This window comes from Pseudomonas oryzihabitans, assembly GCF_001518815.1.
Taxonomy (GTDB): domain Bacteria; phylum Pseudomonadota; class Gammaproteobacteria; order Pseudomonadales; family Pseudomonadaceae; genus Chryseomonas; species Chryseomonas oryzihabitans_E.
On sequence record NZ_CP013987.1, the window covers coordinates 475,001 to 588,804 of the forward strand.

Sequence of the window (113,804 nt, forward strand, 5' to 3'; positions counted from 1 at the left end):
TGGCTCCACCATCTCCACCTAACCGCTAACGCAATTGCTTGAAAAGCTCAGACATGAGCGTTTGATGCACCATCCGGTGTAGCCCAAACTCTGATGTCTGGTCTTTGATCAGAACTGTTCTTTAAAAAATTGGGAAAGTGATAGAAGTAGACTGCATTAACTGTTTTCACTGGCAGTTAGTGTCGTCAAGGTAAAATCTTGCGAACTCAAGCGCAAGTTTTCGGCGAAATGTCGTCTTCACTCATCTAACGCCCTGCAGATCGGTAGCGTCCTTGTGACGCCGGCGAGATTGCTTGGGGTTATATGGTCAAGTGAAGAAGCGCATACGGTGGATGCCTTGGCAGTCAGAGGCGATGAAAGACGTGATAGCCTGCGATAAGCTTCGGTGAGGTGGCAAATGACCTGTGACCCGGAGATCTCTGAATGGGGAAACCCACCTAGCATAAGCTAGGTATCTTAACCTGAATCCATAGGGTTAAGAGGCGAACCAGGGGAACTGAAACATCTAAGTACCCTGAGGAAAAGAAATCAACCGAGATTCCCTTAGTAGTGGCGAGCGAACGGGGACCAGCCCTTAAGTTGATTTGAGAGTAGCGGAACGCTCTGGAAAGTGCGGCCATAGTGGGTGATAGCCCTGTACGCGAAACGCTCTTATCAATGAAATCGAGTAGGACGGGGCACGAGAAACCCTGTCTGAATATGGGGGGACCATCCTCCAAGGCTAAATACTCCTGACTGACCGATAGTGAACCAGTACCGTGAGGGAAAGGCGAAAAGAACCCCGGAGAGGGGAGTGAAATAGAACCTGAAACCGTATGCGTACAAGCAGTGGGAGCCCACTTTGTTGGGTGACTGCGTACCTTTTGTATAATGGGTCAGCGACTTATTTTCAGTGGCGAGCTTAACCGAATAGGGGAGGCGTAGCGAAAGCGAGTCTTAATAGGGCGTCTAGTCGCTGGGAATAGACCCGAAACCGGGCGATCTATCCATGAGCAGGTTGAAGGTTAGGTAACACTGACTGGAGGACCGAACCCACTTCCGTTGAAAAGGCAGGGGATGACTTGTGGATCGGAGTGAAAGGCTAATCAAGCTCGGAGATAGCTGGTTCTCCTCGAAAGCTATTTAGGTAGCGCCTCATGTATCACTCTGGGGGGTAGAGCACTGTTTCGGCTAGGGGGTCATCCCGACTTACCAAACCGATGCAAACTCCGAATACCCAGAAGTGCCGAGCATGGGAGACACACGGCGGGTGCTAACGTCCGTCGTGAAAAGGGAAACAACCCAGACCGTCAGCTAAGGTCCCAAAGTCCTGGTTAAGTGGTAAACGATGTGGGAAGGCTTAGACAGCTAGGAGGTTGGCTTAGAAGCAGCCACCCTTTAAAGAAAGCGTAATAGCTCACTAGTCGAGTCGGCCTGCGCGGAAGATGTAACGGGGCTCAAACCAGGCACCGAAGCTACGGGTATCACCTCTGGTGATGCGGTAGAGGAGCGTTCTGTAAGCCTGTGAAGGTGAGTTGAGAAGCTTGCTGGAGGTATCAGAAGTGCGAATGCTGACATGAGTAACGACAATGCGAGTGAAAAACTCGCACGCCGAAAGACCAAGGGTTCCTGCGCAACGTTAATCGACGCAGGGTGAGTCGGTCCCTAAGGCGAGGCTGAAAGGCGTAGTCGATGGGAAACGGGTTAATATTCCCGTACTTCTAGTTACTGCGATGGGGGGACGGAGAAGGCTAGGCCAGCTTGGCGATGGTTGTCCAAGTTTAAGGTGGTAGGCTGACTGTTTAGGTAAATCCGGACAGTTAAGGCCGAGAACTGATGACGATCCTTCTTTTAGAAGGAGAAGTGGTTGATGCCATGCTTCCAGGAAAAGCCTCTAAGCTTCAGGTAACTAGGAACCGTACCCCAAACCGACACAGGTGGTCGGGTAGAGAATACCAAGGCGCTTGAGAGAACTCGGGTGAAGGAACTAGGCAAAATGGCACCGTAACTTCGGGAGAAGGTGCGCCGGTGAGGGTGAAGGGTTTACCCCGTAAGCTCATGCCGGTCGAAGATACCAGGCCGCTGCGACTGTTTATTAAAAACACAGCACTCTGCAAACACGAAAGTGGACGTATAGGGTGTGACGCCTGCCCGGTGCCGGAAGGTTAATTGATGGGGTTAGCGCAAGCGAAGCTCTTGATCGAAGCCCCGGTAAACGGCGGCCGTAACTATAACGGTCCTAAGGTAGCGAAATTCCTTGTCGGGTAAGTTCCGACCTGCACGAATGGCGTAACGATGGCGGCGCTGTCTCCACCCGAGACTCAGTGAAATTGAAATCGCTGTGAAGATGCAGTGTATCCGCGGCTAGACGGAAAGACCCCGTGAACCTTTACTGTAGCTTTGCACTGGACTTTGAGCTTGCTTGTGTAGGATAGGTGGGAGGCTTTGAAGCGTGGACGCCAGTCTGCGTGGAGCCATCCTTGAAATACCACCCTGGCAATCTTGAGGTTCTAACTCTGGTCCGTTATCCGGATCGAGGACAGTGTATGGTGGGCAGTTTGACTGGGGCGGTCTCCTCCTAAAGAGTAACGGAGGAGTACGAAGGTGCGCTCAGACCGGTCGGAAATCGGTCGTAGAGTATAAAGGCAAAAGCGCGCTTGACTGCGAGACAGACACGTCGAGCAGGTACGAAAGTAGGTCTTAGTGATCCGGTGGTTCTGTATGGAAGGGCCATCGCTCAACGGATAAAAGGTACTCCGGGGATAACAGGCTGATACCGCCCAAGAGTTCATATCGACGGCGGTGTTTGGCACCTCGATGTCGGCTCATCACATCCTGGGGCTGAAGCCGGTCCCAAGGGTATGGCTGTTCGCCATTTAAAGTGGTACGCGAGCTGGGTTTAGAACGTCGTGAGACAGTTCGGTCCCTATCTGCCGTGGACGTTTGAGATTTGAGAGGGGCTGCTCCTAGTACGAGAGGACCGGAGTGGACGAACCTCTGGTGTTCCGGTTGTCACGCCAGTGGCATCGCCGGGTAGCTATGTTCGGAAGAGATAACCGCTGAAAGCATCTAAGCGGGAAACTTGCCTCAAGATGAGATCTCACTGGAGCCTTGAGCTTCCTAAAGGGCCGTCGAAGACTACGACGTTGATAGGTCGGGTGTGTAAGCGCTGTGAGGCGTTGAGCTAACCGATACTAATTGCCCGTGAGGCTTGACCATATAACACCCAAACAATCTGACCGCAGGTCAGAGCGTGAGGAAGACGACGCCGAAAACAGGCGCGTGGGTTCGCAAGACCCAAGACGAATTGTCTACTTCAATCACAGACCCAATTGGGCCAGCCAGGCAGCCCCATCGCCTGGCCAGCCAACCGAATTGCTTGACGAACATAGAGCATTGGAACCACCTGATCCCTTCCCGAACTCAGAAGTGAAACGATGCATCGCCGATGGTAGTGTGGGGTTTCCCCATGTGAGAGTAGGTCATCGTCAAGCGCCTAACACCCAGCACCCCCGCTCAGATCACTCTGGCGGGGGTGTTGTCTTTGGGGCGGGAAAAGTTTTGGCGGGGTGCCAAGGGACTTGGGCGGAAGGGCCTGCAGGCGGAAGCTGGAAGGCCGGTAAGCCAGAAAGCCATGCGGTTGAGGCTTTCCTCACCCTAACCCTCTCCCAGGGGGAGAGGGGGCTAGAGCGGTGTTGGGAGTATGGCTTGCCAGCTAGATGCTTCTGGAAGCCAAAAGTGCAAAGGCCCCAGACAGCCCGGCTACGCCGGGCTGTTGTGTTTGAAGATGAAGAGATGCACGCGGCAAGAGACGGTCGTAGGTTGGCGCTGAGCACAGCGAAGCCCAACAGGCGAACGCTGGGTGTGCGCAGTGAGCTTTGGAAAGGAAGCCTGTGCCGAGCAGCGGGGTGAGGCCTGGATGTTGGGCTTCGCTTCGCTCAACCCAACCTACGAGAGCAACAAAAAGCCCGGCTTGTGCCGGGCTTTTTGCGTTCTGGTCGATACTCGGGACTACTCCCGATCACGCTCCAGCAAGGGCTTGAGGAAGTGGCCGGTATAGGACTTCTTGTTGGCCGCAACCTCCTCGGGTGTACCCGTAGCGATGATCTGGCCACCCTTGGAGCCACCTTCCGGTCCAAGGTCCACCAACCAATCGGCGGTCTTGATGACGTCCAGATTGTGCTCGATCACCACCACGGTATTACCGTGATCCCGCAGTCGATGCAGCACGTCCAGCAGTTGCTGGATATCAGCGAAGTGCAGGCCGGTAGTGGGTTCATCCAGGATATAGAGCGTTTTGCCGGTATCCCGCTTGGACAGCTCCCGCGCCAGCTTCACACGTTGGGCCTCACCGCCTGACAAGGTCGTAGCGCTCTGGCCCAGGCGGATATAGGACAGGCCCACATCCATAAGCGTTTGCAGCTTGCGCGCCAACGCCGGGATGGATTCGAAGAAGGCATGGGCTTCTTCGATGGTCATGTCCAGGACCTCGGTGATGGTCTTGCCCTTGTACTTCACTTCCAAGGTCTCGCGGTTGTATCTCTTGCCCTTGCAGACATCACAGGCGACGTAGACGTCAGGCAGGAAGTGCATCTCCACCTTGATGACTCCGTCACCCTGGCAGGCCTCGCAGCGACCGCCCTTGACGTTGAAGGAGAAGCGCCCCGGAGTGTAGCCACGGGAACGGGATTCCGGGACGCCGGAGAACAGCTCGCGGATGGGAGTGAAAAGGCCGGTGTAGGTCGCCGGGTTGGAGCGCGGTGTCCGGCCGATGGGGCTCTGGTCGATGTCCACCACCTTGTCCAGGTGCTGCATGCCATCGAAGCTGTCGTGAGCTGCAACTTCCAAGGTCGTTGCGCCATTGAGCGCCGTGGCGGTCAGCGGGAACAGGGTGTTATTGATCAGGGTCGATTTGCCTGAGCCGGATACTCCGGTCACACAGGTCAGCAGGCCTACCGGAATCTCCAGATTCACGTTCTGCAGGTTGTTGCCTCGAGCGCCTTTGAGCTTCAGCAGCTTTTTCTTGTCACGCGCCGTGCGCTTGGCAGGCACGACGATCTTCTTGCGACCCGATAGGTACTGACCCGTCACCGAGTCAGGATGCTTCATGACTTGGTCAGGCGTGCCTTCCGCGATGATCTGGCCGCCGTGTATGCCAGCACCGGGGCCGATATCGATGACATAGTCCGCCAGGCGAATGGCATCCTCGTCGTGCTCGACAACGATGACGGTATTGCCTAGGTCGCGCAGGTGGGTCAGGGTGCCCAGCAAGCGCTCGTTGTCGCGCTGGTGCAGTCCGATGGAGGGCTCGTCGAGGATGTACATGACGCCCACCAGGCCTGCCCCGATCTGACTGGCCAGGCGGATACGCTGGGCTTCGCCACCGGACAGGGTGTCCGCACTGCGATCCAGCGTCAGGTAGTCCAGGCCAACATTGACCAGAAACTGCAGACGCTCGCGGATCTCCTTGAGGATCTTGTCGGCGATCTGTTGCCGCTGACCCTTGAGGCTGAGGTCCTGAAAGTATTGGGTGGCATCGCCTACCGGCAGGCGGGTGACCGCTGGCAGGGTCTTGTCGCCAACCCAGACATGCCGGGCTTCGCGCCGCAGACGAGTCCCGTTGCAGTCGGGGCAGTGCTGAGTGCTTAGATACTTGGCCAGCTCTTCACGCACGCTCTGGGATTCGGTCTCGCGGTAACGCCGTTCCAGGTTCGGCAGGATGCCTTCGAACGGATGGGCACGCTTGACGATGTCGCCGCGATCATTGAGGTAGCGGAAGTTGACGCTCTCGCGCCCGGAGCCGCTGAGTACCGCCTTGCGATGCCTGTCGTCCAGGCTCTTGAAAGGTTCGTCCAGGCTGAAGCCATAGTGGCTCGCCAGCGAGCCGAGCATCTGGAAGTAGTAGACATTGCGTCTGTCCCAGCCACGAATGGCGCCCTCGCTGAGGCTCATCTCCTCGTTGACCACGCGGCGGGCATCGAAGAATTGCTTCACGCCCAGGCCGTCGCAGGTAGGGCAGGCACCGGCGGGGTTGTTGAAGGAAAACAGCTTGGGCTCCAGCTCGCCGATGGAGAAGCCGCAGATCGGGCAAGCGAAGCGTGCAGAGAAGACGATCTCTTCGCCGGTCTCCCCCTCCATGGGCGCGATGATGGCGATGTCGTCAGCCAGCTTCAAGGCGGTCTCGAAGGATTCCGCCAGGCGCTGCTGCAGGTCTTCACGCACCTTGAAGCGATCCACCACCACCTCGATGGTGTGCTTTTTCTGCTTGTCGAGCTTGGGCAGCTCGTCCATCTCGTGCAGACGGCCGTTGACGCGCACGCGCACGAAGCCCTGGGCGCGCAACTCCTCGAATACGGACAGGTGCTCGCCCTTACGCTCGCGCACGATGGGGGCGAGCAGCATCAGTCGCTGACCCTCCGGCATGGCCAGTACCTGGTCGACCATCTGGCTGACGGTCTGGGCTTCCAGGGGCACGTCATGCTCTGGGCAGCGCGGGGTGCCGACTCGGGCATAGAGCAGGCGCAGGTAGTCATAGATCTCGGTGATGGTACCCACGGTGGAGCGTGGGTTGTGCGAGGTGGACTTCTGCTCGATGGAAATCGCCGGAGACAGGCCTTCGATGGTATCCACATCGGGCTTTTCCATCATCGACAGGAATTGCCGGGCGTAAGCCGACAGGGATTCCACATAGCGGCGCTGGCCTTCGGCATAGAGGGTGTCGAAGGCCAGTGAGGATTTGCCGGAACCGGACAACCCAGTGATGACGATGAGCTTGTCCCGGGGAAGGGTAAGGTCGATGTTCTTCAGGTTATGGGTGCGGGCCCCACGGATGAGGATTTTATCCACGTAAACTTCTGCCTCGTTTTGGCGGCGCTTCAATAGGACTGGAGCCTCGTCCTGGGCTGCGGCTATCTGCCGCGCCTGTGAGAGAGGGGGCAAGGCTGGTAAAATTGCTGGCCCGATAGCGGTGATCGGGCGTTCGTGATCCTGGCGGTCGGGAACGTTCGGACGAGCGCTCGGCTATCTTCACCGCTTCCTCCCTAAATGGTCATTGTCACGACTGTTTTAAAGCTGTTTGGCGACGTAAAAGCCTGTCGCCGACGAGAGGATTATCAATGCTCGACAAGCGTAGTGAAGCCATGAACGGCGTCGAACGCCGTGCCGCCCTGGGGCTGGCCCTGGTCTTCGCCTTTCGTATGCTCGGTATGTTCATGGTGCTTCCGGTCCTGGCGACCTATGGTCAGGAGTTGGCGGATGCGACTCCCGCACTTATTGGTCTTGCCATAGGTGCCTATGGTTTGACCCAGGCAGTACTGCAAATTCCCCTGGGCACCCTGTCTGATCGAATCGGTCGGCGACCCATCATCATAGGTGGACTGCTGGTGTTCGCAGTTGGTGCCGCCATTGCCGCCAATGCCCATTCCATCTGGGGTGTCATCGCCGGTCGTATCGTGCAGGGTGGCGGCGCCATTTCCGCGGCCATCATGGCGCTGCTGTCGGACCTGACCCGCGAACAGCACCGGACCAAGGCCATGGCCACCATCGGTATGAGCATCGGTGTGTCCTTTGCCGTGGCGATGGTCACTGGGCCGCTGCTGACGCGAGCCTATGGGCTTGCTGGCCTGTTCTGGGCCACCTGTGGGCTGGCGCTGATTGGTCTGCTCCTTGTGCTGTTTCTGGTGCCACGCCATGCCTCGCCCTTCTCCCATCGGGAGTCGAACCTGGCCCGGCAGGCGTTGGGCGCCACTCTGCGCAATCGGGATCTGCTGCGGTTGGACTTTGGGATCCTGTCACTGCACGCCGTACTGATGGCCAGTTTCGTCGTCCTGCCGCTGGCACTGGCCGACCATGCCGGTCTACCCAAGGAAGAGCACTGGTGGGTCTACCTCACGGCGCTGGTAGTCGGCTTCTTCGCTATGGTCCCTTTCATCATCTATGGTGAAAAGAAGCGGCGCATGAAGCGCGTGCTGGTGGGTGCCATCAGCGTGCTGGTGCTGTGCGAGCTGTACTTCTTTTTCTTCAGCGGCAGCCTGGTGGCCCTGGTCATTGGCATCGTGGTGTTCTTCACCGCCTTCAATTTGCTGGAGGCCTCGCTGCCGTCGCTGGTGAGCAAAGTGGCGCCAGCCGGTGGCAAGGGCACCGCCATGGGGATCTATTCCACCAGTCAGTTCCTTGGTTCCGCATTGGGCGGTATCCTCGGTGGCTGGCTGTTCCAGCATGGTGGTCTGTCCACCGTCTTCCTGGGTTGTGCAGCGCTTTGCCTGGGATGGGCGGTGATAGCTGGTACGATGCGGGAACCGCCCTATGTCACCAGTCTGCGTTTGCCGGTTGCGCCTGAGCTAGTCAACGACCAAGGATTGGTCGGACGCCTGTTGGCCCTGGCTGGAGTGACCGACGCGGTAGTGGTGGCGGAAGAACAAGCCGTCTACATCAAGATCGATACTAAAATCGTCGATCGAGCGCAATTGGAGCGACTGGTAAGCCAAACGCCAGTCGCCGCTTGATCGACAGCCTCACCAGGAGATTCATATGGCCCGTGGCGTCAACAAAGTCATCCTCGTCGGCAACGCCGGCGCCGATCCCGAAACCCGTTACATGCCCAATGGCAACGCGGTGACCAATGTCACCCTCGCCACCAGTGAGAGCTGGAAGGACAAGCAGACCGGCCAACAGCAGGATCGCACCGAGTGGCACCGCGTGGTGTTCTTCGGTCGCCTTGCCGAGATCGCCGGCGAGTACATCCGCAAGGGCTCCCAGGTCTATGTCGAGGGCTCCCTGCGCACTCGCAAGTGGCAGGGGCAGGACGGTCAGGATCGCTATACCACTGAAATCGTGGTCGACATCAATGGCAACATGCAGTTGCTGGGTGGCCGCGGTGGCAATGCCGGTGGTAACGACGAATACAACCAGAGCGCACCTGCGCCCCAGCAGCAGCGTGCTCCCCGTCCGCAGCAGTCGGCACCGCAGTACGACAATGGTGGTAATGGCGGCAACGGCAACAGCCGTCCCCAGCAGCAGCCCAAGCCGCAACAGCAGCCGGCTCAGCAGGACTACGACAGCTTCGATGACGACATTCCCTTCTAAGGGACTCGTCGATCGGGCAAAGAAAAAGGGCAGCCAGTGGCTGCCCTTTCTTTTTGGTGGAGGCGGGGGGATTTGAACCCCCGTCCGCCAGCTCTCCGCTATCGGTTCTACATGCTTAGCCCTGTCTACTGAGTTAACCCATTGCGGCCCGACGGGCAGGGTGCTTTGGGCGAGCTGTATAAGTTTTAGCCGTTACGTCTACAGCGAACTTGGCGGCGATCCTGTTCTATCTGACAGTCGTTTCGGGTTTACAGGCATCCCCTAGCGACTGCTAGCCGCGTTAAGCAGCTAGAGCGTAGTTGTCGTCGTTGGCAACTATAAGTTTGCAGCAGCGAATTTACGAGTTCTGCTACCAGCTCGGCATGCCCCTCAAGTTTCGTTACCGGCGTCGAATCCTAATCGCCCCCAAAACTTGCTGGTCGTTCACTATAGGAATTCCAGCCGTCCTACGCAAGTCATTGTCGACGAAACGTTTTTCGACCGCTCTATCACTTGGCGTCCTTGCGGATGGCGCGCTGGATCTCGCGATCGGAATCGCGCTCGCGCTCGGTGGCGCGCTTGTCGAATTCCTTCTTGCCCTTGGCCAGGGCGATTTCGCATTTGACCAGGTGCTTTTTCCAGTAGAGCGACAGGGCGACACAGGCGTAACCCTTCTGTTGCACGGCGCCAAACAGCTTGCCCAACTCACGCTTGTTCAGCAGCAGCTTGCGGGTCCGGGTCGGATCGGCGATGACATGGGTGCTGGCCGTCTGCAGCGGGGTGATGTGGCTGCCGAGCAGCCAGGCTTCGCCGTCCTTGAGCAGGACATAGCTATCAGTCAGCTGCGCCTTGCCGGCTCTCAGGCTCTTGACCTCCCAACCTGCGAGAGAAACACCCGCTTCGAAACGGGTGTCGACGAAGTATTCGTGTAGCGCTTTTTTGTTTTGCGCGATGCTGCCGGGGGAGACTTTCTTTTGCTTGGCCATGATTCCAGGGTACAGCGAGTCGGGGGAAATGTCGCCACGCGCTTGAGCGGGTATGAGCAAACACGGACAATACCGCGGTTCTGGGCCGCGGCAGGCTGGTGCGGGAGTAAATTGCGTGCGCCGCCCTCAAATTCAAGGTCCGACACCGAATTCGCTATTCTACGAGGTTCCGATGAGCACGCACATCCAACGTTCAGCGTTGCTGCCCTATCCAGCTTCAGCGCTCTATGCGCTCGTTAATGACGTGGACCGTTATCCGGAGTTCCTGCCGTGGTGCTCGTCCGCCCAGATCCTTGAGCAGGACGAAGGCCTGATGCGCGCCGGTCTCACTGTGGCCAAGGGTGGCCTCAGCCAGCAGTTCACGACCCGCAATACCCTGGTGCCGGACGAGTCCATCACCATGGATCTGGAGAAGGGGCCCTTCAAGCAGCTGCATGGCGTCTGGTCATTCAAGGCATTGGGCGACAAGGCCTGCAAGATCTCGCTGGATCTTTCCTTCGAATACGACAGCGCCATCGTGCGCGCGACCTTGGGGCCGCTGTTCAATCAGGCGGCCAATACCATGGTGGATGCCTTCTGCCAGCGTGCGCGAGCCCTCTATGGCTGAGCGCCTGCCCATCGAAGTGGCGCTGGCGCTACCGGAACGGCAGTGGCTAGTGAGTGTGCAGCTGGAGGAGGGTGCCACGGTCGAGCAGGCGGTGCTGTCTTCGGGGCTGCTTGAGAAATTGCAGCCCGACCAGCGCGCGCAATGCCAAGTCGGCATCTTTGGCAAGCGGGTCATCAACCCGTCTGAGCGAAGGCTGGAAAAAGGAGATCGGGTGGAGATCTATCGCCCGCTGCTTGCCGATCCCAAGGAGAGTCGCAAGCGGCGCGCAGAAAAGGCCAGGTCGAAGACCGGCCTCTAGTCGGGGATCACTGCCCTTCGGTGCGAATGCGCTCGGGCGTAGGGACATCGGCCGGACGAGCACTGTCGATCTCTTTCTGGATGCTGTCTTCGGTCGAGCCGGGGATCGCGGGCGTTTCCGGCGCTGCCGCAGGGGCAGTAGGCTGCACTGGCGCAGTGGAGTCCACTGTGGTGCCGCTATCAGTGCCCATGATCCGTTGTTCGCGACTGGTGCCCGGCATGAAGTCACCGGCCAGGCCGCTCAACTGATTGTCGCCATTGAACACCAAGCTGACACGTTCCTGCTTACGCTGGCCACCGGCGGCCTGCAGGCTGTACAGATAGTCCCAGCGATTGGGATGGAAGGTGTCCTGGATCAGCGGCGAACCCATGATAAACCGGACTTGTTGTCGGGTCATTCCGGGGCGCAACTGGTCTATCATGTCCTGGGTGACAACGTTGCCCTGTTGGATGTCGATCTTGTAAACCCCCGGCAGAGAGCAGCCGGCGAGCATGGCTAGGCCCATCAGAGAGAGCCCGGTCAGCGTTTGCTTGAGGTTTTGCATCGGTGGGAGACTTCCACTATCTTGCTGGGCAACGAAGCACCGATCATACCCGTATTCCCGAGGGCTGCGAAAGCACTCGGCACCGAGAAAGAGCATGGTAGAGAACAACGAACTCCGCAAAGCGGGTCTGAAAGTGACCCTGCCGCGCGTCAAGATATTGCAGATGCTGGACACCACCGAGCAGCGCCACATGAGCGCTGAAGACGTTTACAAGGCGCTGATGGAAGCAGGCGAGGACGTAGGGCTGGCAACGGTCTACCGGGTCCTCACCCAGTTCGAAGCGGCCGGCCTAGTGGTGCGTCATAATTTCGATGGCGGCCATGCCGTGTTCGAGCTGGCTGATACCGGTCATCATGATCACATGGTGGATGTGGATACCGGCGAAGTCATCGAGTTCACCGATGCGTCGATCGAAAAGCGTCAGCGCGAGATCGTTGAAGAGCACGGTTTTGAGCTGGTCGATCACAACCTAGTGCTGTACATCCGTCAGCGCAAGTGAAGATCCAGACATGAAAAAGGCGACCCGGAGTCGCCTTTTTCATGTCTGGTGCTGTGGACGGCTAGCGGCTGACCACCAGCTTGCGGGCGTGGGCGAGGGATTCGCGGGTGAGGTCGACGCCGCCGAGCATGCGCGCCACCTCCTCCACGCGCCGCGCCCGGTCCAGCTTGGCGACCGCAGTGCGCGTCTCGTCGGTGCCGCGCTCCTTGTGCACGAACAGATGCTGGTGACCCTGGGCTGCAACCTGGGGGAGGTGGGTAACCGTCAGCACCTGGCCACGCTCACCCAGTTGCCGCAGCAGTTGGCCGACCACCTCGGCCGTCGGGCCGCCGATACCGACGTCCACCTCGTCGAATACCAGGGTCGGGGTGCGCGAGGTCTGGGCGGTAATGACCTGGATGGCCAGGCTGATACGTGACAGCTCACCACCCGAGGCGACCTTGGCCAGTGGGCGCAGGGGTTGGCCCGGGTTGGCGCTGACGCGAAATTCGACGCCCTCGTTGCCCAGTGGCTGGGGTTCACCGGTACTGCCCGGCGTTAGCGTGATACTGAAGCGGCCGCCCGGCATGCCCAGGCGCTGCATTTCCGTCTCGACCGCTGCTGCGAGCTCTGGCGCGCGCTGCTCGCGCAGGCGACTCAGTTCGCCAGCCTTCTCCTGGTAGTGGCGCTCGAAGGCGGCCAATTCTTCTTGCAAGCGCTCCAGCGCGACATCGTCGGCGTCCAGGGATTGCAGCTCATTGCGCAGCTGGTCGTGCAGTTCCAGCAGGGCTTCGGGCTGCACCCGATGCTTGCGGGCAAGGCTGTAGACGCTGTCGAGACGCTCCTGCACGGCCTGTTGGCGCTCCGGATCGGCTTCGAAATGATCGACGAAGCGATTCAATTCATTCATCGCCTCCTCGATCTGGATCTGGGCGGAGGCGAGCAGGTTGCTGGCTTCCTGGATCTGCGCAGGCGGGCGGTCGAAGGCAGTCAGGCGTGCCACGCTGGCATTGAGCGCTGACTGGGCGTTGCCCTGCTCGTTCTCGGTACAGAGGTCCATGGCCTGGCGGCAGGCCAGCAGGATGTGCTCGGCGCTCGCCAGGTCGCTCTGCTCCTGTTCCAGTGCCTGCAGCTCTCCCTCGGCCAGGGCGAGATTGTCGAGTTCTTCCAGCTGATAACTGAGTAACTGGTGGCGAGCGCGCTGTTCGTCACCGTTGCGGGTAAGACGCTCCAGGGTCTGGCGCACCTGGCGCCAGCGCTGGGCGGCGAGCTGGACCTGGCGAACCAGTTCTCCCGCGCCCGCGTATTCGTCCAGCAGGCGGCGATGAGTGTCGAGACCGAGCAGCGACTGGTGTTCGTGCTGGTTGTGGATGTCGATCAGCAGGCCGCCCAGGGTCTTGAGGTCGGCCAGTGGGCAGGGCGAGCCATTGATATAGCCGCGCGAGCGTCCTTCGCGGGTGATGACGCGGCGCAGCAGGCAGGGGCCGTCCTGCTCCAGGTCTCGCTCGGCGAGCCACTGGCGCGCCTCGGGGATGTCGGTGGTGTCGAAGCTGGCCAGAACATCGGCCTTGTCTGCACCAGGCCTGACCGCATCGCTGTCGGCGCGGTCGCCAAGGGTGAGGCCGAGGGCGTCGAGCATGATGGACTTGCCGGCGCCGGTTTCGCCGGTGATCACGGTCATGCCGCGCTCGAGGTCGAGGTCGAGGTGTTCGACGATGGCGTAGTTGCGGACGGACAGATGCACCAGCATGCGACGATCTCCGGAGGCGGTTTTCTGGTTGTTTATACAGTGCCTCTCGGGCACTGGCAATCCATACAGCTCTTGAAGCGCCGGCCGGCGGCCCCATATAGGCGCCATCGATCAAGGCGTCGTCCATTAGAGGGCGCGCCCACCGGCATTATCACAGGAGGACTCCATGGCCGACGAACAGAACTCCCAGACTCCCGAGCACGAAGCAGCCGCTCAGGGCGACGTCCAGCACGAGGATCTCGCTGCCCGCGTTGCCACGCTCGAAGAGCAACTCGCCGCTGCCCAGGATCAATCGCTGCGCAGCGTCGCCGACCTGCAGAACGTGCGTCGTCGCGCTGAGCAGGATGTGGAGAAGGCGCACAAGTTCGCGCTGGAAAAATTTGCTGGCGATCTGTTGCCGGTACTCGACAGCCTGGAGCGTGGCCTGGAGCTGTCCAATGCCGCGGACGAAGCCTTGAGGCCCATGCGCGAAGGCATGGAGCTGACCCTGAAGATGCTGCAGGACACGCTCAAGCGCTATCAGGTCGAGGCCGTCGATCCCCACGGCGCGCCTTTCAATCCGGAACACCACCAGGCCATGGCCATGGAAGAGAGCGCCACCGCCGAGCCGGGCAGCGTGCTCAAGGTGTTTCAAAAGGGCTATCTGCTCAATGGTCGCCTGCTGCGGCCGGCGATGGTGGTCGTGAGCAAGGCCCCTGCCGCACAGCAGCCGAGCATCGACGAAAAGGCTTGAAATTCTTTCGCTCGGCCCCATCTGGTAGGCAAGCGAACATCAAAGGCCCCCTGAGCGGGCCGCGCGGAATCTGAGATTTCTGGAGAAGACTACATGGGCAAGATTATCGGTATCGACCTGGGGACCACCAACTCCTGCGTCGCGATCCTCGAAAACGGCAACGTCAAGGTACTGGAAAACGCCGAAGGCACCCGTACCACGCCGTCCATCATCGCCTACACCAACGATGGCGAGACCCTGGTTGGCCAGCCGGCCAAGCGCCAGGCGGTGACCAATCCGCAGAACACCCTCTATGCGGTCAAGCGACTGATCGGCCGGCGTTACGAAGAAAACGTCGTGCAGAAAGACATCCAGATGGTCCCTTACAAGATCGTTAAGGCAGACAACGGTGATGCCTGGGTCGAAGCCAAGGGCCAGAAGATGGCGCCGCCGCAGATCTCTGCCGAAGTCCTGAAAAAGATGAAGAAGACCGCCGAGGACTACCTGGGCGAGACCGTCACCGAAGCGGTCATCACCGTGCCGGCCTACTTCAACGACAGCCAGCGCCAGGCCACCAAGGATGCTGGCCGGATCGCCGGTCTGGACGTCAAGCGCATCATCAACGAGCCCACCGCGGCAGCCCTGGCCTATGGCCTGGACAAGGCCAAGGGCGACCACACCGTGATCGTCTATGACCTGGGCGGCGGTACCTTCGATATCTCGGTCATCGAGATCGCTGAGGTCGACGGTGAGCATCAGTTCGAGGTGCTGGCCACCAATGGCGACACCTTCCTGGGTGGTGAAGACTTCGACATCCGCCTGATCGACTACCTCGTCGAAGAATTCAAGAAAGAAAGCGGCATGAACCTCAAGGGCGATCCGCTGGCCATGCAGCGCCTGAAGGAAGCTGCCGAGAAGGCCAAGATCGAACTGTCTTCGGCTACCCAGACCGACGTCAACCTGCCGTACATCACTGCCGATGCCAGCGGTCCCAAGCACCTGAACGTCAAGGTCTCCCGCGCCAAGCTGGAGTCCCTGGTGGAAGAGCTGGTCGAGCGCACCATCGAGCCGTGCCGTACTGCCTTGAAGGATTCCGGCCTGGACGTCTCCGACATCCACGAGGTCATCCTGGTGGGCGGTCAGACCCGCATGCCGCTGGTGCAGAAGCGCGTTGCCGATTTCTTCGGCAAGGAAGCGCGCAAGGACGTCAACCCGGACGAAGCCGTCGCCATCGGTGCCGCCATCCAGGGCGCCGTGCTGGCCGGTGACGTCAAGGACGTGCTGCTGCTGGACGTTACCCCGTTGACCCTGGGCATCGAGACCATGGGTGGCGTGATGACCGCGCTGATCGAGAAGAACACCACCATCCCGACCAAGAAGTCGCAGGTGTTCTCCACTGCCGACGACAACCAGGGCGCCGTGACCATCCACGTGCTGCAGGGCGAGCGCAAGCAGGCCGCGCAGAACAAGTCGCTGGGCAAGTTCGACCTGGCCGAGATCCCGCCGGCGCCGCGTGGCGTGCCGCAGATCGAGGTGACCTTCGACATCGACGCCAACGGTATCCTCAACGTGTCCGCCAAGGACAAGGCCACCGGCAAGCAGCAGTCCATCGTCATCAAGGCATCCTCCGGTCTGTCCGAGGACGAGATTCAGCAGATGGTGCGTGACGCCGAGGCGAATGCCGACGAGGATCGCAAGTTCGAAGAGCTGGCCGCGGCTCGCAACCAGGGTGATGCCCTGGTGCACGGCACTCGCAAGATGCTGACCGAGGCGGGCGACAAGGCCACGGCCGAAGAGAAGAGCACCATCGAGAAGGCCATTGGCGAACTGGAAGTCGCCGTGCGCGGTGACGACAAGGACGCCATCGAAGCCAAGATGAATGCTCTGTCCCAGGCCTCCGCGCCGCTGGCCCAGAAGCTCTACTCCGAGCAGGGCGCTGCGGCAGGTGCCGAAGGCGCCTCGGCCAAGGCGGACGGTGATGCCAAGAAGCCCGGTGACGACGTGGTCGACGCCGAGTTCGAGGAAGTGAAGGACAACAAGTAAGCCCCGTGCTTACCGCACCTGACGGGCTTCGGCCCGTCGGATCCGCCACGCGGGAGCCTGCTCCCGCGTTGGCGTGTCTGGAGGGTGAGAAAATTTAAGGTGCAGAAAGTCTATGGCCAAACGTGATTACTATGAGGTGCTCGGGGTCGAGCGCGGCGCCAGCGAAGCCGAGCTCAAGAAAGCCTACCGACGCCTGGCGATGAAATACCACCCGGATCGCAATCCGGGGGACGCAGCTGCCGAAGAGCAATTCAAGGAGGCCGCGGAGGCCTACGAAGTGCTGTCCGATGCGGGCAAGCGCTCGGCCTACGACCAGTACGGCCATGCTGGCGTCGATCCGAGCATGGGCGGCGGCGGTTTCGGCGGCGCCGCAGGGGGCGCGAACTTCTCCGACATCTTCGGCGACGTCTTCAGCGACTTCTTCGGCGGGCGCGGTGGTGCCGGTGGCCGCGGCGGTCCGCAGCGCGGTGCCGATCTGCGCTATACCCTGGATCTGGACCTCGAAGAGGCAGTGCGCGGGACCACGGTCACCATTCGCGTGCCCACCCTGGTCGAGTGCAAGGTGTGCGACGGCAATGGCGCCAAGCCAGGTACCTCGGCGTCCACCTGCCCCACCTGTGGCGGCATTGGCCAGGTGCGGATGCAGCAAGGTTTCTTCTCGGTGCAGCAAACCTGCCCGCGCTGCCACGGCAGCGGCAAGATCATTCCCGAGCCCTGCACGGCCTGTCATGGCCAGGGTCGCGTGGAAGAGCAGAAGACCCTGTCGGTCAAGGTGCCGGCGGGCGTCGACACGGGCGACCGCATCCGTCTGACCGGCGAAGGCGAAGCCGGGACCCTGGGTGGCCCCAGTGGCGACCTCTACGTGGTGGTCAATGTGCGCGAGCACTCGATCTTCCAGCGTGACGGCAAGCATCTCTATTGCGAGGTGCCGATTAACTTCACCGACGCCGCTCTGGGTGGTGAACTGGAAGTGCCGACCCTGGATGGCCGCGTCAAGCTGAAGATCCCCGAAGGCACTCAGACCGGCAAGATGTTCCGCCTGCGCGGCAAGGGCGTGACGCCCGTGCGTGGCGGTGGCGCTGGCGATCTAATGTGCAAGGTGGTGGTGGAGACCCCGGTCAACCTGAGCCGGCGTCAGCGCGAGCTGCTCGAGGAATTCCGCAACACCCTGCAGAGCGACAGCTCCCATTCGCCTCGGGCCAGCGGCTGGTTCGACGGGATGAAGCGCTTCTTCGACGACCTCTAAACCGGCAGGGGCGCCGTCGCGAGGCGGCGCCCAGCCAGCAACCTGGAGCTGATGATGCGACGTATAGCTGTAATGGGCGCCGCGGGGCGCATGGGCAAGACCTTGATCGAAGCGGTCCAGCAGACCCAGGGCGCTGCCGGCCTGACTGCTGCGGTGGATCGTCCCGAGAGCAGTCTGGTGGGTGCCGATGCCGGCGAACTCGCCGGCATCGGCCGTAACGGAGTGATGCTGTCAGGTGACCTGGCGCGGGTGCTGGATGACTTCGATGTCGTCATCGACTTCACCCATCCCAATGTGACCCTGCAGAATCTGGCGCTCTGCCGCAAGGCCAGAAAGGCCATGGTGATCGGCACCACCGGCTTTACCGCCGAGCAGAAGCTGACCCTGTTGGAAGCGAGCAAGGAAATTCCCATCGTCTTCGCCGCCAATTTCAGCGTCGGCGTCAATCTCTGCCTCAAGCTGCTGGACACCGCTGCCCGGGTACTGGGTGACGAGGTCGATATCGAAATCATTGAAGCGCACCACCGGCACAAGGTGGATGCGCCCTCGGGTACCGCCCTGCGCATGGGCGAGGTCGTGGCCCAGGCGCTGGGGCGTGAGCTGGAAGAGGTCGCCGTCTATGGCCGGGAAGGCCAGACCGGTGCGCGGGATCGCCAGACCATCGGCTTCGCTACCGTGCGTGCCGGGGACGTGGTGGGCGATCACACGGTATTGTTCGCCAGCGAAGGCGAGCGGGTCGAGATCACCCACAAGGCGTCCAGTCGCATGACCTTCGCCAAGGGCGCGGTGCGTGCGGCCCTGTGGCTGAAGGACAAACAGCCAGCGCTATATGACATGCAGGACGTACTGGAGTTGCGCTGATCAGCTCGCAGGGGTGCAAGCCGTGATCAATTCGTGTACAATGCAGCTTTAGTGTATCCACTAAAAGCTAGCGCAGAATGAAATCACAACATTAAAACGGGATGACTCTTCGAGATGTCATCCCGTTTTTTTGCACCCTGCGTTTGCCCGCCAAGGCTTGATTTTCGGAGGTCTTCTTGACTAAGCCAGCCATACTCGCACTTGCCGATGGCAGCATCTTTCGCGGTGAATCCATCGGTGCCGACGGCCACACGGTCGGCGAAGTGGTGTTCAACACCGCCATGACCGGCTACCAGGAAATCCTGACCGATCCTTCCTATGCGAAGCAGATCGTCACCCTGACCTATCCGCACATCGGCAATACCGGCACCACGCCGCAGGATGGCGAGGCCGCTCAGGTCTGGGCTGCCGGGCTGATCATCCGCGACCTGCCGCTGCTGGCCAGCAACTGGCGTAACAAGCAGTCGCTGCCCGACTATCTCAGGGAAAATGGCACCATCGCCATTGCCGGGATCGACACCCGTCGACTGACCCGCATTCTCCGCGAGAAGGGCGCTCAGGATGGCTGCATCCTGACCGGCGAAGGCGCCACCGAAGAGCGTGCCCTGGAATTGGCTCGTGCCTTCCCTGGCCTCAAGGGCATGGACCTGGCCAAGGAAGTCAGCGTCAAGGAACGCTACGAGTGGCGCTCCAGCGTCTGGTCGCTGGAAACCGACAGTCACGCCGAGATCCCCGCCGAGCAGCTGCCCTACCATGTGGTGGCCTTCGACTATGGCGTCAAGCTGAACATCCTGCGCATGCTGGTGGCCCGCGGCTGCCGCATCACCGTGCTGCCGGCCCAGACCCCGGCCAGCGAAGCCCTGGCGCTGCAGCCTGACGGCATCTTCCTGGCCAACGGCCCGGGCGATCCCGAGCCCTGCGACTACGCCATCAAGGCGATCCAGGATGTCCTGGAGACCGAGATTCCGGTATTCGGCATCTGCCTGGGCCATCAGCTGCTGGCCCTGGCCTCCGGCGCCAAGACGGTGAAGATGCCCAGCGGTCACCACGGTGCCAACCATCCGGTGCAGGATCTCGACAGCGGCGTGGTAATGATCACCAGCCAGAACCACGGTTTTGCCGTGGACGAGGCCAGCCTGCCAGCCAATGTGCGTGCTACCCACAAGTCGCTGTTCGACGGCACCCTGCAGGGTATCGAGCGTACCGACAAGGTTGCTTTCAGCTTCCAGGGTCACCCCGAGGCGAGCCCTGGCCCGCACGACGTGGCGCCGCTGTTCGACAAGTTCATCCAGGCCATGGCCGCGCGCCGCTAAGGTTAGAGGAGGGTAGAGCCCATGCTGGCGAATCTGGGTGTCATCGACTTCTGGACCTATGTGGTCGGGACCCTGTTCGTCATCCTGTTGCCCGGCCCCAACTCGTTCTTCGTGCTCGCCACCAGCGCCCAGCGCGGCATCCGCAGCGGTTACCAGGCGGCCTCCGCCGTGTTCCTTGGTGACGCCGTGCTGATGCTGCTCTCGGCTCTGGGCGTCGCCTCGCTGCTCAAGGCCGAGCCGCTGTTCTTCCAGGTCCTCAAGTATCTGGGCGCGGCCTACCTGTTCTACCTCGGCTGGGGCATGTTGCGCGGCGGACTCAAGTCCTGGCGCAGCCCGGCCCAGGGCCAGGCCGAGGCGACCCTGCGCGAAGACGTCCATCAGCCGTTCCGCAAGGCGCTGCTGCTGAGCCTGTCGAATCCGAAGGCGATCCTGTTCTTCGTCTCCTTCTTCATCCAGTTCGTGGACCCCGGTTACGCCCATCCGGCGCTGTCCTTCCTGGTGCTGGGCGCGGTACTGGAAGCGATCAGCTTCTGCTACCTGTCGTTCCTGATTTTCTGCGGCGTTCGCCTGGCGGCCTGGTTCCGTCAGCGGCGTCGCCTCAGCGCAGGCGCCACCGGCGGCGTCGGCGCCCTGTTCGTTGGTTTCGGTGTGAAGTTGGCCACCGCGACCCTGACCTGATTACCTGCATTCGAGAAGCCCATGCCTAAGCGTACAGACATCAAGAGCATCCTGATCCTCGGAGCCGGCCCCATCGTCATCGGCCAGGCCTGCGAGTTCGACTATTCCGGCGCCCAGGCCTGCAAGGCCCTGCGCGAGGAAGGCTTCCGCGTCATCCTGGTGAACTCCAACCCGGCCACCATCATGACCGACCCCTCCATGGCCGATGCCACCTACATCGAGCCGATCAAGTGGGCGACGGTGGCCAAGATCATCGAGAAGGAGCGTCCCGACGCTCTGCTGCCGACCATGGGTGGCCAGACCGCGCTGAACTGCGCCCTGGACCTGGAGCGTCACGGCGTGCTGGAGAAATTCGGCGTCGAGATGATCGGTGCCAACGCCGACACCATCGACAAGGCCGAGGATCGCTCGCGCTTCGACAAGGCCATGAAGGACATCGGCCTGGCCTGCCCGGTCTCGGGTATCGCCCACAGCATGGAAGAAGCCTACGGCGTGCTGGAGAAGGTCGGTTTCCCCTGCATCATCCGTCCGTCCTTCACCATGGGCGGCACCGGCGGCGGCATCGCCTACAACCGTGAAGAGTTCGAGGAGATCTGCAACCGTGGTCTGGACCTGTCGCCGACCAACGAGCTGCTGATCGACGAATCCCTGATCGGCTGGAAGGAATACGAGATGGAGGTGGTCCGCGACAAGAAGGACAACTGCATCATCGTCTGCTCCATCGAGAACTTCGATCCCATGGGCGTGCACACCGGTGACTCCATCACCGTGGCTCCGGCGCAGACCCTGACCGACAAGGAATACCAGATCATGCGCAACGCCTCCCTGGCGGTGCTGCGCGAGATCGGCGTCGAGACCGGCGGCTCCAACGTCCAGTTCGGCATCTGCCCGAACACCGGGCGCATGGTGGTGATCGAGATGAACCCGCGGGTGTCCCGCTCCTCGGCGCTGGCCTCCAAGGCCACCGGCTTCCCCATCGCCAAGATCGCTGCCAAGCTGGCGGTGGGCTACACCCTGGACGAGCTGCAGAACGACATTACCGGCGGGCGTACGCCGGCGTCCTTCGAGCCGGCCATCGACTACGTGGTCACCAAGATTCCGCGCTTTGCCTTCGAGAAATTCCCCAAGGCCGACGCCCGCTTGACCACTCAGATGAAATCCGTGGGCGAAGTCATGTCCATCGGTCGTACCTTCCAGGAGTCCCTGCAGAAAGCCCTACGCGGCCTGGAAGTGGGCGTGGTCGGCTTCGATCCCAAGCTGGATCCGGCCGATCCCGAGGCCGACAGCACCCTCAAGCGTGAGCTGACCGTGCCGGGCGCCGATCGTATCTGGTACATCGGCGATGCCTTCCGTCAGGGCTACAGCCTGGACAAGGTCTTCGAGCTGACTCGTATCGATCCCTGGTTCCTGGTGCAGATCGAAGACCTGATCAAGGACGAGGAGCGCATCAAGACCCTGGGTCTGGCCGATCTCGACTACGACCTGATGCGCAAGCTCAAGCGCAAGGGCTTCTCCGACGCGCGCCTGGCCAAGCTGCTCGGCGTCACCGAGAAAAACCTGCGTGCCCATCGCCACAAGCTCAAGGTGCTGCCGGTATACAAGCGGGTGGACACCTGTGCTGCCGAATTCGCCACCGACACCGCCTACCTCTACTCCACTTACGAGGAAGAGTGCGAGGCCAAGCCCAGCGGTCGCGACAAGATCATGATCCTGGGCGGCGGTCCCAACCGCATCGGCCAGGGCATCGAGTTCGACTACTGCTGTGTGCACGCGGCCCTGGCCATGCGTGAAGACGGCTATGAAACCATCATGGTCAACTGCAACCCGGAAACCGTCTCCACTGATTACGATACCTCCGACCGCCTGTTCTTCGAGCCGGTGACCCTGGAGGACGTGCTGGAGATCGTGCGCGTCGAGCAGCCCAAGGGCGTCATCGTCCAATACGGCGGCCAGACTCCGCTCAAGCTCTGCCGGGCCCTGGAAGAGGCTGGCGTGCCCATCATCGGCACCAGCCCCGACGCCATCGACCGCGCCGAAGACCGCGAGCGCTTCCAGCAGATGGTACAGCGCCTGAATCTGCGCCAGCCGGCCAACGCTACCGCGCGCAGCGAAGACGAGGCCCTGGCCCTCTCCAAGAACATCGGTTATCCGATGGTGGTTCGCCCCTCCTATGTACTGGGCGGCCGGGCGATGGAAATCGTCTACCAGGAAGAAGAACTCAAGCGCTACATGCGCGAAGCGGTGAAGGTGTCCAACGACAGTCCGGTGCTGCTCGACCACTTCCTCAACTGCGCCATCGAGGTGGACGTGGATGCGGTGTGCGACGGCCAGACCGTGGTGATCGGCGCCATCATGCAGCACATCGAACAGGCCGGCGTGCACTCCGGTGACTCCGCCTGCTCGCTACCGCCGTATTCGCTGCCCAAGCACATCCAGGACGAGATCCGCGAGCAGGTCAAGAAGATGGCTCTGGAGCTCGGCGTGGTCGGTCTGATGAACGTGCAGATGGCCGTGCAGGGCGAGGACATCTACGTCATCGAGGTCAACCCGCGCGCCTCCCGTACCGTGCCCTTCGTCTCCAAGTGCATCGGCGAGTCCCTGGCCAAGGTGGCCGCCCGCGTCATGGCCGGCAAGACCCTGGCCGAGGTCGGCTTCACCCAGGAAATCATTCCGCCGTTCTTCAGCGTCAAGGAAGCGGTGTTCCCCTTCAACAAGTTCCCCGGCGTGGACCCCATCCTCGGCCCAGAAATGAAATCCACTGGCGAGGTGATGGGCGTGGGCGACAGCTTCGGCGAAGCCTTCGCCAAGGCCCAGCTGGGCGCTAACGAGATCCTGCCGAACTCCGGTTGCGCCTTCATCAGCGTACGGGACGACGACAAGCCCGAAGCCGTGCAGGTTGCTCGTGATCTGGTCGGCCTCGGCTTCGAAGTCGTCGCCACTGCAGGTACCGCGCGGGTGATCGAGGCGGCTGGTCTGCCGGTACGTCGCGTGAACAAGGTGACCGAGGGTCGCCCTCACGTGGTCGACATGATCAAGAACGACGAAGTCACCCTGATCATCAACACCACCGAAGGCCGGCAGTCCATTGCCGATTCCTATTCAATCCGCCGCAACGCGCTGCAGCACAAGCTCTGCTGCACCACTACCATTGCCGGCGGCCAGGCCATTTGCGAAGCTTTGAAATTCGGCGCCGAAAAGACCGTGCGCCGGCTGCAAGATCTGCATGCAGGAGTTAAGGCATGACCAAGTACCCCATGACCGTCCAGGGTGCTCGCGCCCTGGAAGACGAACTCAAACACCTCAAGACCGAGCTGCGTCCGCAGATCACCCAGGCCATCGCCGAAGCGCGTGAGCTGGGTGATCTCAAGGAGAACGCCGAATACCACGCTGCCCGCGAACAGCAGGGCATGGTAGAGGCGCGGATCCGCGATATCGAAGGCCGGTTGCAGAACGCCCAGGTGATCGACGTAGCTGCCCTGCCGCATACCGGCAAGGTCATCTTCGGTACCACCGTGGAGATCGCCAACACCGAGACCGACGAGACGGTGACCTACCAGATCGTCGGCGACGATGAGGCTGATATCAAGCAGAGCAAGCTGTCGGTGGGTTCGCCCATCGCCCGCGCGCTGATCGGCAAGGAAGAAGGGGACGTGGTGCTGGTGAAGACCCCGGGCGGCGATGTCGAATACGAAATTGTCGCCGTCCGTCACGTCTGATCACCGCGCCGGAGGCTGGCTCGCCAGGCTGCTCGCGGCAGCCTGGCAGCTGGCCCAGGTGTTCTGGGTCGGCCCGCTGGTCGCCCTGCACCTGTGCATCCCTGTGGCGCTTGCCCAAGCGGGCTGGGCGCCGCTGCTGATCCAGTCCGGGCGCGAGGAATTGCTGCGCATGATGCTCAGCGCTGCAGCCGGGGGGTCTTTACCCAGGTCGTGGTGCTGGTGTGGTGGGCCGGCTTCAGCGCGCTGTGGCGCGATCTGCGCGGTCAGCTGCTGCTGGCCAGTGCGCTAGCCGTGGTGCTGCAGAACGAACTGGCGCGCTTCTGGACCGGACCGACCGCCCTGGCCGGCTACCTGGTCCTGTTGCTTTGCGGTCTGATCCTGGTGCTGCAACCCGTTCCCGGGCGTGCGCCCGGGGCTCAGGCGGTATAGCGCACCACGTTGGACAGGTTGCGATTCTGTTCGCGGGCCTTGCGATAGATCAGGGCCATCTTGCCAATCACCTGCACCAGCTCGGCCTTGCTCGACGCGCACAGTTCGTCGATCAGGGCCCGGCGGTCTTCGCGTTCGGTGACGGCCAGCTTGATCTTGATCAGTTCATGGTCGTTCAGGGCGCGTTCGAGTTCACCCAATACGCCTTCGCTCAGGCCGTTCTCGCTGATGGTGACCACCGGCTTGAGTTGATGACCGATCGCCTTGAACCGCTTTTTATGCTCGTTGTTGAGCGCCATAATTCACCCCAGATAAAAGCCGAGCAGTTTATCCCAGCTGTCCGGTGCCGCCCAGCGATACAAGAAAACTTACCGTGGCCTGCGCTCAGTCCAGCGTGCATGGGCTCAGGGAACACGTGGGCAACGCCTGCGTCAAGCAGGCTCGGAAGGGCGGCTGGTCAATCGCCGGAAAACTTGTGCCATCCCTTGCGAGAGACTGCCGGATGTGGCATTGCCAGCCGTTGCTGGGCAGTGCCGGATCCGTCTGATTTCCAGGGGCGATTGATGGCTATCCGGGAGGCCTTGTTATTTTCAGCAGAGCCCCCATATGAATGGCCTTGATGTGGTAGGCCAGTCCAGGGCTATCTATCCTGGTGCGCTGGCCATGAGCCTCGTGCGCCGGGTTGGTGTCCAGGTAGGCTGTCTGATCAGGGTCTTCCAGCGAGAAGGCTGCACGAATTGCCTCAAAGAGGGGCGTGGACGCTTCGCTGTGGAGGTCAGGTGCGCTCTTTTCGCTTCGCGGGACGTGTCGCGCCAGCAGTATCTATTGGGTCGCGGTTTCAAGGGCGATTGAGAGAATTGATGGCCGCAACATCTGCCTTGCCCTAGAGTCAAAAGCAGAAGACTCATATAGCGTTACAGACGATGTCTGCCGTGGGCCAGGCTTTGTGTAGTAACTTACCGGTCACTGCCGGTTTCGCTTCGAACGGTTTACCCACGAAACCGGCGCAGAGGGTAGTCAATTGAACGACATGGCAAAGAATCTGATCCTGTGGCTGATCATCGCCGCGGTGCTCGTCACCGTGATGAACAACTTCTCCAGCCCCAACGAACCCCAGACGCTCAACTACTCCGACTTCATCCAGCAGGTGAAGGACGGGCAGATCGAGAGCGTGACCGTGGATGGCTATGTCATCACCGGCAAGCATCGCGATGGCGACCCCTTCAAGACCATCCGTCCAGCGATACAGGACAATGGCCTGATCGGCGATCTGGTCAATAACAGCGTTACCATTACCGGCAAGCAGCCCGAGCAGCAGAGCATCTGGACTCAACTGCTGGTGGCCAGCTTCCCGATCCTGGTGATCATCGCCGTCTTCATGTTCTTCATGCGCCAGATGCAGGGAGGTGCCGGCGGTCGTGGTGGTCCCATGAGCTTTGGCAAGAGCAAGGCGCGCCTGTTGTCGGAAGACCAGGTCAAGACCACCTTCGCTGACGTCGCCGGTTGCGACGAAGCCAAGGAAGAGGTCACCGAGCTGGTTGAATTCCTGCGCGATCCGGGCAAGTTCCAGCGCCTGGGTGGGCGTATTCCCCGTGGCGTGCTGATGGTCGGTTCGCCCGGTACCGGCAAGACCTTGCTGGCCAAGGCTGTTGCCGGTGAGGCCAAGGTGCCCTTCTTCACCATTTCCGGTTCGGACTTCGTCGAGATGTTCGTCGGTGTCGGCGCCAGTCGCGTACGCGACATGTTCGACCAGGCCAAGAAGCACGCTCCCTGCATCATCTTCATCGACGAGATCGATGCGGTTGGTCGCCATCGTGGCAACGGCATGGGCGGTGGTCATGACGAACGCGAGCAGACCCTGAACCAGCTGCTGGTGGAAATGGATGGCTTTGAAATGAACGATGGCATCATCGTCATTGCCGCTACCAACCGTCCCGATGTCCTCGACCCTGCCTTGCTGCGCCCCGGTCGTTTCGACCGTCAGGTCGTGGTCGGGCTGCCCGACATCCGCGGTCGCGAGCAGATCCTCAAGGTGCACATGCGCAAGGTGCCGGTCGGTGATCGCGTCGATGCTAGCGTGATTGCTCGGGGTACTCCGGGTTTCTCCGGTGCCGACTTGGCCAACCTGGTCAACGAAGCTTCCCTGTTCGCCGCCCGTGCCAACAAGCGCATCGTCGACATGCGTGAGTTCGAGCTGGCCAAGGACAAGATCATGATGGGCGCCGAGCGCAAGACCATGGTCATGTCCGAGAAGGAGAAGCGTAATACCGCTTACCACGAAGCCGGTCATGCCATCGTCGGTCGCCTGGTGCCCGAGCACGACCCGGTCTACAAGGTCTCCATCATTCCTCGCGGCCGTGCCCTGGGCGTGACCATGTTCCTCCCCGAGGAAGATCGTTACAGCCTGTCCAAGCGGGCGCTGGAAAGCCAGATCTGCTCGCTGTTCGGTGGCCGTATCGCCGAGGAAATGACCCTGGGCTTCGAAGGCGTCACCACGGGTGCCTCCAACGACATCATGAGAGCGACTTCCCTGGCACGTAACATGGTGACCAAGTGGGGCCTGTCCGAGAAGCTCGGTCCGCTGCTGTACGGCGAGGAAGAGAACGAAGGCTACCTGGGTCGTTCCGGCGGCGGTGGTGGTGGCAACATGTCGGGCGAGACTGCCAAGCAGATCGACGTGGAGATCCGCCGCATCATCGACGACTGCTACAACACCGCCAAGCGTCTGCTCGACGAGAATCGTGACAAGCTCGAACTCATGGCTGATGCCTTGATGAAGTACGAGACCATCGATTCCGATCAGATCGACGACATCATGGCTGGCAAGGTCCCGCGTGAACCGCGCGACTGGCACGATCGCGGTGGTCCGACCGGGGATGCGCCCGCATCGCCACAGAGTGGCAGTGACCGTCCTGAGACGCCCATCGGTGGTCCGGCTGGAGAACACTGAAACACCCATGTTCAATCCGTTTCCTTCGACCCGATTGCCTTGCGGCAATCGGGTTCTTGTTTTTGACGCGCCCAAAGTTATGGGCATCCTCAACGTCACCCCTGACTCCTTTTCCGATGGCGGCCGTTACACGGCAGTAGAGGGTGCCCTGCGCCATGCGGAAGCAATGGTGGCGGCCGGTGCGGCCATCATCGATGTAGGGGGGGAGTCCACACGGCCAGGGGCCCCAGCGGTATCCGAGGCTCAAGAGCTCGATCGGGTAATTCCGGTGGTTCAGGCGATCGCTCGGGAGCTGGATGTCGTTATTTCCCTGGATACCTCCGCGCCAGCGGTCATGCGCGAAGGCGCTCTGGCCGGTGCCGGCCTGATCAATGATGTGCGCTCGCTGCGGCGTCCTGGCGCTCTTGAGGCGGCTGCCGCTACCGGCCTGGCGGTTTGCCTGATGCATATGCGTGGCGAGCCAAGCACCATGCAGCAGGCGCCCGTCTATACCAACGTCGCGGGGGAGGTTGGCGCCTTTCTCGGCGAGCAGATCGCACGTTGCGAGATGGCTGGCATCGCTCGCGAGCGTCTGGTGCTGGATCCGGGGTACGGCTTCGCCAAGACTCTGGAGCACAACCTCGAACTGTTTAAGCGGCAAACCGAATTGCTCGCCTTTGGGCTACCCTTGCTGGTGGGTGTCTCGCGCAAGAGCATGATCGGCGCGGTCACTGGGCGGCCCGTGGAGGGCCGCCTGGCGGGTGGGCTGGCGCTGGCGGCCCTGGCGCTGACCAAGGGGGCTCAGATCCTGAGGGTTCATGATGTGGCGGAAACAGTGGACGTGGTGAAGATGATCACTGCGGTCGAAGGCTTCAGGCAGGAACAAAACTGATGGCAAGAAAGTATTTCGGAACCGATGGCATTCGCGGCAAGGTCGGGACCTATCCCATTACGCCGGATTTCATGCTCAAGCTGGGCTGGGCGGCAGGCATCGCCTTTCGCAGCCGCGGCGGCTGTCGGGTGCTGGTCGGCAAGGACACGCGCAACTCGGGCTACATGTTCGAGTCGGCGCTGGAGGCCGGTCTGTCCGCCGCCGGTGCGGACGTCATGCTGCTCGGTCCCATGCCGACACCGGGTATCGCCTATCTGACGCGAACCTTCCAGGCCAGCGCCGGCATTGTCATCAGTGCTTCGCACAATCCTTACTACGACAACGGCATCAAGTTCTTTTCCGGCGCCGGCACCAAGCTGCCCGATGAGCTCGAGACCATGATCGAGGAGCTGCTCGATACTCCGATGACCGTGGTCGACTCGGCGCGGATTGGCAAGGTCTCGCGCATCAACGATGCGGCCGGTCGCTACATCGAGTTCTGCAAGAGCAGCGTACCGACCGGTACCAGCTTCGCTGGGATGAAGATCGTGCTGGATTGCGCCAACGGTGCGACCTACAAGATCGCGCCCAGCGTCTTCCGTGAGCTCGGTGCGGACGTCAGCGTGCTGGGCGTGCAGCCAGATGGGCTCAACATCAACAAGGACTGCGGCTCCACTCACCTGGAGGGCCTGCAGCAAGCGGTGCTCGACCAGCACGCCGACATCGGCATCGCCTTCGACGGCGACGGTGATCGGGTCCTGATGGTGGATCACACCGGGGCGGCAGTGGATGGCGACGAGCTGCTCTATCTGATCGCGCGCGATCTCAAGCGCCGTGGTCGCCTCGAGGGTGGGGTGGTGGGTACCCTGATGAGCAATCTCGGTCTCGAGCTGGGGCTGGCCGAGCTGGATATCCCCTTCGTGCGGGCCAAGGTCGGCGATCGCTATGTGATGGCCGAGCTGCTGGAGCGCAATTGGGTGTTGGGCGGTGAGAACTCCGGGCACGTGGTCTGCTGCCAGTACACCACCACAGGTGACGCCACCATCGCCGCGCTGCAGGTGCTGATCGCCCTGCGCAATGCCGGTCAGACCCTGGCCCAGGCACGCATGGCGCTGCGCAAGTGTCCGCAGGTGTTGATCAACGTGAGATTCGGCGGCGGCCAGGATCCTCTGGAGAATCCCCGGGTCAAGCAGGCCAGCGCAGAGGTGACCGAGAAAATGGCCGGCAAGGGACGGGTGCTGCTGCGTAAATCCGGTACCGAGCCGTTGGTCAGGGTCATGGTCGAAGGCGAAAACGAGCGTGAGGTTCGTGCCCATGCCGAAGCGCTCGCTCAATTGATAACTGAGGTATGTGCTTGATTTGCTTGCATGCCTGTTTTCGATTGAGTAACATCTGCGCCCACTTCGCTCCCTGAGGTAAAACGCATGCGTCGTTCCCTGGTTGCCGGTAACTGGAAAATGCATGGCTCGCTGCAGAGCGTGTCCGCATTGGTCGCAGGCTTGAAAGGGTTGGACGGCGTGTCTGGTGTCGATGTCGTGGTGATTCCGACATTGGTGCATCTGCCGGGGGTGGCTGAAGGTTTGACGGCGACGTCGCTGATGGTGGGGGCTCAGACCTGTGCTCCTGTCGCTGGCGAGAAGGCCCTGACTGGCGAGGTATCCTCGACGCAGTTGGTGGAATTCGGTTGCCGTTACGTGCTGGTGGGGCATTCCGAGCGGCGTGCCCTGCTGGGCGAGGATGACGAGGTGGTGGCGAAGAAATTCGCGGCCATCCAGGAGGGCGGGATGATTCCCGTGCTCTGCGTCGGTGAAACCCGTGAAGAGCGGGAGGCCGAGCGTACTCTGGACGTGGTCGGTGGCCAGCTGAAGGCGGTGATCGACGCAGTTGGAGTCGCGGCTTTCACCCGTGCCGTGGTGGCCTATGAGCCCGTTTGGGCGATAGGTACCGGGCTTACGGCGACGCCGGAGCAGGCGCAAGAGGTTCATGCGGCGATTCGCGCCCTGGTGCGTGAGGCCGATGCTGAAGTCGCGGAAGGGCTTCAGTTGCTGTATGGCGGTAGTGTCAAAGCCGCCAATGCTGCCGAGTTGTTCGGCATGCCGGATATCGATGGGGGGCTGGTGGGTGGTGCCTCCCTGAATGCTGAAGAGTTCAGTGCGATTTGCCGCGCTGCAGGACGTGGATAATGTTGGAAACTGCAGTTGTAGTGATCCACTTGCTGATGGCGCTTGGCCTGATCGTGCTGGTGTTGATGCAGCAGGGCAAGGGTGCTGAAGCAGGTGCATCCTTTGGTGCGGGTGCCTCGGGTACCGTTTTTGGTAGTCAAGGTTCTGCTACCTTTCTGAGTCGTTTTACTGCTATACTAGCTGCGGTTTTTTTCGCGACTAGTCTGGGTCTGGGGTATTACGCTAAAGACCGTGCGCTGGGTCTGCGTGAAGTGGGTCTTCCCACTCAGCCAGTCCAGCAGGCTCGTCAGCCGAAGCAGGATGGTAACGATGTTCCCCTGAGCCAGCCGCGTGCTGCTCAAGGCGGTACTTCCGGGGACGTGCCCCGGGAGTCCAAGTAGGTTTCAAAGGTTTCATGCCGAAGTGGTGGAATTGGTAGACACGCTATCTTGAGGGGGTAGTGGCCACAGGCTGTATGGGTTCGAGTCCCATCTTCGGCACCAAATAGCAAAGACGTCCAGCAGGACGCGGCGAGAGAGTAGGTTGACTCTTATAGTAGAGTTGAATATAATCTCGCTCCAGCTTTGACGCGGGGTGGAGCAGTCTGGTAGCTCGTCGGGCTCATAACCCGAAGGTCGTTGGTTCAAATCCAGCCCCCGCAACCAGTTTTTTAAAGCCCCTTTATAGGGGCTTTTTGTTGGCTGGACAGTTCGGGTCGCGCTTTCTTGCGCAGACCTCTTAGGGATGGGCGTAATGCCCATTTTTTATTCTCAAAAAACGCGAGGCAACCAGGTGTCGAGCAAGCTAGAACAGTTGCAGGCCTTGCTGGCCCCCGTCATCGAGGCGCTTGGCTATGTCTGCTGGGGTGTCGAGTACATCTCCCAAGGGCGGCATTCGCTACTGCGTGTCTACATCGATCATCCCAATGGCATTCTCGTAGAAGACTGCGAGAAGGTCAGCCGCCAAGTCAGTGGCGTACTCGATGTGGAAGATCCCATCACCAATGAATACACCCTCGAGGTGTCTTCCCCCGGTATGGATAGGCCCCTGTTCACGTTGGAGCAATTCGCTGCCCATGCCGGTGAGCAGATAAAGGTCAAACTTCGGTCGCCCTTCGACGGGCGACGTAATTTCCAGGGTTTGCTGCGCGGTGTGGAAGACCAGGATGTCGTGGTGCAGGTGGACGAGCATGAGTATCTGCTACCCATCGAGATGATCGACAAGGCCAACGTCGTTCCCCGTTTCGAGTGATTTGAGCGCGAGACCGCGGATCCCAAGGATTGCGAATACGAGGCGTAAGATGAGCAAAGAAGTTCTGCTGGTAGTGGAATCTGTTTCGAACGAGAAGGGTGTTCCACCCGGCGTCATCTTCGAGGCACTGGAGTTGGCTCTCGCCACGGCTACCAAGAAACGCTACGAAGAAGATGTGGATCTGCGGGTGTCGATCAACAGACACAACGGCAGCTACGAGACCTTCCGCCGCTGGACCGTGGTGGAAGACGAAGACTATCAGCTGCCCGATTCGCATCTGACGGTGGAAGACGCCCAGGAAGAGCATCCTGGGGTCAAGGCCGGTGAAGTGATCGAAGAGAAGATCGAGTCCATCGAATTCGGTCGGATCGCTGCCCAGACCGCCAAGCAGGTGATCGTGCAGAAGGTGCGCGAGGCCGAGCGGGCTCAGGTGGTGGACGCCTATCGCGAGAAGGTCGGCGAGATCATCTCGGGAACCGTCAAGAAGGTTACCCGTGACAGCGTGATCGTCGACCTGGGCAACAATGCCGAGGCGCTGCTGCCGCGTGAGCACATCATTCCCCGTGAGACCTTCCGCATGGGCGTGCGTCTGCGTGCCCTGCTCAAGGAAATCCGTACGGAAAATCGCGGTCCGCAACTGATGCTGTCGCGTACCGATCCGCAGATGCTGATCGAGCTGTTCCGCATCGAAGTACCGGAAATCTCCGAGCAGCTGATCGATGTCATGGCAGCCGCTCGGGATCCGGGCTCGCGGGCCAAGATCGCCGTTCGCTCCAAGGACAAGCGCATCGATCCGCAGGGCGCCTGTATCGGCATGCGTGGTTCGCGTGTCCAGGCGGTATCCGGTGAATTGGGTGGCGAGCGTGTCGACATCGTCCTCTGGGATGACAATCCGGCGCAGTTCGTCATCAACGCCATGGCTCCGGCCGAAGTCGCCTCGATCATCGTCGACGAAGACAGCCGTACCATGGACATCGCCGTCGCCGAGGATAACCTGGCCCAGGCGATCGGCCGTGGCGGCCAGAACGTGCGCCTGGCCAGTCAGCTGACCGGTTGGACGCTCAACGTGATGACCGAAGCGGACATCAACGCCAAGCAACAGGCCGAGACCGGCGACATCATCCAGCGCTTCATCGACGAGCTGGATGTCGACGAGGAACTGGCGCAGGTGCTGGTGGAAGAAGGCTTCACCTCCCTCGAGGAAGTGGCCTACGTGCCCATGGAAGAGATGCTCAACATCGATGGCTTCGACGAAGACATCGTCAACGAGCTGCGTACCCGGGCCAAGGATCGCCTGCTTACCCGGGCCATCGCAACGGAAGAACAGAAGAGCCCCAGCGAAGATCTGCTGACCCTCGACGGCATGGATCCCCAGCTCGCCAGCGCGCTGGCCCAGCGTGGCGTGGTCAATCGCGAAGAGCTCGCCGAGCAGTCGATCGACGACCTGCTCGACATCAACGGCATGACCGAAGAGCGTGCCGGCAAGCTGATCATGGCTGCCCGTGCCCATTGGTTCGAGTAAGCGGCGCAGTCTGAGGAGAGAAGTGCATGACGCAAGTCACGGTGAAAGAACTGGCCCAAACGGTCAATACGCCGGTGGAACGTCTGCTACAGCAGATGCGCGAGGCAGGTCTGACGCATAGCAGCGCCGAGCAATTGGTGAGCGATGCGGAGAAGCAGGCGCTGCTGACGCACCTGAAGGGGACTGCGCAGCTCGACGAGCCAAGCAAGATCACCCTGCAGCGCAAGACCCAGACCACACTGAAAGTGGCCGGCAGCAAGACCGTCAGTGTCGAAGTCCGCAAGAAGAAAACCTTCGTCAAGCGCAGCCCTGCCGAGCTTGAAGCCGAGCAGCGCCGCGAGCAGGAAGCCCAGCGTGCCGCTGAAGAGGCTGCCGCCCAGGCGCGCGCCGAGGAAGAAGCCCAGCGTGCTGCTGAAGAAGCTGCACATCAGCAGGCCGAAGCCGCTGCCCAGGTCGAGCAGGCGCAGGCGGTCGCTACCGAAGCCGCAGCCCCGGCTGCGCCGGAAGCACCTGCCGTGGTGGCCGAGCAGCAGCCCGCTGCCGAAGCTGCCACCGAGGCCAAGAAGGCCGATCCGGCTGGCGAGCGCAAGCGCGAAGAACCGCGTCGTCCCGTGCATCCTGCCCCGAGCAGCAAGCGCGAAGAAGACGAGCGTCGTGAGCGCAAGAATGCCCAGCATCGCCCGTCGATCAAGGACAAGGTCGCAGCTCCTCGTACCGTGCGCAGTGGCGACGACGAGGAAGAGGGCTTTGGCCGGCGTGGCGGTCGCGGTGGCAAGTCGCGACTCAAGAAGCGAAACCAACACGGGTTCCAGAGCCCGACAGGACCTGTAGTGCGCGAAGTCAATCTAGGTGAGACCATCACCGTCTCTGAGCTAGCTCAGCAGATGTCGGTGAAGGCCGCCGAAGTCATCAAGTTCATGTTCAAGATGGGGTCTCCCGCCACCATCAACCAGGTGCTCGACCGCGAGACGGCGCAGCTGGTGGCCGAAGAGCTGGGCCACAAGGTCAAGCTGGTCAACGAGAACGCCCTGGAAGACCAGCTGGCCGAATCCCTCAAGTTCGAGGGTGGCAAGGCCCTGCACCGTGCGCCGGTAGTGACCGTCATGGGTCACGTCGACCACGGTAAGACCTCGCTGCTGGACTACATCCGTCGCGCCAAGGTCGCGTCGGGCGAAGCCGGTGGCATCACCCAGCACATCGGTGCCTACCACGTGGAAACCGAGCGTGGCATGGTGACCTTCCTGGATACCCCTGGTCACGCCGCGTTCACCGCGATGCGTGCCCGTGGTGCCAAGGCCACCGACATCGTCATCCTGGTCGTCGCGGCCGATGACGGCGTCATGCCGCAGACCGAGGAAGCCATCCAGCACGCCAAGGCGGCAGGTGTCCCCATCGTCGTGGCGGTCAACAAGATCGACAAGCCCGATGCCGATCCGGATCGCGTCAAGCACGATCTGGCCGGTCGTCAGGTCATCCCGGAAGAGTGGGGCGGCGATACCCAGTTCGTGCACGTCTCGGCCAAGGCCGGTACCGGTGTGGACGAGCTGCTCGAAGCCATCCTGCTGCAGGCCGAAGTCCTGGAGCTGACCGCTACGCCGGAAGCGCCCGGTCGCGGTGTGGTCATCGAATCGCGCCTGGACAAGGGCCGTGGTCCGGTCGCTACCGTGCTGGTACAGAACGGTACCCTGCGGCAGGGCGACATGGCCCTGGTCGGCGTCAACTTTGGTCGCATCCGTGCCATGCTCGACGAGAACGGCAAGCCGATCAAGGAAGCCGGCCCGTCCATTCCGGTCGAGATCCTTGGTCTGGACGGTACCCCGGATGCCGGTGACGAACTCACCGTGCTGACCGACGAGAAGAAGGCCCGGGAAGTGGCGCTTTTCCGTCAGGGCAAGTTCCGCGAGGTCAAGCTGGCTCGCGCGCATGCCGGCAAGCTCGAGAACATCTTCGAGAACATGGGCCAGGACGAGAAGAAGACCCTCAACATCGTGCTCAAGTCCGATGTGCGCGGCTCCCTCGAGGCGCTGCAGGGTTCGCTGTCCGGTCTGGGCAACGACGAAGTCCAGGTACGCGTGGTCGGCGGTGGCGTCGGTGGTATCACCGAAAGCGATGCCAACCTGGCGCTGGCCTCCAATGCCGTGCTGTTCGGCTTCAACGTCCGGGCCGATGCCGGGGCGCGGAAGATCGTCGAGCAGGAAGGCCTCGACATGCGTTACTACAACGTCATCTACGACATCATCGAAGATGTGAAGAAGGCGCTGACCGGCATGCTGGGCAGTGACGTCCGGGAGAACATCCTGGGTATCGCCGAGGTGCGTGACGTCTTCCGTTCGCCCAAGTTCGGCGCCGTCGCCGGCTGCATGGTCACCGAAGGCATGGTGCACCGCAACCGTCCGATCCGCGTCCTGCGCGAAGACGTGGTCATCTTCGAAGGCGAGCTGGAATCCCTGCGTCGCTTCAAGGATGACGTGGCCGAAGTGCGTGCCGGCATGGAATGCGGTATCGGCGTGAAGAGCTACAACGACGTCCGCGTCGGCGACAAGATCGAAGTGTTCGAGAAGGTTCAGGTCGCCCGTTCGCTGTAACGGCGAGACTGCACCAGGACGGCAGGTCACGGACCTGGCAGACCCCTGCCAGGTCCGGACTTGCCGTTCGCGTTTCCAAGGTTCATGGCTGGCAGGCCTGGTGTCTGCGGCCTTTCGTACGAGAGTTTCGACATGGCCAAAGAATTCAGCCGTACCCAGCGCATCGGTGATCAGATGCAGCGTGAACTGGCACTGCTGATCCAGCGCGAGATCAAGGATCCGCGTCTGGGCATGGTGACCATCACCGGCGTGGACGTCGCACGCGACCTGTCCCATGCCAAGGTGCACATCACCGTCCTGGGCAAGGACGACGATGCCGACGCCATCAAGCAGAACATCGGCATCCTCAAGGACGCCGCCGGCTTCCTGCGTCAGCAGCTGGGTCGGGCGATGAAGCTGCGTACCGTTCCGCAGCTGAGCTTCCAGTACGACGAGAGCATTCGTCGCGGCGCCCAGCTGTCGGCCCTGATCGAGCGGGCGGTCGCCGAAGACCGTCGCCACGAAGGGGAGGAGTAGGGTGGCTCAGGTCAAGCGTATTCGCCGCCAGGTGCATGGCGTACTGGTGCTGGACAAGCCGCGCGGCTTTTCCTCCAACGCCGCGCTGCAAAAGGTCCGCTGGCTGCTCAACGCTGAGAAGGCGGGCCATACCGGCAGTCTGGATCCCCTGGCTACCGGTGTGCTGCCGCTGTGCTTCGGCGAAGCGACCAAGTTTTCCCAGTACCTGCTGGACGCCGACAAGGGTTACAGCACCGTGGCGCAGCTGGGCGTCACCACCACCACCGGCGACGCCGAGGGTGAGGTGTTGGAGCGACGGACGGTCGATGTCGACGAAGCAGCCATCCAGGCGGCGCTGCCGGCGTTTCGCGGCCAGATAGAGCAGATTCCGCCGATGTACTCGGCGCTCAAGCGCGACGGTCAGCCGCTCTACAAGTTGGCGCGTGCCGGGGAAGTAGTGGAGCGCGAGGCGCGTTCTGTTACTATTGCCCGTCTGGAACTCCTGGCGTTGCAGGAAGATCGCGCGACGCTGGAAGTGGCCTGCAGCAAGGGGACCTATGTGCGCACCCTGGTCGAAGACCTCGGCGCCCGTCTCGGTTGCGGGGCCCATGTGGCTGAGTTGCGACGTACCCAGGCTGGTCCCTTTGGCCTCGTGCAGGCCATCAGCCTGGACGAGCTGGAGGCGGCCCATGCCGAAGGCGGTGCCGAAGCGCTGGATCGCTTCCTGCTGCCGGTCGACAGCGGCCTCGAACATTGGCCGCTGGTGCAGTTGACTCAGCACAGCGCCTATTATTGGTTGCACGGTCAGCCCGTTCGGGCAGCCAATGCACCGAAATTCGGTTTGATGCGGGTGCAGGACGACCAAGGTCGTTTCATCGGCATCGGCGAGATAGATGACGAGGGGCAGGTTGCTCCCCGTAGACTGATTCGGTCCTAGACCGATACCGAGGGTGGCTGTCAGCAGGCACGGTCACACCTCTTTCCTTAAGCACGGGATCCATCCCGGCCTGTTCCTCAGAGGAGCCCTATCATGGCACTGAGCGTTGAAGACAAAGCCCAGATCGTAAACGAGTTCAAGCAAAGCGAAGGCGATACCGGTTCGCCGGAAGTGCAGGTTGCCCTGCTGTCCGCCAATATCGACAAGCTGCAAGGTCACTTCAAGGCCAACGGCAAAGACCACCACAGCCGTCGTGGTCTGATCCGCATGGTCAACCAGCGTCGTAAGCTGCTGGACTACCTGAAGTCCAAGGATACCTCTCGTTACAGCGCACTGATCGCTCGCCTGGGCCTGCGTCGTTAATACGATGCAGACCTGCTGCAAGCAGTCTGAAGCTGGAGGTCGGCTCGCGCCGGCCTCCGGCTTTTTTGCTTGAAAGGCCGACAGAATCGGCTTGCGTCACCCGGAGATCAGCGAGGGTCCGAATCCCTCTGGTCGCCTCGATTTCCCCCAAGGCAATAAAGAGAAGGAAAGACTGTGAATCCAGTAATCAAGCAATTCAAGTTCGGTGAGCAGACCTTCACCCTGGAAACCGGCCGCATCGCGCGCCAGGCGACCGGTGCGGTGCTGGTCTCCACCGATGACGTCAGCGTGCTGGTCACCGTGGTCGGTGCCAAGCAGCCCGCCGTTGGCAAGGACTTCTTCCCGCTGTCCGTGCACTACCAGGAAAAGACCTACGCCGCTGGCCGCATCCCCGGTGGTTACTTCAAGCGTGAAGGCCGTCCTTCCGAGAAGGAAACCCTGACCTCGCGCCTGATCGATCGCCCGATCCGTCCGCTGTTCCCCGAAGGCTTCCTGAACGAAGTCCAGGTGGTCTGCACCGTGGTCAGCACCAACAAGAAGTCCGATCCGGACATCGCCGCCATGATCGGCACCTCCGCCGCCCTGGCCATTTCCGGCATTCCCTTCGCCGGCCCCATCGCGGCTGCCCGCGTGGGCTACCACACCGAGCTGGGCTACCTGCTGAACCCCAGCTACGAGCAGCTGCAGAGCTCCAGCCTGGACATGGTCGTGGCCGGTACCCGTGACGCCGTGCTGATGGTCGAATCCGAAGCCGACGAGCTGACCGAAGACCAGATGCTGGGCGGCGTGCTGTTCGCCCACGAAGAATTCCAGGTGGCCATCGAGGCCATCAGCCAGTTCGCTGCCGAAGCCGGCAAGCCGACCTGGAACTGGCAGGCGCCTGCCGAGAACACCGCCCTGATCGAAGCCGTCAAGGCCGAGGTCGGCGAGGCCGTGTCCCGTGCCTACACCATCACCATCAAGCAGGATCGCTATGCGGCCCTGGGTGCCCTGCGCGACCAGGCCATCGCCAAGCTGGCCGGTGAGAACGGTCAGTACAGCGAAGCCGAGGTCAAGGAGACCTTCGGTCTGCTGGAATACCGCACCGTGCGCCAGAACATCGTCGACGGCAAGCCGCGTATCGACGGTCGCGACACCCGCACCGTACGCCCGCTGCAGATCGAAGTCGGTCCGCTGAAGAAGACCCATGGTTCGGCCCTGTTCACCCGTGGCGAAACCCAGGCACTGGTCACCGCGACCCTGGGCACCGCCCGTGACTCGCAGCTGCTGGACACCCTGGAAGGCGAGCGCCGCGACAGCTTCATGCTGCACTACAACTTCCCGCCCTTCTCGGTCGGCGAGTGCGGTCGCATGGGTAGCCCGGGCCGCCGCGAGATCGGTCACGGCCGTCTGGCCCGTCGTGGCATCCAGGCCATGCTGCCGACCCAGGAAGCCTTCCCCTACAGCATCCGCGTCGTCTCCGAGATCACCGAGTCCAACGGCTCCAGCTCCATGGCGTCGGTGTGCGGTGCCTCCCTGGCGCTGATGGACGCCGGTGTGCCGGTCAAGGCGCCGGTTGCCGGTATCGCCATGGGTCTGGTCAAGGAAGGCGAGAAGTTCGCCGTTCTGACCGACATCCTGGGTGACGAAGATCACCTGGGCGACATGGACTTCAAGGTGGCCGGTACCGCCAAGGGCGTCACCGCCCTGCAGATGGACATCAAGATCAACGGCATCACCGAAGAGATCATGGAAATCGCTCTGGAGCAGGCGCTGGAAGCGCGTCTGAACATCCTGGGTCAGATGAACCAGGTGATCTCCGAGTCGCGTGCCGAGCTGTCCGAAAACGCCCCGACCATGCTGGCGATGAAGATCGACCAGGACAAGATCCGCGACGTGATCGGCAAGGGTGGCGCCACCATCCGTGGTATCTGCGAAGAGACCAAGGCGTCGATCGACATCGAAGACGACGGCACCATCAAGATCTACGGCGAGACCCGCGAAGCCGCTGAAGCTGCCAAGCAGCGTGTCCTGGGCATCACTGCCGAGGCCGAGATCGGCAAGATCTACGTCGGCAAGGTGGAGCGCATCGTCGACTTCGGCGCCTTCGTCAGCATCCTGCCGGGCAAGGACGGTCTGGTGCACATCTCGCAGCTGAGCGATCAGCGTATCGAGAAGGTCACCGACGTGCTGAAAGAAGGTCAGGAAGTGAAGGTGCTGGTGCTGGACGTGGACAACCGCGGTCGCATCAAGCTGTCGATCAAGGACGTGGCGGCGGCGGAAGCCTCTGGCGTCTAAGACGACCCTGAGTAAAAAAACCCGGCCTCGGCCGGGTTTTTTTATGGTTGGTGAACACAGGTGGTAGATTGGGTTGAGCGCAGTGAAGCCCAACATGACAACGCAGGCCAGCCTCCACTGCTTGAAAGCGGCGTGGAGCCAGGGACTGTTGGGCTTCGCTGTGCTCAGCCGCAACCTACGGGCACTACGCCTTCTCGCGAATCCACTCGATGAAGCTGCGCACCTTGGGCACCTCGGCCATCTGTTCCGGATAGGCCAGCCAGTAGGCGTGGGGGCTGGCGAGGCGGTGGGGCCAGGCGAGCACCAGGCGGCCGGAAGCCAGTTCTTCGGCGACCAGGAATTCCGGCAGCAGGGCCACCCCGCAACCTTCCTGGGCGGCGCGGGCGCAGAGGGTGAAGGTGTCGAAGCGCGGACCGTGATGGCTGTGCACTTCCTCCCGACCCTGGCTGGCGTACCAGTCGTGCCAGGATTCCGGGCGGGTGGTGTTCTGCAGCAGGACGAAGTCCACCAGTTGCTCGGGTCCGGCGATGCCTTCGGCGGGCAGCAGATCCGGCGCGCAGACCGCGACCATGTGCTCGTGCAGCAGCAGTTCGCATTCGGCACCCGGCCAACTGCCGTGACCATAGAACAGCGCCACGTCGTGGCGGGGGTCGCGGAAGTCCACCGGTTCCAGGGCGCTGGAGACATCCAGGTGAATATTGGGAAAGCGCAGCCGCCAGCCCTTCAGCCGCGGGACCAACCAGCGCTCGCCAAAGGTCGGTGGGGTGGCCACGCGCAGCACCTCGGTCTCGCCGCCATAGGATCTCAGGTAGCGCGCCGACATCTCCAACTGGTTGAGGATCTTGTCCACCTCGGCCAGGTAGAGGGCACCGGCCGGGGTGAGTTGCAGGCGGCGCCGGACCCGGCGAAACAGGCTGTGCTGCAGGAGATCTTCCAGCTGGGCGACCTGTTTGCTGACGGCACTCTGGGTCAGCGCCAGTTCGTCGGCCGCGCGGGTAAAGCTCAGATGACGGGCCACCGCCTCGAAGCACTGCATGGCGGTGATGGACGGCAGGTGGCGACGTTGCATGAGCGGACTCGCGGCATGAAAAAAGGGAATGATATGCCGAGCAAAGGTCGGTTGTCCGGCGCCGCTGGCCTGACCATACTCAGGGACGATTTCCTTTCTGCGGAGACCTCAGCATGAGCAAGGCCCTGTTGGAACGCCTCGGCGTTTCTGCCCAGCACTACACCCAAGGCGAGCATCGGGTGCATTCCCCCATCGACGGTAGCCAACTGGGCAGCGTCGCCCTGGAAAGCGCCGCCGAGGTGGAGCAGAAGATCTCCCGCGCCGACCGTGCCTTCCAGGCTTGGCGCGCGGTGCCGGCGCCGCGCCGTGGCGAACTGGTGCGGCTGCTCGGCGAAGAGCTGCGCGCGCACAAGGCCGATCTCGGCGAACTGGTGTCCTGGGAAGCCGGCAAGATCACCCAGGAAGGCCTGGGCGAAGTCCAGGAGATGATCGACATCTGCGACTTCGCCGTTGGCCTGTCGCGCCAGCTCTATGGTCTGACCATCGCCTCCGAGCGTCCGGGTCACCACATGCGCGAAAGCTGGCAGCCGCTAGGTGTAGTCGGCATCATCAGTGCCTTCAACTTCCCGGTGGCGGTCTGGTCCTGGAACGCCGCCCTAGCCCTGGTCTGCGGCAATCCGGTGATCTGGAAGCCTTCGGAAAAGACCCCGTTGACCGCGCTGGCCTGCCAGGCGCTGTTCGAGAAGGCCCTGGCGCGCTTCGGCGATGCCCCCGCCGATCTCAGCCAGGTCATCGTCGGTGACCGCGCCGCCGGTGAGGCCCTGGTGGACGATCCGCGGGTGGCGCTGGTGAGCGCCACGGGTAGCACCCGCATGGGTCGCGAGGTAGGACCGCGGGTTGCGGCGCGCTTCGGCCGCAGCATCCTCGAACTGGGCGGCAACAATGCCATGATCCTCGCGCCGAGTGCCGATCTGGACATGGCCGTACGTGCCATCCTGTTCAGCGCCGTGGGCACTGCCGGCCAGCGCTGCACCACCCTGCGCCGCCTGATCGCCCATCGTTCGGTCAAGGACGAGATCGTCGCCCGGTTAAAGACCGCCTATGCCAAAGTCCGCATCGGCCATCCGCTGGAAGGCAACCTGATCGGTCCGCTGATCGATGCCGCCAGCTTCCAGGCCATGCAGGGTGCGCTGGAACAGGCGCGTGGTGAGGGCGGGGTGGTCTACGGCGGTGAGCGTCAGCTGGCTGAGCAGTATCCCGAGGCCTACTACGTGGCCCCGGCCATCGTCGAGATGCCCGAGCAGAGCGAGGCGGTACGCCACGAGACCTTCGCCCCCATTCTCTATGTGCTGACCTACGACGATTTCGACGAGGCGGTAGCGCTGAACAACGCCGTGCCCCAGGGCCTGTCGTCCTGCATCTTCACCACCGACGTGCGTGAGGCCGAGGCCTTCATGTCGGCGACTGGCAGCGACTGCGGCATCGCCAACGTCAATATCGGGCCTAGCGGTGCCGAGATCGGTGGCGCCTTCGGTGGCGAGAAGGAAACCGGTGGCGGTCGCGAATCGGGCTCCGACGCCTGGAAGGCCTACATGCGCCGCCAGACCAACACCGTCAACTACTCCCGCGAACTGCCGCTGGCCCAGGGCATCGTGTTCGACTGAGTGGATCCGCCAGGAGCGCCGAGAATGCAGTTGCGTGAGGAGTGCCTGTGGGAGCGGCTGTATCCGGCGATGCCCGGAGCCCCGCTGCAGGGCGAGCGTGACACCGAGGTCTGCGTCATCGGCGGTGGCTACACCGGCCTGTCCACCGGGCTGCACCTGGCCCAGGCCGGGCGGCGGGTGGTGGTACTGGAGGCCCATGGCGTCGGCCATGGCGGCTCCGGGCGCAATGTCGGGCTGGTCAATGCCGGCATGTGGATCCCGCCGGACGAGGCGGTGGCGACCCTGGGACAGGAGGTTGGGGAGCGCTTGCTGGGGGTGATGGGCGATGCGCCGAGTCAGGTGTTCGGTCTCATCGAGCGCTATGGCATCGACTGCCAGCCACGCCGCGCCGGCACCCTGCACATGGCGCACAGCGCCAAGGGCCTGGCCGATCTGGGTCAACGTGCCGAGCAATGGCAACGGCGCGGTGCGCGGGTCGAGTTACTGGAAGGCGAGGCCTGCTACAGCGCCTGCGGCACGCGCGATATCAGCGGGGCCCTGCTCGATCACCGCGCCGGTACCCTGGTGCCCATGGGCTACGCCCTGGGACTGGCCAGGGCGCTGCGCCAGGAGGGCGGCGAACTGTTCGAGCAGAGCGCGGTGCAGCGTCTGCAGCGCGTGGGTGATCGCTGGCAGGTGGAAACCTCCCAGGGGCGGGTTACCGCCGACCAGGTGGTGATCGCTTCCAACGCCTACACCGAAGGCGAATGGACCCGTCTGCGCAAGCAGTTCTTTCCTGGCTACTACTATCAGGTGGCGTCCCAGCCTCTCGGGGCGGAAGCGGACTTCATCCTGCCTCAGGGGCGTGGCTCCTGGGATACCCGCACGGTGCTCAGCAGCATCCGGCGCGATGCCGATGGCCGCCTGCTCCTGGGTAGTCTCGGCAACATGGCGGGACGCCCGGCCGGTTTCATCCGCGCCTGGGCCGACCGCATCCAGCGGCACTATTTCCCCTCGCTCGGGCGGGTGGAATGGGAGTGCACCTGGACGGGCCAGATCGGTTTCACCCCCGATCACCTGATGCGGCTGTTCGAGCCGGCACCGGGGTTGCTCGCGGTGACCGGCTACAACGGTCGCGGAGTTACCACGGGCACGGTGGTGGGGCAGGCCTTTGCCCGCTATCTGTGCAGTGGCGATCGGCAGGACCTGCCCATGCCGCTGGCTTCGCTGGATTCCAACCCGGTAGGACAGTGGCGCAGCCTGATGTACGAGGCCGGCTTTACCCTCTATCACGCGGGGCAGTGTCTGCGCGTGGTGCTCTAAAGACCTTGCAGCCCGCCCGGCAACCGCTCTGGTCGGGCCCCTCAAGCGGCCGATTTGCGCATCCCAACCTGTGCAAGTCGGCCGTTTTTCTTTTGCTGTTTCGTTGATCTAGCCACCAGCCGAAACCGATTGATCCGCCTCGTTACGCCCGAAACAGACCATGGTTACTTTGGTGGCGCAGGATGGGGGCGATGTTACGTTTTGGTGCGAAACAGGTGCAACCGGGTTGCTATCTGGTAACAAACCTCTGCCTTTTACCCGTTCTACTGCTACCGCTGGAGGTCTTTATCCCGACCAATATCCTGACTAAGACGAAAGTCTAAAACGGCGACGGGTCCACTGGTTGCGGCCCTCGCCGTGGCAGGCCAGGACATTTCGCTCCCTGTCGTACCGGCAAATGGCCTTTGCGCTAGGGACACAGCTGAGTGATGGCATAGGCTTTGCTCTGGCGAGAGAGCCAACCACCCTCTGGAGCAAACCTCCCATGTCGAAGATTTACAGAAAAGGCATTCTGGCTCTCGCTATCGGTTCTGCGTTCACTCTCTCCTCCCTGGCGCATGCCGACATCGTGATCGGTGTCGCGGGTCCCTATACCGGGGCCAGTGCCGCCTACGGCGAGCAGTTCTGGAAGGGCGCTACCCAGGCGGCGGAGGACATCAATGCCGCCGGTGGCATCAATGGCGAGAAGATCAAGCTGGTGCAGGGCGACGACGCCTGCGAGCCCAAGCAGGCCGTGGCCGTGGCCAACCGCCTGGTGGACTCCGAGAAGGTCAAGGCCGTGATCGGCCACTTCTGCTCCTCCAACACCATGCCTGCCTCGGAGATCTACGACGAAGCCGGCATCATTTCCATCACCCCGGCGTCCACCAACCCCAAGATCACCGAGCGTGGCCTGACGGGTGTGTTCCGCATGTGCGGGCGTGACGACCAGCAGGGCATCGTGGCCGGCGACTACATCGTCGATACCCTCAAGGCCAAGAAGGTCGCCATCATCCACGACAAGGACACCTACGGTCAGGGCCTGGCCGACGCGACCAAGGCGCAACTCAACAAGCGCGGCGTGAAAGAGGTGCTCTACGAGGGTCTGACTCGCGGCGAGAAGGACTTCAACTCCCTGGTCACCAAGATCCGCGCCTCGGGCGCCGACGTGGTCTACTTCGGCGGTCTGCACCCCGAGGCCGGTCCGCTGGTCCGCCAGATGCGTGAGCAGGGTGTGACCGCCAAGTTCGTTTCCGGCGACGGCATCGTTTCCCTGGATCTGGTCACCACCGCCGGTGGTCCCCAGTACACCAAGGGCGTGCTGATGACCTTCGGTGCCGATCCGCTGAAGAATCCGGCTGGCAAGACCGTAGTGGAAACGCTGCGCAAGTCCGGTTACGAGCCCGAGGGCTACACCCTCTATTCCTACGCCTCGCTGCAGGCGGTGGCCGCTGCCTTCAACGGCATCAAGGGCACCGATGGCACCAAGGCCGCCGAGTGGCTGAAGGCCCACAGCGTCAACACCGTGCTGGGTGAGAAGAGCTGGGACAGCAAGGGTGACCTCAAGGTCTCCGACTACGTGATGTACGAATGGGACGACAAGGGCAAGTACAACCAACTGCCCTGATCCTCGCGTGAACCCGCCGGCCGCCCTCTCGTCTCCGCCCCAGGACGAGGCGGTGGCTGGCGGCCCTCGTCATCCATCCAGCGCGAGACTGCAAACGTGGACGGTATTTTCCTGCAACAACTGGTCAACGGCCTGACCCTGGGCTCGGTCTACGGACTCATCGCCATCGGCTACACCATGGTCTATGGCATCATCGGCATGATCAACTTCGCCCACGGCGACGTATACATGGTGTCGGCCTATCTCGCCGCCATCGGCATCGCCCTGCTGAGCGTGTTCGGCCTGCATTCCTTCCCCGTGCTGATCCTTGGCACCCTGATCTTCACCGTGGTGGTCACCTCCGTGTACGGCTGGGCCATCGAGCGCATCGCCTACAAGCCGCTGCGCAACTCCACACGGCTGGCGCCGCTGATCTCGGCCATCGGTATGTCGCTGATCCTGCAGAACTACGTGCAGCTCGCCCAGGGCGCGCGCCAGCAGGGCGTACCGACGCTGCTCGACGGCGCCCTGCGCCTGCATATCGGTGATGGCTTCGTGATCATCACCTACACCAAGATCTTCATCATCGTGGCCTCCATCATCGGCATGGGCCTGCTCACCTACGTGATCCAGAAGACCACCCTGGGCCGCATGTGCCGGGCCACTCAGCAGGATCGCAAGATGGCGCAGATCCTCGGCATCAACACCGATCGGGTGATCTCCTACGTCTTCATCATCGGCGCGGCCATGGCGGCACTGGCCGGGGTACTCATCACCCTCAACTACGGCACCTTCGACTTCTATGCCGGCTTCATCATCGGTATCAAGGCCTTTACCGCGGCGGTGCTCGGCGGCATCGGCTCACTGCCCGGTGCCATGCTCGGCGGCATCATCCTCGGCATCTCCGAAGCCCAGTTCGCCAGCCTGGTGAACTCGGACTACAAGGACGTCTTCAGCTTCTCGCTGCTGGTGGCGATCCTGATCTTTAGGCCCCAGGGGCTGCTCGGCAAACCCCAGGTCACGAAGGTGTGAATCCATGAGTCAGACGTCTTCCTCCTTCGATCTCAAGGTCGTACTGCGCGACACCCTAATGGTCGGCCTGGTCTCGCTGATCCTGTTCGGCCCCATCGTCGGCATCGTTCTCGACGGCTATGGCTACAATGTCCAGCCCGGGCGTGTCGGCATCATGGTCGCGGTGGTCATGGCCGGTCGCTTCCTGCTCAGCCTGTTCAGCCAGACCGCCAAGGGCCGTGACTGGATCGAGTCCTTCAAACGCAACGACGGCGGCGTCCATGTGCTGCCGCCGGGGCACAAGTCCAACCTCAGGTTCATCCTGCCCATCATCATCCTGTTGGCCATCGCCTTTCCCTTCCTGGCTACCAAGTACTGGCTGACGGTGATCATCCTCTGCCTCATCTACGTGCTGCTGGGCCTGGGCCTGAACATCGTGGTGGGGCTGGCGGGGCTGCTCGACCTGGGTTACGTCGGCTTCTATGCCATCGGCGCCTATGGCCTGGCGCTGGGTTACCAGTACCTGGGTCTGGGCTTCTGGACCATGCTGCCGCTTGCAGCGGTGCTGGCCGCGGTGGCAGGGGCGATACTGGGATTCCCGGTCTTGCGCATGCATGGGGACTACCTGGCCATCGTCACCCTTGGCTTCGGCGAGATCATCCGGCTGGTGCTCAACAACTGGCTGGAAGTGACCAAGGGCCCCAACGGCATCGCCGCGCCCTCGCCGACCTTCTTCGGCATCGAGTTCGGGCGCCGGGCGAAGGAGGGCGGGGTGCCCATCCATGAGCTGCTGGGCATCAGCTACAACCCCAACGCGACGATGATCTTCATCTATACCGTGCTGTTCCTGGTGGTGCTGCTGGTGCTCTACATCAAGCACCGCCTGACCCGTATGCCGGTCGGTCGCGCCTGGGAAGCCCTGCGCGAGGACGAGATCGCCTGCCGCGCCATGGGTCTGAACCATGTGCTGGTCAAGCTCTCGGCGTTCATGATCGGTGCGTCCACCGCGGGCCTCGCTGGCGTGTTCTTCGCCACCTACCAGGGCTTCATCAACCCGGCTTCGTTCAACTTCTTCGAGTCGGTGCTGGTACTGGCCATCGTGGTGCTGGGCGGCTTGGGCTCCACCGTCGGCGTGGTGGTCTCGGCTTTCGTCATGACCCTGCTGTTCGAGCTGCTGCGCGAATTCGGCGACATCCGCATGCTGGTATTCGGCGTGCTCATGGTGGTGATGATGATGTGGCGGCCGCGCGGCCTGATCCGTATCGCCCGCAGTGGCTTCGCGATTCGCAAGGGAGTGGCGCCGTGAGCGATAACATTCTGACCGTCAACGGTCTGGGCATGAGATTCGGGGGCATCAAGGCGCTTTCGGACGTGTCCTTCGAGATCAAACGCCAGTCCATTACCGCGCTGATCGGCCCCAACGGGGCCGGCAAGACCACGGTGTTCAACTGCCTGACCGGCTTCTACAAGGCCACCGATGGCGAAATCCGCCTGGACACCGCCGATGGTCGCTCGACCCGCGTCGGCAAGATCATGGGCGAACGCTTCCAGGCGGCCGACTTCGTCAATCCGGTGCAGTTCGGCAGCCGGCTCTGGTACAAGATGTTCGGCGGCACCCACCTGGTGAATCGCGCCGGTCTCGCCCGCACCTTCCAGAACATCCGCCTGTTCAAGGAAATGTCGGTGGTGGAGAACCTGCTGGTGGCGCAGCACATGCAGTGCAACCGCAATCTCATCACCGGCATCCTCAATACCCCCGGCTATCGCCGCGCCGAAGAAAAGGCGCTGGACACGGCCTTCTACTGGCTGGAGGTGGTGGACCTGGTGGACCACGCCAACCGCCTGGCCGGCGAACTCTCCTACGGCCAGCAGCGTCGCCTGGAAATCGCCCGGGCCATGTGCACCCGCCCGGAGATCGTCTGCCTGGACGAGCCGGCCGCCGGCCTCAACCCGGCCGAGACCGAGGCCCTGGCCGGGATGATCCGCCTGTTGCGCGACCAGCACCGCATCACCGTGGTGCTGATCGAGCATGACATGGGCATGGTGATGAACATCTCCGACCACATCGTGGTACTGGACCATGGCCAGGTCATCGCCCGCGGCCTGCCGGCCGATATCCGCAACGATCCCAAGGTCATCGCCGCCTACCTCGGCGCCGAAGAAGAGGAGGTGGCATGACCACGCCGATCCTGGAATTTCGCAACGTCGACGTCTTCTACGGGCCGATCCAGGCCCTGAAGAGCGTCTCTCTGTCCATCAACGAAGGCGAGACGGTGAGCCTGATCGGCTCCAACGGTGCCGGCAAGTCCACCCTGCTGATGTCCATCTTCAGCCAACCCCAGGCGCGCAACGGGCAGATCCTCTATCGCGGCGAGGACATCACCCGCAAGAACGCCCACTACGTGGCCTCCAACGGTATCGCCCAATCGCCGGAGGGGCGCCACGTGTTCCCCGACATGACGGTAGAGGAGAATCTGCTGATGGGCACCATTCCCATCGGCACCCGCTGGGTGGACGAGGACATGCAGCGCATGTTCGAGCTCTTCCCGCGCCTCAAGGAGCGTCGTAACCAGCGCGCCATGACCATGTCCGGGGGCGAGCAGCAGATGCTGGCCATCGCCCGGGCGCTGATGGCGCGTCCCAAGCTGCTCTTGCTCGACGAACCCAGCCTGGGCCTGGCGCCCATCGTGGTGAAGCAGATCTTCCAGATCCTGCGCGAGCTGGCGAAGAGCGGCATGACCATCTTCCTGGTGGAGCAGAACGCCAACCATGCCCTGCGCCTGTCCGACCGCGCCTATGTGATGGTCACGGGCGAAATCCGCATGACCGGCAGCGGCCAGGAGTTGCTGGCCAATCCCCAGGTGCGCGAAGCCTATCTGGGCGGCCACTAGCGGTGGACGCGGTCCGCGGTCGCGCTCTGGTCGCGGGCCAGGCCCGGGGACGCCTGGCCTGGGCGCCCCTGGGTCTGAGTTTCTGGGGTGGCGTCGATCCGGCCAGCGGCCGGGTGATCGATCGCCACCATCCCCTGCAAGGTCTGGAGCTGGCCGGCCGCATCCTGGCCATCCCCAGCGGACGGGGCTCCTGTACCGGCAGCGCCGTGCTCCTGGAGCTGCTGCTGGCGGGGAAGGGGCCGGCGGCGCTGTTGCTGGCCGAGCCGGACGAGATCCTCAGCCTGGGCGCCATCGTCGCGGAGGAATTGTTCGGCTGTTCCCTGCCGGTGGTCAGCCTGGGCGCCAAGGCCTTCGCGGCCCTGGCCGAGCAGGAGGAGATCGCGGTAGCCGATGGCTGGGTCGGAGCGCCGGATAGCCACTTTGCCGAAATGGAACCGCCTGACATCGCCGAGCTCCAGCTGAGCGTGACCGACCAGGCGATGCTGGATGGCGCCCAGGGCAAGGCCATCCAGGCGGCCATGAAGATCCTGGTACGCATGGCGCAGCTGCAGGGCGCCCGCGAACTGCTCGACATTACCCAGGCGCATATCGACGGCTGTATCTACACCGGCCCGGCCAGTCTGGCCTTTGCCCAGCGGCTGGTGGAGTGGGACGGTCGGGTGCGGGTGCCCACCAGTCTCAATGCGGTGTCCGTGGACCAGCGTCGTTGGCGTGAGCAGGGCGTCGACCCGGCGCTGGGCGAGCCGGCCAGTGCCCTGGCCGAGGCCTATGTAGCCCTGGGCTGCCGTCCCACCTTTACCTGCGCGCCTTATCTGCTGGACAGTGCCCCTGTGTTGGGCGAGCAGGTGGTCTGGGCCGAATCCAACGCCGTGGTCTTCGCCAACAGCGTGCTGGGCGCGCGCACCCAGAAGTACGCCGACTTCCTCGATATCTGCACCGCCCTGACCGGGCGGGCGCCGCTGGCCGGCTGCCACCTGGACAGCGGTCGCCGCGCGGCCAGGGTGTTCCGGGTCAGCGTACCCGCGGGCCATGACGACGCCTTCTATCCGCTGCTCGGTTACTGGATCGGCCTGCGCTCACCCACCGGGATCCCCGCGGTGCTGGGTCTGGAAGACGCCCGGCCCAGTCGCGACGATCTCAAGGCCTTTGGCGCCGCCTTCGCCACCACCTCGGCAGCACCGCTGTTCCACCTGGTCGGGGTGACGCCCGAGGCGCCGATCCTGGCTGCAGTGGCCGCGCCTGAACTGGAAATCGAAGACATAGGCCCGGCTGACTTGCGCCAGGCCTGGGCCGAGCTGGATAGTGTCTCCACGCGCGAGGTGCAGTTGGTGGCCTTGGGCAACCCCCATTTTTCCGCCGAAGAATGCCAGCAGCTGGCCGATCTCTGCCGCGGCCGGCACCGGCATCCCCAGGTGGCCCTGGTCATCACCCTGGGTCGCGAGGTGCGCGCCGCCGCCGAGCGCAGTGGTGCCCTGGCCCAGCTGGAGGTCTTTGGTGCCCAACTGGTGGGCGATACCTGCTGGTGCATGCTCGGCGAACCCCTGGTACCGCCTCATGCCCGCACCCTGCTGACCAACTCCGGCAAGTTCGCCCACTACGGTCCGGGCCTCACCGGCCGCGAGCTGCGCTTCGCCGGCCTGGCTGCCTGTGTGGAGGCGGCCTGCACGGGCCTGGCACCGCCAGGACCACCCGACTGGCTCGCGCCGGTGGACTTATCCACCTAGCCACGGGGCCGAGTTCTGTGCAGGAAATCCGTGGATCGTCCTGTGGATAAGCTTGGCATAGCCGGTCGCGAGGCCCAGGGTGCCTGGCCCGGCAGGAACTGCTCAAAAAATCGCCAGTGCACAAAAAGCTGTTGGCTACCAAGGCGTTATGGCTGATCGGTCGGATTCCGTCCGATCTGGGTATTCGCCTGACCAATGTCACTGAGCTATCGTGAGCCTCGGCCAAAATCCCCTCGCAGAAGGAATCTTTCATGTCTTCGATCTTCATTACCGGTGCCACCTCCGGTTTCGGCGCCGCCACCGCTCGCCGCTTCGCCAAGGACGGCTGGTCGATCGTCATCACCGGCCGCCGCGAGGATCGCCTGCACGCCCTGGCCGAGGAATTGTCCGGTCAGGCCAAGGTGCTGCCGCTGGTGCTGGACGTCCAGGATCGCGCCGCCGTGGAAGCCGCGGTCGCCGGCCTGCCCGAGGAATTCAACCAGCTGCGCGCCCTGGTCAACAATGCCGGTCTGGCGCTGGGCAACACTCCGGCGCAGAGCTGCGACCTGGACGACTGGGACACCATGGTCGATACCAACATCAAGGGCATGCTCTATTGCACCCGCCTGTTGCTGCCGCGGCTGATCGCCCATGGCGCCGGCGCCGGCATCGTCAACCTGGGCTCGGTCGCGGGCGACTATCCCTATCCGGGCAGCCACGTCTATGGCGCCACCAAGGCCTTCCTCAAGCAGTTCAGCCTGAGCCTGAGATCGGACCTGCTGGGCACTGGGGTACGGGTGACCAACATTGAGCCGGGCCTGTCGGAAAGCGAATTCTCGGTGGTGCGTTTTGGGGGTGACAAAGCCAAGGCCGATGCCGTCTATGCGGGCACCGAACCGCTGACGCCCGATGACATCGCCGAATCCATCCACTGGGCGCTGAACCAGCCCAGGCACGTCAACATCAACCGCATCCAGTTGATGGCGACCTGCCAGGCGTTCAACAACTTCAACATCCACCGCCAGAGTTAAGGGCGCTCGCTAGAGCACCTTCACTGCCCGGCCGATGAACTGGATCGGCCCGGTGGGTCGGCCGGTGGGCGAGCCGCCCTGGTCTTCCAGGGTGAGTTCGAACAACTGGTTGGCTTCCAGCGGCGGCAGCCGGTCCAGCGGTACCTGCAGAGTACGCCCAGGCTGCACCAGACCCAGAGATACCGGGCTCTGCCAGGCATCGGCCTTGGTCCAAAATTGCAGGGTCTTGCCGCTCGGCACGGCATCGCGCCCCAGCGGAATCAGCTGCAGGTCATGGGCGCTGGCAGTCTGGATCACCCAGCCGGGCGTGCGATCGCTGGGCGCCGCCAGCACCACCAAGTAGCTTGGCGTGGGTACCGGGCGCAGCAGTAGCAGCACCGCGAGCACCAGGCTGGCGGCCAGCCCTGCCGCACTCAGACCCTGCCAGAGCGCCAGCCGTTGCCACAGCGACTCGCGCCGGATGACGACCCGGGTGTCGGCCTCACGCAGACTGCGCTCGATGCGCGGCCACAGATTCGCGCCGGGCTCGACGGGTGGCACCCGCTCGGCCAGCGGCTGCAGGCGCGCCTCCCAGCGCGCCACGGCGGCGGCCAGCAGGGCGTCCGTCGCCAGCGCAAGCTCCACGCGACGACGCTCTTCGGCGTCCAGGGTACCGAGCACGTATTCGCCGGCCAGGCGTTCGCGTTCTTCGTCCGGGGGCAGGGTGGTGTCGCTGTTCATGTCATGCACTCCCTGAGCGCCTTGAGACCACGCGTGATCCAGCTCTTCACCGTGCCTAGGGGTGCCTGCAGGCGCTGGGCGATCTCGCCATGGGAGCAGCCGTCCAGGTAGGCGGCCAGGATGGCCTCCCGCCGCGGCGCTTCCAGGTTCTGCAGGCAGCCCTCCAGGCGGCTGCCGTCGGCTTCTCGCGCCGGATCGGCAGACTCGGCCAGGGGTTCCCAGTCATCCCCCAGGGGCACCAGGCGCTGCCGATCACGCAAGGCGTTGAGCGCCAGGTTGCGGGCCACGCTGCACATCCAGCCGCGGGCCGAACCGCGCTCCGGGGCGAAACTGGCGGCGCCGCGCCAGATGCGCAGAAAGGCGTCGTGGAGGATGTCTTCGGCCAGCCCGCGATCGCGCACCAGGCGCAGGACGATACCCAGCAACAGCGGCGCCTCGTTCTGGTAGAGCCGCTGCAGGGCGGCACGCTCTCCCTGGGCACAGGCGGCGAGCAGGACGGCTGGATCAGGGGAACGTTCGGTCACGAGGGTGCGCGCCAGGCTGGGGACGCCAGGGTGGCGACCGGATCAGCCGAGCCTAGCCGATCCGCTCCTGGCTGTCCCCTGGACCTCAGCCCTTCTTCCAGAACAGATAGTCGGCCTGGTAGTTCACGGTCTGCTGTTCGCCCTTGTTGGCCGAGGTGCAGGCCTTGGCCGGCGCGACGCCACCCTTAAGCGCGGTGCGCTGGATGTAGGTGGTGCCCTGGAAGGCGCCCTTGCCCTCGGCGGGCGCGGCCTCCACCAGCTGATAGGGCAGGTTGCCGGCGCCGGCGGGAGCGATGGCCAGTTGCTTGCCGACCACCTTGGAGCCGTCGGCGGCTTCCCAGGTGGCCGGCGGACCGTAGTAGCGCCCCACCTGCTTGCCCTGGCGATCATGCAGGTCGGCCTTGGGGCCGACAAAGAACCACTCGGTCTGGCCGGGCATGTCCTTCTTGTCGCGGCATTCGTAGACGATGGTGCCCTTGCCCACGGTTTCCAGCATCAGGCTGTTGCCGGCGGGCACGCGGACGGCCTCGGGCAACTCGCCCTGGGCCAGCAGCGGGGTGCTCAGCAGGGCGGTCAGGACCAGGATGCTGCAACGGCTGGAGGTGTTGTTCATGCGCTTGCTCCGGATTGAGAGGGGGCACAGTCGGTTGGACTGTAGGTGCTATACCCGGCAGCCGGCGCTTTGGATGCAGCTGTCATGAAAAATCTTCAATTCATCGGCATAGTCGCGACCGCCTCCTAACCGAACCGCTCTGTTCTGGGGTTCCTGTCAGCCTGCCGTCAGCCTGGTTTCAGCGATCCCTAAGGTTGTTCGGCGATAGTGGCGCCGGGTCGCGAGCCCGTCCTTCCCTGCCTGCCGGAGTCCTGCCGCGTGTCGTCCATCCCGAGCCCGGCGCGTCTGCGCCTCGAAAGCCTGGCGCTGTGCCTGCTGGCGGTGCTGCTGTTCACCCTGGGTCTGTGGGAGCAGCCCTTCATCGGCTTCGACGGCCGCTTCGCGCTGTTCGCGCAGGAGATGTTCCGTCATGGCGCGAGTGCCTTTCCGACCAGCTATGGTCAGCCCTATCCGGATTATCCCGCCACCTCGACGCTGCTGATCGACGTCTTCGCCCAGCTGTTCGGCGAGGTCAATCGCCTGGCCACGGTGATTCCCACCGCGCTGGCCTCGGCGGCCATCGTCGGTCTGCTCTATCGCCTGCTGGCCGAGCGGTCCCGCGCCTGGGGCCTGCTGGCGGTACTGGTGCTGCTGATCAATGGCTTTCTGGCCAAGGCCCGCTCCATCTGCCTGGACCAGTTCGTCACCCTGGCCGCGCTGGGGTGTTTCTATCTGCTGTGGAGCGCTGATCAGCGCGGCCTGCCGCGGCGGCGCGTCTTGGTTTTCTGCTGCATGACGGCAGGCTTCGCGGTACGCGGTCCGTTGGGGTTGATCGAGCCCTGCGGGGTAGTCTGTCTCTACTGGCTGTTGCAGGGCGACTGGCGGCGCAGCCTTGGCTATGGTCTGGTCGGGGCCCTGGTGCTGGCGCTGTGCAGCGCGGTACTGCTGGGGCTGGCCTGGCGTACCGGCGGCACGGTGTTCGTCGAAGACGTGATCCGCATGCAGGTCTCCGGGCGGCTGGACGATACCGACGGCGCCGGCTATCCCTGGTGGTACTTCCTGCAGCTGGGCCTCTATCGCTATGCGCCGGCCTTTCCCCTGGCGCTGTTCGCCCTGCCGACGCTGAGGCGTCACTGGCGGCTGCGCCATGCGCAGGCGGACAGCCGCCTGCTGATCCAGCTGGCCGGCTTCGCCGTGCTGATCGTGGTGGCCCTGTCGATACCCACCTTCAAGAAACCCTATTACATCCTGCCGGCCATTCCGGCCTGCGCCGCCCTCGGCGCCTGGGTGCTGCTGCAGGGACAGGGTGCCCTGGCCTGGGTACGGCGCCTGTTCCTGCCGCTGCTGGTGGTTTTCCCAGTGCTGCTCGGAGTGCTGGTCAAGCTGCAGCAACCCCGGCTCCAGGCCGCGGGTTGGTGGCCGCCGCTGGACATGCGGCTGCTGCTCGGCGCCTTCGGCATTCTGGCGCTGCTCGCCCTGGTCGCCGCCTGGCGTGAACGGGGTGCCTTCCGCCTGGGCATGCCGCTCGCCGCGGCGGCGCTGGCGCAATGGCTGCTGATCGTTCTGGCGCTGGATCCGATGCAGGCGCTGCGCTACGACACCCGCGCCTTCGTCACGCGTCTGGAGAGTCTGCGCCAGGGGGAGCCGGGCCAGCTGGTGTTCTTTGGCCTTGGGCAGGACACCAAGGCCTTCCGTTACCTGATGAACCTCGACTACGACGCGCCCCTGCCGACCTTCATCGACATCGGCCAACCCGGGCAGCTGGCCCAGGTTGAGCGCCCCGCCTATGTGCTGCTCGACGCCGACAGCCAGGCGGCCCTGGCGGGTACTCCGCTGGCCAGCCGCCGACCGGTGCTGGAAGGCCGCTTCAACGACAATCGCTGGCAGGCCTACTACCTGCCCTGAGGCCGCTGTGATGACCGATTCGCCCGATTTTCATCGTCGCCGGCTGTGCCTGGCGCTGGCCGGTCTGCCGCTATTGGCCGCGTGCAAGCCGACCCAGCGCTATGGCCTGCCAGAGCACCGCGCCCACTGGTTCGAGCGCCACAGCTTCACGCCGCTCAGGCCATTGCCGTCGCGTACCAGTTTTGTCCTGGGCGTGCTGCCCGATACTCAGTACTACAGCGAGAACAACCACGAGATGCAGCCCAACGGCCGGCGCATAGAGCGTTATGGTCACCTGGGCTATTCGCCGGCACTGGCTTTTCATGCCCAGACCCATTGGCTGGCGCACAACGCCGCAGCGCTGAACCTGCCGTTCGTGGTGCACCTGGGCGACCTGGTGGAAAACGCCGAGCAGCGTGGCGAATGGCTGCTGGCCAGCCACGCCATGGCACGTCTGGAAAGGGCCGGGGTGCCCTACAGCGTCATGACCGGGGATCACGATGTCGTCGAGCTATACACCGAGGATCGCCTGCGCGACGCTCGCGAGCTCTTCACCCAGTATTTCGGCCGCGAGCGGGCGGCGCGTCAGGCCACCTTTCTCGAACGCGATGTCACCGGCCTCAACGAGGCCCATCGCTTCTCGGCGCTCGGCCAGGGCTTTCTGTTGCTGACGCTGGACTGGTGCCCCTCGGAGCAGAGCCTGGACTGGGCCCAGGGGGTGCTGGATCGCTATCCGCACCTGCCGACCATCCTCACGTCGCACAACATCATCGACCTAGTGAACGGTCAGGCGGTGCTCTCCACCCGCCGCAACGACACCGGGGTGCGACTGTGGAACCGCTTGATCCGTCGCAACGACCAGATCTTCCTCACCCTCAACGGCCACAACCACGGCAGCGGTCATCTGCGGCTGGCCAACGACTTCGGCCATCCGGTGGATCTGCTGCTGATCAACTATCAGACCGAATACGCGGGCGGCAACGGCCTGCTGCGGCTGCTGGAGCTGGATCTGGCGCGCGGGCGGCTGGAGGCCTTCACCTATTCGCCCTGGGTCGCCTATCGCCAGCAGAGCGGCGACCTGCCCGTGCGTCTGGGCAGCGATCCACGCGATACCTACTCTGCCGAGGTCCTGGCGCCCCTGGCCTCGCCGCAGTTCGATAACAGATTCGTGCTGGAGGTGGACTTCGCCACGCGCTTCGCCGGCTTTGGCGGTTATACCGCGCAGATGCCGGCGGTGGCGGAAGAGGGCGTGCTGGCGCGGCTGCGCCAGCAGTTGGGGATCGCCTGACGGATCAGGCGGCGAGCAGCCAGCCACCGGCCACGGCGGTGGCGATGCCGGCGAGTCGTACCAGCGGCGCGGCGGCCTGGGGCAGGTAGCGCACCACGGCATAGCCCAGGCCATGCAGGGCGGCGGTCGCGGTGACGAAGCCCAGGGCGTAGGCCCAGGGATTGCCCATCTCCGGCAATTCCAGGCCGTGGGCCACGCCGTGGAAGAGGGCGAAGGCGGCGGTCAGGCCAACGGCGGCGGCGACCGGCGGCCGGGCGGCCAGCGCCACTAGCAGTCCCAGGGCCAGCACCGAGGCGGCGATGCCGGTCTCCATGAAGGGAATCTCCAGGCCAGTGAAGCCCAGCAGGCCACCGATCAGCATGGTGCCGACAAAGGTGCAGGGCAGCGCCAGGCGCGCCTTGCCCTGCTGCTGGGCGGCCCAGAGACCTACGGCGAGCATGGCCAGCAGGTGGTCGAGACCGGTCAGGGGATGCAGCACCCCGGCGGCCAGGCCGTTCTCAGCGTGCCCGGGGTGAGCGAAGGCCAAGGCCGGTGCGAGCAGCAGGGCGGCGGTGGCGAGGATCTTGGCGTGTCTCATGGGAGCTCCTTGGAGGGGTGAAATCCTGGGTTCAGGCAGCGGTCAGCAGACCCTGTTTCTCGATGAAGGCAATGATGTCCTCAAGGCCCAGGCCGGTCTTCTGGTTGCTGAAGACGAAGGGCTTGTCGCCGCGCATCTTGCGGGTATCGCGATCCATCACTTCCAGGGAGGCACCGACCTGTTCGGCCAGGTCGATCTTGTTGATCACCAGCAGATCCGACTTGCAGATGCCGGGGCCGCCCTTGCGCGGCAGCTTGTCGCCGGCCGAGACGTCGATGACATAGAGCGTGAGGTCCGACAGCTCCGGGCTGAAGGTGGCGGAGAGGTTGTCGCCCCCGGACTCCACCAAGATCAGATCCAGCCCGGGAAAGCGCCGGTTGAGCTGGTCGACCGCTTCCAGGTTGATGGAAGCGTCTTCGCGGATGGCGGTGTGCGGACAGCCGCCGGTTTCCACGCCGAGGATGCGCTCGGGCGCCAGGGCCTCGTTGCGCACCAGGAAGTCGGCATCCTCGCGGGTGTAGATGTCGTTGGTCACCACCGCCAGGTTGTAGCGCTCGCGCAGGGCGCGGCAGAGGGCCAGGGTGAGGGCGGTCTTTCCGGAGCCGACCGGTCCGCCGATACCGACGCGCAGGGGTTGGGTAGTCATCAGAGGATCTCCTAGGAACGGAACAGGCGGCTGTACTGCCGCTCGTGGGCCATGCTGCTGAGGGCAAGGCCGAAGGGGGCGCCGCCCCAGGCCGCTTCGGGCAAGGCGGTAGCCTGCTCGGTCGCGGTGGCCAGGGTCGGCAGCAGCAGGGAGGTGAGGCGTTGGGCGGCTTGCTGGCCCAGCGGCAGGGTCTTCATCAGCACCGCCAGCTGGTTTTCCAGCCAGGTCCACAGCCAGGCTTCCAGGGCGGCCTGGGGCGTGATTGCCCAGGCACGGGCGGTCAGCGCCCAGCCCAAGGCGAAGGTCGGTGGCAACTCGCTCAGCAGGCGCCGACTGGCATCATCCAGCTCCGGCAGGCCGAGCAGCAGCTGCCCCAGGGAATAGCCGGTCTGGCGGCTTTCCAGCTGGAATTCCGCGGTCTCGCGACTGGCGCGGTGCCGGTCGGCCAGCTCGCTCAGCCTCGTCCAGTCCGCCGCAGCCGCGGCTTCGCAGTGGGCCAGCAGCAGGGGTGCCTCGAAGCGTGCCAGGTTGAGTTCGAGGCTGTCGTGCAGCCAGACCTCGGCCTCCGCCGCGGTGCGGATCAGGCCGCTGTCGATGGCCAACTCCAGGCCCTGGGAGTAGCTGTAGCCGCCGATGGGTAGCTGAGGGCTGGCCAGGCGCAACAGGGCGAAGGGCGGATTCACGTACGCACGCCGAAATGGTGCAGCTTGGGTGCGTAGTTGAAGCCCTCTTCGCCATGGCGCGAGTGGTGATGACCGCCACCGTAGGCGCCATGCTCGGGCTGGAAGCCGGCCTCGATCTCGCTGACCTGGGCACCCAGCTGTTCCAGCATGGCCTTGAGCACATAATCGTCCAGCAGCCGCAGCCAGCCATCGCCGATCTGCAAGGCCACATGACGATTGCCCAGATGATAGGCGGCGCGAGTCAGCTCGAAGGCGCTGGCGCAGGTCACGTGCAGCAGCTTTTCCGGGCGTGCGACAACCCGCACGATGCGGCCGTCGCGGGCTTCCAGACAGTCGCCATCGGCCAGCGGCGGTTGCCCGCGCTCAAGAAACAGGCCGACGTCTTCGCCGGCGCTGGTCATGGCTCTCAGGCGACTCTTGCTGCGAGCGTCGTAGGTGAGGTGCAGTTCGGCGTCCCAGGTGTCCCGGGGGGCGCAACGGTGGTGAACGACCAGCATGGCAGGGCTCTTGGCAGTTTTGCCCAGCTCTACAGCAAGTGGCCTGCCAAACCCGTTGATTCGCCTGGTTCTGGGGCACTCGACGTGGCCAGCGTACTCAAGTTGCGCCGATTTGGTGCGCCATGGCGCTGGCCAGCAGACCGATGCCCTCCTTTGGGGCGTCAGTGCGCTCGGTACGCCGCCAGTGCTTGCTGCCGATCAGGATCAGCTTGAGCTGCTGCACCATCTTTGCCGCCGGCCACAGATGACGCGGCGTGGCAGCGGGTGGCGGATCGATCAGCTCCGGCAGGGTGGCGAACACCGTCTTCACCACCAGATCGGCCAGGACGTCGATCTGCGACGGCGTCAGGTGCGGTAGACGGCCCAGGGCGAGCAGGTCGCGGGCCAGGTCCTGGGTGATGCGTTGACGCAGGTCGGCGATCGCCTGGCGCACCGCCAGGGAGCCGCCGTATTGTTCGCGGGCGAGAAAGAGGAACTGGTCGCGGTTGTCGCCCACCGCACGGAGAAAGATCTCCACCGAGGCCTCGATCATGCCGCGCTGCTGCAGTTCGTGATGCCGCACCTGGCGCAGGGCCGCGCGAAAGGTGTCGCCCACTTCGGCCACCAGTGCCAGGCCAAAGGCTTCCATGTCGGCGAAATGGCGATAGAACCCCGCCGGGACGATACCGGCCTGGCGACTCACCTCGCGCAGGCTGAGGCTGCCGAAGCCGCGGCCGCTGTTCATCAGCAGGCGCGCCGACTCCAGCAGCGCCTGGCGCGTTTGCAGCTTCTGCTGGGCACGAATCGACATGGGAGCTATCCAGAAGGCGAGGCGGCACTGTAGCAAAGGATGCCCTTGCTGACTGCAAGGCTTTTGGCCGACCGCCGGGTGGTAGTCTCTGGCCCGAGTCTTGCCATGAGTGCACCATGAATCTCGACAACCGTATCAAGTTCCGGCATCTGCTGTGCTTTCTGGAGATCGCCCAGCAGCGCAGCTTCGCCAAGGCGGCCGATGCCATCGCCGTGTCCCAGCCGGCCATTTCCAAGACCATGCGCGAACTCGAGGAGATCCTCGAGGTGCGCCTGTTCGAGCGTGGCAAGGGCGAGGTGGTGCCGACCGAGGCGGGTCTGCTGTTCCTGCGCCATGCCGGTCCCTGCGTCCAGGCGCTACGCGAGGGGATGCAGCTGGTGCGCGGCGGCGAGGCCGGCGGCCTGGTGCGGGTCGGGGTCCTGTCGACGGTGGAAAGCCAGGTCCTGCCCGAGGTCCTGGCACGCTTGCACGCTCGCCATCGGCAACTCATCGTCAATGTCGCCACCGGACCCAGCGCCTACCTGTTGGGCCAGCTGCGGGTCGGCGATCTGGATCTGGTGGTCGGCCGCATGACCGACAGCCCCGACATCCACGGCCTGGATTTCGAGCACCTCTATACCGAGGCCCTGACCCTGGTGGTCCGTCCGGGGCATCCGCTGAGCCAGGCCCTGCCGGCGGACCTCGCGACCCTGGCGCGCTATCCCCTGGTGTTGCCACTGCCCGGCACCACCATCCGCCGCCACGCCGAGAGTCTCTTCGTGCAGTGCGGCATCCCGCTCAGCCCCCAGCGGCTGGAAACGCTGTCGCCGACGCTGAGCCGCCAGTATGTCCGCCAGAGCGATGCCCTGTGGGTCGCCCCGCTGGATGCGGTGCGTCGCGACCTGGCCACCGGCGAGCTGGTCGAGGTGCAGCTCGGGGTTCGTGAAGCCGGTGGCTCGGTGGGCATCTGCCGCAACGGCAGCCAGTCCATGTCCCTGGCTACCCAGAGATTCTGTGATGTCTTGCGTGAGGTTGCGGGTGAGCTGACCCATAACCCATAGGTTATGTGGGGAGGCGCAGCTTTCAATTCAGCCGGATAGCCCAGTGGTCCACACTGGGCTCAGCCAGTTCCTGGCCCCGATCCTTCCGTGGAGCATTCCAATGCATAACAAGCCCCACGACGTACGCTACGTCGCCCGTGATCGCACCTGGCATCCCCAGGCCTATACACCCGCCTACAAATCCTCGATTCCGCGCTCGCCGCGCCAGGCGCTGGTGAGCCTGCAACATCAGACGGCGTCGGAGCGCACCGGCCCGGACTTCTCGCGGTTGCCCCTGGGGCCGCATGACAACGACCTGCTGCTCAACTTCGGCACCGGCCAATTGCCCCAGGGCGAGCGTATCGTGCTGTTCGGTACCCTGCGCGACCAGTTCGGCAAGCCGGTGCCCAATTCCCTGGTGGAGATCTGGCAGGCCAATGCCGGTGGCCGCTATCGGCACAAGAACGACGTCTACCTGGCACCCCTGGACCCCAACTTCGGTGGCGTTGGCCGCACCCGCACCAACAGCCAGGGCAACTACGTCTTCCGCACCGTCCGCCCCGGTCCCTATCCCTGGCGCAACGGCAGCAACGACTGGCGCCCGGCGCACATCCACGTCTCGGTCATGGGTCCGGCCATCGCCACCCGGCTGATCACCCAGCTGTACTTCGAGGGCGATCCGCTGATCCCGCTGTGCCCCATCGTCAAGTCCATCGCCGATCCTGACGCCGTGCAGACCCTCATCGCCCGCCTGGACATGAGCATGGCCAACCCCATGGATTGCCTGGCCTACCGTTTCGACATCGTCACCCGCGGCGCGCGGCAGACGTTCTTCGAACATCACTGAGGACGTGCGAGATGACGCCCAACTATCAAGCTCTGCTGCCGGAAACGCCCTCCCAGACCGCCGGCCCCTATGTGCATATCGGCCTGGCCCTGGCGGCCGCCGGTATCCCTACTCGCGACGTCGAGATCTGGAACGAATTGGTCAAGCCCGGCGCCCCTGGCGAGCACATCCTGCTCACCGGCCAGGTGTTCGACGGCAACGGCAACCTGGTGCGTGACTCCTTTCTGGAGTTCTGGCAGGCCGATCATGAGGGGCAGTACGACCCGGTCTACGACGTCGAGAAGGCCTTCAACGGCTTCGGCCGCACCGCCACCACCTTCGACGCCGGCGACTGGACGCTCCATACCATCAAACCTGGCCAAGTCGCCGACCAGCGCGGCCAGCCCATGGCCCCGCACATCAACGTCACCCTGTTCGCGCGCGGCATCAACATCCACCTGCAGACCCGGCTCTACTTCGACGACGAAGCCGAGGCCAATGCCCGCTGCCCGGTCTACAACCTGCCGGAGCCAGAGCGCCGGGCTACCCTGCTGGCGCGCCGTTGCGAGATCGATGGCCGCTTGGCCTATCGCTTCGACATCCACTTGCAGGGTCCGCAGGAAACCGTCTTCTTCGATATCTAGCGTGCAGACAGAAAAAGCCCTGCCCTGGCAGGGCTTTTTCATGGGCGCGATCCGCAGGTCAGATGCGGTAGGTGGTCTTGGTCATGACCTTGGACATCAGGCTCATGCCGTATTTGACCGGCGTGGGAAAGCGCCAGCCACCGGCCGCCAGGGCGTGCTCGGCATGCTGTTCCTCGTCGATGCGCATCTGCTCCAGCACCGCCCGCGACTTGGCGTCGGCTGCCGGCAGCTTTTCCAGGTGCTCATCCAGATGGCGGCAGACCTGGTCCTCGGTAGCGGCGACGAAGCCCAGGCTCAGGCGATCGCTGATCAATCCGGCACCTGCACCGATCCCGAAGGACAGGCCATAGAATAGCGGATTGAGCAGGCTGGGGCGCTCACCCAGGGCGCGGATGCGCTGCTCGCACCAGGCCAGGTGGTCGATCTCTTCGTCCGCCGAACGCTCCATTTCCTCCCGGACTTCCGGCAGCTTGGCGGTCAGCGCCTGGCCCTGGTACAGCGCCTGGGCACAGACCTCGCCCGTGTGGTTGATGCGCATAAGGCCGGCTGCGTGGCGCCGCTCCTCGTCGCTGAGCTCGGCATCCTTGAGCGGAATGGCCGGCGAGCTGCGCGTGGGAGCGCCGCTGAAGGGTGTCAGGGTACGCAGGGCGGTATCGGCCTGGATCAGCAGCCGATCGAGCGGGGAGTAGAGGCGCTTGGAGCGCATGGTGATCTCCTTGGCGGGCGAGGGAAGGGCAGGGCGATACTCAGCCCGGCGGCCAGGTCATCTGCCGCTTGCCCAGCACATGCATATGGATGTGATAGACCGTCTGGCCACCCAAGGCGTTGCAATTCATCGCCACACGGAAGCCTTCCTCGCACCCCTGCTCCTGCGCCAGGCGCTGGGCGGTGAAGAGGATGTGCCCGGCAAGCTGCTTGTCGTTGGCCTCGCTGAGGTCGTGCAGGGTCGCGATGTGCTTCTTGGGTATGACCAGAAAATGCACGGGTGCCTGTGGGGCGATGTCATGGAAGGCCATGACCTGATCGTCCTCGTAGAGCACCTTGGCCGGAATGTCCCCGGCGACGATCTTGCAGAACAGACAATCCACGTCGATCTCCTGCTGGCTGAATAGACCTGAAGTGTAACAGCGGCTATGCCCTGGGGTCAGGTGCCACCCGTGAGTTCACCCTTACGCCGGCTGAAAGAGTTTGCCGACCCGCGCCGCGATCACGCGAACGAGGGCACGAGGGAAGATGCGCGGCAACAGGCTGCCCAGGCGATTGCGCCAGCCCGGCACGATCACCGCCTGGCGCCGCTCCAGCCCGCGGACGGCGGCCAGGGCCACCTCCTCGGCGGACATCAGCAGCTTGCCCTGCTCCATGCGCCCGGTATGCAGGCCGGCGTTCTTGAAGAAGGCGGTCTTGGTCGGACCTGGGCAGAGCACCGACACCGACACCCCGCGTCCCTTGAGCTCTTCGCGCAGACCCTCGGAGAAATGCAGCACATAGGCCTTGGTCGCCGCATAGCTGCTCATGTAGGGAATGGGCTGGAAAGCCGCGGTGGAGGCCACATTGAGGATCTGACCGCCACCCTGGATCGCCATGTGCTGGCCCAGGGCGTGACAGAGGCGGGTCAGCGCCAGGATGTTCAGCTCCAGCTGTTCCTGCACCCGCGGCCAGTCTGCTTCAAGAAAGTCCCCGCCGCTGCCGATCCCGGCGCAGTTGACCAGCAGGCCGATGGCGCGCTCGCTCTGCTCCAGCTCGTGCAGCAGCCCGGTCAGGTGCAGGGGCTCGGACAGGTCGCAGACTCGGTAGAGCACCTCCACGTCGAAGCGCTGGGCCAGTTCGGCGGCGATGCTCTCCAGCTTGTCCTTGCGCCGGGCGAGCAGGATCAGGGGCTGACCCCGCCGCGCCAGGGCCTCGGCCAGGGCCAGGCCGATCCCGCACGAGGCGCCGGTTACCAGGGCATAACGCTGCATACTGCTTTCTCCAGGATAGTGCCGGTCGTCGGCGGGGTCCGCCACGGACCTAGTAGGGTTTGACCACCACCAGGATGACGATGGCGATGAGCACCAGCACCGGTACCTCGTTGAACCAGCGATAGAACACATGGCTGCGCTTGTTCTCGCCGCGCTCGAATTTCTTGCGCATGGCGCCACAGACATGGTGATAGCCGATCAGCACCACCACCAGTGCTAGCTTGGTGTGCATCCAGCCCTGGGTCAGCCAGCTCGGATTGATCACCAGCAGGCCGATGCCGAACACCAGCGTGAGGATCATCGCCGGCAGCATGATGCCGCGGTACAGCTTGCGCTCCATCAGGCAGAAGCGCTCATGACTCACGGCGTCGCTGCTCTGGGCGTGGTAGACGAACAGCCGCGGCAGATAGAACAGGCCGGCGAACCAGCAGACCAGGGCAATCAGGTGAAAGGCTTTGAACCAAAGATAGAGCATCGGGGCGTTCTCCTTATCAGGCGGCGCGATATTAGAGTGGCGCTGCCGGCAAGTCATTCACTCCGGTCGTCTCGGCTGACAGCCCACGGTCGCGCAATAGTTGACCGTTTTGCTCGGGCAAGCGGATAATTTCGAGACTGAATTGTGTTCGGCGCAAGCCGGGAGACTACGGCAATGACCATTGAAACCTTCACCCCGACCCCCCTGCAGTTCACCCTGGGCGCGGCCAGCAAGGTGAAGAACCTGATCGAGGAAGAGGGCAATCCCCGCCTGAAGCTACGCGTCTTCGTCACGGGTGGCGGCTGCTCGGGCTTCCAGTACGGCTTCACCTTCGATGAAGATTCCGCGGATGACGACACCGTCATCGAGCGCGATGGCGTGCATCTGGTGGTGGACCCCATGAGCTTCCAGTACCTGGCCGGCGCCGAGGTGGATTATCAGGAAGGCCTGGAAGGCTCGCGCTTCGTCATCAAGAACCCCAACGCCGCCACCACCTGCGGCTGCGGTCAGTCCTTCTCCATCTGACCTGAACCGTGCCCGGTCTAGCGCGGGTAGAGTGCGCCCAGGACCCGGAGCCCGCTGGCTCCGGTGACCTCGGGGCAATTGCCGGGTAGCCGTTCGCAGAAGCGCTGGGCCAACCAGGCGAAAGCCATGGCTTCCATCCAGTCCGGCGATACCTCATAGGCCGCGGTACTCTGTACCTTCGCGGGCGCCAACTGCCGGGCCAGGCGCTTCATCAGGTCGACATTGTGCGCACCGCCGCCACAGACCAGCACCTCGTCCACCGTCTGGGCAGCCCGGATGCTCTCGGCGATGCTTCTGGCGCTCAGCTCAGCCAGGGTGGCCTGGACGTCAGCGGGATCCAGGGCGGCGTGCTGTCCAAGGTGCTGCTGCAACCAGCGCAGATTGAAATGCTCGCGGCCGGTACTCTTCGGTCCGCTCTTCACGAAGAAGGGGTCGCTCAGCAGCCGCTGCAGGAGCGTTGGGATGACCTGTCCCTGCGCTGCCCAGGCACCGTTCGCGTCGAAGTGCAGCCCCTGGCTGTGATGGATCCAGGCATCCAGCAGCACATTGCCCGGTCCGCAATCGAAGCCGCGCACTGGCAGCCCCGGCGCCAGCAGGGTCACATTGCTGAAACCGCCGATATTGAGCACCGCGCGTGGACGATCCAGGCCGAACAGGTCGGCATGGAAGGCTGGCACCAGGGGAGCGCCCTGGCCACCCGCGGCGAGATCACGACGGCGGAAATCGGCCACCACGTCGATGCCACTCAGCTCGGCCAATAAGGCAGCATCGCCGATCTGCAGGGTATAACCCTGCACCGGCAGGTGGCGAATGGTCTGGCCATGGCTACCCACGGCGCGGATGTCGTCCGGTGTCAGCCCCTGTTGCTCGAGCAATTCGGCGATGCCTTGGGCGGCCAGCCTCACCCAGGCCTGCTCGGCCTGGGCGATGCGCTCGATCTCGTTGTCCCCAGGCGCGCACAGGGCCAGCAGCTCGCCACGCAAGGCGTCGGGCATGGGCATGCCCAGGGCGGCGACGAAGCGGGTCCGTTCCTCCTGCTCGATCAGGGCGATATCCAGTCCATCCAGACTGGTGCCAGACATCACCCCCAGGTAGCGCGCCATCCTAGCGCTTGTTCATCGCGAGGAGCGAAGCCCGCTCTTGGTCCATACGGGCCATGAGCGGCTGGCTCTGAGCCAGGAAGCGCGAGATCTCGTTCTTGGCGATGGGGTCAGCCATGGGCAACTTCACCCCAAGCGGATCGACGTGGTTGCCGTTGATGCGGAATTCGTAGTGCAGGTGCGGCCCGGTTGCCAGCCCGGTCATGCCCACGAAGCCGATCACCTGGCCCTGCTTCACGGCCGTACCGGCCCGCATGCCCTTGGCGATCCGGCTCATGTGGCCGTAGACGGTGGTGTAGGTCTTGCCATGTTGGATCATCACCACGTTGCCGTAGCCATTCTCGCGACCGGATTTGACGATCTTGCCATCACCGGTGGCATGGATCGGCGTCCCGGTCGGCGCGGCATAGTCGACGCCCTTGTGCGCCCGCATCTTGTTCAGCACCGGATGGAAACGGCCCATGGTGAAGCGCGAGCTGATCCGCGAGAACTCCACCGGGGTACGGATGAAGGCCTTGCGCATGCTGCCGCCTTCCGCCGTGTAGTAGTTGGTGGTGCCGTTCTTCGCGGTATAGCGCACCGCGGTAAAGGCCTTGCCCTTGTTCACGAAGCGAGCGGCCAGGATATTGCCGTAGCCGACGTGCTTGCCGTTGACCACCTTGTCCTCGTACACCACCTCGAATTCGTCGCCTTCCTGGATGTCCAGCGCGAAGTCGATGTCGTAGCCGAAGATGTTGGCCAGCGCCATGGTCATGTCGTGCGACAGCCCGGCCTTCTGCGCCGAGGCGAACAGCGAACTGCTGATCCGACCCTGGGCATAGGCCTTGCGGATGTCCGGCGTAATGGTCTTGTGCTCGACCTCGTAGCCTTGGTCCGACTTGACCAGCGACAGGGTCTGCAGCGCGGTGAGTTTGGTGCGTACCGCCAGCAATTCGCCGGAGGATTCACGCTGGAATTCGATTTTCTGGCCTACCCGCAGGCGGGTCAGCTTCTTGGCTTCCTTGCTGCTGGCAATGACCTCGTGCACGACGGCGGCGGCAAGGCCGGCCCGCTCGAACAGTGTCGAGAGCGTATCGCCCTTGCGCACCGTCTCGGTCGTCCATTGCGGCTCGACGCTTTCGGTGGCGACGACTTCTTCTTCGGCAGGAACTTCCTCGGCGTTCTGCTCGGCCGGTTGATCCGGGGAGATCTGGGCAAAGGGGGAGGTGGCCTGGGTGTCCGCACCTTGAGTATCGGAGAGCACTTGCTCCTTTAGATCATCCTGATCCTGCACGGCGCGCCTGGCGTCGTGTTCCACATCCAAATTGATGAAAGTACGTTTCGCCTCGACCTGCTGAGAGGGAAACACGAGCAAGGCCAGACTCAAGAGTGCGGCCACCCCGCTGGCGGCCACGAGGTGGCTTTTGGGGTAGAACGGACTTTTGGGGATTGGCTTCGTCATTTAGCTACAGTGATGATGTGACGTTAAAAGAAGTGAATAACTGCCTAAAATATAATCAAAAGCTAGCTGTCACAACCCTTTGGGGCGGTTGATCCGACGTGCCGGCTGGCGGCTACCAGGGGCATCTTGATAAGGTTCACGCTTTCGAAATTCAGAGGCAAAGCCCCTATGAAAACGGTCCAGGAGCAGCTGGCGGTCATCAAGCGTGGAGCAGATGAGCTGCTCGTCGAGTCAGAGCTTGTAACAAAACTGGAGCGCGGCACCCCGTTGCGCATCAAGGCAGGCTTCGATCCGACCGCCCCGGATTTGCACCTCGGCCACACTGTCCTTATCAACAAGCTGCGTCAGTTCCAGGAGCTTGGCCACCAGGTCATCTTCCTGATCGGCGACTTCACCGGCATGATCGGCGACCCCAGTGGCAAGAGCGCTACCCGCCCGCCGCTGACCCGCGAGCAGGTGCTGGAGAATGCCGAGACCTATAAGACCCAGGTATTCAAGATCCTCGACCCGGCCCGTACCGAAGTGGCCTTCAATGCCACCTGGATGGACCAGCTGTCGCCAGCCGACTTCATTCGCCTCTCTTCTCAGTACACCGTGGCACGCATGCTCGAGCGCGATGACTTCAGCAAGCGCTACGCCAGCAACCAGCCCATCGCCATCCACGAGTTCCTCTATCCCCTGGTCCAGGGCTATGACTCGGTCGCCCTGCGCGCCGATGTCGAACTGGGCGGTACCGACCAGAAATTCAATCTGCTCATGGGGCGTGAGCTGCAGCGTGCCTACGGCCAGGAAGCCCAGTGCATCCTGACCATGCCATTGCTCGAAGGCCTGGATGGTGTCAAGAAGATGTCCAAGTCCCTGGGCAACTACGTCGGCATCCAGGAAGCCCCCGGAGTCATGTACAACAAGCTGGTGTCCATTCCCGACACCCTGATGTGGCGTTACTTCGAGCTGCTCAGCTTCCGCAGCCTGGAAGAGATTGCCCAATTCCGCAGCGACGTGGAGCAGGGGGCCAATCCCCGCGACATCAAGATCAAGCTGGCCGAAGAGATAGTCGCCCGCTTCCATGGTGAAGAAGCGGCGCAGACTGCCCATCGCTCTGCGGGCAATCGCATGAAGGAAGGCGAGCTGCCGGAGGACCTGCCTGAGGTCGAGCTGGAAACCGATGCGCCGTTGCCAGTCGCTGCCGTCCTCAACAAGGCTGGCCTGGTGAAGAACGCGGCGGCCGCCCGGGACCTGCTGGCAGCCGGCAGCGTCAAGGTGGATGGCGAGGTGGTCGATCGTGGCTTCCAGTTCGAGATCGGCCGTACCTATATATGTCAGGCCGGCAAGAAGGCTTTTGCCCGCATCAGCGTCCGTCAGCAATAAAATTGAAATAACCTGTTGACGCCCTCTGAAACTCGCCTATAATGCGCCCCACTTCCGGCGCAGATGCTGAAGCGGCTTGAAAATCAAGCACTTAGGTCTGAGTCGGGCGAGGGGTCCACGGATTGTTCGCCATTTGGTTCTCGCCTTCGGGTGATGACGAAATGAAGCGGAGGGGTTGACAGCGTCTCAGGATGCTGTAGGATTCGCCTCCCGCTGCCGAGATTGGTTAGACCGGTCAGGCAAGCGCAAGTGGTTGAGTTGAAACGAAAAAGTTCAAATCAACGCTTGACAGGATGTGAGGACAGCGTAGAATGCGCGCCTCGGTTAGCGACACGGTCGCAGCCACTGCTCTTTAACAAGTTGAATCAAGCAATTCGTGTGGGTGCTTGTGAGATAAGTCTGATGTCGCAAGATTATCAGCAACACAAGTAACTCGTGAATTCATGAGTTTTTTGCGATTGCTGAGCCAAGTTTAGGGTTTTCTCAAAACCCGATCAGTCTACTTAACTGAAGAGTTTGATCATGGCTCAGATTGAACGCTGGCGGCAGGCCTAACACATGCAAGTCGAGCGGATGAAGAGAGCTTGCTCTCTGATTCAGCGGCGGACGGGTGAGTAATGCCTAGGAATCTGCCTAGTAGTGGGGGACAACGTTTCGAAAGGAACGCTAATACCGCATACGTCCTACGGGAGAAAGTGGGGGATCTTCGGACCTCACGCTATTAGATGAGCCTAGGTCGGATTAGCTAGTTGGTAGGGTAACGGCCTACCAAGGCGACGATCCGTAACTGGTCTGAGAGGATGATCAGTCACACTGGAACTGAGACACGGTCCAGACTCCTACGGGAGGCAGCAGTGGGGAATATTGGACAATGGGCGAAAGCCTGATCCAGCCATGCCGCGTGTGTGAAGAAGGCCCTCGGGTCGTAAAGCACTTTAAGTTGGGAGGAAGGGCTCATAGCGAATACCTGTGAGTTTTGACGTTACCAACAGAATAAGCACCGGCTAACTTCGTGCCAGCAGCCGCGGTAATACGAAGGGTGCAAGCGTTAATCGGAATTACTGGGCGTAAAGCGCGCGTAGGTGGCTTGATAAGTTGGATGTGAAATCCCCGGGCTCAACCTGGGAACTGCATCCAAAACTGTCTGGCTAGAGTGTGGTAGAGGGTAGTGGAATTTCCAGTGTAGCGGTGAAATGCGTAGATATTGGAAGGAACACCAGTGGCGAAGGCGACTACCTGGACTAACACTGACACTGAGGTGCGAAAGCGTGGGGAGCAAACAGGATTAGATACCCTGGTAGTCCACGCCGTAAACGATGTCAACTAGCCGTTGGGATCCTTGAGATCTTAGTGGCGCAGCTAACGCATTAAGTTGACCGCCTGGGGAGTACGGCCGCAAGGTTAAAACTCAAATGAATTGACGGGGGCCCGCACAAGCGGTGGAGCATGTGGTTTAATTCGAAGCAACGCGAAGAACCTTACCTGGCCTTGACATGCTGAGAACTTTCCAGAGATGGATTGGTGCCTTCGGGAACTCAGACACAGGTGCTGCATGGCTGTCGTCAGCTCGTGTCGTGAGATGTTGGGTTAAGTCCCGTAACGAGCGCAACCCTTGTCCTTAGTTACCAGCACGTTATGGTGGGCACTCTAAGGAGACTGCCGGTGACAAACCGGAGGAAGGTGGGGATGACGTCAAGTCATCATGGCCCTTACGGCCAGGGCTACACACGTGCTACAATGGTCGGTACAAAGGGTTGCCAAGCCGCGAGGTGGAGCTAATCCCATAAAACCGATCGTAGTCCGGATCGCAGTCTGCAACTCGACTGCGTGAAGTCGGAATCGCTAGTAATCGTGAATCAGAACGTCACGGTGAATACGTTCCCGGGCCTTGTACACACCGCCCGTCACACCATGGGAGTGGGTTGCTCCAGAAGTAGCTAGTCTAACCTTCGGGAGGACGGTTACCACGGAGTGATTCATGACTGGGGTGAAGTCGTAACAAGGTAGCCGTAGGGGAACCTGCGGCTGGATCACCTCCTTAATCGAAGATGTCAGCTTGCTGGCAAGCACCCACACGAATTGCTTGATTCACTGGTTAGACGATTGGGTCTGTAGCTCAGTTGGTTAGAGCGCACCCCTGATAAGGGTGAGGTCGGCAGTTCGAATCTGCCCAGACCCACCAATTGTTGTGGTGTGCGCCGCGGTCGGAACAGGTTGCTTGATCCGCTACGGGGCCATAGCTCAGCTGGGAGAGCGCCTGCCTTGCACGCAGGAGGTCAGGAGTTCGATCCTCCTTGGCTCCACCACTACCAAATCGTCGTAAAGCTCAGACATGAGCGTTTGATACACCATCCGGTGTAGCCCAAACTCTGATGTCTGGTCTTTGATCAGAACTGTTCTTTAAAAAATTGGGAAAGTGATAGAAGTAGACTGCATTAACTGTTTTCACTGGCAGTTAGTGTCGTCAAGGTAAAATCTTGCGAACTCAAGCGCAAGTTTTCGGCGAAATGTCGTCTTCACTCATCTAACGCTTTGCAGATCGGTAGCGTCCTTGGACGCCAGCGAGATTGCTTGGGGTTATATGGTCAAGTGAAGAAGCGCATACGGTGGATGCCTTGGCAGTCAGAGGCGATGAAAGACGTGATAGCCTGCGATAAGCTTCGGTGAGGTGGCAAATGACCTGCGACCCGGAGATCTCTGAATGGGGAAACCCACCTAGCATAAGCTAGGTATCTTAACCTGAATCCATAGGGTTAAGAGGCGAACCAGGGGAACTGAAACATCTAAGTACCCTGAGGAAAAGAAATCAACCGAGATTCCCTTAGTAGTGGCGAGCGAACGGGGATCAGCCCTTAAGTTGATTTGAGAGTAGCGGAACGCTCTGGAAAGTGCGGCCATAGTGGGTGATAGCCCTGTACGCGAAACGCTCTTATCAATGAAATCGAGTAGGACGGGGCACGAGAAACCCTGTCTGAATATGGGGGGACCATCCTCCAAGGCTAAATACTCCTGACTGACCGATAGTGAACCAGTACCGTGAGGGAAAGGCGAAAAGAACCCCGGAGAGGGGAGTGAAATAGAACCTGAAACCGTATGCGTACAAGCAGTGGGAGCCCACTTTGTTGGGTGACTGCGTACCTTTTGTATAATGGGTCAGCGACTTATTTTCAGTGGCGAGCTTAACCGAATAGGGGAGGCGTAGCGAAAGCGAGTCTTAATAGGGCGTCTAGTCGCTGGGAATAGACCCGAAACCGGGCGATCTATCCATGAGCAGGTTGAAGGTTAGGTAACACTGACTGGAGGACCGAACCCACTTCCGTTGAAAAGGCAGGGGATGACTTGTGGATCGGAGTGAAAGGCTAATCAAGCTCGGAGATAGCTGGTTCTCCTCGAAAGCTATTTAGGTAGCGCCTCATGTATCACTCTGGGGGGTAGAGCACTGTTTCGGCTAGGGGGTCATCCCGACTTACCAAACCGATGCAAACTCCGAATACCCAGAAGTGCCGAGCATGGGAGACACACGGCGGGTGCTAACGTCCGTCGTGAAAAGGGAAACAACCCAGACCGTCAGCTAAGGTCCCAAAGTCCTGGTTAAGTGGTAAACGATGTGGGAAGGCTTAGACAGCTAGGAGGTTGGCTTAGAAGCAGCCACCCTTTAAAGAAAGCGTAATAGCTCACTAGTCGAGTCGGCCTGCGCGGAAGATGTAACGGGGCTCAAACCAGGCACCGAAGCTACGGGTATCACCTCTGGTGATGCGGTAGAGGAGCGTTCTGTAAGCCTGTGAAGGTGAGTTGAGAAGCTTGCTGGAGGTATCAGAAGTGCGAATGCTGACATGAGTAACGACAATGCGAGTGAAAAACTCGCACGCCGAAAGACCAAGGGTTCCTGCGCAACGTTAATCGACGCAGGGTGAGTCGGTCCCTAAGGCGAGGCTGAAAGGCGTAGTCGATGGGAAACGGGTTAATATTCCCGTACTTCTAGTTACTGCGATGGGGGGACGGAGAAGGCTAGGCCAGCTTGGCGATGGTTGTCCAAGTTTAAGGTGGTAGGCTGACTGTTTAGGTAAATCCGGACAGTTAAGGCCGAGAACTGATGACGATCCTTCTTTTAGAAGGAGAAGTGGTTGATGCCATGCTTCCAGGAAAAGCCTCTAAGCTTCAGGTAACTAGGAACCGTACCCCAAACCGACACAGGTGGTCGGGTAGAGAATACCAAGGCGCTTGAGAGAACTCGGGTGAAGGAACTAGGCAAAATAGCACCGTAACTTCGGGAGAAGGTGCGCCGGTGAGGGTGAAGGGTTTACCCCGTAAGCTCATGCCGGTCGAAGATACCAGGCCGCTGCGACTGTTTATTAAAAACACAGCACTCTGCAAACACGAAAGTGGACGTATAGGGTGTGACGCCTGCCCGGTGCCGGAAGGTTAATTGATGGGGTTAGCGCAAGCGAAGCTCTTGATCGAAGCCCCGGTAAACGGCGGCCGTAACTATAACGGTCCTAAGGTAGCGAAATTCCTTGTCGGGTAAGTTCCGACCTGCACGAATGGCGTAACGATGGCGGCGCTGTCTCCACCCGAGACTCAGTGAAATTGAAATCGCTGTGAAGATGCAGTGTATCCGCGGCTAGACGGAAAGACCCCGTGAACCTTTACTGTAGCTTTGCACTGGACTTTGAGCTTGCTTGTGTAGGATAGGTGGGAGGCTTTGAAGCGTGGACGCCAGTCTGCGTGGAGCCATCCTTGAAATACCACCCTGGCAACCTTGAGGTTCTAACTCTGGTCCGTTATCCGGATCGAGGACAGTGTATGGTGGGCAGTTTGACTGGGGCGGTCTCCTCCTAAAGAGTAACGGAGGAGTACGAAGGTGCGCTCAGACCGGTCGGAAATCGGTCGTAGAGTATAAAGGCAAAAGCGCGCTTGACTGCGAGACAGACACGTCGAGCAGGTACGAAAGTAGGTCTTAGTGATCCGGTGGTTCTGTATGGAAGGGCCATCGCTCAACGGATAAAAGGTACTCCGGGGATAACAGGCTGATACCGCCCAAGAGTTCATATCGACGGCGGTGTTTGGCACCTCGATGTCGGCTCATCACATCCTGGGGCTGAAGCCGGTCCCAAGGGTATGGCTGTTCGCCATTTAAAGTGGTACGCGAGCTGGGTTTAGAACGTCGTGAGACAGTTCGGTCCCTATCTGCCGTGGACGTTTGAGATTTGAGAGGGGCTGCTCCTAGTACGAGAGGACCGGAGTGGACGAACCTCTGGTGTTCCGGTTGTCACGCCAGTGGCATCGCCGGGTAGCTATGTTCGGAAGAGATAACCGCTGAAAGCATCTAAGCGGGAAACTTGCCTCAAGATGAGATCTCACTGGAGCCTTGAGCTTCCTAAAGGGCCGTCGAAGACTACGACGTTGATAGGTCGGGTGTGTAAGCGCTGTGAGGCGTTGAGCTAACCGATACTAATTGCCCGTGAGGCTTGACCATATAACACCCAAACAATCTGACCGCAGGTCAGAGCGTGAGGAAGACGACGCCGAAAACAGGCGCGTGGGTTCGCAAGACCCAAGACGAATTGTCTACTTCAATCACAGACCCAATTGGGCCAGCCAGGCAGTCTTATCGCCTGGCCAGCCAACCGAATTGCTTGACGAACATAGAGCATTGGAACCACCTGATCCCTTCCCGAACTCAGAAGTGAAACGATGCATCGCCGATGGTAGTGTGGGGTTTCCCCATGTGAGAGTAGGTCATCGTCAAGCGCCTAACACCCAGCACCCCCGCTCAGTTCATTCTGGCGGGGGTGTTGTCTTTGGGGCGGGAAAAGTTTTGGCGGGAGTGCCAAGGGGCTTGGGCGGAAGGGCCTGCAGGCGGAAGCTGGAAAGCCGGTAAGCCATGCGGTTGAGGTTGCCCTCACCCTATCCCTCTCCCGGGGGAGAGGGGACCAGGAGCGGTGCGGCTGGGCGCTTGAGGGCTACCTGACAGCCAAGGTGCTGCTTGGGGCCTGCAAGAGCACAGACAGCCCGGCTACGCCGGGCTGTCGGGTTTGAAGCGCGCAGGACTGGCGTAGGTTGGCGCTGAGCGCAGCGAAGCCCAATAGGCGAACGCTGGCGCACTGAGCTTTGGAAGGCAAGCCTAGGCAGAGTGGCGAGGTGAGACCTCGATGTTGGGCTTCGCTAGGCTCAGCCCAACCTACGACAGCGTTACGAGAGCAAGAAAAAGCCCGGCAGACGCCGGGCTTTTTGCGTTCTGGAAGGGCTCAAGCGGGGTCGGGCAGGGCCAGGTCGCGTTTGGCGATGTACTTCCAGTCGGCTTCATCGATGTAGATGCCGCCGGGGCCGCTGCCGCCTTCGAGGTCGATGGCTACCTGGGCGCTGACCTGGGGTTTGACGCTGGCCAGGATGGGCACGAAGCCCAACTGTTGGCTGGTCTCGATCAGGGCCTGCTGGTTGCGTTCGTCGATGTCGGCGGCTTCGTCCAGGTAGTAGGGCAAGCGGATCTTGGCGGCCTGCTCCCGGTCCATCAGGTGCAGCAGCAGATACATGTTGGTCAGCGCCTTGATGGTCATGGTGGTGCCATTGGACGCGGCGCCGTCGATGTCGGTATGCAGGACCGGCTGACCACCCTGCTTGGTGATCTCGAAGGCCAGTTCGAAGAGGTCCTTGAGGCCGAGCTGGTTGCCGTTGGCGGCTACCAGGCGGGCCAGGTATTCCTTGGCGTCCTCGTTCTTCTGGTCCTGGCTGCTGTCCTGGGTGAGATCGAACACCGAGAGGGTTTCGCCCTCCTCGTACTGACCGGCGCTGTGGATGATCTGGTCGATGTGCTTGAGCGCCTCTTTGTTGGGCGCCAGGACGATGCGGAAGCTCTCCAGGTTGGAGACCTGCTTGCGGTTGATCTCGCGGTTGAACAGCTGCAGCTGGTGTTCCAGGTTGTCGTAGTCGCTGCGGATGTTTCTCAGCGTCCGGGCGATGTCGGTGACGGCGGCGCGACGGGCCTTGGCCAGGGTCAGGGCTTCGTCCTGGCGATGGGCATAGGCATTGACCAGCAGCTGCAGACGACGCTCGGGGTCTTCCTCGTTGTCGAACTTGGCTACGCCCTTGAGCCGCACCTGGGCATAGAGCGCCTCGATCTGGGTGTCGGCGCGCTGCAGGGCCTGCCAGGTGTCCTGATAGTCGTTGAGCAACGGCAACAGGTTCTCCAGGGAATCGTCCACCGCTTCCATGAAGGGCGTGCCCTGGGGCAGGTCGGTGGGCAGCAGCTGCCGGCGGCGCAGGGCGTCGGCGAGGGTGCGGTCCTTGGCTTCCAGATCGGCCAGTTGCCGGCCGATCAGCTGCAGCTTGGCAGAGAGTTGCTGGACGCGTTCGGTGAAGGCGTCACCAGCGCGTCTCAGTTCGTCCTGGGCGGCTTCCAGCTGAGCCAGCTGTTCGAGCTTTTCATTTTCCTCCGCACTGAGGGTCTGGCAGCGGCGAAAGTCTTCGAGGGCCTTCTGGGCATCCAGGACCTGCTGGTAGAGGGCTTCGGCCTGGGCCTTGCTGGCCTGGCGATCGACGCTGACGCCCTGCTGGGCTTTGAGTTGCTTGAGTTCGCGCTCCAGGCGATCCTTCTGGTCGCGCAGGGCGGCACGATCGGCCAGGGCCTGCAGGGTGGGCGGCTCTATCCCCGAAAGGTCGAGGGACAGGCCCGGCAGTTCGAGGCGATCGCCCTGGAAACGCGCCAGGATGCCTTCGAAGGTCTTTACCCAGCTGCCGTCTTCGGCCAATTCGACGCCCTTGGCCCCCAGCGGCAGACTGAACAGCTGGCCATTGAACAGCCGCATCAGGCGATCGACGTCGGCCTGGCTGAATTCCTCGCGCAGGCGGGCGTAGCTGTTGTTGTCGGCGTGGTCGAGTTGCTGGCGTATGCCCTTGAGGCGCTGTTCCAGTTCGCGGACGCGCTGGTCGAGGTCTTCGCTACTGAACTGACGCGCCTGGGAGAGGGCGCCGGCCAGTTCGTCGTGGGCGTCCTTGGCCGCCAGCAACTGAGCCTCCAGAGGCACGGTGGAGTCCACCAGGGCGAAGCGGTGCTTGAGCTGGGCCAGGTCGGCGAGCCAGCGTTGCAGGCTGCTGATCTCGCGCTCGCGGCGCATCAGCTCACTGGTGCCGTCGCGCTGGCTCTGCTGCAGGCCGTCCTGTTCCTGGCGGTAGTGCTCGGTCTGGGCCAGCAACTCGTCGCGACGGTCGATCGCGTAGTGCTGCCAGGTGCCGAGCAGGCTGTCGAGCAGGGGTGAGAGACGGTGCAGCTTGCCTCTCAGGCGGTCACGCTGTTCGACGCCATTGGCCAGGGCTTCCACCAGCGGGCCGGCGGCCACCAGGGACTGGTAATCCTGCTCCATGCGGCGCACGTCGCGAAAGGCTTCCTCGCAGGCGGCGATGTAGTCGACGCTGCCGGATCTCAGGCTGTGCTCGAAGGCGTCGAGAAACAGCTGCTTGAGCTTGGCCGCGGTGATCTCGCGCATGTGCAGCAGGTTAATGAAAAGGGCGCGGAAGGTCTTGAGACTCTGTTCGCTGGTGGAGCGCAACGGGATCAGGGTCAAATCCAGCGGAATGCTGGTGTGGCCGCCGACCAGCAGGCGGCGTAACTCCTCGGGTTTGACCTCGTAGGCCTTGAGGCCGGCACGCTCCAGGCTGGCGAAGAGCTCGCGCTGGCGCAGGCAGGCACCGTCACGTTGATAGTGGGCCAGGTCAAGCTCGCCGGCATAGGCGAAGAACTGGTGGCCGAAGCCTCCGCCCGGACCGCGACCGGCCACGCCGATGACGTGGGGACCATGGGCCAGGCGCAATTCGATGAGGATGTAGCTGGTGTCGGTGGCGAAGTAGAACTTGCGCGACTGCTCGTTGCTGTACTTGCCGAAGCTCATGTCGGAGAGCCGCGCCAGGATGGGGAATTGCAGGGCGTTGATCGAGGCGCTCTTGCCCAGGTTGTTGGCGCCATAGACCGACAGCGGCTGTTCCAGCGGGAAGAGGCCGAGGCTGTAGCCGGCGGTGTTGAGCAGGGCGAAGCGGCTGATGCCGTAGCGGATCATAGGTCGAACTCCCGTTCTGCGACGATGGCGCGGGCCAGGGCGGCCTCTTCGTCATCCTCGTCGGCGCTCTCCTCGGTGCTGTCCTCATCGCCCGCAAGGGTCGGAGCCGGCAGCGGCAGATCGCTGGCATGCAGGCCGGCGGCCAGGTCGCGGTCCTGCTGCACGGTCAGGCAGACATCCAGGAAACGGTGCATGGGCGGCAGGAAGCGGTAGGTCCCGTTGCTGTCCAGGGCGAAGCCGAGCTGGGTCAGGCGGCGCAGGATCTTTTCCTCCAGCTCTTCCTGGGTGGTCACCTCGGCCTGCAGGAAGAGATCGCGGTACTTGTCCAGCAGGGCCGGCAGTTCGTGCCGACCCAGGGTGCCGCCGTCGAGCACGGCCAAGGGGTCGCGGCCCTGGTCGGCCAGGTGCTCGACCAGGATGAAGGTGAACAGTGCCAGGCGCTGGGCGGTCTTGTTGACCTGGGCACCCATCTGCTCGGGGACGAAATAGTAGAAGCCGCGTGGGTCGCAGACCAGTTCGAAGCCGAGGGCGCGGAACAGGGCGCGGTACTGGTCCTGCAGCTGGCTGAGTTGGGCGTAGCTCTCGGGCTCGCTGCGGGACAGGTGATAGCCCTTGAACAGCTCGCGGAAGATGGGGGCGAGCTGGGTCATTTCGTTGAGATCAAGTTGCATGGGCATCGCTCGCGAGAGATCGGGCGGTCAGGGCGTAGGAGCACAGGCTGACGCGGTGTTCGAGGGTGTCGTAGTGGCGACGATCCAGCCGCTGGCGCTGGAAGCGCGTATCCCGAGACAGGCGCGAGAACCAGTAGAGCAGCTCGTCGGTGTCGCCGGCCGGCTCCTGTTCCAGCAGCCAGGCCATGAGGTCGGGCAGCGGCAGGGCGTCCTGGCAGAGATCGAGCATCTCGCGGGCGGTACGGGGCGCGGCCGGGCGTTCGCTGTCACGCGGGCGACTGGTCTGGCTGGGGAAGCGCGCCGGCTTGGGCTCGAAGCGGGCCAGGGCGTAGACATAGCTTTCCACCTGGGCGGTGGTGCCGAGGAAGACGCTCTGTGGCCTGCTGAACAGAGGCAAGGCGGCCTGGGGCACGGCGTCGAGACCCTTGCGGCGAATGGTGGCCAGGGCCAGGGCGGCGCCACGGGTCACGGCGTTGTGCCGGCGTGCCTCTTCGCGCAGCGGCAAGAGCAGTTCGCGGGCGCGTCTGAGGGCCAGCTGGGCGGCGTTGTGCATCTCCAGGATGCGCGCCTGGGTGCGCAGCAGCAGGTCGTCGTCGACCAGGTGGCCTAGGCGCTGCTGTTCACCCAGCAGGTGCAGCAGGACCTGCTCGACGCGATGCACGCCACGTTCGAAGGCGCCGTCGGCGGCCACCAGCTGGATCATCGGCTCGACGTACTCGTCCCAGGTGGCCAGCACCTCGGCATAGCGCTGGCGCAGGGGGATCTGGCGATCGCTGGTCTTGGCCCGCTCGGCCACGCCTTCCAGGGCATGGCCATCGTTGGCCAGCTTCTTGAGGACGTCGCGCACGCGCATGTCCAGCAGACGCAGCTGGCGCGCCAGGTCCGGGCCGTCGCGGTTGTCGAAGGCTTCGCGGATGTGACCGGCGAGGCGTTCCAGGTGGCGCAGGTAGGCCTCGATCTCCAGGCAGAGGCCCAGGCGGTGCTCGCGCCTGAGGTAGCCGAGGAAGTCGTGGATCTGGCCATTGAGTTCGAAGCGGTTGGGGCTCTTGGCCACCGGCACCAGGATGTCGAGGCGGATCCAGGTGTCCAGCAGCGCCGTAAGGTCGGCAGGCGTGCGTTCGGGCAACTGCTCGGCAAGGCGGGCGCGCAGTTCGACCAGGCCCAGGGTACCGCTGTCGAAGTGGGTGCACAGCGGGTCGATGAGGTGCCAGTGTTCGGCGAGGGTACGCAGGACGCGTTTGGGGTCGATCATGGCGGGGACCGCACCAGACAAAAGCGCCATTGTACTCCAGACGCCAGAGCCTTCGGTGTGATCGCGGTGGGACCGATGGGCAGGGTGGCCTTTCGATCCAGGGCGATCCGGGCGACAATGCCGCCCCGCATAATTCCCTCGCGTGTCCGAAGGATCCGCCCATGTCCGATCCCACCCCTTCCGCCAGCCCCTCGCTTGCCGCCGAGGCGCGTCGTCGCGCCTATCTGCAGGCGTTGCAGCTGGATGTCTGGGTGCCGCGTACGGTATTGCCCTTCGCCGCACCTTCGCGGCCGGAAGCCCTGTGGGTCGAGGAACCGGAGGAGGCGCCCGTCGCCGCCCGGGTGGTACGCCCGGAGCCGGTGGCCAAGGCTGCGCCAGCCGCTGCAGTAGTCGAGGCACCGGCGGCGAATCGTCCGCGCATCGAGATCCCGCGACCCAGCGCAGTAAAGCCGGCTGCGGCCACGATGGTCGAGGCGGAGCCGGAGCGCGCGCCTCCACCACCGCGCGAGCCGGCGCCTCGCTTCGCCCTGCAGCTGTTGCAGGCCGGGCGCTGCCTGTTGCTGCTCGAATTGCCGACTGGCGATACCCTGGGTTCACGCGATCCGGCCGCTCTGCTGCTCAAGGATCTGCTGCGCGCTGCCGGTCTGCCGGACACACCGCGAATCGTCAGCGAGGAGCCCATTCGCTGGCCGCTGCTCAACAGCGGTCAACTCGACCAGGGGCCGGCGGCGGCCTGCGAATTCGTGCAGAGCTTCGTCTCGGGGCATCAGGAGCGGCTGGGTGAAGGTCTGGGTCTCTGGCTGATCGGCGGCGCGGCGCGGCGCTGTAGCGGTGTCGAGGATATGCAGCTGACCGGCGTGGAGCAGGACACGGCCCTGGGACCGGCCTGGCTGGTACCGGGGCTGGACATTTTGATGGAGGAGCCGGCCACCAAGGCCGCGCTCTGGCAAGCCATGCGCCCACTGCGGCGTCGCTGGATGGGACAGTAATGAACGATGCGGTGAGCTTTCGGCGGATGACCGAAGCCGATCTGAACACGGTCTTGAAGATCGAATATCAGGCCTTCAGCCATCCCTGGACCCGTGGCATCTTCCTGGATGCGCTCAAGTCCTACGACTGCTGGGTGATGCTGGCGGGCGACCAGCAGGTCGGGCATGGGGTGATCAACGTCATCCTCGACGAAGCCCATCTGCTCAATATCACCATCAAGCCCGAAAGCCAGGGCCGCGGTCTCGGTCTGTGCCTGCTGGAGCATCTGCTGCAGGAAGCGCGCAAGGCCAAGGCCAACGAGTGCTTTCTGGAGGTGCGCGCCAGCAACCAGTCGGCCTACAGGCTGTACGAACGCTATGGCTTCAACGATATCGGCCGCCGGCGGGACTACTATCCCGCGGTCGGCGGCCGGGAAGATGCGCTGGTGATGGCCTGTACGCTGCTCGACTAGGCCTTCAGCGGTTTCAGTGATCGGTGCGCTTTTCGTCCAGATCCAGGCTGGTGTCACCGGCAAGGTCTTCGTCGTTGGCGTCCAGATCGGCGTAGCGGGCGTCTCTCTGGGTTTCGGCTTCGTTGGGCTCGTCGGCTTCGCCGTCCCAGGCCTCGCCGTCCAGGGGATGGCTGCGACCGAGTTCGGCTTCGTCCTGGCCTGAGCCGCCGCCGATGTCGCTGTCCTCGACCACGCTCAGCTCCTTGTCATTGGGCCAGGCATCGCCATAGTCGCTTGGCGAGCGGGCGCCGGTTTCGTCCAGCAGGGTTTCCGGGCTGGCGTCATCCATGGTGGGCTGGTGATCCAGGGTCTCACCACCGGTCATCCCGGCCTGGCGCACGCGTTCCTCGGGGAATTGCCCTGCGTAATCGCGTTCATCCATTTCGTCGCCGATGCGACCACCGCGCTCGTCCTTGCGATCGCTGAAGTCGAGTTCGCGCATGTCGCCCATGCGGTCCTGGATGTCGTCGATCTCTTCGGGGGTCTTGGTGATGTCGGGCTTGTTCATGGTGGTCTCCAAAGGCTGGCTGCTAGAGCATCTCCCTGAATCGGACTACGCTCCGGCAAGGGGAATTCCTCGGTGCCGCCAGAAGGTGTGAACGAACCATACGGTGACCCGGCAGTCGTACCTTCCATGATTGACCTCGACAGCCTTACCTCATCGGGCCAGCCGCTGGCCTTCTTCTTCGATCTGGATGGCACCCTGGCAGAATTGCAGCCACGTCCGGAACAGGTTTTCATTCCCGCCGAAACCCTCGCTGCCCTCGAACAGCTGGCGCGCCACCATGGCGTCGCCGTGGTTTCCGGGCGCCCGCTGTCCGAGATCGACGGCTTCACGGCGCCGCTGCGGCTGGCCGCGGCGGGGGTGCATGGCGCCGAGTGGCGCGATCCCCAGGGCGAGACCCATCGGGTGACCCTGGACGCTGAGGTGCTGGCGCAGGTCGGTGCCCGTCTGGAAGCGGCCCTGGCCGAACATCCGGACCTGCTGCTCGAACGCAAGAGCGTGGCCTTTGCCCTGCATTATCGTCAGGCGCCGGAAAAGGAAGCGCTGGTGCGCGAGCTCGCCGAAGGCATCGCGGCCGATCATCCCGAATTCAAGTTGCAACCCGGCAAATGCGTCTTCGAACTCAAGCCCGCCGCGGCGAGCAAGGGCGAGGCCATTGCCCGTTTTCTCGAACTGGAACCCTTTGCCGGCTGCCTGCCGGTGTTTCTCGGTGACGATCGCACCGATGAAGAGGGGTTCGACGTCGTCAATGCGCGAGGCGGTCTGACCATCAAGGTGGGGGAAGGAGAGACGGTCGCCAAGACCCGCCTGCCTTCGGTGGAAGCGGTAGCCCTGTGGCTGCAACAGCTAAGCCGCGACCTCGCGCCACATTATAAGCAAGGAGATTAGGATGAGCCGTTTAGTGGTGGTATCGAATCGGGTAGCCCCGATCGAGGAGGGCAAGGCGACCGCGGGTGGTCTGGCGGTGGGCGTACTGGATGCCCTGCGCAAGTCCGGTGGCATCTGGTTCGGCTGGAACGGCGAGACGGTCAAGGAAAACGGGCCGGCCAAGACCCAGACCAAAGACAACATCGACTATGTGACCTTCGGCCTGACCAAGCGCGACTACGACCACTACTACCGCGGCTTTTCCAACGCCACCCTCTGGCCGATCTTCCACTACCGGATCGACTTGGCTCGCTACAACCGCGAAGAGTACGACGGCTATCGAAGGGTGAACATGGCGATGGCCGAGCGCCTCAAGCCGCTGCTCAAGCCCGATGACATCATCTGGGTGCACGACTATCACCTGATTCCCTTCGCCGAAGCCTGCCGCATGCTGGGCATTCGCAACCGCATCGGCTTCTTCCTGCACATTCCCTTCCCGGCGCCGGAGATCCTCACCGCCATCCCGCCGCACAACGAATTGCTCAAGACCCTGTGCTTCTATGACCTGATCGGCTTCCAGACCGACACCGATCAGCTGGCCTTCCAGGATTACATCACCCGTGAGGTACGCGGCGTGCTGGAAAAGGATGGCAGCCTGACCGCCTATGGCCACAATTTCCGCGTCGGCGTCTATCCCATCGGGGTGATGCCGGACGTGATCCAGAAGCAGGCGGAGTCCTATCGCACGCGCCGGCAGTTCATCTCGCGCAGCATCGAGGGCGTGCCCTACAAGACCATCGTCAGCGTCGACCGTCTCGACTATTCCAAGGGCCTGGTGGAGCGCTTTCAGGCCTTCGAAAAACTGCTGGAGCACTTCCCCGAGCATCACAGGGCCGTGCAGTTCGTGCAGATCGCGCCCTCGTCGCGGGCGGACGTGGTGTCCTACCAGAACATTCGCCGTCAGTTGGAGAGCCATGCCGGCCATATCAATGGCCACTTCTCCGAGCTGGACTGGACGCCGATCCGCTACCTGAACAAGAGCTATGACCGGCGCACGGTGATGGGGCTGTTCCGCTCGTCCGACGTGGGTCTGGTGACCCCGTTGCGCGACGGCATGAACTTGGTCGCCAAGGAGTACGTAGCCGCCCAGGATCCGGAGAATCCCGGTGTGCTGGTGCTGTCGCGCTTTGCCGGTGCGGCGCGGGAGCTCAATTCGGCGCTGATCGTGAACCCCTATGATCACGTCGGCATGGCCGAGGCGTTGGACCGGGCGTTGCGCATGTCGCTGGAAGAGCGCAAGTCGCGCTACGAGGACATGATGCGGGTGATCCGCAAGGCGGACCTGGCCTCCTGGCGCGACAACTTCCTGCGTGACCTGCGAGCTTTCAGTTCCAAGGCGCTGGTACAGTCCATCGATACCCAGGATGTCGCCGACGAAGAGACGGAGAGCAAGCAGAAGGTCGCTCTGTAAGCTTTTTGCGGTTTGATTGAGCCCGGCTTAGGTCGGGCTTTTTCATGGGGGCGAAAAAGCCGTCTTGAGCTGAGTCTTGGAATGGAGGGCGGGAAGTGGTGATGCCCTCACTCTAGCCCTCTCCCAGAGGGAGAGGGGATGAAGGGGCGGCATCAGCCCTGTAACCGCGTGCCTTGATCTGCTCGCGGTCAGGCTTTTTCAGGGCAGCGGAAAAATCCGGGCAATAAAAAAGGGCCAGCTTACGCTGACCCTTGGAAATAGGTGGTGGCTACGCAGGGACTTGAACCCCGGACCCCAGCATTATGAATGCTATGCTCTAACCAGCTGAGCTACGTAGCCATCCGAGGCGCGCATTATTGGCAAGCCGCCGGTGACTGTCAAGCTTTCAGGGAGAGAATTTTTTGGTTGTCGATCAATTGCTTGGCACCGCTATGACTTCCACGACGCAATATGCGTTGGAGAGATTCTGACTCTCTTGATGGCTGATGCCGCTTACCCTGTCGGCTTATTGCACTTCACCAGGTACACGAGAACCAACGGCGCTGTCGTAGCGCTATGCTGGCAAGGAAAGGAATGCCAGGGGAGGCATCCTTGGATGCTTCATGGCCTGGTGGTGTGGTGAGCCTCAGAACAAAGTCTGATGCGCACAAGGTGAGGCCGTAGGTGTACGGGGGCGGATCCCAATGGCGCAAGTCAGGTCAGCGGATCGGCGCAGGAGGAGCGCTGGGTCAGGCGCTAGTCTGGGGTAGGATGCAAGGACCTTTCTTCGCGAGGATATCCCTGCCTCCATGACCAAACTCTCCGGCGACGGCCTCACCCCGGTCCGGCGCATGAAGCTCATCGCGCTGCTACTGCTGTTCCTGGCGGCAGCGCTCTATTGCCTGGCCACTGCCCTGGCGGCCAGCCATCCGGCCTGGGGCTACGCCGCCGCTTTCGCCGAGGCGGCCATGGTCGGGGCCATCGCCGACTGGTTCGCGGTGACGGCACTGTTCCGCCATCCGCTGGGCCTGCCGATTCCCCATACCGCCATCATTCCGCGTAACAAGGCCGGAGTTGGGCGCAAGCTGTCGGACTTCATCTGCCTGCATTTCCTCGCCACGCCCCAGGTGCTGGCCAAGCTGGAAGAGCTGGACGCCGCCACGCGCCTGGCGGGTTGGTTGCGCCAGCCGGACAACGCTGCTGCCGTCGCCAGTCAGGCCACCGGTGTCGCCCGCTATTCTCTGGAAGCCCTGCGCGAAGTACGGGTGCAGGCCTTCATCCGGCGGATGGCGGTGGAGCGGCTGCAGCGCCTGGATGTGGCGGCGCTGTCCGGCGAGCTGCTCGATATGCTGACCGCCGACAACCGTCACCAGGCGGTGCTCGACGAGGTGCTGCAGGAAATCGACCGGCTCTTGCAGGACGAGGAGACCCAGGCGCTGATCGCCCGCACCATCGGTGGTGAGCTGCGCACCCTCAAATACCTGGGGCTGGACGAGCGGGTCGGGCGCTGGTCGGCGATCAAGGTGGTGCAGGCGGTATCGCGCCTCATCGGCGAGATCAGCCATGACCGCGAGCACGAGTTACGTCGGCATTTCGATGGCTATCTGGTCGGCTTCATCGAACGTCTCAAGCAGGACCCGGCCTTCCGCTTGCGCGGCGAGCAGCTGCGCGATCGGTTGCTTGCGCATCCGGCGCTGGCTGGCTATCTGCAAGAACTGTGGGACGAATTGGTGAACTGGCTGCAGGCCGATCTTGCCGCCCCGGACTCGCGCATCCGCCGCCGCTTGGGCCGACTGCTGGCCGAGCTGGGTGAAACCCTGAGTCGCGACGAGGCCATGCGCCGCTGGATCAACGAGCAGCTGATGGCGGTGGCGCCGCCCTTCATCGACCGCAATCGGCGCCGCATCGGCGACTACATCGCCGACCGGGTAGCGGCCTGGGACACCGGCGAACTGGTCCAGCAGCTGGAGCAGAGTGTGGGCAAGGACCTGCAGTTCATCCGCATCAACGGCACCCTGGTGGGCGGCCTGGTGGGCTTGGTGCTGCATGCCCTGACGGTTTGGTTGGGGCCGGGGTAGGGTTTTCCAGCCTGATCGCGGCCATGGGCCGCTCCTACAGAAAATCACGCTTGGTAGGAGCGGCCCATGGCCGCGATGCTTCGAGTGCCAATAGCTCAATTCTGTTGCCGTACCCGTCCTCTCCTCTTGGATGTGAGCCGGGGAAAGGGTGTGCCCAAACCCCGCCTTTCAACGTGGAAAAGGCTGCGCCGTTTTCCACGCTACGGTTATTTGATGAGGTCATCCCCGCCACCCATCACCCCACCCGCACCCAGACGGCGGCGCGCGGACTAATCCTGATAGTCACTGTCCCGAGCGCCCCATGTATCGAATCGGCTTCGCCTGCATGTACCGTCATCCCGAGCGCAGTCTGTCGCTCAAGGAACTGGAGCAGATCGAGCGGACCTTCAACACCCGCACCACCACCCTGCGCTGGCTGGGTAGCGTCGAGCGTGCCGTGGCCGAGGCCAAGTTGCTGGACGTGGTCACCCACAACCTGGATGCCCAGCTGAGATTCGTCGAGCATGTCGCCGACCGGCCGGAAAACCTGCGCATGCTGCGCCTGAGCAGCGATCTGCTGCCCTTCTACAGCCACCCTGAGTTCGCCTACTTCTACCGCTCCCAAGAGCTGCAGGGCTTGCTGGCCGACCGCTTTGGCCGCCTGGGCGAGCTGGCGCGTCGTCGTGATGTGCGACTGTCGCTGCACCCGGGGCAATTCTGCGTGCTCGGCTCGGACCGCCCCGAGGTCGTGGAAAACAGCCTGAAGGAGTTCGAATACCACGCCGACATGATCCGGCTGATGGGCTACGGCCAGAAATTCCAGGACTTCAAGTGCAACGTGCACATCGCCGGCCGCCTGGGCGTGCCTGGCATCCGCGCGATCTGGCCGCGTCTCTCCACCGAGGCACGCAACTGCATCACCTTCGAGAACGATGAAAAGACCTACGGTGTCGACGACTGCCTGCAGCTGGCCGATCTCGCCCCGGTAGTGCTGGACATCCACCACTGCTGGATCCATGAGGAAGCCTACATCGACCCCTGGGAGCCGCGCGTGGAGCGTATCCTCGACAGCTGGCGCGGGGTGCGTCCGGCCATGCACTACTCCCAGCCGCCGGAGGCCCTGATGGAAATGGGCGTCTCGCCCACCGAGCGGATCGACATCAAGTTCCTGCTGCAGCAGATCAGCAAGCGGGTGCTCTATGCCCACAGCGACATGATGTGGAACGACTGGTGCAACCGCTACGCCTGCCAGTTCCTCGACCGCTTCGACATCATGTTCGAGGCCAAGCACAAGAACGTCACGGTGCGGGATTTCTACGATCGCTACCTGGGCGGCAACGGCAGCCTACCTCCAGCGGATCATGGAATTCTTGCGGGCCAGGATGCCGCCAACCCGTAGCGTGGAAAACCGAGCAGCGTTTTCCACGGGTAGGCACTGACGCCACCAGTGGACAAGGCTGCGCCGTTGTCCACGCTACGGGAGCTAGTACGTAGGTTGGCGCTGAGACGGCTCCATCGTCGAAGCCCAACGCAGAGGTTTAACCTTGGGCGCTGTTGGGCTTCGCTGCGCTCAGCGCCAACCTACGGGCGGGCCTGCATTCGCAACATGCCGCAATGAGCCCATCAGGCGATAGGCCGGAAGACCCGCTTAACTCAAGGGTCATCCTTCTGAACCGACCGTCGCGAGGCCCGCCATGCCGACCCGTCGCCATTTCCTGCAGACCACCACCGCCCTGGTTGCCGCCGTGACCGCTGCGCCCTGGCTGTGGCATAGCGCCCAGGCCGCCGAGCCGTTGCTGACCCGCAAGATCCCTCGCACCGGCGAGGCCTTGCCAGTGGTGGGTCTGGGCACCTCGGGCAATCTCGATGTCGATCTGAGCGACGCCGCCCTGGCGCCCTTGCAGGCGGTGCTCAAGGCGCTGCTCGACGGTGGTGGGAGCCTGATCGACACCGCGCCCAGCTATGGCAATTCCGAGCGGGTGGCCGGCGAGCTGGTGAAGCGCGCCCAGGCCAGGGAACAGGTCTTTCTCGCCACCAAGGTGTCGGCCACCGGTCGCCAACGCGGTGCTGCCCAGTTGGCTGCCAGCTTCAAGGCACTGCAGACCGATCGCCTGGATCTGGTCCAGGTGCACAACCTGCAGGACACCGCCACCCAGTTGGCGCTGCTGCGCGAACAGCAGCAGGCCGGCAAGGTGCGTTATGTCGGCGTCACCCACTATCGCGAAGCGGCGCTGGACGATCTGTTGGCCACGCTAAAAAAGGAGAAGGTCGACTTCGTACAGTTCAACTATTCGGTGGGGGAGCGTGAAGCGGAAAAGCACCTGCTGCCCTATTGCCGGGACCAGGGTATCGCCGTGCTGATCAATCGACCCTTCCAGCGCGGCAATCTGCTCTCCGGCACCCGAGGCAAGCCGCTGCCGCCGCTGGCCACTGAGCTGGGTGCCAGCAGCTGGGCGCAGCTGCTGCTCAAGTTCATCCTCGCCGACCCCGCCGTGACGGCCGTGATCCCGGCCACCAGCAATCCGCGCTACATGATCGACAACCTGCAGGCCGGCCGTGGTCGCCTGCCGGATGCGCGCCAGCGTGAGGCCATCGCCGGGCTGTTCGCCTAGATGAAGGACTGGCTCGGTCGCGTCCTCGACGCCCGCGCCGGCGAGTCGTCCGCGGCCCTGGCGGGCTTCGCATTGTTCCTCTGCCTGTTCGCCGGCTACTTCATGCTGCGGCCGATCCGCGAGGCCATGGGCATCGCCGGTGGGGTGGAGAATCTGCAGTGGCTGTTCACCGCTACCTTCCTGGTGATGCTGCTCGCCGTGCCGCTGTTCGCCTGGCTGAACTCGCGGGTGGCGCGGATCCGCTTCGTCGACTGGGTCTACGGCTTCTTCGCCCTCAACCTGCTGGGCTTCGCCGCCTGCTTCGCCAGCCTGGGCGACAACCTCTGGCTGGCGCGCACCTTCTACGTCTGGATCTCGGTCTACAACCTCTTCGTGGTCTCGGTGGCCTGGAGTCTGATGGCTGATGTCTTCGACGGCGCCCAGGCACGACGACTGTTCGCCTTCATCGCCGCCGGGGCCAGCGTCGGCGGGCTGCTCGGACCCGTGCTGGCTGCGGCCCTGGTGCCCCGGGTCGGCGAAGCGGGCCTGGCGCTGCTGGCTGCGGCGTTGCTGCTCCTGGCGCTCAGGCTCAAGGCCTATCTGATGGGCTGGCGCGAGACCCGGGGCGCCGGGCGCCCGGGTGCGTCGCCGACCGAGAGTCCGCGGCGACCGGTGGCCGGCAATCCCTTCAGTGGCCTGACCCGGGTCCTGGCATCGCCCTATCTGCTGGCGGTGAGTGCCTTCGTCATCCTGCTGGCCACGGTCAGCACCTTTCTCTACTTCGAGCAGGCACGGCTGGTGGCCGAGCTGTTTCCCGACCGCGCCCGACAGGTGCAGGTGTTCGGCCTGCTGGATTTCGTGGTCCAGGCCGGCGCCCTGGCCAGTCAGGTGCTGATTACCGGCCGCCTGGCCCAGCGCCTCGGGGTGCGGGTGCTGCTGGCCGGGGTGCCGCTGCTGATGTGTGTGGGTTTCGTGGGGCTTGCCCTGCTGCCCACCTTCGCCATGCTGGCCGGGCTGATGATCGTGCGGCGAATCGGCGAATACGCCTTCATCCGTCCGGGCCGCGAGATGCTCTTCGCGCCGCTGGACGCCGAGACCCAGTACAAGGCCAAGAACTTCATCGATACCGTGGTCTATCGCGCCGGTGACGCCGCCAGTGGCTGGGCCAAGAGCCTGCTGGATCTGCTCGGCCACGGTGCCTGGCTGCCGGCCCTCGTCGGTGCCGGTTGCGCGGCACTCTGGGCCGGGCTCGGCTTCTACCTGGGCCGGCGGGCGGATCAGGCGGCCCAGGCGAATGAAGCGGAGCGGCGCTGAATGCTGGCTGAATCGTTGTGGCCGGATACAACCCGGAATTCCGGGGCGTGGTCGATGGGGTGCTAAGGTGAGACCTTCTCTTTGCTGCTGAGCCTTCCATGTTCCGCTCCCGCGCCATGATGTACCTGGTCCTTTTCGTCCTGCACCTGTTCATCGGCATCAGCCTGATCGGTGATCTCGGCCTCGGCCTTGCCGGTCAGCTGCCGTTGTGGGCCTTGCTGATCCTGTCCTTCGTCCTGGTGCCCCTGGGGTTTCGCTCGCGGGACATGAATTCGCGCCTGCTGGCCTGGGCGGCGCTGATCGCCATGGGCGTGTTCTCCAGCCTGGCGGTGTTCAGCCTGCTGCGCGGTGTGATGGTGGCTTTTGCCAGCCTGATCGGCCAGCCGCTGGATGCCGCCTGGCGCGCCGGCAGCGCCTGGGTAGTGCTGGGCCTCGTGCTGCTGGTGGCGCTACGCAGCGTCTACAACGCCCGGCGTACCGCCAAGGTCAAGGAGGTAGAACTGACCCTGCCGGCACTGCCCGCCGCCCTGGAGGGGCTGCGTATCGTCCAGCTCAGCGACCTGCACATCGGCCCGACCATCAAGGCCGGCTACCTGCAGCGCATCGTCGAGCGGGTCAACGGCCTGGATGCCGACGTGGTGGCCATCACTGGCGATCTGGTGGACGGCAGCGTGGCCGAGTTGCGGCAGGAATTCCTGCCGCTGCAGCAGCTCAAGGCACGCCTGGGCACCTACGCCATCACCGGCAACCACGAGTACTACTCCGGTGCCGAGGCCTGGGTTCGGGCCTGGCGCGAGCAGGGGCTGACCCTGCTGATCGACGAGCACCGGGTACTGCAGCACCAGGGTACGCCCTTCGTGCTGGCCGGCATCACCGACTATTCGGCACCGCTCTACGTGCCCAGCCACAGGAGCGATGCCGCCGCCGCCTTCGCCGGTGCTCCGGAAGGGCTGTTCCGTCTGCTGCTGGCCCACCAGCCGCGCTCGGCCCCTAAGGCCGAAGCGGCCGGCGCCGACCTGCAGCTCTCCGGCCATACCCACGGCGGCCAGTTCTGGCCCTGGATGCACTTCGTGCGCCTGCAGCAACCCTGGGTGGCTGGCATCCACCGCCTGGGCCGACTGACCGTCTACATCAGCCGCGGCACCGGCTACTGGGGCCCGCCACTGAGATTCGGCGCGCCGAGCGAGATCACCCTGATCAGGTTGCGCCGGGGGTAGGGTTGACCCTGATAGCCGCCTTGAACAGCCGCTGTTCGATGAAGTCGACGAACACCCGGACCTTGGGGGAAAGATGGCGGCTGGAAGGCCAGAGCGCCCAGAACTGGCCTTCGTCCTGGGTATAGGCATCCAGCAGCGTCTCCAGTCGGCCCGCCGCGAGGGCCTCTCGGACCAGGAAGTCCGGCATGAAGGCAATACCATGACCGTCCTGCGCCGCCATGAGGATAGCTTCCATGTTGTTGAGGACCAGGGTGGTCGGCAGGTGCAGACGGCTAAGCAGTGGGTCGGCTGACAGGCTCCAATCCATGATCTTGCCGGTAGTCACGAAGCGGTAGCGCAGACAGTCATGCCGCTCCAGGTCTGCCAGGGCAATGGGATGCCCACGCCTTTGTAAATAGTCGGGTGCAGCGCACAGCACGAAGCGGAAGGGTCCCAGGCGCCGGGCCATCAACTTGTTATCGGCTAGACCACCGCTGCGGATGACCACATCGAAGCCTGCGTCGATCACGTCGACCAGTTCGTCGTTGAAGTCCAGCTCCAGCTCGATCTCCGGATAGTGTTGGCGAAAGAGCGCAAGGTGCGGGAGCAGGAAACGGTAGCCGATGGTCGGCAGACTGACCTTGAGCCGACCTTGGGGCGTCCGCGCCGCTTGGGAGAGTAGCGCCCGGGCATCTTCCAGCTCATCCAGAGCGCGCTTGCAGCGCTCGTAGAACAGGGCGCCTTCCGGCGTGAGACTGACCTTGCGTGTGCTCCGATGAAACAGTCGCACCTGCAGCGAGGCTTCGAGCTTAGCCACGTTCTTGCCGACGGCGGAGGCCGAGATGCCCATGGCCTGGCCGGCATTGACGAAACTTAAGGCATCCGCGGTCTTCACGAAGGCGACCAGGCTGGTCAGGCTATCCATTTTGATTGAATCCTTTGGCTCCGTTATCAGTGGATCTTAGTCCTGTTTATCCCTGATTGCGTCCTGGATAAGGTGGATGAAACTCCATCGCGCGCTCACCCCGGCAGTTTGGCCAATTGTCGAATCCGCAGGACTTTCTTCATGTACAGGTCTCCAGCCGTGGCCATGCCCACGGCGCCCGCTCGCTATCCGATCGTCTTCGCCATCTGCCTGGCTGCCTTGGTATTACCGCTGAGTTTCACGGGCGGCGCGGTGGCAACGCCTACCATAGGCGCAGCGTTGCACGCCGATGCCGTGGCCATGGCCTGGATCACTAATGCCTTCATGCTCAGTTTCGGCAGTCTGCTCATGGCCGCGGGAACCCTGGCAGATCGCTATGGCCGCAAGCGACTCTTTCTCGCCGGTGTGGCGAGCTTCACCCTGGTCTCCCTGCTGCTTGCGGTGGCCCCTTCGATCCTCTGGTTCGACGGCTTGCGAGCCGCTCAGGGCGTTGCGGCAGCCGCGGCCTTGGCGGGAGGCAGTGCGGCTCTGGCTCAGGAATTCGAGGGGCCGGCGCGCACGCGCGTCTTCAGCCTGCTCGGCACGACCTTCGGACTGGGGCTGGCCTTTGGCCCGTTGCTTACCGGGATCTTGCTGGACGAATGGGGCTGGCGGGCCATCTTCCTGAGTATCGCCTTGCTGGCCGGTAGCTCCGCGCTGGTCGCCTGGAAATGGTTGCGAGAGAGTCGCGATCCACAGGCGAGTCAGCTCGATGTCCCGGGGGTACTGTACTTCTCCTGTACGCTGATCGCCTTCACCTCCGCCATCATCCTGGGACCATGCGAGGGATGGACCTCGCTGGCAGTGACGTCCCTGCTCCTTCTTGCAACGCTCGGTTTGCTGCTGTTCGTACGCAAGCAGCTGAGGAGTCAACGCCCGATGCTGGAGTTACGGCTGTTTCGCCTGCCGCGCTTTCTCGGTGTGCAGCTGCTGCCCATCGGTACCTGCGTCTGCTACATCGTGTTCATCGTCCTGTTGCCCCTGCGGCTGATCGGTGTAGAAGGTCTGGGGGCGACCCAGGCGGGCCTAATTTTGCTGGCTTTGACCCTGCCACTGCTGGTGCTCCCCCTACTGGCGGCCTGGCTGACGCGCTGGCTGCCTGCCGGTTATCTCTGCGGCCTCGGCTTCCTGCTCGCGGCAGCGGGTCTCATGGCGCTCAGCGGCCTACCCTTGGGTGGGGCACCACTGCCGCTGCTGCTGTACCTGACCGTGATCGGCGTGGGGACCGGGCTGCCTTGGGGGCTGATGGATGGCCTGGCGCTCAGTGTCGTCCCAAAGGAGCGTGCCGGCATGGCGGCCGGTATCTTCAATACCACTCGAGTCGCGGGGGAGGGGGTAGCCTTGGCGCTGGCTTTGGCATTCTTGAGCTGCTTGATAGAAAGGCATCTCACCCAGGCGCTGGCCGATTGGTCTGTCCCGGCGAGGCAGGCGTTGGCTCAGCAAGCGGCGATGGGCGATCTCAAGAATTTACCTCCGGCTATGTCCGGGGTGCTCCAAGGTGCTTACTTGCATAGCTTCGACACCCTGCTGCAAGGCGCGAGTCTCGTGACCGCGCTGATTGGGTTGATCACCTTGGTGATGCTGAGGCCCATACGCGCGAAATAGAGCGATCTGACAAGCCTGGGCTACTGGCGTATCCCGTCAAACGCCGGCGGGATGATCCTGATCGGGGCCACTGTCGACGACTGCCGCTCGACTCGGGGCGTGAGCTGAAATCCGTGAACTACACGGAAAAAGTCCCTTGCCCTCATGGCGTAAGTTCTTATCCTCACCTCAATTTCACCCGGACGCCCCAGCGTCCAAGGACAATCTGCAACACGGATAAGGATGTATCGCCATGACGAGGACAGTGGCTTTCTTGCTGGTCCCCGAGGTGCTCATGCTGGATTTCTCCGGGCCGGTGGAGGTGTTTTCCATCGCCAATCGCTATCTGCCAGCGGCTGACCACTATCGCATTGTGACCATCGCAGCCGGGCGCCGGCGGACCCTGCGCTGTTCCAATGGCATGACGATACGCACGGATCTCACTACCCAGCAGCCGCCTGCTGCCTATGATCTGCTGCTGGTACCCGGTGGTCCGGGGGCCTACCTGGAGCCACACCCGGACATCGCCACCTGGTTACGCCAGGTGCCCGAGCGCTGCGGGCGCTACGGGGCTGTCTGCACCGGCACCTTTCTGCTCGGCAGCGCCGGCCTGCTCGATGGCCGGCGGGTGACCACGCACTGGAATTATCGCGAGCGCCTGGCGCGGCGCTTTCCTCGGGCCCAGGTGACCGCCGACGACATCTACCTGAGCGATGGTCCGCTGCTGAGCTCGGCCGGGGTCACCGCCGGCATCGACCTGGCGCTGGCGCTGGTGGCCGAGGATCACGGCAAGGCAATCGCCCGGGAGGTGGCCAAGGTGCTGGTGGTGGTGACACAGCGGCAGGGCAAGCAGGCCCAGTTCAGTCCGCTGTTCGACGAGCCCGAGGCGGCCACCGCCATCACCCGCGTGCAGCACCACATCGTGGCGAACATCGACCAGGCCTATTCGATCAGCCGGCTCGCCGAGCTGGCGACCATGGGCACCCGCAACTTCGCCCGGGTGTTCAAGCGCGACACCGGCATGACGCCGCTGGAGTTCGTCCTGCGGGCGCGCATCGATCACGCCCGTGGATTGCTGGAGACCAGTGACCTGCCTTTGAAAACGGTGGCCTTTCGCAGTGGCTTCGCCAGCGACAGGTGCATGCGCGCCGCTTTCCAGGGCCATCTGGGGCTGACCCCGGCTCAGTACCGCTACCAGTTCAGCTGAAATCGGCCACCGATGGCGGTATCACGCCCATCGATGGCAGCTTATGGCCGTAGATCGTCATACAACTGGCCTGGGCAGCGGCCAGAATGGTCGTACCTATCGGCAAGGAGAGGCGCATACCGTCGAGGGGCTGCGGAGCCTGGTGCCCCGCAGTCCCCGAGGCAAGGTGGCGCGACACGGTCATGCAAGAGCTCAAGTCCCTGGAAGACGCCAGTGCCTTCCGCTTCTGCGGCCTGGTCCTGGATACGCGACGGCGCCTGCTGCTGGATGGCGAGCGTGTGCTGCCCCTCGGCGGACGGGCCCTGGATATCCTGCGGGTGCTGCTGCAAAAACCCGGCGAGCTGGTCGGCAAGCAGACCCTGATGGCCCGGGTCTGGCCTGGCGCGGTCGTCGAGGACATCAATCTGCGGGTGCACATCTCGGCCCTGCGCCGGGTGCTGCGCCCCTATAGCACCCAGGATCCCATCCTCAGCGCCCGGCATCGTGGCTACGGTTTCGCCCTGGCGGTAGAGCGCCTGAGCGAAGAAGACCTCACGCCGCTGGCCGAGACGCCGCTGCCCCTAACGCCCCTGGAGGGGCGCGAGACCAGCCTGGTCGAACTACGCCGCTTGCTCGCTCAACGCCGCCTGGTGTCGGTGGTGGGCACCGGCGGTGTCGGCAAGTCGCTGCTGGTCCAGCATCTGCTGCCTACATTGGCGGAGGGCTTCCCCGATGGGGTACAGAGTCTCGATCTCGCGGCACTGGGCCACATGATGGCGCCGGTTGAGCGGCTCGCCAGTGACCTGGGACTCGCCAGTGGCAGTGGTCTGCCGGCGCTGCAGGAAGCCCTGGCCACGCGGCGCCTGCTGCTGGTGCTGGACAACGCCGAGCGGCTGGTCGAACCCGCGGCCTGGCTGGTGGAGAACCTGCTGCAAGGCTGTCCACAGCTCAGGGTGCTGGTTACCAGTCGCGAGGCCCTGCGCGTGGAGGGGGAGGCCGTGTTGCGCCTGGCACCGTTGCCGGTCGCGAATTCACCTTCGCGGCATCTGCGCGACGCCATGCGCGAGCCGGCTTTTCGGTTGTTCGTCCGGCGCGCCCGGGCGCGGCTGCCAGGGCTGCAACTGCGACCGACCGACGTGCAACTGGTGGGCGAGATCTGTCGTCGCAGCGAAGGTGTGCCCCTGGCGCTGGAGATCCTGGCCGAGCAGGTGGCGGCCCTGGGCCTGCACGGAGTACTGGCACAACTCGACGGCGGCTATTATCTGAGCGTAGCCGGGCGGCGTACTGCGGCGCAGCGCCAGCGCAGCCTCGGCGCCATGCTCGACTGGAGTCTGCACAGCCTGAGCGAATCCGAGTTCGGCGTGCTGGCGACCCTGGCCGAGGCCGGGGAGCATTTCAGTCGTCAAGAGGCCCTGCGGCTGGCGGCGCAGCGCGGGCTAGAGGAGGCCTTGTTCATCCCTCTCCTGGGGCAACTAGTGGACAAGTCGCTGATCCTGGTAGCGGGCAGTGGGGCGACCCTAGGCTACCGCCTGCTGGCCATGCTGCGCCTGCACCTGCGCCAGTTCCGCCAGCAACCGCCGCTCCAGGGCCTGCTGCTGCCAGGCCAGCGGCGGGATCCCGACGGCACGGGTGAATACCCGGCTCAGATGCGCCTGGTCGAAGAAGCCGCATTCCAGGGCGATCGCCGCCAGGGGTAATTCGCGCTTGGCGAGCAATTGCTGGGCGCGATGGAGGCGCTGCTGGCGCAACCATTCCAGCGGGGCGAGCCCGGCGCTGAGCTTGAACTGGCGGGTGAAGTGACTGCGCGACAGACCGCAGACGGACGCGACCTGGCTGACGCTGATGCCGCGCTCCAGATGCTGCAGCAAGACTTCCTTGGCCAGCCGTTCCTGCCAGGCGGCCAAACCGACCAGTCGGGTACTGGATAGAGCCAGGGTGCTATCGACGGTCATGGACATGGCGCTCTCCCTATCAAACCAGCCGCGTGGCGCGCTGGCCTGGATGAGAATGATTCCCTGCAGTTGTCTGACGTGCGAGTTGGCTATCGTTAATTAGCGTTAAAACGGCAACGGTCTAGGCGCAATACTGTCGCGACGGGCCTGGTCGACTGTGCCGGCGAGCCAGCAGGTGCCAGCCCAGCAGGGCGAGGCCGAGCAGTCCGGCGAGCAGCAGGGGCGCCGGGCCATAGGCCTTGAGTGCGGCGAGCAAGGCCAGGATGTGTTGTTCGAACAGTCGCCCCAGGGCCAGGCCGGAGCCGATCCACAGGGTGGCGCCGCCCAGGTCATAGGCCAGGAAACGCCGCAAGGGCATGGCACTGGCGCCCGCGCTCAGGGTGGCGAGGGCCGCGGCGCCGGGGACGAACTTGGCGAACAGCAGCAGGCCGGGCAGGCGGGTGGCGGCAGGGACATGGTGGCCAGGCAGGTGGCGCAGCAGCCAGGCGCCATGGCGCCGACCGGCCCAGTACCAGAGCAGATCGGCCACGCCGGTGACCGCCACGCTGGCCAGCAGCGCCAGGAGCAACTCGGCTTCATCGGCCGCGGCGCCCATCACCAGCAAAGACGGATAGGCCGGTACCGGCAGGCCCAGCTGTTCGCCAAAGACGTTCAGCGTCAGCCAGAGGGTGGCGTTACCGGCCACCAGGGAAGTCAGGGCTTGGGTGCTCATGGCGCGTTCTCGGCAAGGGGAGGCCGTGGGAGCGGCCTCCGGGCTTGGCGCCTGCTACGCGGGCGCAGGCAGGCTCAGGGCATTTGCGGCAGTTCGTTGGGCCGCAGATCGAACACCAGCACCTCGGCATCGGTCCCGTGGGCCAGCTGCAGCTCGCGCTCGCCGCGCAGCCTTGCGCCGTCACCGGCCTGCAGCAGGACGCCATTCAGCTCCAGGCTGCCGCGGGCGACGTGCACATAGGCATGGCGCTCGGGGGCCAGTTGCAGCGTGGCGCTTTCGCTGCCGTCGAACAGGCCGGCGTAGACCCGGGCGTCCTGACGCACTTCCAGCGAGCCCTCGGCGCCGTCCGGCGAGATGATCAGGGCCAGACGACCACGCTTGGCCTCGGCGCTGAAGTGCTGCTGCTGGTAGCGCGGTTCGGCGCGGCGCACGTTGGGCACGATCCAGATCTGCAGGAAATGCACACTCTCGCGCTCGGAGTGGTTGAACTCGCTGTGGCTGACGCCACTGCCGGCGCTCATCAGCTGGACGTCGCCCGGGCGGATCACCGAACCGGTGCCCAGGCTGTCCTGATGCTCCAGGGCGCCTTCGAGCACATAGGAGAAGATCTCCATGTCGCGGTGCGGGTGCTCGCCGAAGCCCTGGCCCCCGGTCACGGTGTCGTCGTTGATCACCAGCAGGTCGGAGAAGCCCTGTTCCGCCGGATTACGGTAGCTGGCGAAGGAGAAGGTGTGGAAGGACTTGAGCCAGCCGTGGTTGGCGGCGCCGCGATCGGAAGCTTTACGAATGGCCAGCATGATGAGGCTCCTTGTCTTGAGTGGGGCGCGGTCTGTTCCGACGCCATGGAAGTCATCCTACTGTGGCGTCCCGGTTTGATTAACGAGCTGGGAGGAGAATGGTCGTCCTGTTCTGGTTGACGATACCTTTCGCCAAAGGACGCCTTCTTGTTTGTCGTGATCGTTACAGCTGACGCGGACGGACAGGCCAGAGCCGTACCGCCAGGGCCAGCAGGGCGGTCGCCAGCGCCAGGCCGGCGACGCCATTCCAGCCCATGCGGGCCAGCAGCAGACTGCCCAGCGCCGCGCCGCTGGCCATGCCAATGAACATGCCGGTAAAGAGCACCGCGTTGAGGCGACTGCGCGCCTCGGGTTCCAGGCCGTAGACCTGCGCCTGGTGGGCGATCAGGGTGGCCTGGACGCCAAGGTCGAAGACCACCGTCGCCAGCGCTAGCAGTACCAGACCGGTCACGCCTGGCAACCAGGGCAGCAGGAGCAGGCTGGCAAAGGCCGTGGCCGCCAGGCCGATGCCCAGGCGCGTCACCCATTCCGAACCATGGCGATCCGCCAGGCGGCCGGCCCAGGGCGCGGCCAGGGCACCGGCGGCACCGGCCAGGCCGAAGGCGCCGGCGGCGGCGCTGCCCAGCTGGAAGGGCCCGGCGTGCAGATAGAGGGCGAGGGTCGACCAGAAGGCGCTGAAGCCTACGGACAGCAGCCCTTGCGCCAGGGTCGCCCGGCGCAGCGCGGCATGCCGGCGCCAGAGGGCGCCCAGGGAGCCGAGCAGGGCCGGATAGCTGAGCCGGGTGGTGGCGGCGAAGGCGGGCAGCCCGCGCCACACTGCCACGGCGATGGCGGCGATGCTGAGGGCAGCGAACAGATAGACCGCGCGCCAGCCCAGCCACTCGCCCACCAGGCCGCTCACCACCCGCGACAGCAGGATGCCCAGCAGCAGCCCCGTCATCACCGTGCCGACGATACGGCCTCGCTCGGCCGGTGGTGCCAGGGTCGCGGCGGCGGGGACCAGGTCCTGGGCCACGGTGGCGGCCAGGCCGGTGACCAGGCTGGCCACCAGCAACGCATGCAGCCCCGGCGCCAGGCTGGCGCCGAGCAACGCCAGCAGCAGCACGGCCAGCTTGGCCAGGATGATGCGGCGGCGGTCGAAGCGATCGCCCAAGGGCGCGAGTAGCAGCAGCCCCAGGGCATAGCCGAGCTGGGTGAGGGTGGGGATCAGTCCCACGTCGGCAGCGGGCGCGGGCAGGGCACTGGCCAGGGTGCCCAGCAGGGGCTGGCTGTAATAGAGGTTGGCCACGCTGAGGCCGGCGCCGGTGGCCAGCAGGCCGAGCAGGGCCGGGGACAGACTGCCGCGGTGAAGCGAGGTCTGGCTATGCGAGAGTGGAATGTCGGTCATGGCGATTCTCCGGGTGGGAAGACGATGAGCGCATTCTTCGCTAGAGTGGTCGCTGCTTGTAGCCGAACGCGGGGTACAGGGGGTATACGTAGGCCGTATGAACACCACCTTTACCCATGATCGGCTCGACTTGCTGGAAACCTTCGTGCGCATCGTCGAGGCCGGCAGCCTGTCGGCGGCTGCACGCCAGCTCGGCACCACCCAGCCCACCGTCAGCCGGCGCCTGCAAGCGCTGGAGTCCGCGCTGCAGGTGCGCCTGGTGCAGCGCTCGACCCACGCCCTGCGCCTGACCGAGGATGGTCAGCGCTGCTACCGCCAGGCCCAGCAACTGCTCGGTGACTGGCAGGCCTTCGCCGCCGCCTTGCACGGCGCTCATGCCGAGCCCGAGGGGCGGCTGCGGGTGGTGATGCCCCATGCCTTCGGCCAGGAGCAGTTGCTCGATCCGCTGGAGACCTATCTACGGCGCTATCCGGGCATGCAAGTGGACTGGGTACTCAGCGACCGGGCGCCGAATTTCGTCGCCGATGGCGTCGACTGCGCCATCCGGGTGGGCGTGGTGGAGGACCCGGACACGGTGGCGGTGCGCCTGGGTGACGTCCAGCGCATCCTGGTGGCAGCGCCGGAACTGGCAGGAGCTCTTGCGGCACCCGAAGCGCTGACGGCGCTGCCCTGGATCGCCATGACCCAGTTCTACCAGACCGAACTGCGCCTGCAGCTTCGCGCCTCCGGCGAAAGCCGGCTCATCCCCTTGCGCCCGCGGCTGGCCACCGAGAGTCTCTTCGTCGCCCGTCATGCCGCGGTGCGTGGTCTGGGCTGCGCGGCGCTGTCGCACTGGATGGTGCGCGAGGACGTCGCCGCCGGTCGCCTGGTACACCTGCTACCCGAATGGCAGGCGGCGCCCCTGCCGATCTATCTCATCTATCCCTACGCCCGGGTCTATCCGGCGCGGCTGCGCCTGTTCCTCGACTTGGTGCGCGAAGCCTGTGCGCAGATGCTGGATGTGACAGCGCCCGCCTGATCGCAACGATCAGGCGGGCGCTTCGTAGCCAGTGGCGATCAGGCCAGACGGGCCAGACGCTTTGGTCGCCGTCCATCCAGGCTCAGGGCTCCGGCACCAAAGGCCGCTACCTGCAATAGGCCGCCGGTGATGGCGATGTTCTTGAGGAAGTGGATCAGCTGGTTTTGATCGGCGAACTGGCTGTGGAACACCGCGGCGGTCACCAGGGTGAAGCCAGCCATGGCGATCGCCACGGGGCGAGTGCGATAGCCGATCAGCAAGAGGGTGGCGAGGCCCAGCTCCACCGCCAGGGCGCCAAGGTAGGCCAGCTCGACGAAGGGCAGACCCATGGCGGCGATGTAGCCCTTGGTCGCCGCCGGGGCAAGCAGCTTGCCCACGCCGCTGAACAGGAAAAGGCTGGCGAGCAGCAGGCGGCCGGTGGTGGCGGTAAAGGCTTGGGTGGTGTTCATGATGACTGTCCTTTCCAGATCCGGCATCCGTCATGGATGCGATGGAGCTAGATTACTGTCCACTCAGCAGTCGATTAAGTAGCTTAAGTGCGTTTAATAGTCTCCCTAAGGTTGACTGTGTAAGGCGTGCCGTCACCTTCTGTGACCTGAATCCATTCAGCAATACGCCACAGCACAGACGTACAAAAACCAGCACAGACGTCCAAGGCCGCTCACCGTCGTTCGGGCGAAAGTCCACCCCATCGACGGCTCGGGCATAGGTATCTCCCGCTGCCGACGCTGGCATCAGGAGGATGGGCCATGGGTAATGTACGGCTGGATCTGGGACTCTTGTTCCTGCGCCTTGGGGGCGCTGGAATGCTGCTGACGGTGCACGGCCTGCCCAAGGCGCTGCACTTTCGCGAGCAGCTCGGCCTGATCGAGGACCCGCTGCACCTGGGGGCCTGGCCGACGCTGGGCTTCGCCGTCTTCGCCGAGGTGCTCTGTCCGCTGCTGATCGCCCTGGGCTGGGCGACGCGCTTGGCCTGCCTGCCAATCCTCGGGTTGTTGCTGATCGCCCTGCTGGTGGTGCACCCCGAGTGGTCTCTGGAGCAGGGCCAGTTCGGCTGGCTGCTGCTGGTGCTGTTCGGCACCCTGGCGCTCACCGGGCCGGGTCACTATTCGCTGGAGGCGCGGCTGAGCGGGCGTCATGCGGCTCACGCGGGTTTCGCGAGGGCGTTGTCGTGAGTGCCGCGGTTGGACAGGACCTCCACCAGGCGCACAGTCGCATCGTCACCCTGGTAATCCGCCACCAGCCTCTGGCCGACCAACAGGACGCCTACCAGCGCTGGCTGCAGCGCGCGGTCACCGCTGCCCGTGACGCCTGTGGCCATCTCGGTGTGGATGTCATCCCGCCGGCCGAGGAGGGCGCTGCCTTCACCACTCTGGTGCGCTTCGCCGACGTCGAGCGGCTGCAGGCCTGGCTGGCCTCACCAGAGCGCCAGGCCTTGATCGCCGAGGTGGCGCCGCTGTTGCACGGAGCCGATGCGCCCGAAGTGCATGCCGACGCCGAGTTCTGGTTCAACCCGCCGCGCCCCGGGGTGCGCCAGCCACCGGCCTGGAAGCAGGCGGTGCTGACCTACCTGGTCATTGCGCCCCTGACGATGCTGATCCCGCCGCTGTGGCAGCCGCTGTTCGCGCGCTATCCCGTGCTGGCCGGCACTGTGCCGAGCAACCTGCTGATCACCCTGTGCATCGTGCCGCTGGTGGTGTTCCTGATCATGCCGAGGGTGAGCCGCCTGTGCGCGCCCTGGCTCAACGCCCGCTCGGGCGCCTTTTTCACTCCTTCCACCCACAGAGGCGAGCAGCCATGAGCACCTTCACCACCCGCGACGGCGTCGAGATCTATTTCAAGGACTGGGGCAGTGGCAAGCCCGTGCTGTTCAGCCACGGCTGGCCGCTGGACGCCGACATGTGGGACTACCAGATGCACCATCTGGCCAGCCATGGCTATCGCGCCATCGCCTTCGACCGGCGCGGTTTCGGGCGCTCCGGCCAGCCGTGGAATGGCTATGACTACGACACCTTCGCCGACGACATCAAGGAGCTGATCGAGCACCTGGATCTGCGCGACGTCACCCTGGTGGGCTTCTCCATGGGCGGTGGCGATGTCACCCGCTACCTGGCGCGCCACGGTTCGGCGCGGGTCGGCAAGCTGGCGCTGCTCGGCGCCGTCACCCCGCTGTTCGGGCAGAAGCCGGACTTCCCCCAGGGCGTCGACCAAGGCGTTTTCGACGGTATCCGCGGCGGTCTGCTGAAGGACCGTGCCCAGTTCCTGGCTGACTTCGCCCCGGTGTTCTATGGCACCAACCAGGGCCAGCAGGTCTCCGAAGGCGTTTTCACCCAGACCCTCAACATCGCCCTGCTGGCTTCGCTCAAGGGCACGGTCGACTGCGTCACCGCCTTCTCGGAAACCGACTTCCGTCCGGACATGGCCAAGATCGACGTGCCGACCCTGGTGATCCACGGCGACGCCGATCAGGTGGTGCCCTTCGCGACCACCGGCAAGCTGGCGGCCGAGCTGATCCGTGGCGCCGAGCTCAAGGTGTACGCCGGCGCCCCCCACGGCTTCGCGGTGACTCACGCCGAGCAGCTGAACCGCGACCTGCTGGCCTTCGTCGCCGGCTGAGCCTTCCCGGGCGCCCTGCGCCCGGACTTCTGATCCTGGTCCCGGAGGCCACATGCAACACGCCGATCTGATCCTGCACAACGGCAAGCTCCACACCGTCGATCCCGAGCGCCCCGAGGCGACCGCGGTCGCCATCAAGGACGGCGTCTTTCTTGCCGTGGGTAGCGACAGCGACGTCATGGCCCATCGCGGCCCGGGCACCCAGGTGGTCGACCTGCGCGGTCGCCGCGCCATCCCGGGCCTCAACGACTCCCACCTGCACCTGATCCGCGGTGGCCTGAACTACAACCTGGAACTGCGCTGGGAAGGCGTGCCCTCGCTGGCCGACGCCCTGCGCATGCTCAAGGACCAGGCCGAGCGCACTCCGGCGCCCCAATGGGTACGGGTGGTGGGCGGCTGGAACGAATTCCAGTTCGCCGAGCGCCGTCTGCCGACCCTGGAAGAGCTCAACCAGGCCGCGCCGGACACCCCGGTGTTCATCCTGCACCTCTATGACCGGGCCCTGCTCAACCGCGCCGCCCTGCGTGTCGTGGGCTACACCAAGGACACGCCCAATCCGCCAGGCGGTGAGATCCAGCGCGACGCCCGGGGCGAGCCCACCGGCATGCTCATCGCCCGGCCCAACGCCATGATCCTCTACGCCACCCTGGCCAAGGGGCCCAAGCTGCCGCTGGAATACCAGGTCAACTCCACCCGCCAGTTCATGCGTGAGCTCAATCGCCTGGGCCTGACCAGCGCCATCGACGCCGGCGGCGGCTTCCAGAACTACCCGGACGACTACCAGGTCATCCAGGAGCTAGCCGATGCCGACCAGCTCACCGTACGCATCGCCTACAACCTCTTCACCCAGAGGCCCAAGGAAGAGCTGGCCGACTTCAGGAACTGGACCAGCAGCGTTACCCTGCACCAGGGCACCGACTTCCTCCGCCACAACGGCGCCGGCGAGATGCTGGCCTTCTCCGCGGCCGATTTCGAAGACTTCCTCGAACCGCGGCCGGACCTGCCGTCCAGCATGGAGGCCGATCTGGAGCCGGTGGTGCGCCACCTGGTGGAGCAACGCTGGCCGTTCCGCCTGCACGCCACCTATGACGAATCCATCTCGCGCATGCTCGACGTCTTCGAGCGGGTCAATCGCGACGTGCCCTTCAACGGGCTGCCCTGGTTCTTCGACCACGCCGAGACCATCAGTCCGCGCAACATCGAGCGGGTCAAGGCCCTCGGCGGCGGCATCGCCATCCAGGACCGCATGGCCTTCCAAGGCGAATACTTCGTCGACCGCTATGGTGCCAAGGCCGCCGAGCAGACCCCGCCGATCCAGCGGATGCTCGCCGAAGGCGTACCGGTAGGGGCGGGGACCGATGCCACCCGCGTCTCCAGCTACAACCCCTGGACCTCGCTGTACTGGATGGTCAGCGGCCGTACCGTCGGCGGCCTGGCGCTCTATCAGGAGGGCCTGCCGCGGGCCACCGCCCTGCAGCTGTTCACCCAGGGCAGTGCCTGGTTCTCCTCGGAACAGGGCAAGAAGGGCCAGCTGCGGGTCGGCCAGCTGGCCGACGTGGCAGTGCTCTCGGCGGATTTCTTCACCGTCGAGGAAGACGCCATCAAGCACCTGGAGTCGGTGCTGACCGTGGTCGGCGGCCGCATCGTCCATGGTGCCGAGGAGTTCGATCGCCTCGGCCCGGCGCCCTTGCCGGTCACGCCGGACTGGTCGCCCGTGGTCAAGGTGCCCGGCCACTGGAAGCCTGGCGCGCCCCTGCAGGCTGCCGTGCACCAGTGCGCCGGCGCCTGTTCCGTGCATGGTCACGGCCATGAGCGGGCGCGCCAGAGCCAGGTGCCGGTGAGCGACTTCAGTGGCTTCTGGGGCGCCTTCGGCTGCTCCTGCTTCAGCTTCTGAGGAGCGTCCGCCATGACCGCCGCCGCCCTGACTCCCAACACCGCCTCGCCCTGGCAGCCCCTGCGCCAGCGCACCTTTCGCTGGCTGTGGCTGGCCAGCATCGCGTCCAACATCGGTACCTGGATGCACGAGGTAGGCGCCGGCTGGCTGATGACCTCGCTGTCGGCCAGTCCCCTGGCGGTGGCCCTGGTCCAGGTGGCGGGGGCGTTGCCGATGTTCCTGCTGGCGCTGCCAGCCGGTGCCCTGGCCGACATCGTCGACCGCCGTCGCTATCTGCTCGGCGTGCAGCTGTGGATGGCCGCGGTGGCCCTGGCTCTGGCCGGGTTGACCCTGGCCGGCTGGATGACCGTACCCCTGCTCCTGGGGCTGACCCTGGCCATGGGCGTGGGCACCGCGCTGATGCTGCCGGCCTGGTCGGCGCTCACCCCCGAGCTGGTGGACAAGCGCGAGCTGCCGGCCGCCATCGCCCTGTCCAGCCTGGGCATGAACGTGGCCCGTGCCCTGGGACCGGCCCTGGCCGGGGTGCTGGTCAGCCTGGCCGGTCCCTGGCTGACCTTCGCCCTTAACGCCGTTTCCTTCCTTGCCGTCATCGTCGCGCTCCTGACCTGGCGACGCCAACCTGCAGCCGCCGTGCTGCCCGCGGAGCGCCTGCTGGGCGCCGTCCGGGTCGGCCTCCGCTATGCCCGCAGCTCGCTCCAGCTGCAGGTGGTGCTGGCCCGGACCGCCGCGTTTTTCCTCGGCGCCAGCGCCGGCATGGCCCTGTTGCCACTGCTGGTGCGCCAGGCCCTGCAGGGCACCGCCCTGGATTTCGGCATCCTGCTCGGGTGCGTCGGCCTGGGTGCCATCGGCGGCGCCATGCTCCTGCCGCGGCTGCGCGAACGGCTGTCCAGCGACCTGCTGGTGGCCGGTGCCAGTGCGCTCTATGCCGGCGTGCTGCTCGGCCTGGCCTGGATTCGCGACTTCGCCTGGCTGCTGCCGGTCATGCTGGTCAGCGGTTTGGCCTGGATCGCCGTGCTCTCCAGCCTGCAGGTGGCGGCCCAGACCGTCGTGCCCGGCTGGGTGCGCGCCCGTGCCCTGGCCGTCTACATCCTGGTGTTCTTCGGCACCAGCGCCCTGGGCGGCTTGCTCTGGGGCGCCCTGGCCAGTCACTTCTCCCTGAGTCTGGCGCTGAGCGCGGCGGCCGGGGTGCTGCTGGCCGGGATCGGGCTGACCTGGCGCCTGCGTCTGCCGGTCACCCCGGCGGCCGATATCGCCCCTTCGCTGCACTGGCCGGCGCCGATCCTCGACGACTCCCTGGATCGCGAACGCGGTCCGGTGATGGTCACCCTGGAGTACGACATCGCCCCCGAGCATGGTCCGGCCTTTCGCCAGGCGATGCAGGCGGTCGGCGCCATGCGCCGGCGCAACGGTGCCTTCTCCTGGGCCCTGCTGCAGGACAGCGCCGAACCACGCCGCTGGCAGGAATTCTTCTGCGATGAATCCTGGCTGGAGCACCTGCGCCACCACCACCGCGTCACCCAGGGCGAACAGCGCCTGGAAGCGGCGGCGCGGCAGTACCAGACCCCTGACGTACCCATCGCCATCCGTCATCTCCTGGGCGGCGCCTGACGCCGCCCTTCACCCCCAAGCACCACCACTCCCCCGAGGACTCCACCATGAGCAAGCCCTACAACCGTCTCGACAAGAACGATGCCGTCGTCCTGCTGATCGACCACCAGGCCGGTCTGATCTCGCTGGTTCAGGATTTCACCCCCAGCGACTTCAAGAACAACGTCCTGGCCCTGGCCAACAGCGCCAAGTTCTTCGGCCTGCCCACCATCCTCACCACCAGCTTCGAGCAGGGCCCCAACGGCCCGCTGGTGCCCGAGCTGGTCGAGCTGTTTCCCGAGGCCCCGTACATCGCCCGCCCCGGCCAGATCAATGCCTGGGACAACGAAGACTTCGTCGCCGCCATCAAGGCCACCGGCCGCAAGCAGCTGATCATCGCCGGCGTGGTGACCGACGTCTGCGTGACCTTCCCGGCACTGGCGGCCATTGCCGAAGGCTTCGACGTCTTCGTGGTGACCGATGCCTCCGGCACCTTCGACAAGACCGTGCAGCAGGCTGCCTGGGCGCGCATGAGCGCCGCTGGCGTGCAGCTGATGAACTGGTTCAGCGTGGCCTGCGAACTGCACCGCGACTGGCGCAACGACATCGAGGGCCTGGGTGCCCTGCTGTCCAACCACATCCCCAACTACCGCAACCTGATGACGAGCTACGCCAAGCTGGCCGCCAAGTAAGAGCCTATCCAAAGTCTGCTGCGCGTCGGCCAAACGGCGTTGAAGAGGCCCTGGGTCGCCAGCCCGGTCGGAATGCTCATTTACTATTTGTAAACTCCGCTTCCTCAGGCCTCTTCGCCTTGTTTGGCTCTAGCTCGCGAGACTTTGAACAGACTCTAAGGTAACGACAGTCAGGCGCCTCTCCCGGCGCCTGACCTTCGCGGAGGGATGCCGTGAATCGCAACGACCTGCGCCGCATCGACCTGCACCTGCTGGTGGTGTTCGAAAGCCTGATGCACGAGCGCAACCTTACCCGCACCGCGGAAAAACTCTTTCTCGGCCAGCCGGCCATCAGCGCCGCCCTGGTGCGCCTGCGGCAATTCTTCGACGATCCGCTGCTGGTGCGCAGTGGCCGCGCCATGGAACCCACGCCGCGCGCCCTGGCCATCCTCGCCCGTCTGCAACCGGCTCTGGACGGCCTGTCCAATGCCCTGAGCGAGGTCGACGACTTCGATCCCGGCGCCAGCCGTGCGGTCTTTCGCCTGGGCATGTCCGACGATGTCGAGTGCGGCCTGTTGCCGCCGCTGCTGGCCCACCTGCGCGAGGTGGCGCCGTACTGCGTGCTGGTGGTCCGCAACGCCAACTTCCTGCTGCTGCCCGGCCTGCTGGCCAGTGGCGAGGTGTCCCTGGGCATCAGCTACACCACCCAGCTGCCGGCCAACGCCAAGTGCCGCACCCTGAGGCACATCCGCGCCCTGGTGGTTCGCGCCGACGCCGATCCCGCGCCTCTGACCCTGGACGACTACTGCGCCCGGCCCCATGTGCTGGTGTCCATGTCCGGCGATCTTTGCGGCAACATCGACGACGATTTGGCGCGCCTCGGGCGCAGCCGCAAGGTAGCCCTGGGCGTGCCCCATTTCAACGGTCTCGGCGCCTTGCTGGCGGGCAGCGACCTGCTCGCCACAGTGCCCGACTATGCCGCCCGGGCGCTGGCCGCCAGTGGCAGTCTGCGCATCGAGGAACCGCCGTTTCCCATCGTTCCGGCGAAGCTGTCGCTGGTCTGGCGCGCCGCTCAAGACCTGGACCCAGGAGAGCGCTGGCTGCGCGGCGAGATCGTCAAATTCATGGGCGAGACGTCCTAGCAATTCGGGCTATCAGCGGCATCGATAAGCGCTATCCGCCGGTACGATTTATTGGCGAAGGGGTTGGCTTTCTAGGATGGCTGCATGTCTTACGGAGCCCCTCCCATGAACCTCGCCACCTTCCGCAATGCCCTTCGCCTGCTGGCCTGCGCCGGCTTCCTTGCCCTGCTGGCCGGTTGCGCCAGTTCCCACAACGCCTATCTCAAGGACGGCCACACGGCCTACCTGGTGCAATGCAATGGGGTGTTCGGCAGCTGGTCCGGCTGCGCCGGCGAGGCGGCCGCGCGCTGTCCCACCGGCAGCTACCAGGTCCTTGCCCGCAACCACCTCGATGGCGCCAGCGAAGCCCAGGCCGAGGCCAGCGTCGCCGGTCAGTCCTATCCAGTGCGCAATCTGCTGGTGCAGTGCCAGGGCGAACAACTGGCCTGGCGGGTGGGTACTTTCGTCCGCCGTATACCGGTGAGCGAAGGCTAGTCCACCAAGGCTTCTTCCAATACCCGCAAGAATTCCCGCGCCGCCGGTGTCGGCAGCGGCGACCAGATCGCATGGACGTTACGCTGCGGGGCATCGCTGACCGGTACCTGGGCCAGGCCCGCGAAGGTGATGGCGATACTGTGAGGCACCAGCCCGATCGCCAGCCCACGACGGACAAAGCGTTCCAGCAGCTGCATATTGCTCGTCTCGAAGCGCACGCGATGGGGCAGGCCCAGGGCGGCGAAGGCCTCATCGGTCTGCCGCCGCGCCCCGCTGCCGGCGGGCAGGTCCACCAGCGGCAGATCCATCAGCTCATGCAGGGAGAGTCGCTCGCGTCTGGCCAGGACGTGCCCTGCCGGCAGCACCGCCACCAGCTCCTCGCTGAGCAGCAGACGGCTGGCCACCGCCTCCAGGGTCACCTGGCGGGACAGGCCGATCAGGGCGAAATCCAATTGCCGCTCGCGCACCGCCGCCAGCAGCGTCTCGCTCTTGTCCTGGCGCAGCCGGATGTCCACCTGAGGATGGCGGGCATGGAAGGTGGCCAGCAACTCGACGATATCCAGGCGGGGCACCGAGGAGATCAGGCCGACCGTCAGGGTGCCGCGAATGGTGCCGACCGCGGCGGCCACGTCCTGCTGCGCCCTTTCCACCGCCGCTAGCGCCTGACGGGCATGGACCAGCAGGGCCTCGCCCGCCGGGGTGACGAGTACCTGGCGCGGCAGGCGTTCGAACAGGGTGGCGCCCAACTCGGCCTCCAGCCGGGCGATCTGGTGGCTGAGCGCCGACTGCACCACGTGGCAGCGTTCGGCGGCCCGGGTGAAGTGGCGCTCCTCGGCCAGGGCGACGGCGAACTCCAACTGTTTGAGATTCATGGGTTCTATCTTGAAATGAGATCGGGATTATCTTAACGATTCATTTAACCGATAGCTGTTGTTGTCCGATACTGATCGGCCTTTCCCTCCCCGGACCCTGCGGATGTCGACTCCCACGCCACCCCTCAGCCGCTGGCTGACCCTGCTCATGGCGGTCGCCACCGGCATCGCCGTGGCCAGCAACTACTACAACCAGCCGCTGCTGCACACCATCGCCCAGCGCTTCGACCTCAGCTACACCCAGGCCGGCAGCATCGTCACCACCGCCCAGCTCAGCTATGCCGCCGGTCTCCTGCTGCTGGTGCCCCTCGGCGATCTGCTGGAGCGCCGCCGGCTGATCGTCACCATGAGCGTGATCGCCGCCGCTGGCCTGGCCCTGAGCGCCACCGCCACCAGCCTGACCTGGCTACTAGTGGGCACCGCCATGACCGGGCTCTTCTCGGTGGTGGCCCAGGTGCTGGTGCCCTTCGCCGCCACCCTGGCCGCGCCGGAGCAGCGGGGCAGGGCAGTGGGCACGGTGATGAGTGGCCTCATCCTCGGCATCCTGCTGGCCCGCACCGTGGCCGGCGCGCTCTCGTCCCTGGGCGACTGGCGTACCGTCTATGCCGTGGCGGCTGGCATGATGCTGGCGACCGCCCTGGCCCTGCGCCTGGCACTGCCGCGCTATCAGCAGTCGGCGGGCCTGAGCTATCCGCGCCTGCTGGGCTCGGTGTTCGTGCTCTTGCGCGACGAACCCCTGCACCGCCTGCGCACCCTGCTGGGCTGCCTGGGTTTCGCCGTCTTCGCGGTGTTCTGGACGCCCCTGGCCTTTCTGCTGGCCGCCGAGCCCTATGGCTTCAGCGATGGCGCCATCGGCCTGTTCGGTCTCGCCGGCGCGGTGGGCGCCCTGGCCGCCAACCTGGCCGGGCGCATGGCCGACCAGGGCAAGGGTGGTCTCGCCACCAGTATCGGCCTGGCGGCCATGGTATTGGCCTGGCTGCCCCTGGCCTTCGCCCAGACGTCCTTGGCGGCGCTGCTGCTCGGCATCCTGGTATTGGATCTCGCCGTGCAGCTCAGCCACGTCAGCAACCAGAACGTGATCTACCGCCTCCGTCCGGAAGCCCGCAGCCGCCTCAACGCCGGCTACATGACCGGCTACTTCCTTGGCGGCTCCCTGGGCTCGCTGCTGTCGGCGCGGCTGTACGAGCACTTCGGCTGGACCGGCGTGAGCCTGGCCGGCTGCCTGCTGGCGGCCACGGCGCTGGCGGTCTGGGGCCTGTTCCTGCTGCGCCAGCGCCAAACCCGGGCATGAATCGCATGCAGGGTATGCGCTGGCAAATCCAGCGCCCCGGTGTTCGCCTGCAAGTGGCGCCGATCAGCCAGCGGCTCGGATCGCCGTCGGAGAATTGCAGCCAGGTAGCGGTCGTTCCATCCTAGCCGAGCACCAACTGGACCTTGGCTGCCTTGGCTTTGTCGCCAGCAAGCTCCAGGGCAGCGGTAATGTCCTGTGCCGGAAACTGTGCCGAGAGCAGTGGCAAGGGGTCGAGTCTGCCACTTTCCAGCCAACGCACCGCCGTGGTGAATTCGTCGATGAAGCGAAAGGAGCCGACGAGTTCGATCTCTTTTACCAGCAGGGCACCGAGCGGCAATTCCACCCGAGCGGCGCCCATGCCCAGCTGCACGATGTGGCCCTTGGGCGCGGTGAACTGAACGGTGGAGGCAATGGCCGCGGGTGCCCCCGAGGCTTCGAAGGTCACGTCGAAATAGCCGCCGTCAGCCTCCCAGGCGGCTACCGCATTCTGGTCCAGCGGATCGACCACCCGGTCGGCGCCCATGGCCTGCGCCAGTTCGCGACAGCGCTCGCTGACGTCCGTACCTATCACTTCGCTGGCGCCAGCCAGCCGCGCGACCGCCATCACCAGGCAACCGATGGGGCCAGAGCCGGTCACTAGCACCCGCTTGCCCAGCAAATCACCGGCCTGGGTGACGGCGTGGAGTGCCACCGCCAGCGGTTCGGCGAACACCATCACCTCGTCACGCGCCGCTGCGGCATAGGCGATGCACTGGTGTGGCGACACGGCCACCCGGTCGCGAAAGCCGCCATCGACATGGGGATCGAACTGCGCGCTACCCATGAATTTCATCCGGCGGCAGAGGTTGCGCTTGCCTTGTAGACACAGCGTGCAGGCGTTGCACGGTTGCGAGGGATTGATAGCGACACGCTGCCCGACATGCAGGTCCAGGCCATTCAAGGGCGGTATCTGTTCCACTACCCCGACGAATTCGTGGCCAAGTACCAGTGGGTGCTTGAGAATCGACATCCCGGCCCGGCCATGCTGATAGTAGTGCAGATCGGAACCACAGATTCCTCCACGGGCGACTCTTACCAGCACCTGGGTCGCGGGATCGAAGCTCAGTTGCTGGGTTTCCACGCGCACGTCTTTGGCGCTGTGGGCCACGCACGCCTGGTTGTCTATCGTTTGCAGCGCCATGATCAGCCTCCTGGGGTCTGGGATGAAGGGCGAAGTCCGGATGGGCCGGTGTCGGCAGCGGTCTTGCGCTGTTCCGGCAGGGCGATCACCTCGATGCGCCCGACCAGGAAGCAATAGGCCAGCAGGCCGGCCAGGGCCACGCCGGCGATATAGAACATCGCGTATTGAAAGCTGTGGGTACGTTCGAGCAGCACAC

Annotated in this window: 96 protein-coding genes, 6 tRNA genes, 5 rRNA genes, 1 other RNA gene and 1 pseudogene (2 of these 109 running past the window's edge); 74 read left to right on the forward strand and 35 right to left on the reverse strand. The window is 63.7% G+C overall.

The window, feature by feature from the left end; translation table 11 throughout:
- The 3 genes from APT59_RS02185 to rrf (APT59_RS02195) all read left to right on the forward strand — a co-directional run.
- Nucleotides 1-11, forward strand: a tRNA-Ala gene (locus APT59_RS02185) (it extends 65 nt beyond the left edge of the window).
- Between the two features lie 294 nt (nt 12-305).
- A 23S ribosomal RNA gene (locus APT59_RS02190) occupies nt 306-3,198 on the forward strand.
- Nucleotides 3,199-3,357: 159 nt separating this feature from the next.
- Nucleotides 3,358-3,473: ribosomal RNA gene (gene rrf, locus APT59_RS02195) — 5S ribosomal RNA — on the forward strand.
- A gap of 517 nt (nt 3,474-3,990) precedes the next feature.
- Here rrf (APT59_RS02195) and uvrA read toward each other — a convergent pair.
- Entirely contained in the window at nt 3,991-6,825 is a 2,835-nt protein-coding gene (gene uvrA / locus APT59_RS02200; protein WP_059313352.1) for an excinuclease ABC subunit UvrA, read from the reverse strand.
- Nucleotides 6,826-7,094: 269 nt separating this feature from the next.
- Here uvrA and APT59_RS02205 point away from each other — a divergent pair, with 269 nt between their 5' ends.
- Both APT59_RS02205 and ssb read left to right on the forward strand, forming a co-directional pair.
- Nucleotides 7,095-8,483, forward strand: coding sequence for an MFS transporter (locus tag APT59_RS02205; protein WP_059313353.1), 1,389 nt, complete (start codon nt 7,095-7,097; stop codon nt 8,481-8,483).
- Between the two features lie 25 nt (nt 8,484-8,508).
- Nucleotides 8,509-9,063 (forward strand): single-stranded DNA-binding protein, encoded by a 555-nt coding sequence (gene ssb, locus APT59_RS02210; protein WP_059313354.1) that lies wholly within the window; start codon nt 8,509-8,511, stop codon nt 9,061-9,063.
- Between the two features lie 54 nt (nt 9,064-9,117).
- On the opposite strand, the gene ssrA is transcribed toward ssb, so the two are convergent.
- Both ssrA and smpB read right to left on the reverse strand, forming a co-directional pair.
- Nucleotides 9,118-9,470: a transfer-messenger RNA gene (gene ssrA / locus APT59_RS02215) on the reverse strand.
- An 81-nt stretch (nt 9,471-9,551) separates the two neighbouring features.
- On the reverse strand, nt 9,552-10,028 hold the full coding sequence (gene smpB / locus APT59_RS02220) for an SsrA-binding protein SmpB (protein ID WP_007162671.1): 477 nt from the start codon (nt 10,026-10,028) through the stop codon (nt 9,552-9,554).
- 172 nt (nt 10,029-10,200) lie between these two features.
- On the opposite strand from smpB, the gene APT59_RS02225 reads away from it, so the two are divergent.
- Together APT59_RS02225 and APT59_RS02230 are read left to right on the forward strand one after the other, a co-directional pair.
- Nucleotides 10,201-10,635 (forward strand): type II toxin-antitoxin system RatA family toxin, encoded by a 435-nt coding sequence (locus APT59_RS02225; RefSeq protein WP_017640639.1) that lies wholly within the window; start codon nt 10,201-10,203, stop codon nt 10,633-10,635.
- Entirely contained in the window at nt 10,628-10,933 is a 306-nt protein-coding gene (locus APT59_RS02230; RefSeq protein ID WP_059313355.1) for an RnfH family protein, read from the forward strand. The genes APT59_RS02225 and APT59_RS02230 overlap by 8 nt, the downstream gene beginning before the upstream one ends.
- A 7-nt stretch (nt 10,934-10,940) precedes the next feature.
- Here APT59_RS02230 and APT59_RS02235 read toward each other — a convergent pair whose 3' ends face one another.
- Nucleotides 10,941-11,477 carry an outer membrane protein assembly factor BamE gene (locus APT59_RS02235; RefSeq protein ID WP_059313356.1) on the reverse strand — a complete coding sequence of 179 codons (537 nt, stop codon included), beginning with the start codon at nt 11,475-11,477 and terminating at the stop codon, nt 10,941-10,943.
- A gap of 94 nt (nt 11,478-11,571) precedes the next feature.
- On the opposite strand from APT59_RS02235, the gene fur reads away from it, so the two are divergent.
- The gene (fur, locus tag APT59_RS02240; protein WP_007162667.1) at nt 11,572-11,976 is read left to right on the forward strand and encodes a ferric iron uptake transcriptional regulator; all 405 of its coding nucleotides are present in this window, start codon (nt 11,572-11,574) and stop codon (nt 11,974-11,976) included.
- A 61-nt stretch (nt 11,977-12,037) separates the two neighbouring features.
- Here fur and recN read toward each other — a convergent pair whose 3' ends face one another.
- The gene (gene recN, locus APT59_RS02245; protein ID WP_059313357.1) at nt 12,038-13,705 is read right to left on the reverse strand and encodes a DNA repair protein RecN; all 1,668 of its coding nucleotides are present in this window, start codon (nt 13,703-13,705) and stop codon (nt 12,038-12,040) included.
- Between the two features lie 166 nt (nt 13,706-13,871).
- On the opposite strand from recN, the gene grpE reads away from it, so the two are divergent.
- The 9 genes from grpE to APT59_RS22650 all read left to right on the forward strand — a co-directional run bounded on the left by grpE (nt 13,872) and on the right by APT59_RS22650 (nt 24,703).
- Entirely contained in the window at nt 13,872-14,438 is a 567-nt protein-coding gene (gene grpE / locus APT59_RS02250) for a nucleotide exchange factor GrpE (RefSeq protein ID WP_059313358.1), read from the forward strand.
- Nucleotides 14,439-14,531: 93 nt separating this feature from the next.
- Entirely contained in the window at nt 14,532-16,460 is a 1,929-nt protein-coding gene (gene dnaK / locus APT59_RS02255; RefSeq protein WP_059313359.1) for a molecular chaperone DnaK, read from the forward strand.
- 112 nt (nt 16,461-16,572) lie between these two features.
- Nucleotides 16,573-17,706: a molecular chaperone DnaJ gene (gene dnaJ / locus APT59_RS02260; protein ID WP_059313360.1), complete on the forward strand. Its 1,134-nt coding sequence runs from the start codon at nt 16,573-16,575 to the stop codon at nt 17,704-17,706.
- Nucleotides 17,707-17,760: 54 nt separating this feature from the next.
- On the forward strand, nt 17,761-18,567 hold the full coding sequence (dapB, locus tag APT59_RS02265; RefSeq protein WP_059313361.1) for a 4-hydroxy-tetrahydrodipicolinate reductase: 807 nt from the start codon (nt 17,761-17,763) through the stop codon (nt 18,565-18,567).
- Nucleotides 18,568-18,743: 176 nt separating this feature from the next.
- Nucleotides 18,744-19,880 carry a glutamine-hydrolyzing carbamoyl-phosphate synthase small subunit gene (gene carA, locus APT59_RS02270; RefSeq protein WP_059313362.1) on the forward strand — a complete coding sequence of 379 codons (1,137 nt, stop codon included), beginning with the start codon at nt 18,744-18,746 and terminating at the stop codon, nt 19,878-19,880.
- Between the two features lie 21 nt (nt 19,881-19,901).
- On the forward strand, nt 19,902-20,558 hold the full coding sequence (gene leuE, locus APT59_RS02275) for a leucine efflux protein LeuE (RefSeq protein WP_059313363.1): 657 nt from the start codon (nt 19,902-19,904) through the stop codon (nt 20,556-20,558).
- Between the two features lie 21 nt (nt 20,559-20,579).
- Entirely contained in the window at nt 20,580-23,801 is a 3,222-nt protein-coding gene (carB, locus tag APT59_RS02280) for a carbamoyl-phosphate synthase large subunit (RefSeq protein WP_059313364.1), read from the forward strand.
- Nucleotides 23,798-24,274, forward strand: a complete 477-nt coding sequence (gene greA, locus APT59_RS02285; RefSeq protein WP_059313365.1) for a transcription elongation factor GreA — start codon at nt 23,798-23,800, stop codon at nt 24,272-24,274. The genes carB and greA overlap by 4 nt, the downstream gene beginning before the upstream one ends.
- A gap of 219 nt (nt 24,275-24,493) precedes the next feature.
- Complete coding sequence (locus APT59_RS22650; protein WP_237140562.1) at nt 24,494-24,703, forward strand: hypothetical protein; 210 nt, start codon at nt 24,494-24,496, stop codon at nt 24,701-24,703.
- On the opposite strand, the gene yhbY is transcribed toward APT59_RS22650, so the two are convergent.
- Entirely contained in the window at nt 24,691-25,002 is a 312-nt protein-coding gene (gene yhbY, locus APT59_RS02295; protein ID WP_059313366.1) for a ribosome assembly RNA-binding protein YhbY, read from the reverse strand. The genes APT59_RS22650 and yhbY overlap by 13 nt on opposite strands.
- Nucleotides 25,003-25,733: 731 nt before the next feature.
- Between yhbY and ftsH the strand changes: the two genes are divergently transcribed.
- From ftsH to pnp, 14 genes are all read left to right on the forward strand, one after another.
- Nucleotides 25,734-27,653, forward strand: a complete 1,920-nt coding sequence (ftsH, locus tag APT59_RS02305; RefSeq protein ID WP_059313368.1) for an ATP-dependent zinc metalloprotease FtsH — start codon at nt 25,734-25,736, stop codon at nt 27,651-27,653.
- Between the two features lie 7 nt (nt 27,654-27,660).
- The gene (gene folP / locus APT59_RS02310; protein WP_059313369.1) at nt 27,661-28,524 is read left to right on the forward strand and encodes a dihydropteroate synthase; all 864 of its coding nucleotides are present in this window, start codon (nt 27,661-27,663) and stop codon (nt 28,522-28,524) included.
- Nucleotides 28,524-29,861 (forward strand): phosphoglucosamine mutase, encoded by a 1,338-nt coding sequence (gene glmM, locus APT59_RS02315; protein WP_059313370.1) that lies wholly within the window; start codon nt 28,524-28,526, stop codon nt 29,859-29,861. The genes folP and glmM overlap by 1 nt, the downstream gene beginning before the upstream one ends.
- Before the next feature lie 66 nt (nt 29,862-29,927).
- A complete protein-coding gene (gene tpiA, locus APT59_RS02320) occupies nt 29,928-30,686 on the forward strand; it encodes a triose-phosphate isomerase (RefSeq protein WP_059313371.1) in 759 nt (252 codons plus the stop codon).
- On the forward strand, nt 30,686-31,066 hold the full coding sequence (gene secG, locus APT59_RS22045; protein ID WP_082696266.1) for a preprotein translocase subunit SecG: 381 nt from the start codon (nt 30,686-30,688) through the stop codon (nt 31,064-31,066). Before tpiA ends, secG begins: the two co-directional genes overlap by 1 nt.
- A 16-nt stretch (nt 31,067-31,082) precedes the next feature.
- Nucleotides 31,083-31,168: transfer RNA gene (locus tag APT59_RS02325), tRNA-Leu, on the forward strand.
- A gap of 85 nt (nt 31,169-31,253) precedes the next feature.
- Nucleotides 31,254-31,330: transfer RNA gene (locus tag APT59_RS02330), tRNA-Met, on the forward strand.
- A gap of 127 nt (nt 31,331-31,457) precedes the next feature.
- Entirely contained in the window at nt 31,458-31,916 is a 459-nt protein-coding gene (gene rimP, locus APT59_RS02335) for a ribosome maturation factor RimP (RefSeq protein ID WP_059316809.1), read from the forward strand.
- A gap of 49 nt (nt 31,917-31,965) precedes the next feature.
- Nucleotides 31,966-33,438: a transcription termination factor NusA gene (nusA, locus tag APT59_RS02340; RefSeq protein ID WP_007162649.1), complete on the forward strand. Its 1,473-nt coding sequence runs from the start codon at nt 31,966-31,968 to the stop codon at nt 33,436-33,438.
- A gap of 26 nt (nt 33,439-33,464) precedes the next feature.
- Nucleotides 33,465-36,023, forward strand: coding sequence for a translation initiation factor IF-2 (gene infB / locus APT59_RS02345; RefSeq protein ID WP_059313372.1), 2,559 nt, complete (start codon nt 33,465-33,467; stop codon nt 36,021-36,023).
- A gap of 132 nt (nt 36,024-36,155) precedes the next feature.
- Nucleotides 36,156-36,539, forward strand: coding sequence for a 30S ribosome-binding factor RbfA (rbfA, locus tag APT59_RS02350; protein WP_007162647.1), 384 nt, complete (start codon nt 36,156-36,158; stop codon nt 36,537-36,539).
- Nucleotide 36,540: 1 nt separating this feature from the next.
- Nucleotides 36,541-37,455 carry a tRNA pseudouridine(55) synthase TruB gene (gene truB / locus APT59_RS02355; protein ID WP_059313373.1) on the forward strand — a complete coding sequence of 305 codons (915 nt, stop codon included), beginning with the start codon at nt 36,541-36,543 and terminating at the stop codon, nt 37,453-37,455.
- Nucleotides 37,456-37,548: 93 nt separating this feature from the next.
- A complete protein-coding gene (gene rpsO, locus APT59_RS02360; protein ID WP_007162645.1) occupies nt 37,549-37,818 on the forward strand; it encodes a 30S ribosomal protein S15 in 270 nt (89 codons plus the stop codon).
- A 174-nt stretch (nt 37,819-37,992) separates the two neighbouring features.
- Nucleotides 37,993-40,095 carry a polyribonucleotide nucleotidyltransferase gene (pnp, locus tag APT59_RS02365; protein WP_059313374.1) on the forward strand — a complete coding sequence of 701 codons (2,103 nt, stop codon included), beginning with the start codon at nt 37,993-37,995 and terminating at the stop codon, nt 40,093-40,095.
- 184 nt (nt 40,096-40,279) lie between these two features.
- Here pnp and APT59_RS02370 read toward each other — a convergent pair whose 3' ends face one another.
- On the reverse strand, nt 40,280-41,164 hold the full coding sequence (locus APT59_RS02370) for a LysR substrate-binding domain-containing protein (protein ID WP_059313375.1): 885 nt from the start codon (nt 41,162-41,164) through the stop codon (nt 40,280-40,282).
- Between the two features lie 113 nt (nt 41,165-41,277).
- Here APT59_RS02370 and APT59_RS02375 point away from each other — a divergent pair, with 113 nt between their 5' ends.
- From APT59_RS02375 to APT59_RS02415, 9 genes are all read left to right on the forward strand, one after another.
- Nucleotides 41,278-42,768 carry an aldehyde dehydrogenase family protein gene (locus tag APT59_RS02375; RefSeq protein ID WP_059313376.1) on the forward strand — a complete coding sequence of 497 codons (1,491 nt, stop codon included), beginning with the start codon at nt 41,278-41,280 and terminating at the stop codon, nt 42,766-42,768.
- A 24-nt stretch (nt 42,769-42,792) separates the two neighbouring features.
- Nucleotides 42,793-44,070 (forward strand): NAD(P)/FAD-dependent oxidoreductase, encoded by a 1,278-nt coding sequence (locus APT59_RS02380; protein ID WP_059313377.1) that lies wholly within the window; start codon nt 42,793-42,795, stop codon nt 44,068-44,070.
- Nucleotides 44,071-44,554: 484 nt separating this feature from the next.
- Nucleotides 44,555-45,676, forward strand: coding sequence for a branched-chain amino acid ABC transporter substrate-binding protein (locus tag APT59_RS02385; protein ID WP_059313378.1), 1,122 nt, complete (start codon nt 44,555-44,557; stop codon nt 45,674-45,676).
- Between the two features lie 96 nt (nt 45,677-45,772).
- Nucleotides 45,773-46,687 carry an ABC transporter permease subunit gene (locus APT59_RS02390; RefSeq protein WP_059313379.1) on the forward strand — a complete coding sequence of 305 codons (915 nt, stop codon included), beginning with the start codon at nt 45,773-45,775 and terminating at the stop codon, nt 46,685-46,687.
- A 4-nt stretch (nt 46,688-46,691) separates the two neighbouring features.
- Nucleotides 46,692-47,972, forward strand: a complete 1,281-nt coding sequence (gene livM, locus APT59_RS02395; RefSeq protein ID WP_059313380.1) for a high-affinity branched-chain amino acid ABC transporter permease LivM — start codon at nt 46,692-46,694, stop codon at nt 47,970-47,972.
- Nucleotides 47,969-48,844, forward strand: coding sequence for an ABC transporter ATP-binding protein (locus tag APT59_RS02400; protein ID WP_059313381.1), 876 nt, complete (start codon nt 47,969-47,971; stop codon nt 48,842-48,844). The genes livM and APT59_RS02400 overlap by 4 nt, the downstream gene beginning before the upstream one ends.
- The gene (locus tag APT59_RS02405; RefSeq protein ID WP_059313382.1) at nt 48,841-49,557 is read left to right on the forward strand and encodes an ABC transporter ATP-binding protein; all 717 of its coding nucleotides are present in this window, start codon (nt 48,841-48,843) and stop codon (nt 49,555-49,557) included. Before APT59_RS02400 ends, APT59_RS02405 begins: the two co-directional genes overlap by 4 nt.
- Nucleotides 49,558-49,559: 2 nt before the next feature.
- Nucleotides 49,560-51,281, forward strand: coding sequence for an aconitase X (locus tag APT59_RS02410; RefSeq protein ID WP_059313383.1), 1,722 nt, complete (start codon nt 49,560-49,562; stop codon nt 51,279-51,281).
- A 251-nt stretch (nt 51,282-51,532) separates the two neighbouring features.
- On the forward strand, nt 51,533-52,291 hold the full coding sequence (locus APT59_RS02415; protein WP_059313384.1) for an SDR family oxidoreductase: 759 nt from the start codon (nt 51,533-51,535) through the stop codon (nt 52,289-52,291).
- A gap of 9 nt (nt 52,292-52,300) precedes the next feature.
- Here the strand turns inward: APT59_RS02415 and APT59_RS02420 are convergent, their stop codons facing one another.
- The 3 genes from APT59_RS02420 to APT59_RS02430 form a co-directional block, all read right to left on the reverse strand.
- Entirely contained in the window at nt 52,301-53,011 is a 711-nt protein-coding gene (locus tag APT59_RS02420) for an anti-sigma factor (RefSeq protein ID WP_059313385.1), read from the reverse strand.
- Nucleotides 53,008-53,535, reverse strand: a complete 528-nt coding sequence (locus APT59_RS02425; RefSeq protein WP_059313386.1) for a sigma-70 family RNA polymerase sigma factor — start codon at nt 53,533-53,535, stop codon at nt 53,008-53,010. The genes APT59_RS02420 and APT59_RS02425 overlap by 4 nt, the downstream gene beginning before the upstream one ends.
- Nucleotides 53,536-53,620: 85 nt before the next feature.
- The gene (locus APT59_RS02430; protein ID WP_059313387.1) at nt 53,621-54,148 is read right to left on the reverse strand and encodes a DUF3455 domain-containing protein; all 528 of its coding nucleotides are present in this window, start codon (nt 54,146-54,148) and stop codon (nt 53,621-53,623) included.
- 258 nt (nt 54,149-54,406) lie between these two features.
- Here APT59_RS02430 and APT59_RS02435 point away from each other — a divergent pair, with 258 nt between their 5' ends.
- Both APT59_RS02435 and APT59_RS02440 read left to right on the forward strand, forming a co-directional pair.
- Nucleotides 54,407-56,032 (forward strand): ArnT family glycosyltransferase, encoded by a 1,626-nt coding sequence (locus APT59_RS02435; RefSeq protein ID WP_167348552.1) that lies wholly within the window; start codon nt 54,407-54,409, stop codon nt 56,030-56,032.
- Nucleotides 56,033-56,042: 10 nt separating this feature from the next.
- Nucleotides 56,043-57,299 carry a hypothetical protein gene (locus APT59_RS02440; RefSeq protein ID WP_059313389.1) on the forward strand — a complete coding sequence of 419 codons (1,257 nt, stop codon included), beginning with the start codon at nt 56,043-56,045 and terminating at the stop codon, nt 57,297-57,299.
- 4 nt (nt 57,300-57,303) lie between these two features.
- On the opposite strand, the gene APT59_RS02445 is transcribed toward APT59_RS02440, so the two are convergent.
- The 5 genes from APT59_RS02445 to APT59_RS02465 all read right to left on the reverse strand — a co-directional run bounded on the left by APT59_RS02445 (nt 57,304) and on the right by APT59_RS02465 (nt 60,492).
- A complete protein-coding gene (locus tag APT59_RS02445; RefSeq protein WP_059313390.1) occupies nt 57,304-57,876 on the reverse strand; it encodes a HupE/UreJ family protein in 573 nt (190 codons plus the stop codon).
- 31 nt (nt 57,877-57,907) lie between these two features.
- Nucleotides 57,908-58,522, reverse strand: coding sequence for an urease accessory protein UreG (gene ureG / locus APT59_RS02450; RefSeq protein ID WP_059313391.1), 615 nt, complete (start codon nt 58,520-58,522; stop codon nt 57,908-57,910).
- Nucleotides 58,523-58,533: 11 nt separating this feature from the next.
- Nucleotides 58,534-59,205, reverse strand: coding sequence for an urease accessory protein UreF (locus APT59_RS02455; protein ID WP_059313392.1), 672 nt, complete (start codon nt 59,203-59,205; stop codon nt 58,534-58,536).
- The gene (ureE, locus tag APT59_RS02460; RefSeq protein WP_059313393.1) at nt 59,202-59,702 is read right to left on the reverse strand and encodes an urease accessory protein UreE; all 501 of its coding nucleotides are present in this window, start codon (nt 59,700-59,702) and stop codon (nt 59,202-59,204) included. Before ureE ends, APT59_RS02455 begins: the two co-directional genes overlap by 4 nt.
- Nucleotides 59,703-59,799: 97 nt before the next feature.
- Entirely contained in the window at nt 59,800-60,492 is a 693-nt protein-coding gene (locus APT59_RS02465; protein WP_059313394.1) for a TetR family transcriptional regulator, read from the reverse strand.
- A 116-nt stretch (nt 60,493-60,608) separates the two neighbouring features.
- Here APT59_RS02465 and pcaQ point away from each other — a divergent pair, with 116 nt between their 5' ends.
- From pcaQ to pcaG, 3 genes are all read left to right on the forward strand, one after another.
- Entirely contained in the window at nt 60,609-61,532 is a 924-nt protein-coding gene (gene pcaQ, locus APT59_RS02470) for a pca operon transcription factor PcaQ (protein ID WP_059313395.1), read from the forward strand.
- Between the two features lie 100 nt (nt 61,533-61,632).
- The gene (gene pcaH / locus APT59_RS02475) at nt 61,633-62,358 is read left to right on the forward strand and encodes a protocatechuate 3,4-dioxygenase subunit beta (RefSeq protein WP_059313396.1); all 726 of its coding nucleotides are present in this window, start codon (nt 61,633-61,635) and stop codon (nt 62,356-62,358) included.
- 11 nt (nt 62,359-62,369) lie between these two features.
- A complete protein-coding gene (gene pcaG, locus APT59_RS02480) occupies nt 62,370-62,981 on the forward strand; it encodes a protocatechuate 3,4-dioxygenase subunit alpha (protein WP_059313397.1) in 612 nt (203 codons plus the stop codon).
- A 58-nt stretch (nt 62,982-63,039) separates the two neighbouring features.
- Here the strand turns inward: pcaG and coq7 are convergent, their stop codons facing one another.
- From coq7 to hemJ, 4 genes are all read right to left on the reverse strand, one after another.
- On the reverse strand, nt 63,040-63,687 hold the full coding sequence (coq7, locus tag APT59_RS02485; RefSeq protein ID WP_059313398.1) for a 2-polyprenyl-3-methyl-6-methoxy-1,4-benzoquinone monooxygenase: 648 nt from the start codon (nt 63,685-63,687) through the stop codon (nt 63,040-63,042).
- A gap of 40 nt (nt 63,688-63,727) precedes the next feature.
- Nucleotides 63,728-64,069 carry a histidine triad nucleotide-binding protein gene (locus tag APT59_RS02490; RefSeq protein ID WP_059313399.1) on the reverse strand — a complete coding sequence of 114 codons (342 nt, stop codon included), beginning with the start codon at nt 64,067-64,069 and terminating at the stop codon, nt 63,728-63,730.
- 81 nt (nt 64,070-64,150) lie between these two features.
- A complete protein-coding gene (locus APT59_RS02495; RefSeq protein WP_059313400.1) occupies nt 64,151-64,939 on the reverse strand; it encodes an SDR family NAD(P)-dependent oxidoreductase in 789 nt (262 codons plus the stop codon).
- 49 nt (nt 64,940-64,988) lie between these two features.
- Nucleotides 64,989-65,414, reverse strand: coding sequence for a protoporphyrinogen oxidase HemJ (gene hemJ, locus APT59_RS02500; RefSeq protein ID WP_059313401.1), 426 nt, complete (start codon nt 65,412-65,414; stop codon nt 64,989-64,991).
- A gap of 174 nt (nt 65,415-65,588) precedes the next feature.
- Between hemJ and erpA the strand changes: the two genes are divergently transcribed.
- Nucleotides 65,589-65,939: an iron-sulfur cluster insertion protein ErpA gene (gene erpA, locus APT59_RS02505; protein ID WP_007162616.1), complete on the forward strand. Its 351-nt coding sequence runs from the start codon at nt 65,589-65,591 to the stop codon at nt 65,937-65,939.
- A 17-nt stretch (nt 65,940-65,956) separates the two neighbouring features.
- Here the strand turns inward: erpA and APT59_RS02510 are convergent, their stop codons facing one another.
- A complete protein-coding gene (locus APT59_RS02510) occupies nt 65,957-67,042 on the reverse strand; it encodes an anhydro-N-acetylmuramic acid kinase (protein ID WP_059313402.1) in 1,086 nt (361 codons plus the stop codon).
- Between the two features lies 1 nt (nt 67,043).
- A complete protein-coding gene (locus APT59_RS02515; RefSeq protein WP_059313403.1) occupies nt 67,044-68,480 on the reverse strand; it encodes an OapA family protein in 1,437 nt (478 codons plus the stop codon).
- A 168-nt stretch (nt 68,481-68,648) separates the two neighbouring features.
- On the opposite strand from APT59_RS02515, the gene tyrS reads away from it, so the two are divergent.
- From tyrS to rrf (APT59_RS02545), 6 genes are all read left to right on the forward strand, one after another.
- The gene (tyrS, locus tag APT59_RS02520) at nt 68,649-69,848 is read left to right on the forward strand and encodes a tyrosine--tRNA ligase (protein WP_059313404.1); all 1,200 of its coding nucleotides are present in this window, start codon (nt 68,649-68,651) and stop codon (nt 69,846-69,848) included.
- A 504-nt stretch (nt 69,849-70,352) separates the two neighbouring features.
- Nucleotides 70,353-71,889: ribosomal RNA gene (locus tag APT59_RS02525) — 16S ribosomal RNA — on the forward strand.
- 64 nt (nt 71,890-71,953) lie between these two features.
- A tRNA-Ile gene (locus APT59_RS02530) sits at nt 71,954-72,030 on the forward strand.
- Between the two features lie 48 nt (nt 72,031-72,078).
- Nucleotides 72,079-72,154: transfer RNA gene (locus tag APT59_RS02535), tRNA-Ala, on the forward strand.
- A 277-nt stretch (nt 72,155-72,431) separates the two neighbouring features.
- A 23S ribosomal RNA gene (locus APT59_RS02540) occupies nt 72,432-75,324 on the forward strand.
- A gap of 159 nt (nt 75,325-75,483) precedes the next feature.
- A 5S ribosomal RNA gene (rrf, locus tag APT59_RS02545) occupies nt 75,484-75,599 on the forward strand.
- The 16S, 23S and 5S rRNA genes sit together here with 2 tRNA genes alongside, the layout of an rRNA operon.
- Nucleotides 75,600-76,096: 497 nt before the next feature.
- Here the strand turns inward: rrf (APT59_RS02545) and mksF are convergent.
- From mksF to mksB, 3 genes are read right to left on the reverse strand one after another with little or no spacing between them, the layout of a single operon-like run.
- The gene (mksF, locus tag APT59_RS02550) at nt 76,097-78,898 is read right to left on the reverse strand and encodes an Mks condensin complex protein MksF (protein WP_059313405.1); all 2,802 of its coding nucleotides are present in this window, start codon (nt 78,896-78,898) and stop codon (nt 76,097-76,099) included.
- Entirely contained in the window at nt 78,895-79,569 is a 675-nt protein-coding gene (gene mksE, locus APT59_RS02555; protein ID WP_059313406.1) for an Mks condensin complex protein MksE, read from the reverse strand. The genes mksF and mksE overlap by 4 nt, the downstream gene beginning before the upstream one ends.
- Nucleotides 79,559-80,821, reverse strand: a complete 1,263-nt coding sequence (gene mksB, locus APT59_RS02560) for an Mks condensin complex protein MksB (protein WP_059313407.1) — start codon at nt 80,819-80,821, stop codon at nt 79,559-79,561. Before mksB ends, mksE begins: the two co-directional genes overlap by 11 nt.
- 161 nt (nt 80,822-80,982) lie before the next feature.
- On the opposite strand from mksB, the gene APT59_RS02565 reads away from it, so the two are divergent.
- Together APT59_RS02565 and rimI are read left to right on the forward strand one after the other, a co-directional pair.
- Nucleotides 80,983-81,810 carry a hypothetical protein gene (locus tag APT59_RS02565; protein ID WP_059313408.1) on the forward strand — a complete coding sequence of 276 codons (828 nt, stop codon included), beginning with the start codon at nt 80,983-80,985 and terminating at the stop codon, nt 81,808-81,810.
- On the forward strand, nt 81,810-82,262 hold the full coding sequence (gene rimI / locus APT59_RS02570) for a ribosomal protein S18-alanine N-acetyltransferase (RefSeq protein ID WP_059313409.1): 453 nt from the start codon (nt 81,810-81,812) through the stop codon (nt 82,260-82,262). Before APT59_RS02565 ends, rimI begins: the two co-directional genes overlap by 1 nt.
- A 13-nt stretch (nt 82,263-82,275) precedes the next feature.
- On the opposite strand, the gene APT59_RS02575 is transcribed toward rimI, so the two are convergent.
- Nucleotides 82,276-82,809: a hypothetical protein gene (locus APT59_RS02575; RefSeq protein ID WP_059313410.1), complete on the reverse strand. Its 534-nt coding sequence runs from the start codon at nt 82,807-82,809 to the stop codon at nt 82,276-82,278.
- A gap of 126 nt (nt 82,810-82,935) precedes the next feature.
- On the opposite strand from APT59_RS02575, the gene otsB reads away from it, so the two are divergent.
- A complete protein-coding gene (gene otsB, locus APT59_RS02580; protein WP_059313411.1) occupies nt 82,936-83,694 on the forward strand; it encodes a trehalose-phosphatase in 759 nt (252 codons plus the stop codon).
- A 1-nt stretch (nt 83,695) separates the two neighbouring features.
- On the forward strand, nt 83,696-85,144 hold the full coding sequence (gene otsA / locus APT59_RS02585; protein WP_059313412.1) for an alpha,alpha-trehalose-phosphate synthase (UDP-forming): 1,449 nt from the start codon (nt 83,696-83,698) through the stop codon (nt 85,142-85,144).
- Between the two features lie 262 nt (nt 85,145-85,406).
- On the opposite strand, the gene APT59_RS02590 is transcribed toward otsA, so the two are convergent.
- Nucleotides 85,407-85,483, reverse strand: a tRNA-Met gene (locus APT59_RS02590).
- Between the two features lie 449 nt (nt 85,484-85,932).
- Here APT59_RS02590 and APT59_RS02595 point away from each other — a divergent pair.
- The 5 genes from APT59_RS02595 to APT59_RS02615 all read left to right on the forward strand — a co-directional run bounded on the left by APT59_RS02595 (nt 85,933) and on the right by APT59_RS02615 (nt 92,302).
- Nucleotides 85,933-87,201, forward strand: a complete 1,269-nt coding sequence (locus tag APT59_RS02595) for a DUF445 domain-containing protein (RefSeq protein ID WP_059313413.1) — start codon at nt 85,933-85,935, stop codon at nt 87,199-87,201.
- A gap of 301 nt (nt 87,202-87,502) precedes the next feature.
- Complete coding sequence (uvsE, locus tag APT59_RS02600; RefSeq protein WP_059313414.1) at nt 87,503-88,579, forward strand: UV DNA damage repair endonuclease UvsE; 1,077 nt, start codon at nt 87,503-87,505, stop codon at nt 88,577-88,579.
- A 295-nt stretch (nt 88,580-88,874) separates the two neighbouring features.
- Nucleotides 88,875-89,792, forward strand: coding sequence for an aldo/keto reductase (locus APT59_RS02605; protein ID WP_059313415.1), 918 nt, complete (start codon nt 88,875-88,877; stop codon nt 89,790-89,792).
- Nucleotides 89,793-91,085, forward strand: a complete 1,293-nt coding sequence (locus APT59_RS02610) for an NTP/NDP exchange transporter (RefSeq protein ID WP_059313416.1) — start codon at nt 89,793-89,795, stop codon at nt 91,083-91,085.
- Nucleotides 91,086-91,183: 98 nt separating this feature from the next.
- Nucleotides 91,184-92,302, forward strand: a complete 1,119-nt coding sequence (locus APT59_RS02615; RefSeq protein ID WP_059313417.1) for a metallophosphoesterase — start codon at nt 91,184-91,186, stop codon at nt 92,300-92,302.
- On the opposite strand, the gene APT59_RS02620 is transcribed toward APT59_RS02615, so the two are convergent.
- Nucleotides 92,283-93,206, reverse strand: coding sequence for a LysR family transcriptional regulator (locus APT59_RS02620; protein ID WP_059313418.1), 924 nt, complete (start codon nt 93,204-93,206; stop codon nt 92,283-92,285). The two genes, APT59_RS02615 and APT59_RS02620, sit on opposite strands and share 20 nt — an antisense overlap.
- A 165-nt stretch (nt 93,207-93,371) precedes the next feature.
- Between APT59_RS02620 and APT59_RS02625 the strand changes: the two genes are divergently transcribed.
- The 3 genes and pseudogenes from APT59_RS02625 to APT59_RS22815 form a co-directional block, all read left to right on the forward strand.
- Entirely contained in the window at nt 93,372-94,850 is a 1,479-nt protein-coding gene (locus tag APT59_RS02625; RefSeq protein WP_059316810.1) for an MFS transporter, read from the forward strand.
- Nucleotides 94,851-95,082: 232 nt separating this feature from the next.
- Nucleotides 95,083-96,036: a GlxA family transcriptional regulator gene (locus tag APT59_RS02630; protein WP_174523122.1), complete on the forward strand. Its 954-nt coding sequence runs from the start codon at nt 95,083-95,085 to the stop codon at nt 96,034-96,036.
- A gap of 182 nt (nt 96,037-96,218) precedes the next feature.
- Nucleotides 96,219-96,911: pseudogene (locus APT59_RS22815) on the forward strand (winged helix-turn-helix domain-containing protein); the annotation flags it as partial.
- Between the two features lie 621 nt (nt 96,912-97,532).
- Here APT59_RS22815 and APT59_RS22050 read toward each other — a convergent pair.
- From APT59_RS22050 to APT59_RS02660, 4 genes are all read right to left on the reverse strand, one after another.
- Nucleotides 97,533-97,973: a helix-turn-helix domain-containing protein gene (locus APT59_RS22050; protein ID WP_082696270.1), complete on the reverse strand. Its 441-nt coding sequence runs from the start codon at nt 97,971-97,973 to the stop codon at nt 97,533-97,535.
- Between the two features lie 115 nt (nt 97,974-98,088).
- A complete protein-coding gene (locus APT59_RS02650) occupies nt 98,089-98,679 on the reverse strand; it encodes a DedA family protein (RefSeq protein ID WP_059313423.1) in 591 nt (196 codons plus the stop codon).
- A gap of 74 nt (nt 98,680-98,753) precedes the next feature.
- Nucleotides 98,754-99,476 carry a pirin family protein gene (locus tag APT59_RS02655; RefSeq protein WP_059313424.1) on the reverse strand — a complete coding sequence of 241 codons (723 nt, stop codon included), beginning with the start codon at nt 99,474-99,476 and terminating at the stop codon, nt 98,754-98,756.
- A 163-nt stretch (nt 99,477-99,639) separates the two neighbouring features.
- Nucleotides 99,640-100,863, reverse strand: a complete 1,224-nt coding sequence (locus APT59_RS02660) for an MFS transporter (RefSeq protein WP_059313425.1) — start codon at nt 100,861-100,863, stop codon at nt 99,640-99,642.
- 97 nt (nt 100,864-100,960) lie between these two features.
- Here APT59_RS02660 and APT59_RS02665 point away from each other — a divergent pair, with 97 nt between their 5' ends.
- Nucleotides 100,961-101,881 (forward strand): LysR family transcriptional regulator, encoded by a 921-nt coding sequence (locus APT59_RS02665; RefSeq protein WP_059313426.1) that lies wholly within the window; start codon nt 100,961-100,963, stop codon nt 101,879-101,881.
- 38 nt (nt 101,882-101,919) lie between these two features.
- Here APT59_RS02665 and APT59_RS02670 read toward each other — a convergent pair whose 3' ends face one another.
- A complete protein-coding gene (locus APT59_RS02670; RefSeq protein ID WP_059313427.1) occupies nt 101,920-102,330 on the reverse strand; it encodes a DoxX family protein in 411 nt (136 codons plus the stop codon).
- Between the two features lie 300 nt (nt 102,331-102,630).
- Here APT59_RS02670 and APT59_RS02675 point away from each other — a divergent pair, with 300 nt between their 5' ends.
- The 8 genes from APT59_RS02675 to APT59_RS02710 all read left to right on the forward strand — a co-directional run bounded on the left by APT59_RS02675 (nt 102,631) and on the right by APT59_RS02710 (nt 110,265).
- Nucleotides 102,631-103,056, forward strand: coding sequence for a DoxX family protein (locus APT59_RS02675; RefSeq protein ID WP_059313428.1), 426 nt, complete (start codon nt 102,631-102,633; stop codon nt 103,054-103,056).
- Nucleotides 103,053-103,682 (forward strand): antibiotic biosynthesis monooxygenase, encoded by a 630-nt coding sequence (locus tag APT59_RS02680; protein ID WP_059313429.1) that lies wholly within the window; start codon nt 103,053-103,055, stop codon nt 103,680-103,682. The genes APT59_RS02675 and APT59_RS02680 overlap by 4 nt, the downstream gene beginning before the upstream one ends.
- On the forward strand, nt 103,679-104,497 hold the full coding sequence (locus tag APT59_RS02685; protein WP_059313430.1) for an alpha/beta fold hydrolase: 819 nt from the start codon (nt 103,679-103,681) through the stop codon (nt 104,495-104,497). The genes APT59_RS02680 and APT59_RS02685 overlap by 4 nt, the downstream gene beginning before the upstream one ends.
- Nucleotides 104,498-104,549: 52 nt before the next feature.
- Nucleotides 104,550-106,391: an amidohydrolase gene (locus tag APT59_RS02690; RefSeq protein ID WP_059313431.1), complete on the forward strand. Its 1,842-nt coding sequence runs from the start codon at nt 104,550-104,552 to the stop codon at nt 106,389-106,391.
- A gap of 12 nt (nt 106,392-106,403) precedes the next feature.
- On the forward strand, nt 106,404-107,999 hold the full coding sequence (locus APT59_RS02695) for an MFS transporter (protein ID WP_059313432.1): 1,596 nt from the start codon (nt 106,404-106,406) through the stop codon (nt 107,997-107,999).
- 47 nt (nt 108,000-108,046) lie between these two features.
- Nucleotides 108,047-108,670, forward strand: a complete 624-nt coding sequence (ycaC, locus tag APT59_RS02700) for an isochorismate family cysteine hydrolase YcaC (RefSeq protein ID WP_059313433.1) — start codon at nt 108,047-108,049, stop codon at nt 108,668-108,670.
- 212 nt (nt 108,671-108,882) lie between these two features.
- Complete coding sequence (locus tag APT59_RS02705; protein ID WP_059313434.1) at nt 108,883-109,791, forward strand: LysR family transcriptional regulator; 909 nt, start codon at nt 108,883-108,885, stop codon at nt 109,789-109,791.
- A 105-nt stretch (nt 109,792-109,896) separates the two neighbouring features.
- The gene (locus APT59_RS02710) at nt 109,897-110,265 is read left to right on the forward strand and encodes a hypothetical protein (RefSeq protein ID WP_059313435.1); all 369 of its coding nucleotides are present in this window, start codon (nt 109,897-109,899) and stop codon (nt 110,263-110,265) included.
- Here the strand turns inward: APT59_RS02710 and APT59_RS02715 are convergent.
- The gene (locus tag APT59_RS02715; protein WP_059313436.1) at nt 110,262-111,137 is read right to left on the reverse strand and encodes a LysR substrate-binding domain-containing protein; all 876 of its coding nucleotides are present in this window, start codon (nt 111,135-111,137) and stop codon (nt 110,262-110,264) included. The genes APT59_RS02710 and APT59_RS02715 overlap by 4 nt on opposite strands.
- Before the next feature lie 103 nt (nt 111,138-111,240).
- Here APT59_RS02715 and APT59_RS02720 point away from each other — a divergent pair, with 103 nt between their 5' ends.
- Nucleotides 111,241-112,428 (forward strand): MFS transporter, encoded by a 1,188-nt coding sequence (locus APT59_RS02720; RefSeq protein WP_059313437.1) that lies wholly within the window; start codon nt 111,241-111,243, stop codon nt 112,426-112,428.
- A gap of 121 nt (nt 112,429-112,549) precedes the next feature.
- Here the strand turns inward: APT59_RS02720 and idnD are convergent, their stop codons facing one another.
- Together idnD and APT59_RS02730 are read right to left on the reverse strand one after the other, a co-directional pair.
- Nucleotides 112,550-113,608 (reverse strand): L-idonate 5-dehydrogenase, encoded by a 1,059-nt coding sequence (gene idnD, locus APT59_RS02725; RefSeq protein ID WP_059313438.1) that lies wholly within the window; start codon nt 113,606-113,608, stop codon nt 112,550-112,552.
- A 2-nt stretch (nt 113,609-113,610) separates the two neighbouring features.
- Nucleotides 113,611-113,804, reverse strand: partial view of an MFS transporter gene (locus tag APT59_RS02730; protein WP_237140563.1) — the 3' portion only. 1,141 nt of this gene lie beyond the right edge of the window; the window shows 194 of its 1,335 coding nt (coding positions 1,142-1,335); its start codon lies beyond the right edge, outside the window; the stop codon is at nt 113,611-113,613.

Bases quoted from the DNA above. Each gene is read 5' to 3' on its own strand.
- dapB (WP_059313361.1), top strand. From the start codon at position 17,761: ATGCGACGTATAGCTGTAATGGGCGCCGCGGGGCGCATGGGCAAGACC.
- APT59_RS02515 (WP_059313403.1), bottom strand. From the start codon at position 68,480: ATGACGAAGCCAATCCCCAAAAGTCCGTTCTACCCCAAAAGCCACCTC.
- APT59_RS02445 (WP_059313390.1), bottom strand. From the start codon at position 57,876: ATGAGACACGCCAAGATCCTCGCCACCGCCGCCCTGCTGCTCGCACCG.
- dnaK (WP_059313359.1), top strand. From the start codon at position 14,532: ATGGGCAAGATTATCGGTATCGACCTGGGGACCACCAACTCCTGCGTC.
- APT59_RS02710 (WP_059313435.1), top strand. From the start codon at position 109,897: ATGAACCTCGCCACCTTCCGCAATGCCCTTCGCCTGCTGGCCTGCGCC.
- otsB (WP_059313411.1), top strand. From the start codon at position 82,936: ATGATTGACCTCGACAGCCTTACCTCATCGGGCCAGCCGCTGGCCTTC.
- folP (WP_059313369.1), top strand. From the start codon at position 27,661: ATGTTCAATCCGTTTCCTTCGACCCGATTGCCTTGCGGCAATCGGGTT.
- APT59_RS02620 (WP_059313418.1), bottom strand. From the start codon at position 93,206: ATGGATAGCCTGACCAGCCTGGTCGCCTTCGTGAAGACCGCGGATGCC.
- ycaC (WP_059313433.1), top strand. From the start codon at position 108,047: ATGAGCAAGCCCTACAACCGTCTCGACAAGAACGATGCCGTCGTCCTG.
- APT59_RS02205 (WP_059313353.1), top strand. From the start codon at position 7,095: ATGCTCGACAAGCGTAGTGAAGCCATGAACGGCGTCGAACGCCGTGCC.
- fur (WP_007162667.1), top strand. From the start codon at position 11,572: ATGGTAGAGAACAACGAACTCCGCAAAGCGGGTCTGAAAGTGACCCTG.
- APT59_RS02465 (WP_059313394.1), bottom strand. From the start codon at position 60,492: ATGTCGATTCGTGCCCAGCAGAAGCTGCAAACGCGCCAGGCGCTGCTG.
- erpA (WP_007162616.1), top strand. From the start codon at position 65,589: ATGACCATTGAAACCTTCACCCCGACCCCCCTGCAGTTCACCCTGGGC.
- coq7 (WP_059313398.1), bottom strand. From the start codon at position 63,687: ATGCGCTCCAAGCGCCTCTACTCCCCGCTCGATCGGCTGCTGATCCAG.
- rimI (WP_059313409.1), top strand. From the start codon at position 81,810: ATGAACGATGCGGTGAGCTTTCGGCGGATGACCGAAGCCGATCTGAAC.
- dnaJ (WP_059313360.1), top strand. From the start codon at position 16,573: ATGGCCAAACGTGATTACTATGAGGTGCTCGGGGTCGAGCGCGGCGCC.
- APT59_RS02380 (WP_059313377.1), top strand. From the start codon at position 42,793: ATGCAGTTGCGTGAGGAGTGCCTGTGGGAGCGGCTGTATCCGGCGATG.
- APT59_RS02630 (WP_174523122.1), top strand. From the start codon at position 95,083: ATGACGAGGACAGTGGCTTTCTTGCTGGTCCCCGAGGTGCTCATGCTG.
- pcaQ (WP_059313395.1), top strand. From the start codon at position 60,609: ATGAATCTCGACAACCGTATCAAGTTCCGGCATCTGCTGTGCTTTCTG.
- APT59_RS02225 (WP_017640639.1), top strand. From the start codon at position 10,201: ATGAGCACGCACATCCAACGTTCAGCGTTGCTGCCCTATCCAGCTTCA.
- otsA (WP_059313412.1), top strand. From the start codon at position 83,696: ATGAGCCGTTTAGTGGTGGTATCGAATCGGGTAGCCCCGATCGAGGAG.
- carB (WP_059313364.1), top strand. From the start codon at position 20,580: ATGCCTAAGCGTACAGACATCAAGAGCATCCTGATCCTCGGAGCCGGC.
- idnD (WP_059313438.1), bottom strand. From the start codon at position 113,608: ATGGCGCTGCAAACGATAGACAACCAGGCGTGCGTGGCCCACAGCGCC.
- APT59_RS02440 (WP_059313389.1), top strand. From the start codon at position 56,043: ATGACCGATTCGCCCGATTTTCATCGTCGCCGGCTGTGCCTGGCGCTG.
- APT59_RS02720 (WP_059313437.1), top strand. From the start codon at position 111,241: ATGTCGACTCCCACGCCACCCCTCAGCCGCTGGCTGACCCTGCTCATG.
- APT59_RS22050 (WP_082696270.1), bottom strand. From the start codon at position 97,973: ATGTCCATGACCGTCGATAGCACCCTGGCTCTATCCAGTACCCGACTG.
- mksE (WP_059313406.1), bottom strand. From the start codon at position 79,569: ATGCAACTTGATCTCAACGAAATGACCCAGCTCGCCCCCATCTTCCGC.
- APT59_RS02715 (WP_059313436.1), bottom strand. From the start codon at position 111,137: ATGAATCTCAAACAGTTGGAGTTCGCCGTCGCCCTGGCCGAGGAGCGC.
- smpB (WP_007162671.1), bottom strand. From the start codon at position 10,028: ATGGCCAAGCAAAAGAAAGTCTCCCCCGGCAGCATCGCGCAAAACAAA.
- APT59_RS02495 (WP_059313400.1), bottom strand. From the start codon at position 64,939: ATGCAGCGTTATGCCCTGGTAACCGGCGCCTCGTGCGGGATCGGCCTG.
- APT59_RS02510 (WP_059313402.1), bottom strand. From the start codon at position 67,042: ATGGCGCGCTACCTGGGGGTGATGTCTGGCACCAGTCTGGATGGACTG.
- APT59_RS02370 (WP_059313375.1), bottom strand. From the start codon at position 41,164: ATGCAACGTCGCCACCTGCCGTCCATCACCGCCATGCAGTGCTTCGAG.
- APT59_RS02575 (WP_059313410.1), bottom strand. From the start codon at position 82,809: ATGAACAAGCCCGACATCACCAAGACCCCCGAAGAGATCGACGACATC.
- APT59_RS02610 (WP_059313416.1), top strand. From the start codon at position 89,793: ATGAAGGACTGGCTCGGTCGCGTCCTCGACGCCCGCGCCGGCGAGTCG.
- secG (WP_082696266.1), top strand. From the start codon at position 30,686: ATGTTGGAAACTGCAGTTGTAGTGATCCACTTGCTGATGGCGCTTGGC.
- APT59_RS02375 (WP_059313376.1), top strand. From the start codon at position 41,278: ATGAGCAAGGCCCTGTTGGAACGCCTCGGCGTTTCTGCCCAGCACTAC.
- infB (WP_059313372.1), top strand. From the start codon at position 33,465: ATGACGCAAGTCACGGTGAAAGAACTGGCCCAAACGGTCAATACGCCG.
- APT59_RS02650 (WP_059313423.1), bottom strand. From the start codon at position 98,679: ATGAGCACCCAAGCCCTGACTTCCCTGGTGGCCGGTAACGCCACCCTC.
- glmM (WP_059313370.1), top strand. From the start codon at position 28,524: ATGGCAAGAAAGTATTTCGGAACCGATGGCATTCGCGGCAAGGTCGGG.
- tyrS (WP_059313404.1), top strand. From the start codon at position 68,649: ATGAAAACGGTCCAGGAGCAGCTGGCGGTCATCAAGCGTGGAGCAGAT.
- APT59_RS02655 (WP_059313424.1), bottom strand. From the start codon at position 99,476: ATGCTGGCCATTCGTAAAGCTTCCGATCGCGGCGCCGCCAACCACGGC.
- pcaH (WP_059313396.1), top strand. From the start codon at position 61,633: ATGCATAACAAGCCCCACGACGTACGCTACGTCGCCCGTGATCGCACC.
- APT59_RS02685 (WP_059313430.1), top strand. From the start codon at position 103,679: ATGAGCACCTTCACCACCCGCGACGGCGTCGAGATCTATTTCAAGGAC.
- APT59_RS02565 (WP_059313408.1), top strand. From the start codon at position 80,983: ATGTCCGATCCCACCCCTTCCGCCAGCCCCTCGCTTGCCGCCGAGGCG.
- APT59_RS02670 (WP_059313427.1), bottom strand. From the start codon at position 102,330: ATGAACACCACCCAAGCCTTTACCGCCACCACCGGCCGCCTGCTGCTC.
- nusA (WP_007162649.1), top strand. From the start codon at position 31,966: ATGAGCAAAGAAGTTCTGCTGGTAGTGGAATCTGTTTCGAACGAGAAG.
- APT59_RS02595 (WP_059313413.1), top strand. From the start codon at position 85,933: ATGACCAAACTCTCCGGCGACGGCCTCACCCCGGTCCGGCGCATGAAG.
- ureG (WP_059313391.1), bottom strand. From the start codon at position 58,522: ATGACTACCCAACCCCTGCGCGTCGGTATCGGCGGACCGGTCGGCTCC.
- APT59_RS02695 (WP_059313432.1), top strand. From the start codon at position 106,404: ATGACCGCCGCCGCCCTGACTCCCAACACCGCCTCGCCCTGGCAGCCC.
- uvsE (WP_059313414.1), top strand. From the start codon at position 87,503: ATGTATCGAATCGGCTTCGCCTGCATGTACCGTCATCCCGAGCGCAGT.
- APT59_RS02415 (WP_059313384.1), top strand. From the start codon at position 51,533: ATGTCTTCGATCTTCATTACCGGTGCCACCTCCGGTTTCGGCGCCGCC.
- ureE (WP_059313393.1), bottom strand. From the start codon at position 59,702: ATGCTGGTCGTTCACCACCGTTGCGCCCCCCGGGACACCTGGGACGCC.
- APT59_RS02430 (WP_059313387.1), bottom strand. From the start codon at position 54,148: ATGAACAACACCTCCAGCCGTTGCAGCATCCTGGTCCTGACCGCCCTG.
- leuE (WP_059313363.1), top strand. From the start codon at position 19,902: ATGCTGGCGAATCTGGGTGTCATCGACTTCTGGACCTATGTGGTCGGG.
- APT59_RS02660 (WP_059313425.1), bottom strand. From the start codon at position 100,863: ATGACCGACATTCCACTCTCGCATAGCCAGACCTCGCTTCACCGCGGC.
- APT59_RS02230 (WP_059313355.1), top strand. From the start codon at position 10,628: ATGGCTGAGCGCCTGCCCATCGAAGTGGCGCTGGCGCTACCGGAACGG.
- pcaG (WP_059313397.1), top strand. From the start codon at position 62,370: ATGACGCCCAACTATCAAGCTCTGCTGCCGGAAACGCCCTCCCAGACC.
- APT59_RS02420 (WP_059313385.1), bottom strand. From the start codon at position 53,011: ATGAACAGCGACACCACCCTGCCCCCGGACGAAGAACGCGAACGCCTG.
- APT59_RS02405 (WP_059313382.1), top strand. From the start codon at position 48,841: ATGACCACGCCGATCCTGGAATTTCGCAACGTCGACGTCTTCTACGGG.
- APT59_RS02615 (WP_059313417.1), top strand. From the start codon at position 91,184: ATGTTCCGCTCCCGCGCCATGATGTACCTGGTCCTTTTCGTCCTGCAC.
- APT59_RS02385 (WP_059313378.1), top strand. From the start codon at position 44,555: ATGTCGAAGATTTACAGAAAAGGCATTCTGGCTCTCGCTATCGGTTCT.
- mksF (WP_059313405.1), bottom strand. From the start codon at position 78,898: ATGATCCGCTACGGCATCAGCCGCTTCGCCCTGCTCAACACCGCCGGC.
- APT59_RS02675 (WP_059313428.1), top strand. From the start codon at position 102,631: ATGGGTAATGTACGGCTGGATCTGGGACTCTTGTTCCTGCGCCTTGGG.
- recN (WP_059313357.1), bottom strand. From the start codon at position 13,705: ATGCTGGTGCATCTGTCCGTCCGCAACTACGCCATCGTCGAACACCTC.
- livM (WP_059313380.1), top strand. From the start codon at position 46,692: ATGAGTCAGACGTCTTCCTCCTTCGATCTCAAGGTCGTACTGCGCGAC.
- ftsH (WP_059313368.1), top strand. From the start codon at position 25,734: ATGGCAAAGAATCTGATCCTGTGGCTGATCATCGCCGCGGTGCTCGTC.
- APT59_RS02690 (WP_059313431.1), top strand. From the start codon at position 104,550: ATGCAACACGCCGATCTGATCCTGCACAACGGCAAGCTCCACACCGTC.
- grpE (WP_059313358.1), top strand. From the start codon at position 13,872: ATGGCCGACGAACAGAACTCCCAGACTCCCGAGCACGAAGCAGCCGCT.
- greA (WP_059313365.1), top strand. From the start codon at position 23,798: ATGACCAAGTACCCCATGACCGTCCAGGGTGCTCGCGCCCTGGAAGAC.
- APT59_RS02625 (WP_059316810.1), top strand. From the start codon at position 93,372: ATGCCCACGGCGCCCGCTCGCTATCCGATCGTCTTCGCCATCTGCCTG.
- mksB (WP_059313407.1), bottom strand. From the start codon at position 80,821: ATGATCGACCCCAAACGCGTCCTGCGTACCCTCGCCGAACACTGGCAC.
- yhbY (WP_059313366.1), bottom strand. From the start codon at position 25,002: ATGGCGCTCAACAACGAGCATAAAAAGCGGTTCAAGGCGATCGGTCAT.
- rbfA (WP_007162647.1), top strand. From the start codon at position 36,156: ATGGCCAAAGAATTCAGCCGTACCCAGCGCATCGGTGATCAGATGCAG.
- APT59_RS02235 (WP_059313356.1), bottom strand. From the start codon at position 11,477: ATGCAAAACCTCAAGCAAACGCTGACCGGGCTCTCTCTGATGGGCCTA.
- rpsO (WP_007162645.1), top strand. From the start codon at position 37,549: ATGGCACTGAGCGTTGAAGACAAAGCCCAGATCGTAAACGAGTTCAAG.
- APT59_RS02665 (WP_059313426.1), top strand. From the start codon at position 100,961: ATGAACACCACCTTTACCCATGATCGGCTCGACTTGCTGGAAACCTTC.
- APT59_RS02605 (WP_059313415.1), top strand. From the start codon at position 88,875: ATGCCGACCCGTCGCCATTTCCTGCAGACCACCACCGCCCTGGTTGCC.
- tpiA (WP_059313371.1), top strand. From the start codon at position 29,928: ATGCGTCGTTCCCTGGTTGCCGGTAACTGGAAAATGCATGGCTCGCTG.
- ssb (WP_059313354.1), top strand. From the start codon at position 8,509: ATGGCCCGTGGCGTCAACAAAGTCATCCTCGTCGGCAACGCCGGCGCC.
- hemJ (WP_059313401.1), bottom strand. From the start codon at position 65,414: ATGCTCTATCTTTGGTTCAAAGCCTTTCACCTGATTGCCCTGGTCTGC.